Below are 115,343 nucleotides of genomic sequence, written 5' to 3'. Positions count from 1 at the left end.
CATCAGATCGACGAAGTGGCAGCCTTCGCCCAAGACGACGCCGCCCTGATCGGCCGCCGCCGCCCAGCCCTTCTCAATGCCGGGAGAATTCATTCTGACCGACATCACCAGCGGGCCGGTCCGTCCGGCTATTTGCCGTTTCATCTCCGCGTAATCCGGTGCGAATCGGCGGTTGAATCCCACCATCAGTCGCTTGCCGCTCGCGTTGACCGCGTGGCAGATCGCCTTGCATTCTTCGATCGTAATTGCCATAGGCTTTTCGATGAAGACGTTTTTCCCCGCCTCCAACGCGGCGACCGCCTGGCTCGCGTGTTCCTTATGCCGGCTCGAAATGAGAATCGCGTCAACGTCTGCGTCGTTCAGCATCTCGCCGTAATCCGAAGTCGAATAACGCGCGCCGAAGCGCATCGCATAGGCTTTCCCCTGCGCGCCGCGGTTCGAGTAAACGGCATGCAAGGATGCTTCGGAGATCTTTTTGATGGCCGGCAAATGCGCCCATTTCGCCAGATTTCCGGCCCCGACGAGTCCGAATCTGATCTGTTCTTTTCGAATCGGTTCCGGATTCACGACGATCCTGCGCGTCGGTTCAAAGGATTCGACCGGATCCGCGGTTTCGTTTACCGGATAGCTGAGCACGACCGCCAAACTGCCCTTGCCGTTCCCGCCCATAATCGTCTCGTACGCGCGGGGCGCCTCTTCAAGCGCGAACTCGTGCGAGATCAACGGTTTCACATCGACCCGGCCGACCGCGATCAGGCGCAGGAACTCCTCCATATTTCGGTTCTCGGTCCAACGCACGTAACCGATCGGATAATCGATGCCGAGTTTCTCATAACTCGGATCGTAACTTCCCGGACCATATGCGCGGGAAACTCTGAAATTCAACTCCTTGACGTACATTTCGGCGCGCGGGATCTCGATCGGGCACGCCCCGACCATCACCACGCGGCCCCGGTCACACGCCATTGAGACGCCTTGCTGCAACGGTTTCGGAGATTTCGAGGCAGCCGCAACGATCACGCAATCGACGCCGCGCCCGCCCGTCAGAGCACGAACCTGTTCGACGTTCGTGTCGTTTGCGATCAGTCCATAGTCTGCTCCGGTCGCAGTCGCCAGATCGACGCGCTTTTGATCAAGATCGATGGCGATCACCACTCCGCCCTGACATCGAACAAGCTGAGCGACAAGTTGTCCGATCATTCCGAGCCCGATCACCGCGACCGTATCACCGACATTTATTTCAGAAAGCCGGACCGAATTCATCGCGATCGCACCGAGCGTCGTAAAACACGCTTCCTGAAAAGAGACGCCATCGGGCACGCGGGCGATCAGGTTCCGGCCGACGTTGATCGTTTCGCCGTGGCCTGTTCCCTCGCCGCCGTACGCGACGCGTTGACCGATCGTCAGATCGGTAACTCTCTCGTCTTTTTCGATGACGATTCCCGCCCCTGAGTATCCGAGTACGGCATAATCCTTGAACTTTGCGCGGACCTCATTGAACGTGCTGACCGGATCGGTCTTCATCATAACGTTCCAAACGGTCCGCAAATGCGACGGATTATCGGCAACCTCCTTGACGATGCTTTCGGTGTGGATATCGGCGGTTTCGGTGCCTGAGCTGATCAATGAATAGAACGGGCGGACGAGTACGTGATTTGATGTAACCATCGGGTCGGCGACGTCATCGACGATTATCTCTTTGAGTCCTTTACGGATAACTTGTTTCATATTATTTGGCGTTTGCAGAGAATGAGATGAAATAAAAGACGCGGGGGAAGGCCCTATTTATCATTTCAAAGTAGTGTTTTGTTGTCAACAAAGACTTTTAACAACAGTAAGGTAAAACGTTCAAATTCCGTAAAGTTCCAGAGTTTCCGAGAGTTGCTTCCCGATCGAGAATCTCTCGCGGACGATCATTCGGCCTTGCGCACCGAACGCCCGCGCCTTGGCCTCGTCCGCAAGCAGTTCGCCGAGTTTTGCCGCCAGCGCCTCGTCGTCGTCCGAATCGATCAGGAATCCGGTTTCCCCTTCGACGATCGCTTCCGCCGCGCCGCCGACGTTGGTCGCGACAACCGGCAGACCGGCTGCCATATACTCGAGGATCGAGTTCGAAAAGCCTTCGTTGAAGCTCGTCAGGACACCGGCGAAACTCGCGGCCAGCAAATCCGGGACCCGCGTGCAGCGCCCGATAAAATGGACGTTTTCGGCGAACCCGAGCCGATTCGCGAGCGATTCAAGTTCGGCCTGCAGCTCGCCCTCGCCGGCAAGCACAAACCGGGCGTCAGGGAAATCGCGGATGACGCGCGCCGCCGCCCGCAGGAACATCGGCTGATTCTTGACTTCGTGACGAAGATTCGCGACGAGCGTGATCAGCTTGCCGTCGACCGGAATTCCCAGCGATTCGCGTATTTCCCGCGGGTCGGCGGATTCGGGAATCAGCCTGTCCAAATCGAGTCCGTTGTAGATCAGCGCGGGCTTTTCGGCCTCGATCCCGCGTTCGATGAGATAATCACGCACCGCGAGCGAGTTGACGACGATGCGGTGCGCCCGTCCGAATGCGAACCGCTCGACCCGGTCCTGAGCGTCCGAGCGCATTCCGCCCGTCTCACGCTTCGAGGCGATTCTCAGCTTCACTCCGGCCAGACGCGCGGAAGCCATTCCGAACACGTTTGTGTAGAAATCGTGTGTGTGGATGACGTCGATGCGGTTCGTTCTCAGGAATTTGACCGAGCGCCCGAGTTGTTTGATGAAAGTCGGGCCGTAGAATGAGTTGAGCCGGAATTCGGGGATTTCGTCGAGTCCGAGCGCGTCGATCTCCGATCGCAAAACGCCTTCGCGATTGAGGGTCGCGACAAACAGGTTCACCCGGTCGTCTTTATGCAAAAGCCGCGAGAGTTGGACGGCCTGTCGTTCGGATCCGCCCTGATGAAAACTCCCGGTCAATTGCAGCACGTTCTTCTTCATATCCAACGCCGATTGACAGATTATCATAATCGACCGGCGCGTTGATCAATGGATCGAACCGCTTTACCCCAGCGCGGTATTCGGCGGACTTCGGGCCGCATCGCGATGGCGAGTTCCTTCGCGAGCCGTTCGACGCTCTCGCGCGGCGGGTCGACGCGATATGGAGTCCGGACCCTTCGATCTCCCCGGTCCGACCAGCCGCGCGGCGGCAGAATTTAACCGCGGGCGTGAGCAAGCGGAAAGCGGGAGATCGCCCGCCGAGCCGCAGAGCGGCGGCACATTTCTGGGATTTGGGTCGAAGGAAAAGGGATTTTCTCGCCAACGGAGATGATTCGGTCGATGCCTGTCGATCGATTGTTCAAGACAAACGATCCGTCCATCGAATCCGAATTGCCTGGCGATGCCCCCATTTGCCGGCCAGATCCGAATCGCGCAGGGATGCTCTAATTTGGACGTGGGTTTCAACCCACAGAATCTCGTGAGTTTGTGACTCGTCGAGTCAGCGACGGCTGATTTGGGTCGTCGCTGACGCGACGCGCGAGACTCTTATGACCCCTTGGGACTGTCAAAAACTGTATTAATTCGCTGAAAGCGAATCAGATAATAGCCTGGGGTGAGCAAAGCGTAACCCCAGGATTTTAGTCAGACGGGACGCCGACCCTGAAGGGGTCGAAGGTAAGTCGTTGGTTGTTGGTCCATTGCAGCATCATGTTGCGTTGTTCAAAAAACGGCCGCGCACGTTTCGTTCGCCAGCATCATGATTTCGCGTTGTTCAACAAAGGGCGGTGCTCGTTTCGTTCGCCTTGCCGCACACACTTTGTGGTCCCGTTCCCGACTTTCAGGAATTTGGACTTTTCAAAAGCGCCCCGGCTGGATCCGTCCGCCGAATCCGAATCGCGTAGCGATGACGTGAGTCGCCGACAAGATCCGAATCGCGTAGCGATGACGTGAGTTTAGATACGTGGGTTTCAACCCACGGACATCGCGTTGTCGGGATTTCGTCGCGTCAGCGACGGCTGAGTCAATCGTCGCTGACGCGACGCGCGGCCCTGTTCGAAGCTTACTGTGGGTTGAAACCCACGGCTTGACTCTGCCGCCGCTCTGCGGCTCGGAAACGTCATTCACCAAGAATCCATTTACCACGCGTATTTCGCGTCCTTTTTCCATCGCGGCGACGGTCAGCGGGAACGCGACCGACAACTGACGCGGCTCGGCGCCGGCATTTTCTTTTGACATAACTTCTTCCTCTTCTGTGTTGGATTCAGGGACCGCGCGGGATGCGCGTTTTTCGGCAAGCCCACACATTTGGGATTGCGGATTTTGGATTTTGGATTGACGGAGATTGCCGGTCCAGCGATGGTCCGGATCGAAACTCGCAGTTTCGGCCAATCCAAAATCCAAAATCGAAAATCCCAAATCCGTTGATGCTTTTGCTTCGTTTGGGATTCGGGGATTTGTCGCGGACAAGGACGGCCCACGCCTTTGGGATTGCCGATTTTCGATTTCAGATTTCTCGATTTAAGAAACGATCATTCCGGGTTCGACCAATCCAAAATCCCAAATCCAAAATCGGGTGGCCGCCGATGATTTCATCTGCTCAAGGGCCTTCAGCGACATGACGTCGCCGACAAGATCCTCGGCATTCGAAGACGCGGTCAGCCGGTAGTACTTCCGCCCGTCCTGTTCGAACGCCTTCAGTACCGAATCGGAGAGAAACTTGAATTTGATTTCGTCCATATTCCCGGTGCGACTGGTCCGGGAATAAATGGTAGAGAGATCGGATTCTTTATTGTTAAGAGAGATTCTTGGAGCCTTCCAGCGGTTTCAGTTGGCGACCTGTCCCAGGGGGACTCGGAATAGGAACATTCAATTATCTCGACGCTTCGAAATCTGGTCTCAAGGTTTGCTTTTTTTGATCCAGATAGATACAACAAACGCAATTCACTCAATTCGCAGTAGATTCAGGACCAAATTCGCAATGCATCGTCTCATACGATCAAGCGAGAAACTCAAATGTCGGCTACACCGACCAGAAATCCCAACTTGAGCAGTTCTTCTACGAAGCTGTTGCCCTGGCTTGCAAAAGATGCGCAATCGAATGTCAAATTTCCCTACTACCCAATCGCTAAATGACTACTTCTTGCATTTCAAATCGTCGAACTTCGACTCAGGAAAAAAATGAAAAAAGTTCACGGTGTCTTCGATGGTATTTACGTGCACGACGATGCCGTCGGACTTGCTCGTGTAATAGTCCGCGTACATCATTCCCGGATCCGGCGATCGTTCAAACTTGATTTGATCAAGTTTCAGCTCTGAGAATTCTGTTGAGTTTTCTGCACTTGGCGAGTACGTCAGACTAATTACCGTGAACTCCCTAACATTCCAGCCCATCTCTGGGTTTTCATCGCACAAGCCACTCGAATAGAAAACCGTAACTCGTCCCTCCTTCGTTTGGTATCCAACAGCATACTTTCCGGACGAATTGGCCTTTCCGAGAATCCTCTCGACGTCGTCTTTAGTCGATCTAAGTGGTGTTATTCCCTTCCACGAATTGCAAGATTGCGCTATCGCCGGCATAGAAATAAGGACAATCAGGCTCACAACTAATGTTTCTTTCAGCATGATGTTATCTGTCTCCTTCTAACAATGTAATTGGATACGCGGGCGGTCTTGGCTCCGCCCCAATACTGGAATCACCGCATCGGTTTTTTACTGCTTGGCCGAAGTACTGGCTGTAGGCGAGGTTCCTGTTATCTAAATCTTCCGGGTATTTCATTGTTTCGCCACGATCAAGAGTAACGTCAATTTGGAGCACCTTGAGCACTTCTGAGATCTCTTGGTCAGCCGCAAGGAACGCGATATGAAGAATTTCATGAATAAGACCAAATACATTGAGTGGATTCATCGATCTATCTTTGTTTTCAAGTACTATCTCCGCGTTACCCGAAGTCTTCGAAAAGTACGCCACTCCACCATAGCGTTCACCGTATTTACCCCAACTGAATCCCAACGTATTCTTTGTTCTGTTAATCGCCTCATTCAGGAAGTCTGCGGCCGACATTTCTTTTCCAGTCAACTGAAGGCCAAGTCTTTCAATGAAGACTCCACACATTGGGATTTCCTCAATCCGTTGCAGTACAACACGGCGTATTTCCTCAATTTCCTCAGGTGTCATTTTTGTTTTCCAATCAAATCCGGAGCCACTCGGCTCGGCCCACCCGGTTTCGAGTGGTTTACCGATTCCGCTGCCGCGTTCGCCTCGGTTGCCGATGATTCGAGAGGTGTGGGTTTTGACGCGGATCGGGTCATCATCGTCGCCGGTGTGTTCGCCAGTCTCTTTGGTCGATTTCCGGGTTGCGCCGAGCGTGAAATTCATCAGTCGGCTGAATGCCATCTGATGGCCTGCCTCGTGACCGGTTGATCCTGAAGTTGCCGGGCCGGCCGATCCGGTCGGATGGCCTGAGACCTTCTTCGGATTCGTCTCGGGTTCCTCAATCACGTAATGGCCGCCTTCGAACGATCTCCGTTTGATCTCCGCATACTGGCAATGCCACGGCATCGCGTAGAAGTTGCCGTAAAACTTCGACGGCATCTGGCATTGCCACTGTGGGTAATCAGCGTTGCCGACCGAGTTGTCATAACTCGGATCGGGAAGCGGATCGGGATCGGCGTTGTAGATCTTCTGACCGAGCGGCTCCGTTTCCTCGACCGATGTCAGCCAGTCATTATCGATCTTGCGCCATGTCGCCGTCGATCCCGTCACTGGATCGGAAGTCAGCCAATGAGGACCGGTCGCGCCTTCTTTGGCGATCAGCGCCCCGCCGGCGAAGATCTTCGTTTCCCACTTCGTTTCGTCCGGCTTGACCGTCGCCGAGGCGATCTCGGAATTCGGATTTGGGATTGCGGATTTCACCTGCAATGGGCGCATATCAATTATTTGGTTTCCCAGTCCAACGAATCGGTTGCTTCCCGGCACTTCTGGCTTCGATTCGTTGCGTCAACCGCAAATCCAAAATCCAAAATCCCCAATCCAAAATCGAAATGGTGTTCCTGGATCATGTTGAGTACGTTGCCGAACCGTCCCTTGCGTTTGTCGAACATCCGTGTCCTTCGTCCCGATGCGTCGTAGTTCGTGTCGACATAGGTGTGCGGGTCTGACTGGACATCACCCTGCCGGATGATGTTCCCGGCGGCATCAGAAAATGATCCAAATGCGCCTAAAAATCTGAAAGTTCGACGCAGAGCTCCACAGTCTCGGCGTGACGCCGAATAGAGAACGTCCGGGTTTGACCCAGAATCATGGTCGATGGCCTTAACTTACCATAAACATAGCGCTTAAAGTCGAAGCTCCAATCCCCTTCGGGAAGCATGATTCGCATCTCCGATGAATTAATGTCCGCCTGTGGTGTGATCGATGGCGCAAAGCTCTGTTCGTGAATCTTGCGTCCGCGTTGATCTTTCAGAACCACCCAAAGCCGCTCCCATTCAGCGACGACGAGTTTGCGGCGGTTCCGAGTCAATCTTACGTGCACGTCGTTGAACCAATACTGCAACGAAATATCCCCTGCATCGTAGGTGAGTCGCTCACCCATATCAAATGGTATTCCCGCAAATTTCTTCTCACCCCAAAGCGCCCCCCCAAACGGAGCGTCTACCAGAAACTCGTCCTCATGATCCCGAACCGCATCGACGCCGGAATACAAATACAGTCGCCGCCTTATTGGCCCGGGAAACGTAATCTCAAACCGGCCGTTATCACCGGATTTTGCAGATGCAAGGTAATGGCCGCCTTCATACGCAATCACTACACCGGCGCCCACAACGGGTTTTCCGTCTTCACCGACCACCCGACCACAAACCGTTGCCACTTCCGCGGCACAGGTATTGACGGTCGCAACCATTAAAAATATGCCAACAACAATGAGAATCCAGCCGATTCGTATTTTCATATCAATCACTGTCCTCCGTTTATTGTCTTTGATCCCGAATACGCTGCGCGATCTTGTTAATCTCCGTTTTGCAGTTTCCGTTGCCTTTGCCCGGATCGAGAATCTTCGACGTGTTTCCGCTACTTTTCGACGAATTTCCATCATCGTCCTCGATCAATTCCATACCTGGATACGGTTTGTAAATCAGGTGCGCGAGCTCATGGAGGATCTGTGCAACTCGTGACTCGAACGAACCGGCATCGTATCCGCCAATTCTTGCCGTTGACTTAGTATTGAAGAATGGACCGTTATTGTCTATCGCTACCTTTCCAAAGACCCGAAACGCCGCTTTGGTTCCCCACGACTCAAGCGGGGAGCCGTCTGAATCATAATACGTTGCTGGACTTTTCTTGCTGGATGTCATTTGTATGCCAGTTTTGTCGCCCGACGCAACCGACGTAATTTTGGCATTGAGAAGTTGAGATCGTAAATACTCAAACGCAAGGACACCACTTTCACCGAAAAAGTTCGCACAGTCACTGTTACCTATGAGGATTTCGCAACAGCGTTGAGAGCATCGAGAGCAAGTCGTCGAAATCCCTCGTCATCAATGAAAGCGGCCGTGGCGGCAGGCGCGGCCCACCCGGTCTCAAGTGGTGCGCCGCCGGGTTCGCCTTTTGCGCCGACGCGGTTGGTGTGCGTTTCGACTCGTATCGGATCTTCATCGTCGCCGGTGTGTTCGCCAGTCTCTTTGGTCGATTTCCGGGTTGCGCCGAGCGTGAAATTCATCAGTCGGCTGAATGCCATCTGATGGCCTGCCTCGTGACCGGTTGATCCTGAAGTTGCCGGGCCGGCCGATCCGGTCGGATGGCCTGAGACCTTCTTCGGATTCGTCTCGGGTTCCTCAATCACGTAATGGCCGCCTTCGAACGATCTCCGTTTGATCTCGGCGAACTGGCAATGCCACGGCATCGCGTAGAAGTTGCCGTAAAACTTCGACGGCATCTGGCATTGCCACTGTGGGTAATCAGCATTACCGACCGAGTTGTCATAACTCGGATCGGGAAGCGGATCGGGATCGGCGTTGTAGATCTTCTGACCGAGCGGCTCCGTTTCCTCGACCGAGGTCGACCAGACGCTGTCGATCTTGCGCCAGGTGACGGTTGATCCCGTAACCGGATCGGATGTCATCCAATGCGGGCCGGTCGCGCCTTCCTTGGCGATCAGCGCCCCGCCGGCGAAGATCTTCGTCTCCCACTTCGTTTCGTCCGGCTTGACCGACGTCAGGCTGCTGCCGAGCACCGTCGACCAGACCTGATACATCCTGGCGGTTGCCGTCAGCGGCGGCGGCGGCGTGTCGTTGACGTGATAGACCTGAAGTCCCTCCTTTTCAATCACCGGACGGCCCTCGCCGTCGAACACGTACTCGCTGAGGTGCTGCTGGATCATGTTCAGATAGCCGCCCCACCTGCCTTTTCGCTGATCGAATATCTTGGTTCGCCGTCCCGAAGCGTCAAACGTCGTGTTCACGAAACTGTGCGGATCGCTCTGCAGCTCGCCCGTCTGAACGACGTTTCCCGCGGCGTCGTATGTTCCCGCGAAATTCTGGAGACGTCCGTTGACGTACGATTCGTAATACTGCGCGTCGCGCTCCCAATGCGTCACATCTCGCGAGTTCATGACCGAGAACCCGTCATACCCCATCGACTCTTCATAGACGCGCTTGTTCTGTTTGTTCGTCCCGACGCCCATTCCGAATTGCGCAAAGGTTAGGCGTCCCGCGAAGTCATACTTCATCGAGAGTCCGAGTCAAAAGTTGTGGAAATGAGTTCGCATCCCTGTTTTGTCCGGGTATTAAAGCCGGTCGATAAGGTCAGGCCGTTTGCGGCGGTTTGCCGGGGATCCTGACGTCCTTCAGTTTTTCGGGATGGCTCAGCCGTTGCCATCCCTTTTCCGCCCGCTCCAGCAGTTTGAAGAGCAGATGCAATGCCGGTCTCTGCGTCCGGACGCGGCGAGTTGCATTCGTTCTCGCCTTGACCGCCGCGAACGGCGTTTCGATCGGGTTCGTCGTCCGCAGGTGCGTCGCGTGTTCCGGCGGGAAGGCGTGGAACGCGAGGAGCTCCCCGAGCGCCTTCTCAAAGCATTCGGCGGCCTGAAGATATCCGGTCTGCCGCCAGTCGGCGAGAAGCTTCCGCGCCAGCCCTTCGGCCGTCTCCCGGTCGCCGGCCCTGTAGACCGCCCGCAGCCGCTCGGTCGCCTCCCTTTGTTCCAACTTCGGTTTCACGATATTCAACCTAACCCGGGTCCTGTGCGAAACACGCAACCCCGAACTGTCCGTGAAAGCAAACAATCATGACACAGCTAATTAAGCCAACTTTCATCACGAAACCCCTTTTTCTTCAATTGGATACCATCTGGATACCATCATTTTGGTCTTTTTCCGGACGGAAATCCTTGAAATCATTACTTGCCGATCTCAAGAATTCGTCCGTCGTCGCCGAGAAGATAAGATTCTCTCAACAACCATTCCGGCCAACTGATTTGAATCGAATTGAATCCACCGCCCAATTATCGCCTGAAACCGACCAAACAATAACAAAATCATAATCAAGCGATTTGGATGGGTCGGCGATGTTCAGTTTCCCTTTGACCATCCATCGGGATGCGGCCCTCGAGAACGAACACCAGGTCACGCGGCGGTCTCCCGGTGGCAGTTCTTTTCGCCTTCCTTCCGCGATTGAAAGACTCCTTATCGGGACATTGATGTCTCCTATCTTGACGGATTTCTGCGTCCGGATTTCGAAAACGAGCCGGGCGCTCATTTCCTTTACCATGGCGCCAAGTTCGATAATCGGCCGAGGCGCTTTCAAATCGGGCGGAGCTGGCAGTGGATCGACAGGCTCAATCGAGTAAATGCGCATGACCTTGGCACGTGAGCGAAACGCTGCGAGTTCGCCGAATACCGCGATCGGTTCAACGTCAAATCTCGCCTTGAACCTGATCCTGAAGATTTGACCGCGTCCTGTGGGTCGCGACAGATTTTCAGCGAATTGAACCGAGCTGAAGTTATCGGGCCCGTTGCACGCCGCCGAATACAAAAAAGCCGCGGAACCTGACCCTGGGTCGTTCAACAGCGCTTCGGTTACCACATTTCGCGACTTTATGCCGGAATCAAAGAGCGAGCAATATGGCGTCGGTTTAGACAGTCGCGGTTGCGCGGATGTAAGAATTGTCGCCAACAGTTGAACCGTAAATGCGATCATAAGGCCAGTATTAAACGAACGAAGCAGACTATTCCGCCGACGATTTCCGATAGTCATCTATTCCTCCTCCTTGATATTTCTGCAAGTTCATCACGGCATTGTGATTCGACCAAGGCGGAGTTTGCCGTACTCGCATCGGAATCCCCACCGTCCGCTGGAATCAAATATGGTCGATTTAGAGCATTTACATTATTTCGAACAGTTTCGAATCGGCCCGTTCGAATGAGGTGTGCGATTTCATGCAGTATCGCAAGTGCGATCCCCTGCCGCGAATTGGCGGCATATCCGCCAATTCGGGGACCGCTTCTGAATAATGGCCCGTTAATATTGGCGACCGCGATGTCAAATTGCTGGTACTCCGGTGTGTTGCTTAGTATGGATGCCGAATTCGAGCGTCCAAACGAATTGGTGTTTTTCTGAATGATTCCTATTTGCCTATTTCCAGAATCTCCAGGAATAAAACCAACGGTCATTTGCCCACGAAGAGCATTCAAAATCGGCAGAATATTCATTCGTGGCAATTCTTTCGTGACGACCTCCCCGTAGCCACCGTCTAACTCGTACTCACCAGCCAGACCCAGAAACCGGCTACATGAATTGTCGGTCGAGAGTATCCTTTCTACATCATCAAAGCCTTGACTGATCACATCTTCCTGCCAATTCGACATAGCAGCCTCAACCCACCCCGTTTCAAGGGGTTTTCCGCCGGTTTCGCCCTTTGCGGCGTTCCCGGTAATTCGGGAGGTGTGGGTTTCGACGCGGATCGGTTCATCGTCATCGTCGCCTTTTTGTTCGCCCGTGTGTTTGGTCGGCTTGCGGGTCGAGGCCAGGGTGTAGTTCATCAGGCGATTGAACGCTTTTTGGGTCGCGGTCGCATCTTCTCCCGCGTCGGGCGCGGAGCCCGCGTGCGACTCGCCGTCCGACCCGGATCCGGAGCCTGATTTGTGATCCGTGACGTCCTGCGGATTCTCCTCCGCCTCGATCTCATACGGGGTCTTCGAGCCTGATCGTTTCCACTCCGCCAACTGGCAATGCAGCGGCATCGCCATGAAGCCTCCAAGGGACTTCTCCCGTATCGCGCACTGCCATTGCGGGTAATCCGCGTTTCGGATCGCGTTGTCATAGGTCGGATCGGGAACCGGATTGGGATCGGCGCCGTAGATCTTCTGACCGAGCGGTTCCGTTTCTTCGACCGAGGTCAGCCAGTCATTGTCGATCTTGCGCCACGTCGCCGTCGTTCCGGTGACCGGATCGGAAGTCATCCAATGCGGGCCGGTCGCGCCTTCCTTGGCGATCAGCGCCCCGCCGGCGAAGATCTTCGTCTCCCACTTCGTTTCGTCCGGCTTGACCGTCGTCAGATTGCTGCCGAGAACCGTCGACCATACCTGATACATCTTCGGCGCGGCCGTCAGCGGTGAATTGGGCGGCGAGTCGTTTACGTGATAGGTCTGAAAGCCTTCCTTCTCGATAACCGGCCGGCCGTCGCCGTCGAAGACATACTCGCTCAAATGTTCCTGTATCATGTTGAGTACATTTCCGAACCGTCCTTTGCGTTTGTCGAACATCCGCGTCCTTCTGCCCGATGCGTCGTAGGTCGTGTCGACATAGGTGTGCTCGTTACGATCTGAAGTGTTTTCGGTAAACGAAGTTCAAAAACACAATGTGGGAATTGTGTTCATTCACTCCGCTTGCATGGGTAAAAGAGCCGTCCAAACTCTCCGGAACACGGTTTTGTTTCAAAACCTTCAAAACATGGCTGGACAAACAAATCCTTGTTTTTCGGGAAGTAGACCCGCAACTCAAGTTGACCGCGTACAAAGAAGTCGAGAAACCCCTTTTGGGGGTCGCGTTCTCCACTTGCCGTGATAATCCGCTCTTTCAAACGTGATTTGATGGAGAACGACACCAAAAAGGTTTGGGCATTAAACATCCGGCGCATTGCCAACCTCGCTCGCTCGGACTTGGCCAGGTGAGATACGATAATAATCAAGTCCTTGGCATCCGTCCTTGAATCGAGCGCTTGTAGAGCATTTGAATTATTCGGACACTCCGATTTCAGGACCAGATCTCTCGGACTGAGCAGGTCAATTGCGTCTTGTGCAGACGACGTATCAAAACACGTGAACACAATTACAACGCCAAATGTTAATTTGATAATCATACTCCTCCTGTGTAATTTCAAATGAATCATCGCCCAATTCGTTCCAAACTAGCGGAGATTTAGTTCCAGACGCCCGCTGCGGTTATTATTCGCATACCACCATGTTGTGCTGATGTCACCGCAAAAGACACTTCTCGGATCAATCCGTTTGCCATTGCTCGAAAAAATCATATGAGTGTGAGTGCCGAACCCTTCGAAACCGCCTCCGACATCTACGCGTCCCCCGTAACCACCAGCAATTCCGATTGGGACCGAGCCCATTCGATTCGACGCCCCCGGTCGAGGTATCAATGGATCACCATTGGCGTTGGTCGGGCCGATGTGGGTGAAATTAATGCGGAGCGCGCCCCGAAATCCATATCGCGCTAACGATCCCGGGGCGTAAGTGATTGCGAGCTCGTTTTGAAACTCATTCTGTGAACCACCGATGCCGGATCGGGCCTTTTCAACTGTATAACCGGGCGGTGCGAAAACATTAGTTTCATTAATGCCAATTCCGTTTGAAGATGCGTAAAGATGAATCGTGCCGTTTGACGGCGACTCATCTCTTACCCTCCATGTTGGATCGCGGAGGAATCCAGTTGGCCCCAATTGTGAAGGGTTAAGGACGGTTGCGGCTACCGATACTCCATTCCCAAAGATACCCGACAAACGAGAATCGCATTCCGCCTGCTTGTTCCAGCTTTCAAGGAACGGCGAAAGCAGATCGTCGACGAAAGCTGCCCCACCATCGGGGCCACTTCCTGGCCCAACGAGCGCGCGAAGCGCCTTTTCCAAATCATCAACTGAGGGTTCGTCAGCATCTACATAACCCGGGACGTACGAAATGTCGACCGTCCAGACGAACTTCTTCTTCTTCGGCTTCTTTTTTGGTTTCCACGAACTTTGAAGTGCGGATGCGGCGAGAGTCGAGGTCAGCGACGGGCCAGAGGAACTCGCATGTGAATGTTCGTGTTCAATGTTGCCGGGATCCGGTTCGTTGTTCGGGTTTGAGAATCCGTAGATCTCGTCAAGGCCGGCCGAGAGATCCTGCAACACTCTTTGCTGGCATTCAAACGGCATCGACTGAAATCGGTCTTCGGGCTTTTCCGCCCAAAAGCTGTCCGGAATCGAACACTGCCATTCGGGAAAGCCGGAGTTTCGGGCGGCGGTTTCGTATCCGGGACTGTTTTCGGTGTCCGGATCGGCGTTGGCGACTACCTGTCCGAGCGGTTCGGTCTCTTCGGCCGCCGCCGACCAGGTTCCGTTCGATCCCGCCCAACGGAGCGTCGTTCCTGTCACCGGATCGGCAGTCGTCCAGCGCGAACCCGTGGCGGTTGAAACATAACCGATAACGGCGCCGCCGGCAAGAATCTTCGTACCTTCGCCGATCTCGCCGATCGTTCTCAGATTCGTCCCCAGCACCGTTGACCATACCTGATGAGTTTTCGGCATCGCCGTCAAACCGCCCGACGGCGGAGCGCTGCGCTGATAAGTCCGCTGATTATGTTTCGCCACCACGGGCCGCCCGTCGCCGTCGAAGACATACTCCGTAACATTCTCCTGGACCATATTGAGGTATCCGTTGAATCGCCCGAACCGTTGGTCGAAATACCTCACGCGACGTCCGGCCGAATCGTTAGTGCTTGTCCCGGTCCCCTCCGGCATAGAGTCGATCGGCTGCGAAACAACGTTTCCCGCCGCGTCGTACCCGACCAAACTGCTCTGTATGCGCCCGTTAGAGTAACTTTCGGAAAACGAGATTGCTGCGCCCCAGTTCACTCCGCTGCGCCCGGAAAGGTTCGAAAATCCGTCGTACTCAAGCGCCTGTTCGTAAACGCGCACACTCCCGTTGTTGTTGCTCTGGCCCATCCCGAACTGGTTGTGCGTCAGACGCCCGGCGAAATCATACTTCATCGTCCGATCCCATTTGTCATCGAGCAGGTCGTTCTTCGCCGTCACCCGCGAGTCGTTGCCGTGCGTGAAGTCGGCCTTCATCACGAATCCGTTCGGTTTTGTGACTTCGTTGTGGTTCACCCGTAACCGGTTGTCATAGCCGAGTTTGATCTCCGGAGTCTCGGTCGGAAGCAGGTAATCCATCTGCTTGATCTGGCCGAACGCACGATATTGGAAAGGATGAATACCAACCGGCGAAAGCGAAATTTACGATACCTGCTGTCTCAAAACGCCGGAGAGAATCGCCTTCCTGAAATATCCGATATGTCCAAGACACCTTTTTCCGGGCCATAGATTTCGTCCCCGAATTCGAAACGAGCCGTCATCTTTTTCTACTTTTGGATCCGAGAGCCAATTATTATCGTTAGCGCGGATTTCGAGTTTCATTTGGAAATTCACGGTTACTTGTTGTGCATTACGTTAATAATGGACCCATCATTCTTGTCAATCCAAACAGTCGGACATCCTCCAATCAAACCTGGGGATTCAACTTTGAGACTAAACGCCACTTTCCAAGCGCTTTCATCGATGACCTCGACATCACAACCGCGAAAGTCATAATCGTAAATAAGGTAACCGCGTGCGACATAAACCGCAGTTTCTTTTGAAATCCGGGCCGTCTCGGTCTTTGATTCGATAATGTTTCTGTTGGGTTCACGATACGCTGATAGCGAACAGCCCAAGAGTTGCATTGAAATGAAGGCGACGAATACGGTTCTTAAATGACTCATGTTTTTTTAACATTGCTTACCTGCAATTCCTCGTATCCAATGAGTTCCCTGGAAATCCGTCAACCGGTGGCTCGGCCAATTCGGGGTTGAATCCAGCTCGCTCGGGTCCGACGCCGCGACGCCAAATGGCGCTTCCGCCCAATTCATCGTCCTTCGCCTCATAAACTACCAGGTTCGGAACCCCTGTTGATGTGGCTACCTTGGTGTCACGAAACGACGGTCCCGTATTTTCGAAAGGGGCTAAGAATCCGTTTACGTTCGTTAACATCGCGTCAATCTGTGTTACCTCCGAAAACGGATGAGTATGAAACAAGGCGATCAACCGTGCACCGGTGACGGGGGGCGGGTTGCGGAGATCGACTTGATTTGACATTCTTCTACTTCTGTCCGCAGTTCTAAGAATCAGCTGTCCGTTTCGTCTTTGATAAATCCATCCTCCGGCTTCCAAGGGGTAATTCGTTCGATGCATCGTGGACAACCCGGAAAGGGATAACGCCTCTGCCGTCTTCGTATCTCGACAACACCGGCAACACGCATCAACGCACGGAAAAAAATAATGCCAAACGCCCCCTTCGTCTCCATCAAATGCGCTCTGCTTGAACACCACCGTTAGTGAAATTGATTGCTCTGTCCTTCAGCGACACCAGCTGCGCCTTCGACGGCGCGACGAAATTGCCCCGGCCAAACGCCCCCTTCGTCTCCCAACATTGGGTTCTCATTCTGCGTACGACGCCTAATGGATTTGTGCTACGAAAGACCATGATTTGTTCGCGCAAACCGATTCCACAATTGTCGAGAGAAGAAAACTAGATCCGCAAGCAGTAACAAAGAGGTGATGACCACCATAAGTGCGCCAACATAGGGGTAATACCCAAATAGATGTGAGTACTCGACCAGCCACTCATCTCCGCGCGTGCGAAACACGTTCCCGATCACGATGCATTGGGTAAATGCAACAATCAAAAGTAAGATGCCAGCAAATTTGAACCGAAACCCGAGTCGGCGAGAAATGAGACTCCCAATATATAGTAATGACACAAAAATGAGGCGAAGGGCGAGGTCGTGAAAAGGGTTATCGTCGATCTGGATGAAACGGTTTTCCCTATACATCACCCACCACGCCGCTCCAACACCAAAACTTGTTGCCGATAAGAGGACTGAAAGCACGATCGCCGTCAAGTTGAGTGCGAACAAGAATCTCTCAGCTCTTTTCTTCGAAAGGTTCTCGCGTTGTTTATTGGCCATACAATATCTTCGAACCCCCTTCCTTTGTACAGTGCTTCAGTACGTCTTTGTACTTTTGACCATATGAAACTAACTCATGCGGCTTAACTCCCCAAAACCGGTCGCTCAAACTTCGTTCACGCGTGTCCGCAAGCCCGCCGGTGTGAAGCAAAGAATGAATAATGATAACTGAGAAGTATTCACCTGCCTCGGTCAGACCTTGATCGGTTTCCGCGTCGCGCCGAGGGTTTAGGCCATCAGGCGATGGAACGCGCGCTCCTTGGTGGCCGAACTGCATAAATTCTGTGATCGTTCGGATGCGATTTGCATCGAGAATCCCGTCATCAATCTGTCTGCCAGTTAGCGCACGCTTTTGCGAAGTCAATCAATCCGGAAGATAACTGGTTCGGTAACAACCGGGTCGGTCAGAACGCGCCCGACCGCGGCAAGGACCCGAGTCTCTTTTTCGCGTTCTTTACCAAACCACCGCCAAGTTTCGATCTGAAGCTTGAGAACGTGGATTCCGGGACTTAAGCGACTTTTCAAGAATGGGATTCGGACAAGTAGTTCCGTAGAGTAAGTCTGTTCACCAGAGATCGTCGCGAACTCGTCAATCGAAAAAGCCGGTTCCGTTCTGGTGTCATCGGTCAAAACGGATACGCTGCTGCTTAATTCAAACTCCTTCTTGTTGGCTTCTGCGTCAGATTTTGAAATCCAGAAATGTGAGGCTGAAACCCATCCTTTGTAGATTCGAACGGGGCTCTTCCCAACATTGGAAAATGTCAACTTCAGCTTCAAGTCAATCGTCGAAACCTCATCGTCTCCAGTCTCAATCGACATCCTGTCCAGCAACTCAGTGCGAATCCTTACATTCTCCGCCGCACTCATCGGACAGGGAGTCTGGCTCCAGCCTGGGTTGGCGAATGCCTGGATCGCAATCAAGCAAAGGAAATACAATACGGCAATTTTCATACTACCTCCGACGAACGGGTTTACTCCTTATCTGAGACACTTGCGCTAACAATACCACCCTTCAATCGAAACGGCTGAAAAACGCCATTCTCGTCCAATCGAAAGTACGAAACTTTTATATTGCCGCGATCTGTTTCGGACTCAACCTTGAGAAGCACTTTGCCAATCGGCATCGCTAGCTTCACCGTGTCCGAATTCGGCCAAAAATTCGCGGGAACAGGGATCGGCGCCGCGATTTCGATTCCGGCAAGCGTCGCTATCCCGAACTTGGCGCTTTTGAACGTATCCCGCGACTCGCCGTTCAATTTCGCAAGCCCGAATTCAGTATTCCGAAAATTCAGGATCGGTTGCACTCTTCCGAGATCGTACAAGGTTGCCGGCATTGTCGGTCCGCTGAAGATCAAACCTGAATTTTGCACCGATGATTCTTCTGACGCACGGCATTCCTATGTCCGTCACTTCGCCGACATCGGTTCTGCTCATGTTGGGAGATGTCCGAACTGTTTCGAAAAGAATGCGCCGGACCAGGACCAACTAAAGACAACTCAAAATGCTCCGGAAATTTCATCAGCGTTGTCCTTCGGACTGCGGTTCGCAGTCAAGGTAGTCCAACTCAGTCCGCGGATAAAAGCCAACTTCCGTGATCTTGCCATTGACTGCGTAGTAGAATGCACCGGCGGTTTCATCATCAAAGTAGAGTGCGCCAGTTTGGTCCCTTACTTGTTCGCCCTGAGTCTCGAAAGATCGATCCCTAACTTCTTCGGAGAAACCGGTTTGTTGAGAGAAAAGCTGATCTCAATCACCGTGTCTTTCGGGACTCTCCAGCCAAGTAATTTGGTTTTTCCGTTCTCAGTTTTTGCAACGCACCTCCGCTCGCGTATATGGCTGAAAGACTGCCGTCTACCAATCCCCAGGTATCGATCAGGCGTTTCCAGCAGGTTTCGCAGGGCCGAAAAGCGCGACAACATCCTGTCTCTTAGATTCGAGCAGTCTGATCTGCTTCATCTTCTCGAGCCATTCCGGCGAAGCTGCCGATGTCACGCCAACTGACAGATAGGCGAGTAACCCCAGCAACAAGATTTTGAGTCGAATGTCTTTTTCATATGAAACTACCAATTGACCGAATACGGATCAATTTTACATTTTGTATTGATTATGGATCTGAAATACCGTGACCGAGCATCGTCCATAGATTCACCTCGCTCGCGGTCCTTTTTCTTCGGCAACGGATTCAACGTCGCCTCATCAGTAGTTAGCGCATTGTAGGAGGCCTTGGCGTACGAGTTGTGGCCCGAAATCCCCTCCCGATGGATCGATTCGTGAATAATCGTGATTAGGTAGGTTAAAATACGCTGATTTTTGCCGGGATCGTCGGTCACCGACGACCGCAGATAATAATTCGTCTGCGGCGCGGGATCGGACGATCCGAAGTTCTTCACGCGCTTTGCCAACCGTCCGTTGCCGTCGAACCAATCGCGCGTCGGCGCCATCGGAAGCCCGCTGTCGGGATCGAACTGCGACGTCCTGACCAGACGTCCGGCCGCATCGACCGTGTAGCTCGCCTCGTCGTCGATGGTAATGTTCCCCTCGGCGTCGTAACTCCAGTACGGACTGCGGTTCGTGTTGTCGTAAGAATAGTTCGACGTGTGCTGCGTGTTGTAATAGGCGCCGGAAAACTGCGTGATGTGACCGAATGTCATTATGCGTGAGAAAATGACCCCCTAGCATGCGTTTGTTTTTGACCCCCCTGGACGGCATTTTTGATAACTTTCGTGAAACGGAGGTTATCGGGAATGCTTGGAATGGAGGAATGGATGGAGGTCAAAGACTTGAAAAGGCAGGGGCATTCGATAAAGCAGATCTGCCGGATGACGGGATATTCGCGGAACACGGTCCGCAAGGTACTGCGCGAGGGTTCGCCGAAGCGCGCGGCGGAAGCGAAACGGGGTTCCAAACTGGACGCGTACAAGGATTATCTGAAGAAGCGGTACGAGGAGACGGGCCTCAGCGCGGTTCGGCTGACGGGCGAGATCCGGGGAATGGGGTTCGCGGGATCGTGGGACATCGTGAGGCGGTACTTGCGGGAACTGGACATCGGGGCGAAGGTATCGGCGAAGGCGACGGTGAGGTTCGAGACGCCGCCCGGCAAACAGGCGCAGGCTGACTGGGCGGAGATCGGGTCGTACATCGACGAAAAGGGGAGCCGGAGAAAGATCTACGCGTTCGTGATGTTGCTGGGTTTTTCGCGGACGATGTACGTCGAGTACACGCGGCGGATGCGGATGCCGGAGCTGATCGGGTGCCTTGAGAGGGCGTTCGCCTACTTCGGCGGCTGGCCGGAGACGATCCTCTTCGACAACATGGCGCAGGTGCGCCTTCCGTGCGGGAAACTGAACCCGCAGATGGCCGACTTTCTGAATCACTACGGGATCGCGCCGAGGACGCACCGCCCGTACCGGCCGCGGACGAAGGGCAAGGTCGAACGCGCGGTCGGGTATCTGAAGGACAACTTCATCAAGGGGCGGGAGTTTGCCGACCTTGCGGATCTTCAGGCACAGGGCGCGGCGTGGCTGGAAGAGGCGAACGGACGGAAACACGGGACGACCGGAAAGCGGCCCTTCGACCTGCTGCGGGAGGAAGGTCTGACGCCGTACGGGTCGGCGCCGCGGTACCGGCCGTCGGTCTGGAAGAAGCGGACGGTAAGCGTCGACGGGTACGTCTCGATCGGGGCGTGAAGTACTCGGTGCCGCCGGAAGCGGTCGGCCGCAAGGTCGTGGTCGAGCAGGGAGAACGCCGGGTGACGGTGCGCACGGGCGAGACGGTCATCGCCGAACACCCGCGGTCGCTCAAATCCGGCGAAAGCGTGGCGGATCCGGCGCATGTCGCGGCGATGTGGAAACTGACGGTTGAAACGCGTGAGGCGCCGCCGAAGAGATCGGGACGGGTTCTGTTCGAGACGGTCGCGGCGGCGTCGCTCGTCGCCTACGAGGAGGTGATCGGCTGATGAAGGTCTACGAAGATATGGCATCGTCCGCGCTCGGCGAACTTGATCTCAAGACCGCCGCGGTCAATCTTGACACGATCGCCCAGCGGGCGGCCGCCGAGGACTGGAGTTACACGGAGTTCCTCGGGCGGCTGCTCGAAGGCGAGATCAGGCACCGGCAGGAGATGCGCGTCGCGCTGAGCCTGCAGTTCGCGCGCTTTCCGTACCCGAAGAGGCTTGGCGAATTCGATTTCAAGGCGCAGCCCGGCGTTGACCGGAGGCTCATTGACGAACTGGCGACGGGGCGCTTTCTGGCCGAAGGGCGGAACATCGTCTTTCTCGGGCCGCCCGGAGTGGGCAAGACGCATCTCGCGATCGGGCTCGGGGTGATGACGGCGGAACTCGGGCACCGCGTCTATTTCACGACCGCCGTCGACATCGCGCGCAAACTCGTGCGGGCGATGCACGAGAACCGGCTCTCGCGCGAGATCAAGAACCTGACGCGCCCGAAACTGCTGATCATCGACGAGGTCGGCTACCTGAAGCTCGAACCTCCCGAGGCGAGCCTGTTGTTTCAGGTCATCTCGGAGAGATACGAACGCAAGGGAGCGGTCATCCTGACGAGCAACAAGGCCTTCGCGGCCTGGGGCGAGGTCTTCGCCGGAGACGCGGTGATGGCGAGCGCGGCTCTCGACCGGCTGCTCCACCGCTCGACGGTGATCAACATCCGGGGCGAAAGCTACCGGCTCAAGAAAGCGGGCCGCCGCGGCGCATGGAGTTGTGGAAGAGTTGTCGGCAATTGCCGCCAACTCTTCCACAACTCCGGACAACAATGACTAAAGGGGGGGTCAAAAACTAACGCCTGTAAAGGGGTCAAAAATTAACGCTGATTGACAACCGAACGCGTCGTGCGTGTAGTTCATCGTGTACGGAATGTTCATCGCGTTGTCGGTATCGCCGCGCGCCGGAGCGCCGGATTTCGCCTGCGTCGTCCGGCCGACAAAATCGTAACGGTAAAGCCGGTCGAACTTCGGATCGATTCCGTCGTCCGAGAATTTAAGGCTCCCGTCGCCGTAATACTCAAACTCCTTTTTGATGAGCGGAGTCGTGCCCTTCCTGACCTCGAAGTCAACGGCTTGAAGCCTGTTGTTGAATGTTGAAATCGTCATCTGAACGCCGTTCCCGTAACTTACGCCCTTGAGCCGCCCGCGCGCGTCGTACGAAGGGCTATTGGCATATGTTGTTATTCCGTTGAAAGAGGTTGCCCCGACGACCGCCGTCAATCGGCCGGTCCGGTCGGTCGAATAGTCGAACTGCAGCTGGCCGAACCAACCAATCCGGAGGTTTTGCATCGACCGCGACGAAAAAGCCAAAAATAAAGAAGATCATTCCGCAAATGCTTCGGAACTTCATTTTGTGAATCCCTCCTTGCATAACGTAAACTGTTTCATCTTTGGTCGCTCCTGTCTTCCGATTCCGTTTTGGTCGAACATCGGAGCAAATTCTGTGAGACGGTAGGTTCAATCAGTAGCGAACTAAGTCTTTTGCGCTGCGTCGAGTACGAATATCCGGATGCCGGATCAACGCGCAAGAAAGTACCGTCATCCTCACGCGTGGTTTGAAAACCCGTCGTGTCAATCTTCAGTCTCTTGAATCTCGGCCTGTTCTCCGGCGGGAGAAGTATCACTAACCGAATTATCGTGTCCTTCCGAACTCTATAATCGTAGTATTTCTCGCAATCCCCTCCGGAGTAGGTCACTTCCACTTCACCGAACTGTGTCTGATACATTACGGTTTGAATTCTACCGTTCGGAAAGCTATAAACCACGGATGCATCACTGAAACTCCGCTCAAAATCCTTCCGGTCCGATTCAAGGAGTTTGATCTCGCGTTGGAGTTTCACAAACCAGATCGGAGGTTGCGAAATGCCGTTCATCTTGAACACCATCAAACCCGCGATTGCTGCAACCAAGAATCGGATTCTCATTCTTTTTCAAAGCCCTCCTTCGTACAGTACTCTCTAACGAACCGATCGAGATTCCAAATCGAATCCGTATCGCCAATTACCTTTCGCACTGCCGTGTTTAGCTTGTTGTGATCATAGGTTGAATTGTTCCCGGCCGCATGGAATATGTCGCGGAGAAACGTCGATATGGTCGATATTTTTGGGCTCTTATCATTGACCACCGCTTTGAAACTCGAGCCGTTTCATCCTATTTCGCCGCAAATCCTCCGATCGGTTCGAGTTTGGGGCACAAGGCGCTTCTGCACAACAGCAAACTGAAGCAAAACAGGCGCGGCACCGCATAACGTAAACTGTTTCATCTTTGGTCACTCCTGTCTTCCGATTCCGTTTTGGTCGAACATCGGAGCAAATTCCGTGAGACGGGAGGCTCAATGAGTAGCGAACTAAGCCGTTTTCCCTGCGTCCAATAGGAATATCCGGATGCCGGATCGACGCGGAGGTATGTTCCGTCATCCTCTCTTGTCGTCTGAAATCCAGTCGTGTCAATTTTCAATTTCTTGAATTTCGGCCTCATTTCCGGCGGCAGCAGGACCAATAATCGAATAATCGTTCCCTTTCGGACCCTGTAGTCGTAGTATTTCTCGCAATCGCCTCCAGAGTACGTCACGACAATTCGACCAACCGCCATACGATACGTCACAGTTTCGATACTGCCGCTTTTGTAGCTAGTCGACGCGTTCGCGTCACTGAAAATCCGCTCAAATTCCTGCCGGTCGGTCTCAAAAAGCTCAATTTTTTCTTGAAGCTTCGCAAACCACATCGGAGGTTGCGAAATACCGTTTAGCGTTAACAACATCAAACAAGCGATTGATGCGATGAGTCGAATTCTCACTCTTTATACCCCTCCTTCGTACAGTACTTTCGAAAGAAACGATCTAGATTCCACTCTAGATCGTCATCACCGATTACTCTCCGAACCGCTTCGTTTAGTGATGGATGATCATAGGTTGAATGGTTCCCGGCTGCGTGGAATATCTCGTGCACAAAAGTCGACAATGTGGTTATGTTGGGGTTTTTGTTGTTGATGACCGCTTCGAATCTCGAACCATTCCATCCTGTTTCGCCGGCGGGCGCGCCCACGGCAGTCCATTTGCCATTTAACTTGACGCGAATCGTCGTCACATTCTCGCTGACACCATACAGTTTGTTTCTGCCACCAAAGAAACTATCAGCGAGATCCTTCACTGAAGTAGTTTTCGACCCAAGCGCTTCAAGCAGTTCGTTGAGTTTATCCTCGCACGAATCGTCGCCGTTCTTGATTCCAAGAGCGTCCCCGAACTCACTCTTCAAGTCAGCCAACTCCTTGTCCGTCAATTTTTGTTTGCGATCAGCAAGGCTTTTCGGTAGCTTTTTGATTGCTTGCTGCCCAAGCAAACGATGCAAATCTGACATGCCGTACCCGTAAATGCTCGATACGAAATTGTTGGATGATCCTTCGGCGTAATTGTAGCCACTCATCCCGAGAAAAGCCCCGGAATAGAGTTCGTGAAATGTGTCATAGGCGACCGCCATCGGATTGTCGAGATTTCTCAACGGTCGCTGGCCGATTTCGAACGGCAATTGCGCGAACCGATCGTTGCGTCCGTAGAAAGGAAAGTAGTTCCCGCCGAGGCCTTCGACGACATCGCAAGGGCCGAACAGTCCCCCGAAATTGCAGAACTGCATCGCGCTTGCTGCCCATGCGCCCGGGTAATCGTGCGAGTTCAGAAGATACTGACCCCGTTCGGGTTGCTGCGGCAGGCAGAAATACAGAGCGTTCTTGTTCAGCGGATCGAGTTCAACGCCGGAAAAACTCGGAGAGTTCCGGTCTTTGTCGGTCGTCCTCCGACTGATCTTTGCCGGATCCCAATGTTCCCATTTCACGCTCTCGACCGGTACCGCGTCGTCACTCAATGTTTGCCTCGCCAACAAATCGGCACCGGCATAAACGAATGTCTGGCTCTTTTTGCCGTCACCCGCGACTTCCGTGATGATTTCACCCGATTTGACCGTCGAACGGATATAGTACTTCCGCGTGGGTTCTTTCCATTGATTGTTCTCGAAATCCCACACCTTCTCGATCTTCTTCACCTCAAGTCCGTCACCATCGTAAACGCGGTCCAATTCGTATTCACCGTCATTCGGCAGATGCCTGACGTTGCGTCCGGCCGAGTCGTACACCTCGGAAAACCCGTCCTTGTTCGTCGGGCGCCCGTCGGCGTCGTAGTAATCGCCGACCGTGCGGTTGTTTTGATAGATATGGCTGAACGGAAAGTCCCCATCATGACCGCAATTCGATCCCGGCTTCCAGATTCCCGATCTTGCGGTCAGGTTTCCGAATTCGTTGAATGTATAGTCTTGGCGATAAAGCAGTGCGGAGGGTGGCGGATCCGCGGGCGCCTGCCCCTTAGCCTCGATGCCGGTTCGCGTTTCGACGACCCGCGAAAGATTATCGTACCGGAACAACCGGTGCCCCTGCGCCGAAAGACGGTCCTCCATGAATTTCAGGGTGCCGTCTTGATAATACTGATAGCTGCAATCCATAAGCGTCGCGTTGCCAGACAAAGTGAAATCGCTGACCCGAAGCTGATTATCAAACGTCGCCTGCGATGAAACGTTGTTCCCGTAGGTAACTTGCTTCGGAGCATTCCAGGCCCGGTATTGCGCCGACAAAAGATAGTTCGTTACGTTTCCGAACGTCGATCCCGAAATCGCCGTCAAACGCCCGACGCGGTCATTCGTGTAGTTGATTTGCTGACCAAACGGGTCTTTCAGCGATTTCAAATCGCCAGACAGCCCGTAAGTGTATTCGAGTTTGTACCCATTGAGCGGCGCGTTCGGCAGGGAATCGCTGAAAGTTCTGGTTTCCGCAACGATTTGGGAAAGACTGTTGTAGTCGTAACTCGCACTTCCGGTGCCGCCTGTTTCCGACATTCCAATTCGGTTGCCGGCATTGTCATACGAAAAACTCGCTGTTGGCGTGACTGCGATTCCTGAGTTCGCCGGCACCGAATAGCTGACTTGCGTAAGAAGCCCTCTTGAATTGAATGCGAGCGTCTGCTTGGCCCCTCGAGCGTCGGTTATGGATTCGAGATTTCCATCGGGGAAATAATCACGGCTCGTTTCGGATTCCGCGTTTTGCTCCGGGCGATGAATCGTCTTCACCCGTCCGTAGCCATCGTAGGTCAGGCTTGTTGTGTGATGTTCGTTGTTCAAAACCGCCGTACCCTTAAATCGGCGGGATAGCAACGGATTATCAGCCCCGTTGTAAACCGTCGTGGTTGAGTTGTAAATTGTGTCGTTCCAATTCAGAATCTCGGTTTTTACAACCCGCCCCAAAATATCCCGGTAAATCTTCTGTGTCCGTCTTCCGAGGTTATTCGGATTGTTTCCCTGCCAGTCGGTCTCGGTGATATCCTCGCCCTTTATTGTCGTCACTTCGCCGCCGGCGCAACCGCAGCCCTCGTAGGTTATGAGTTGGTCCTTACCGTCGGAACCTGTCGAATCGCTTGGGATGTTTCGGGTGACCCGGCCTTTCCAGTCGTACTCGGCGGAGTTCCACAGCCAGCCACCGCGGGCTGCGTCTTCGTTCTGGAGCGTCCAGCTTGAGTTCACCTCGGACGGAACGCTTTGGCGCTTCACCTGTCCGAGAATATCGTACTCGGTCTGTACGCCCGACCAGGTGAGAGTCGCGCCGTTTGAATCCCACGTCATCGGCGTTCGCGCTCGTCTAACCCTTCCCGCGCCGTCGGTCCAGGTTTCGGAAAGGACTTCGTCGGCCGTGTTGCCGACGCCGTTGTTGTCTGTGTCGACAACGGTCGAATAGACCTTTGACTGAATTCCCGAGTCCGGATACACGAACCTCGAGTAACTGTATTCCTGAAGCGTTCCCTGAATGTCCTTCCAGAGCGATTCCCGTTCGATCCGGCCGACATCGTCATATCCGCGCGTTGTTTTCTTGCCGTACGTGTTCCCGGCCGGCGCCGGGGACGTTGCCATCACGTTCGCGCCCGTATCGAAGCGATATTGGACTTCAGAGTAGTTTCCGGCGGGATCGTAGAGTTTTGTCGGATAAGCGTAGGTGTTGCGCGTTGTCGGGGTGTCATTGAAGTTGTCGGCGTAACCGATCTTCGTAGTCCGCGTCGATGTCGACGTCCACGGCGAAACTTGCGCGACCGGAGCGCCGGCGATGTTGTATTTTGTTTCCGTCTGAATGTACTCGTTCAAGTCGGGAACGCTGTAGCGTTTTCTCGATGTCAGATTCCCGCGTCCGACCGTGAACGACGCGCCGTAAGCGCTGTCATGCCTGATGACGTTCGTGATGTTCTGCTCAAGTGACGTATCGCTGAAGTCTCCCTGGTCGTAAAAGTAGTCGACCTCCGATACCTTCTCCAATTGAAGGGTCGACTGATCGTATCCCCACGAAATCGTTTTCGACGGCAATCCGATGATTCTCCGCGAAACGTATGCCGTATCAAGATTGTAGGCGGTTGTCGACTTCTTGTGCAAGAAATTCGTCGCCCCGTCTTTGACGCGGACCTCGCTTACCAGTCCGTATTCGGCGGTCGTCGTGTTGGGGATCAGACGATAGTCGATCTCCGTGATCTTCCGGTTCGATGTGTCGCCGACCTCGGATGCGGTGACGCGCGGATTCGTGATGTAGGAAGCATTTGTGTCATCCTGCGTCCATTGGTTCCAAGTCCAGCGCTTTCGTTCATTGTTTGCCCAGTCCTCGGTGGCGATCGTCAGGCCTTCCGTCCAGCCGGATGAACCGACCCACGTTTTCGAGACGGCGCCGTGCGGATGCCCCGCCATTTCGACTTCGATTCTTGTTGCCGTTCCGGTGTGGCCGCCGAGATCGTACGTCTGATTGGGGTAAGTTCTGATCTCGGTCTCGATGAACTGCTCGGTTCCGCCGACGATGTTGAAGTTTTCCGTTTTTGACCAGGTTTTTGAGAAACGCGGACAATCTTCGGGCGCCGTTCCAGGTGTCTCCAGATCCGTCTTGACTTCATTGAGCTGATGCCCGTCGGCCGCCTTGTTCGTGATCTTCCAGACCTGTCCGTATGAGTTGTAGCTGAAGGCGGTGCTTGGCCCCGTGCCGTTGGTTTCCGTCGGGAACGTGACTTTGTCGAGCACCTTGAGCGAAAAGCCGTTGCCGGGACCGATCACCGAAAGCCCGTTGAAGTTGGTATTGATCTCTTTCGTCGTATAGGAAAGCGTAGCCCAGGTGCGCGTGAAATCACTTCCGGCTCCGTTGTTCGCTTTCCACGTCTGGGTGACTGAGATCGGGAGAGATTCGTTGTTGTAGTTGACCGTAACGACGCGCCCGAGGGTGTCGGTCACGGTTTGAAGAAGTCCGTTGGCGTCATGGTTGATGGCGATGTAGTTGCCGTTGCGGTCGGTGATCTTCTGGCAGCGGTAGGCGCCGTTCTTCCATTCATAATCGGCGCGCGTGCCGTCGGTTCCGGTGACGGTGATCGTCAGTTGATCGGCCGGATCGTTCGGGCCGGACGTTCCGTTTATCTTGAGCTCGGCGTAGTTTGAATCGGCCGTTTCGAAGATGTTCGAATTGGTCGTCTGCCGGAACTCGGCTCGGCCGCCCGAGGGCGTGACCATCAGATAGGCGAACTTCTGGGTCGTCGCGTCATAGTAGACCGGTTCGATTGTCGGGAATCCGAAACGGAATCCGGGTGTCAGGTTCGAATTGTCGGCATTGAAAACGATTGTGTTCGTCGCCGGATCCTTGGTCCAGACGAGCGAGTTGTAGGAAAGCCCGAAACCGGCGTCGAGACCGGCGCGTCCCGGCAAACCGAAAAGCGAGGTTCCCCAGGCGAAGTTCCGTGAATAGAGGTCGCTGCGGCCCGTTGCGTTTTTCGGAGAAAGCCGGACCTTGGCGAAATCGTAGCCGTAGATGTAGCCGCCGATCTGTTTCAGATACGCCGAAGAAACGGCCGTGTCGCCGGCGACGCCGAGCGTTTCATAGGTGTACGAGTTGGCCGTTCCGCTGTTGACTATGTACCAGGTGCCGTTTGTCGGCCGCCAGACCGCGAAATCCGCCTTGCCGTCGCCGTCGTAATCGGCCGGAACGGGCTGGTCGCCGTAGCTTCCCCAAAACTCAGTCAGATAGGAGTTGTTCGAATCCCCGCTCTTGGCGGCGTACCAGACGCCGGTGGTGCCGCGATAGACGGCGAAGTCCGTCTTGCCGTCATTGTCGTAATCGGCAGGAACCGGAATGTCGGACGCGATCCCCCAATGGAAGGTGAAATAGCCGTTCTGCGATCCCGAAACATGCCAGTCGCCCGACGAAGGCCGAAAAACAGCGACGTCCGTTTTGCCGTCACGGTCGAAATCGCCCTGCGCGGTGATGTCGCCGGTCGCGCCGAAAGCGCTTGAAACCGTCTGGCCGTTTGTGCTTTGTTTGATCCACCAGGTGTTTGTCGAGGGCCTGAAGACGGCGCAGTCCGAAACGTCGTCGCCGTCGTAATCGCCGACTACCGGCCTGTCGCCCGAGGCGCCGAACGAGACCGTCTCGGTCTGGCCGTTCGAACTCTTCCTGATCGTCCACGTCCCGGCGCTGAAGACGGCCATGTCGGTCTTGTCGTCGCCGTCGAAATCTCCGGGCGCGATCGTCGCCGATGATGAGCCCACTGTAGCCGTCGTGTAGTTGGCGCCGTTCGAGTTCTTTACTTTCCATTCCGAGTTTGAAGGATGGCGCCGCGCGATGTCGGCCTTGCCGTCAAAATCGAAGTCGAAATCGACGCTCGCCGCGGGCTGCGGAGGCGGAGGCGGTGAAAATGCATTGGGATCGGCCGGAACCGGCTGCGTCCCGGGCTGTTCGAGCCCCAACGGAACGCGGGGCCCTCTGACGAGCCCGAGCAGCGATTTGTTGAGGAATGAGCCGGCCGAACCGATCACGGACGCGATCGACGCGGTCATCGAACCCGGGGCCGAGACCATAAACGGCTCGGGTGGAGTCGCATTCGGCGCCGCCGCGGCCGGTGTCGAACTTTCGCTCATCGCCGAAACCGCTGCGAAATCCCATAACGGAAACGTCGATGTCGTCAGAGCCGCGAGAATGACGGTTGCAGCGAATCTGACAAGGGCCGGTTTGAGTGAACTGCGAAACGACTTCGATAACATCCTTTTGTCCTCCGACGAACCGTCCCGGCAAGCCGGACGTTCTTGAACGGGGAAACGGAATGACTTAAGATGCGGTCTGCACGGTGCATCTTTGAGACGGTTCCGTTTCAATTGATAAACCAGCTGCCCGGACGATAAAGCCAATTATCGTCCGGGCTTTTCTGATTCAACGGCTCAAACAACAAAACGGCCGAAGCTGCTTTCGCTTTCGGCCGTCATACAAAATTCACTTCGCATCGCGCTCACGCGACGCGCGAAACCTGTGGAAGTTCCTTCATTCAAATTGATTCCGATCGGGTGAGCCATCTCATTCACCTCTTGCGAGTCCTCTACAATATGCGCGGTCGCACGGGAACGCGCCCCCAAATTCGAGTTGTAGCGCCCCGGTCATCCCAAGGCTCATCGGATAGCCATTCGGCGTCTCCGGATTTTGTCGGAACTGAGGTGTTTATCTGTCCATCCCCCGAACAAGGTCAACTACTTTCTCATAATGTATCGATCAGTCCATCTTATCTGCGAAGGCGAATCGGTTGTCGGGCAGGATTTCCGAACCTTTTCCCGCCGGACGAGCATCGGGCGCATCTTGAAACAGGGCAACGCCTACGTCCACCCTTTTAGATTTTGGATTTCGGATTTTGGATTTTGGATTGCCGGGGTTCGACGATCCGTCCGCCGAACCCGAATCGCGTAGCGATGCCTTTTGAACAGGCGAAGGCTCCAAACCATTTCGATTGCTGACCGCTCACGCGTGACATCGGATCAACAACCCGTACGGATCGCTGTTTGATTCCGACCAATCGCAAATCGGCATTCGCAAATCGCAAATGGCTAGCGCGTCTACGAGAAATCGGGGCTTTTGAGAATGAATGTCGAGGGCTTTTTTTGCGGCAGCGAAACGCTGAAGATGCTCTCGCTCGTGCGGACGTTGAGGCGTGTTCCGAGACGGCGCGCGACGGCGAACTTGAGTTCGGTCGGATAATTGATCACCTCACGGCTTCCGAGCGCAAAATTCGTCCCGCCGACCATCACGAATTCTTCGGGAATCTGCTCGCCCTGACCGAGTCGAGCCCAGCAGAATCTGAAATTCGTGCTGAAAAGTTCGGTTCGCACGATCTGGTCGTACTCGTCCGCAAAGACGAAGACGTCCCAATAACCGCGATAATTGATGACGAACGCGCGGCCGCCGGCGACGGTCGTCTCGAAGATCTCGGGCTTTGCGAATCCGGCGTCGGCCGGGAGGCAGAACGTGAAGAACTCCTGCGCGCCAGTGCCCTTAGAGACATAACGCAGAAACGGCGCGTTGACGCGTTTGCCGTAATTGTCCGAGATCCAGCTTTCTTTCCGCTGCCAGCCGCCGTTGTCGCCGAATGTGAACAGGCGCCAGCCGTCTCCTTTGGCCGGGGTCTCGCCGACGCATAAAACACCGCTTTCCGTATCCTCGATCGACGGATTGGTCTCTTTGTTGAAGTGGAAATTCAGCGCGTAATCGTGCGTTCCGGACGTCTCGACGTAATCGCGCATGATCCAGTAGTCGTTCTTGAGATTGAGAATGCTCCGGCGATGCGTCGCCGGTTCGTCGAGCCGTTCGTAACCGTCGTGCGAACCTTCGAAAAAGTCGAACCGTTCCTCGGCGATCCACGAGTGAACCGTCGTATTCGCGCGTGATTTCCACGAGAACTTGCCTCCGGGCTCACTCTGCGAACGATCGTCGATCATCAGCGTGTTGTGCGCCGCCGTCGTCCGGAAATAGTTCCGGAGTTCGGCCGACTCGTGATACGTGTAGGTTCCGGAGTCGACGAGCAGCGTTTTACCGCCGATCGCGGCTTCGATCGCGAGCGCATCCGAATGTCCGTGACCGCCGGAAAGCGCGCCGACCTCGCCGCCGTCGACAAGCAGATAGTTGTCGGTCGGTTCCCAACCGTCACGCATCAGAAAATAGCCGCCGTTCGCGAACGCGCGCGAGGTCTGTCTCGGTCGCGAGGCGTGAAGATTCACAAAAGCGTCGACTCCATCCTCGCCGAGGAGCCAGAGAGTCTCTTCGGTCAGGTCGCGGGCCGTGAACTTGTAGTCGCCTCGATCGAAGAGAACCGCCGCGGTCGCAAGCGATCCACGAAAATCGTTGCTGGCCGAAGAACTGAGCGGCAAGCAACGTCCGCCGTCGTCGTCGCCGATGATCGGCGTCGTGCCGTCGGGTCGCGTTATATGCATCAGATAGCTGAACATCGACTGCACCTTTGTTTCGATGTTCTGCTGCAATTCGTCCTCGCATTGCGTTCCGCTGAGCGCCTGAAGGATCAGAAAATGCGTGTAGAAATCCGCGGTATAGCGTTGATACCAGGTCGATTGTTCGAAATAGACGCCATCCTCCTGAACTTGCCGGTCGAGTTGCGAGACAAGGATCTCCTCACCGAGCGCGCGCCATTTCTCGGCACGTTCGAAAATGCCGAGCTGTGTCCCGAGATAAAACAACCCGAGCGCCTCGCCCGTCAAGTGAGTGTTCGGGCTGTAGTAGGTCGACAGATACTTTTCGAGATGGCGGCCGTGCTGATAGAGAAACTTCAGAGCTTCTTGAAACAATTCGGGCGTCAGACTGTGCGATCCGCGAAAGAAGTGAAAGGACCAGATCCACGAGATCGAACGGAACGCGACCTCGAGGCTGCTCATCCAATTGACGCCGTATCCGGGCGGATTCTGCGCCATCCAGCTTTCAAGATGCCGCGCGAACGTCGCCGCGTAGCGTTCCTCGCCGGTCAGTTGATAGGCAACGCCGAGCGTGAAGAAATGCTGGTGGCGATTGATCTCCCAAATGATCTTCTTGTCGCCCGATTCTTCCGAATCGAGTTCGTCAAACTGCTTCCAGTGTTTGAGCGGAAGATGTTTGCCGGAGACGGGTTCGTAATGCCAGTCGATAGCGGTCCCGAAATCGAGATTGAGATAGCCGAGAAGATCGAACTTGCCTTCGATTATCTTCTCCGCGCGCTCGATGATATGCGCGACCGGCTTTCCGCGGAAATTGTCGCGGAACAATTGCGTCGTCCGCGCGGTATCAAGAAATGACGGGAAGAAACGATCGGCCGACATTTCGAAGAAACGCTCAAAGAGAATCTCCGGTGTGATCTTGCCCTTGCCGAAATGCGCGCGATTAAGAAGCTGGGCGAACTCACGGTCCGAAGGCAGTTTCGCGCCGATTCCGATCTGTTCGGAATAGACGGAGAGGGCCTGCTCGCTCCGTGCACGGAGTTCGGTCCAGCTGCGACCCTTCAATTTTTTGAGCGTATCTATCGGATTGACCATAAATTCAGAACACGCGTCGGACGCGTGACGATTCGATCGTTGATCAGGTTCGTTCCATAGAAACTTCTAAAGCCTTTTGAATTCTAGTTTTTTCCGCGTTCGTTCATAATCGTCTTCAATCGATAATCGCGATGATCGCCCGGTGAACCGCTTTTTCCATCGACCGCCGCCAGCACCATATTCACCGCTTCGCGCGCCGATGCGAAGTAAACCTTATAATCGCCGGACCTTTCGCCGTTTTCAATGATCGATTCAAAGAAAGCGCGTGCGCCGTCGCCGATGCACGCCGACTGGTCGTAATCGAAGAATCCGTGGCAGTAGAGTTTGACGAAGATCCAATCGCTCCGGCCGCGAACCGTGACATTCGCGTTTTTCCAACGCTCGAAACGCGCAAGGTCCATCGGCTGATTCGCGACGAGCGCGCCATCCTCGATTCGCGGAACCGGGATGCCCTTGATCCGTCGGGTCCAGTTAAAAACCAGCGGACCCTGGAAGATCAGCGGAAACTGCAGCGAACGCGCGCCGGTTCCGACCGGCTTTCCGCGTCTGTGCGGCGACTTTTCGTGGAGCGGAAGGCCGCACTCGTAGATCTTGTTGATGACCGGTATCTGAGACTGCTCGGGTGCGGACGGCAGCGTCATATCGGCGTAACAACCGGTCTCATCGAGGATCTCCATTTCGTCATCGACGCCGCAAAACCTTCCTCCGCTTGAGTTTGCGAGCGCGAGATTGCCGTGGACAAAGGCCCAGCGCGGGATTCCATTGCCGTCAAGACGCGAAAGCAAACGATGTTCGTCGGCGAGACAATCCCGAAAATCGGTGAGAACCCGACGCAGATTCGCAGAGTTGTCGGGCGCCGCAACGCCGTGATGCAGATGAATCTCGGTTTCGCCGAGTCCGTCGGCCTGAAGCCCGGCCATCTTCTCGAGGATCACGCGGTCATATTGCTCGGCCGGATAAAAATTCGTGTGCCGAAACTTCGTGCCGTCGGCATCGCGCAACGCTTCGCCCGTGCGGCGTGCCAAGACGTGCCATTCGTCGAGCCGGCGCCGCTGGGCGTCGATATCGAGCGCGCCGTCCGGACTCCACGCCGGTTCGAAATGATTCGCAACGGTAAAAACAATGTGCTTCTTCTCGAACGCCGTGCGCCGCAGGAAGTTCGCCGCGCGCTCGAGCGGATAGCGCGCGAGCCACGGCAGATTCCAGATGAGTTTTTGAGTTAGATCGGACATTTTCAGATCGCAAGTGACACGCCAAGCATGTTCAGCAAGGCAAACGCATTCGCGGCGGATTTGACGACGCGGTACGAAGGCGAAAGCGGATTGTCGTCGTCGAGACGGCCGTCGATCCGCATATTGTTGCGCGCAAACTCTCTTTCAAGAAACGCTTCTGTTTGAAAGATCTCCTTGCCGCGCCAGAATCCGGTTTCAAGTTGCCGCCCGGTCGCCGAATGCCAGAGACTCGCGGTCAAACAGATCAGCGGATATGCGAGCATCTTCGGATCAAGCGACGACAAACGTTCGCGAATCATCGCGAGATAGAATCGCGGCGCGTGGGTCTTCAGCAAAAAGACGCCGTTCGGCTTCAAAACCCGCGCAGTTTCGGCGATCGTATCGCGGTTGTTCATATACGGGAGCGCCACGCGGCAAAGCACGACGTCGAAACTCTCGTCTGCAAACGGCAGGCTCGCGCCGGTCGAACGCACGAATCCGGCGCGCTTTTCACCCGCGAACGTTCCGGCGGTCACCTTCCCGAGTTCCGGCGCGATGTCAATTCCGACGCAAAACGCGCCGGTCCGCTCGAGAAACGGGATCAGCTCCTGTCCCGGCCCGCAACCGAGGTCGAGCACGCGTTGGACGTTCAGTTCGCCGACCGCGTCGACAAGCCGGTATCGCGTCGCCGAGTCTTTGGCGACGAAATTCTTCAGCGCTGCTGTCGCGTGTTCTTCGTAGTTCACAGATGTTTCTATGTTCCTTTGTCGACGTATCGACGATGCCAAAGTTCGAGCATCCACAAGATCCAAAGCGAGTGTGAATGGTCGCGGCGGCCGCGTTCGTGTTCATCGAGCAGCGTTTCGATGTATTTGGCTTCGAAGTATCCGCGCTCGACCGTTTTTCGGGCGCGTAGATCCTCGCGGATCCGGTTCTTCAGTTCGGCGTTGATCCATTCGTTGATCGGCACTCCGAATCCCTGTTTCTCGCGATAGAGTATCTCGTCCGGCACGATTCCTTCCATCGCCTTTTTGAAGATGTATTTCGTCTCGAGCCCTTTCAGTTTGAGTCCGGCCGGGATCTTCTGGACGAGTTCGATCAGTTCGTGGTCAAGGAGCGGCGCCCGGGCTTCGAGCGACGCGGCCATACTCATCCGGTCGACCTTCGTCAAAATATCGGACGGCAGATACGTTTTGCCGTCGAGATAGAGCAAACGGTCGGTCGGATCGCCCGACGAAGGCTTCGACGCATGGTCGCGAAAGATCGCTTCGGCTCCGCCATCGCGTCCGTCGAGATTCGTCCGCATCGACGAAGAATAGAGCGACGGCTTTTTGAGCTTCCCGAAATGCGAGACGCTGTCAATGTATCGGTCGACGGCGTCGAGACTCGTATTGTAGAGAAAATTCCGGCCCTTCGCGCCGGCGGGCAAAGCTTCGCTCAGCGGCCGCAGAAGGCTGCGGCGGACCGACGCGGGGAGTTTTTCGAGTCCGCTCCGCCGTTTGTCGATCGCGTAGCGCGTGTAGCCCGCGAACAGTTCGTCGCCGCCGTCGCCCGTGAGCACGACGGTCACGAATTCGCGTGCCATTTTGGAAACCATGAATGTCGGCAGGGCCGAACTGTCCGCGAACGGCTCGTCAAAATGCCAGACGAGTTGGTCGACGACCTCGACTAGGTCCGGCGTAACGATGAATTCGTGATGCTCGGTGTTGAATCGCTTCGCCGCGACGCGCGCGAACTTGAGCTCGCTGAATGTGTCCTCGTTGAAGCCGATCGAAAACGTCTTGACCGGCGTTTCGGAAAATTCGGACATCAGCGCGACGATCGACGATGAATCGACGCCGCCCGACAGGAACGCCCCGAGCGGAACTTCGGAAACAAGCCTGATCCGGACCGCTTCGCGCAGTTTGTCGCGAACCAGTTCGACATATTCGGCTTCGGTTTTCGCGTCGTCCGTGCCCGAATAATCGAAATCCCAGTACTGATTCGTGGTCACGGAGCCGTTTTGAAACTTCAGGAAATGGCCCGGAAGAAGTTTCCTGACGCCCTTGAAGATGCAGAATTCCTCGGGGACGTAGCCGAAGGTCAAATATGAATCGAGCGCCGCATAGTCGATCTCGCGGTCGATCCCGAATTCGAGCAGGCTCTTGAGTTCGGATCCGAAAACGAGATCGCCGTTCCGCATTAAACTGTAGAAAAGCGGCTTTTTGCCGACGCGGTCGCGGGCGATGAAGAGGCTTTCGTCGCGAAAATCGTAGATCGCGAAGGCGAACATACCGCGCAGGAACTTGACGCAATCTGCGCCGAATTCCTCGTAGGCGTGAACGATCGTTTCCGTGTCCGAATGCGTTTTGAACTTGTGTCCGCGCGCTTCGAGATCCTTTTTAAGATCCCGATAATTGTAGATCTCGCCATTGAAAACGATCGCCAGATTCCCGGAACAATCAAAGATCGGCTGCTGTCCCGATTTGAGATCGATGATCGACAGACGCCTCATCCCGAGCGCCGCGCGGTCCTTGACGATCGTACCCTGCTCGTCCGGCCCGCGGTGCGTGATGACGCGGCACATCGCGTCGAGCAGACGCTCGCGTCCGGCCGTCTCGGCCGCGTCTTTTGAAATGAATCCGGCGATTCCGCACATATCAGATCTGGTTCTCCGCGCCGCGCCCGAAAAACTTGGCTGCGCCCTGCCGTAATCTTACAACAAACGATGCGATCGATTCTTTCTCTTCGTCTTCAATGACGCCCGAATAGCTGGCGGCAGCGAGGTAGATCGGAGCGAAGATACCGAAACAGAGCCCGAGAACGATCGATCCCGACACAAGATCGATGAGGCTGATCTTGGAAAATCCGAAAAAGTCCTGTGCGAGTTCCGCGCCGAAAGCGGCGACGGGCACGGCGCACAGATAATAGAAAGCCCACGTCGCGGCGCCCGCGACAAGGGCGCAGACGGCGGTTTTGCCGACGCCGGCGAGCAGCATCGCATCCGACGCGCGAACGTCGAGCTTGCGGGCGATCATAACCGTCGACGCGATCTTCTCGAGCACCGCCGCGACGACGACGATTCCGATCATTCCCGTCAATTCGAAATGCCGGATGCCGAAATAGAGTGCCGCGACGAGCGCCAACAGAACGAAGACGCGCAGGATCAGCAGAAACCGCCCGAGTTCCTTGAAAGCGCGCACGATCGGATCCGAGATCCAGATATAGATCAGCATGATCGTCAGATTGATCATAAAGATCGGAACGGCGCGTTCGTAGTTTCTGGTGAACAGCGTGACGATGAATGTGTGCGCCGTGATCATCAGAAAGACATAGATCGGCATAAAAAAGAACGCCAGTTTCTGCATCGCGCGCGTCGTCAGACGGATCATCTCGCGTTTCTCGCCGGTCGCCTGGAGCGCGCTCATTCGCGGAATCAGAACCGATGAGACCGATTCCGAAAGCATCATCACGAGCGGAAGCTGAAAACATCCGTAAGCGTAAACGGCATAATCGGCGGCGCTGAAACGATAACCGACGAAATAGTTGTGAATGTCGGTCTGGAGCGTCCAAAGGAGTCCCGCGAACCCGTAAGGCAACGCGTACACGAGCTGTTCGCGGAGAAACGCGAAGTTGAAGCTCGTCCAAAATCGCGGAAATCGCGAGTTGAGATAGACGAGCAGGACGAGCGTTTGGATGATTCCCTGTCCGAGCGCGGCGTAAACGATCGATTCGACGGTCGAAAAGATCATCACGGCGCCGATCATCAACGCCGATTTCGTGACCTGCGCGAGGATTATGAACGTTGTCGCGAGCCTCGGTTCCTGATTCGCGACCGCGACCGTTTCGAGAAACGCTCCGGTGATCCAGAACCAGATAACCAGCCCGACGACCGGCGCGAGACGCGTGATCTCGTCGCTGTGAAACAATCCGCCGATCGAACCGGGAAACAGAAGCAGCGCGACGAACGCGATTCCGCCGACGAGCGCGTTGAAGATCAAGATATTGAAAACCGCGGACGCGCGCTGTTCCGGCGCTCGCGAAAGATAATAGTAAGCGCTCATCCCGACACCGAGCGGCAGGATCCCGGCGGCGTTCATAACGACTTGAAAGATCTGACGATAGACTCCGACGCCGTCCTGGGCGATAAATCGCACGACCAGGAACGGCAGCAAAAAGCTGAAAACAAAGCCGACGACCTTGGCAAACAAGAGCCAGGCGCTTTGTGATTTCAGCGACGGAGTTTTGGCGGTTTCTTCCACGATTTTCGGGCTATCTGTGAAGCGAAATGAAAGAGTGCTCGTCGCTTCGGAGGCGCTTGAAAAGCTGCAGCGCGAGGCGCGGCGAGATCTTTAGCAGCATCATAATGACGGTCAGTTTCGGTTTGCGGTAATAATCGTTGGCCCGGGCGATGTGGCGGCGGGCCTCGGCAAATTCGCCGGCGGTCAAGAAGTACTTTCCTTTTTCGAGTTCGAATTCGGCGCGATATTCGAGCATTTTCTCGTCCCAGGCGCGTTGCTCGGATTCGTTCAGGTCGTATTTTTCGGCGATAACTTCGAGCGCCCGGATGTTGCGCCGCGAGCGCTCGACGTTCGAGCCCGAAAGCCCTTCGGAACGCACCCGATATTTGATCAAAATACGTTTCGAATATCCGATTCGCGCGCCCGCGCGGGCGATCCGGTACCAGAGATCGAAATCCTGCATCCGCGGCAAGCTCGTGTCAAAAAGATTGACGCGTTCGACCCATTCCTTGCGAAGCAACGTTCCGGAAGTGATGACGTTGCAGTCGGCGCTGATCAGGCTCGACGTCGTCACTTCGCCGTTCGAGGGCGATGTTCGCATAAAATTATCGCCGTCGAAGAGCGCTTCGCCGAAGAGCAGCGCGTCGCAATAGACCATATCGAAGCCTTCGCGTGTCGCAAGTTCGATCTGGGATTCGAGATGTTCGGGAAGCCAGATGTCGTCGCCGTCGAGAAACGCGAGCCACTCGCCGCGCGCGAGGCAGATCGCCGAATTCCGCGCCTGCGAGGCGCCGCGATTGTCCTGAACGGCATAGACGATGCGATCGAAAAGCGGTTCGAGTTCTTTCTCCAGTTCGACGGTATCGGGCGATCCGTCATTGACGATGATCGCTTCAAAGTTTGTGAATCTCTGGGCAAACACCGAATCGAGAGTTTCGCGTACGAACCCCGAAATATTGTACGCCGGAATGACGATGCTGACCTTCGGGGAATCGGGAACGAGCGTCCCGACGCGAAGTTCGGTCAGGCGCTCGCGGATGGCAGGGCAATCGACGTATTTTTCTTCGCAGTAAACGTTTGTCGTCATACCGTCTGATTAAAGGTCGAAACCGATTCTCCTTCCTTGTTTTTATCGCGGATCGGCTCCCAGTTCGCGTAGCGCTCGCCACGCAGAAACTTGTAAAGACCGAGTACCGAAGCGAGATTCGCGAGGACAAAATAGTGCGGGATCGCAAAGACGCCGATTCGCGCGCCGGCGCGTTCGAGTCCGAATCCAAGCAGCGCCAGCAGATAGAACGCCGACTGCGCGAGAAACGCGACGTCGTAAATCCAGGATGATCGGATCAAAAATGCGCTCGAGATCAACGCGACGCCGAGAAAAGCCGGAACGGCATAGCGAAGCAATTTGTGCGAGATCAATTCGATCGCGTAAAAGCCGCTTCTGAACGGATTGAGCATTGAACGGTTGCGCCAAAGATCGGTGAACGTCTGCGAGATGACGCGAACGCGCATCTTCATTTCCTTGTCGGTGCGATTGTTCGTTTCCTCGAAACAAATCGCGTTCGGCTCGTAAACCGAACGCAGCCCCTGCTCGTAAACGACCGTGCAGATCAGGAAATCGCTGCACGCTTCGGGGTACATTTCGCGATACGCCGAACGCCGGACGGCGTAAAGACATCCGGAGGCGCCGATCAGCGAACAGGCGCGGCTTTCGGATTCCTTGAGAAACGTTTCGTAATTCCAATAGCTTTTTGCGCCTTTCCCGACGTTCGAACTCGAATCATCGACGTAGACCAGTTTTCCTGCAACGCAGCCGATCGACGGATCGGCGAAATTCGGCAGCAGTTCGCGAAGCACGTTGGGTTGATACTCGGTCGTCGCATCGGAAAAGAGCACGATCTCGCCGGTCGCCTGCTCGACCGCTTTGTTCTGCGTGTATGTCTTCCCTTTGCGGCCTTCCTGACGAAAGACGCGGACGCCCGCGAATTCGCCGGCGATCTGTTCGGTGCGGTCGGTCGAACCGTCCGAGGCGACGAGGATTTCCAGTTTTTCGGCGGGATAGTCGATTCTGAGAGTGTTTTCGAGTTTTGCGCCGATCGCGCCTTCTTCGTTGTAGGCCGTGATGAGAATCGTTACTTTCGGCTCAAAATCGCCGCGTTTCACGGTCTTCGGAACGATCCGGCTGACGAGGTACACGAGGATCGGGTAGCCGACGTAAACGTATACGAGCGCGGCAACCGAAAGCCAAAATAGAATCTGAAAAAGAAAAAACACCTTTCGATTTGGGAATCGGGATTTCGGATTTCGGATCTGCAGACCAATCCGAATTCACCAATCGAGAATCCGAAATCATTCCTCCGTTTCCAACGAATAAACGCGTCTGAACGCTACGGCATAGGCGATCAGGTAATAGATGAACCAATTATACGCGACCGATGCAAAAAAAGATGAAATCATATACGCGACGATGCTCGACTGCAGGCCGACCGCGAGATAGTAGAACCAGCCGTGATCGTCCTTCGCAAAGAGCGTGCGTTCGATCGCTCCGAGTTTGCGGAACGGACTGATCATAAAAACAAGGTACGCTGCGAGTCCGAGCAAACCGAGTTCGGCCGAAACCTGGGTGTATGCGTTGTGCGACACAAGGTTTCGAATTCCGACGATCGGAAAATTGCCGATGCCGATTCCCCAGGGGTTGCGAAGAGTGACGATGATCGAACGTTCGAGCAGTTCTTTGCGTTGGTCGGACGAACCGACGGCGTCGAGTCCCGGAATGAAGATCGAAAGCACGCGAATTCCGAAGTTTCCGGGTGCGAGGAGCAAGGTGAGCGCAGTCGCGATGACACCGACGATCGTCACGTTGAGCCGGTTCTTGCGTCCGAGTTTCCACGCCAGCACGCCCATCGACCCCATTAGCCCAAGGAATCCGCCGCGCGAAAAAGTTATGAAATTAGCGGAGATCATCAGGATCGCGGTCGCGAAATAGACGATCTTCATCACTTTGTTGCGGGTTCCGAGTCCGAGAGCGACTGCGATCGGGATCATCATAATGAGATGCATCGACATCTCGTTCGGATTCTCGAACATCCCGCCGATGACCTCGCCGACGCGATATCCCTCGACCGTCATTTCGCCGCGCATATACATTCCGAGCGCCAGGTAACTGAGGACGACGCCGATCGAAAGCGACAGCCAGATCATCCCGAGAAGCCGCGCGCGCGTGCGGATGACGTTGACCATCACGATAAAGATCAGGACGGCCTTGATGAACGGATCGTTGAAATGTTCCCAGGCCATTCCCGGATCTTTGGCGATCGGCATCGTCAGGATCGAGATCGCGGTCAACGCCAGAATCGCCTTGACCTCGGTCGAAAAGGTCGTGATGTTCCCTTCGGTCGCAAGCTGGGTCGGGATGTAAATGGCAAGTGTCGCAAAAGCGAAGTAGAACGCCGTTGCCGACAGGAATCCCAGTCCGGGGACAAGTTCGTACGGCCGGAAAAGAACCAGTATCGAGAAAAGGTAAAGGCCAATGTAGCTGAGCGTATGGCCGTTGCGCCTCAGCCAATTCTCACCGCCCAGCAAATCGCGGTCGCGGTCGCTGCTTTTGATCTCCTTGCGTCGTTTAACTTGTTCAGCGAAGGGAAGATCTTCGATCGGAGGCGTATCCGAAACGAAAATTTCCGTCTGTTCCGCTTTCTTTTCGTGGGAAGTTTCGAAAAACGGTTCAGACGGAAATTCTTCGGGTGTTGATCTGTAAGGATTGATCAGGCTGCTTGAGTGTTTGGGTTCGTGAGACTGAGGTTTTGAGGAATCAAGAGGTTTGAGCGAGGTTTGTTCAGGTGAGTTTGCTTCGCCCTTTTTACGGAGCGACGCGAGGGATTTGTAATCGGACTCTTTTTTGGAAGACATCAATCGGTCTTTCAACAAACCGCTTCGGGGCAAAACACGGCTGGACGGTGATTTTTTGGGGGACTTTGAACTGAATTTCAGCTGTCATCTTAACACTTTCGGCGAGGATCGCTAATCAGACGCTGACATTCTCGCGCTCGTACGCGATGATGTCGCGGACTTTTTGCTTGAGGGCCTTTTCGAACTGGCGCGCCTCGTTGACGCCGTTGAAGGCGAGTGACTGCAGGTTCGACTCGATGCGTTTGCGATAATCGGAAACGAGCGAGTCGGAAACTCCGAGCATTTCGGCGACCTCGAGCTGCGTTCCGCCGTTGCTCGTCAGATAGCAGTGCCAGAGAACGTTGATCATCCGGTCGTACTGTTTTGTCTTGCCGCGGACGCTTTTGTTGAGGTTCTGCAGGAATCCATCGACGAATTCGGTGGCCAGCGATTCGCCTTCGAGCCGAAGAAAGTTCTGCTCCGGATTTTCACGCGTGTCGGCGTGTTCGTATTCGTAGTGATTGTCTTCGTCGTCGTTGCCGCTGCCGCCGATCGGGACGAGATAGATGTCCATCACCGGCAGTCGCGACATCACAAACGACCGGAGCGAGCGGACATCGACCGGTGAATCGACCGCTTTGAGGACGCGGATGATAAGTTTTTCGAGATCGACGTTGCTGATGACGATCTGCGCATCGCCCGTGCAGCCGACCATCCGCGTGTCGCGGCTTTGAAATGAAACTACTTTGACGCGCTGCTCCATTTCCTGGACGTTGCGGCGCGTTTTCGCGTCCGGCCAGTCCGAAAGTCCGTATGTCCGATCGGCGAGCCGGCGGTGTAGATCCGGATTTCCGATGTTGTCAAAGCGTTTGAAGGTCTTGCTTGACTGGATAAGGGTCGAAATCCTGCGCGCGAGCCGATAGCTTTCGGGATAGCGCTTTCTGAGTTCGGCCGTCAGGAGATTGGTCAGTTCGATCTGGCTGATCTCGGCTTCGATCTCGGCATCGGTCATTTCCGTGTCGAGATAATGCTGAAAGCGCTCCTTGCCGAGCAGCGCAACGAAGAGTTCCTGTGTTAAGTCCGTATAAGCATTATACTTACCTTCTTCAACCAGAAATCCGGCGGTCTTCGAGGCCCTGACCAACGGATGAGACGAAACGATGCGGTGCAGTTCGGCCCAGATCTGGTTGACGTCCGAGCTTTTGAGGCTCTCGGTCCATTTCCCGATCTTTATCTGCCGGTTTTGAATCGCCCTTGGAAGGCGTTCCTGCTTTTTGATTGCGCTCATAAGATACTGTCCGTTTGATGTTTTTCTTGTGCTTTTTGGGTAGAAACGACCCGCCCCGCTCCGTGCGCGGCTCTCTTCCCGATCGAGAAACGCGACGTCATCAGACTATTCAAAGTGCTTGTTTGAGTAGGGTAGAATTTTTGAAATCGACCGCCGAGCTTTGCAGTTGATTTGGCAGGTAGCGCCGGTTACGTTCCGTGCCGAGCGACTACAATTAAGATGTTAACAATAATTCCGGAATTGGGCAACACTTTTTTGTTTCTTTTTTCATTGTTGAACAAACCTATTAAGCCCTTTCAAAACGCATGTTTGCAGATTTTGAAAACAGCCGGAGCCATAATAATCGTGATTTTCCACGATATCTTTTGGAAGGCGGCGGGCATTGCGGATTTATTTTTGTGTAACGCAAATTGATAATTCCGGCGGGCGCCGAGCGTCTCTTACGTGCCGGACGAGGAAACTGCGCCAAGACTATCTTTCAGGTTGATCAGAAATGACCGTATTTCGCAAAAACGCAAATTGCCCGACATCGGAGAAACTGCTCGCGTTCCAAACCGGCGAGATCCCGCCGCGTGACCGCGACAAGATCGAGGTCCATCTACGGTTCTGCGATTTTTGCACGGCTGAGATCGATCTGTATTCCCATTATCCTCAGACCGAAGAACTCGTCGAAGGCGCCGAGATTCCCGCGCCTCTACGCGAATTGGCGGAAGCTCTGCTCGGCAAACGCCGCCGCGACGTGCTCGAAAGAATGTTTGTTGAAGAAAGAAGATAGTCGTTAGGCGCCACCGGTTATTCGCCGCATCAGTTTTCCCACATATTCATCCGCCATATCGTGCATTTGTTCGAGTTCCACGGCGATTTTGCGCGGTTGACGAAGAGTGTCTGTCCTTGCCGAAGCCGCGTCGCGCGGATTGAGCTGACGCGATAACCGACCGAAATGATGGCGTCGAGATTGCAGAAATCAACCTCGCACGCGATCTGCCGGTTGCCCTCTTGTTGAACTATCCGGAATTTCCGGATGGTTGCTTCCGGCGAGAGTTCATTTTGCGAATAGATGTTTTTGAGGTGCTCGTTGACTGTTCTGACGTCGACACCAAACAAACTGCCCATCAGCTTCTGAGAAAGCCAGATCGTCTCGTCCTCAAAACGGGCTTCGATGCTCGCGTCGCCGGCATTAGCGGTGAACATCAGGAATTCGGTTGTGCTGTTGCGGATTCGTTTCCGCGTCGGATCATCCATTTCAAACTTCCTCCGCAACCCACATCCGCTTATTGAATTCCTCCTCGATCAGGCCGACGTTCCAGAATTCGCCGTCGGGTTGGGCGGCATAGTAGATCTCCCGAGTCAGATTATCCGGGACGCGAGTGTTTGAGGTCGGCAGTCCCGATTGCGCCCCAGGTCACGATTAAACGCGTAACTCCTATGAATGGAGCGGGCTTAGACAAAATCGCTGGCCGCCTGAAGGCGGAACTCCAAGCGGGACTACAGGCGGGACTACAGGCGGGCAGGGATGCCCGCGCTCCTTTAGCTGCCGCAGATGTCGTCGATGGCTTCTTCGTATTTTTCGTCGATGACGCTGCGCTTGATCTTGAGTGTCGGAGTCATTTCGCCGCGGTCGATCGAGAACTCGCGCGGAAGAAGGTAGACGCGTTTGACCCGCTCGTAATCGCTCAGTTCGCGGGTCAGTTCGATCGCTTCTCTCTGGACCCGTTTGACGACATACGGATTGTCGCAAAGTTCTTCGCGGCTGCCGTTGGTCGTGATGCCTTCGTCGGCGAGCGTCTGTTTCAAAGTGTCCCAGTCCGGCACGATAAGCGCGCCGACCTGTTTGCGGCCGGAACCGACGACCACCGGCTGGCCGATCAGCGGCGACTGTTTCAAAAGGCTTTCGACCTGAAGCGGAGCGACGTACTTGCCGTTTGAGAGTTTGAAAAGATCTTTCAAGCGATCCGTAATATAGAAATGGCCGTCCTCATCCTGATAACCGACGTCGCCGGTGTGATACCAGCCGTCTTCATCGATGACCTTGGCCGTTTCTTCTGGCTTGTTGTAATAGCCCTGCATCACGTTCTTGCCGCGAACCAGAACCTCGCCGTCCTTTTCTGCGATCGACATCTCGATCCCTTCGAACGGCACGCCGATCGAGCCGACCTTGTTGTTTTCGGGACGATTTGCGCAGGTGACGCAGGCTTCGGTCATTCCGTAACCCTGGAGGATCGGGATCCCGGCCGCCCAGAATGCGTACGAGAGTTTTTTCGATAACGGCGCGCCGCCCGAAACAAAGAACCGCAACGAACCGCCGACACCGTCGCGCCATTTCGAAAAGACGAGTTTGCTCGCGAGCGCGTGCTTTGCGGCAAGCACCGGAGAAATGGATTTATGCTTGTCCTTCGCCGCCCAATACTCCTGACCGACGTCGAGCGCCCACTCGAAAAGCTGGGTTTTCCAACCGCCGGCGGCCTTTCCTTTCTTTACGATCTTGTGATAGACCTGCTCGAAAAGCCGCGGTACGGCAGTCATTATCGTCGGTTTGACTTCCTGCAGATGACCGGCAAGCTGATCGAAAGCCGCGCAATAATGCACCGAAACGCCGTTGGCGCAAAGGACATAGAAGACCGTTCGTTCAAAAATGTGCGATAACGGCAGAACCGCGAGCGAACGGTCCGCTTTCGAGATCGGCAAGCCTTGGGAGATGGCGACGATGTTTGAGACGAAATTCTCGTGCGTCAGCATCACGCCTTTCGGTTCGCCCGTCGTCCCCGAAGTATAGATGATCGTCGCCAGATCTTCGGTTTTGACCTCCGCCAGAAAACGCTCGAAACTTTGCGAATCGATCTTCTCTGCTTCGACGCCTCGTTTTTCGATGTCCGACAAGAGAATCGCACGATTGTCGCTTTCGGGCAGCGGTTCGTCGTCGAAAAACACGATCTTTTCGAGCCGTTCGACGCTCTGCGCCGCGCGCTCTGCGTGCTTCCAGAGTTTCCTGCCCGAGATAAAGAGCATTTTCGCGCCCGAATCTTCAAGGATGTAACGGATCTGTTCGACGGCCTGCGTCGTGTAGATCGGAACGTTGACCGCCCGCAACGACAGAAGCGCGATATCGACGATCGACCATTCCGGACGATTCTCCGAGATGATCGCGATCTTGTCTCCGGCCCTGACGCCGAGTTCCGCCAATCCGCGGGCGACGTTCTTGATCTTATCGATCACCTCTGAGCCCGACAGATGCTCCCAAACGTCGTTGAGTTTGAAACTGAGCGCGTCCGGCTTGGCGTTGCGGCGAAAAGACTCCAGACAAAAATGCGGGATCGTCTGCGGCAGGTTCTCAAACCCGATCATATTTGCGTTAATCATCGTTCGGTAGATTCTATTAAATTAAGGGCTGATTCGGCAAAGAATCGATAATAGCATTTTTGGAGGAATTGCCGTAATGGGCAAGAAGGCGCAGCCGACCGGGTCGGAGTTAGTATCCGAACCCGTCCCTTAGGAGTGCGGAGTTCGAAAAGTCCGGGGATATCCGGTCTTTGTCAGTTTGGTCGTTTACTTTCAGATGAGTCCGGCCTGCTCGGCGCGGCGAACGGCTTCGAGCCGGGTGTGGGCGTCGAGCTTCTTGAAGATGTGCTGAATGTGATTGTTGACGGTTGTCCGGCTGATGAATAGTTCCTTCGCGATCTCGGCCGATTTGACCCCACGTGCTAGAAAGCGCAGGATCTCGATCTGACGTGTCGAAAGGTCGACAAGAGTCGTCGGCGTCCGCTTTGTTGAACGCAGCGCATCGATGTGGACCAGCGGAAGATCGGTCTCGTTGACCACAAAGTCCCGCATAAGAAGTTCGAATCGTTTGTGAAGATCGGCGGGACGCGCGATATGGATCGTGTGCGGCGCGACCGATCTCGATTCTTCGACTATCAGCACCGAAACGTTGCACCATTGAGGCCTGCCGTTCGTCCTCACCTGGATATCATAGCTCTTCAGCGGTTGACGATTCCGTGCCATCTGCCGGATCGTGCAGCTCTCGCCGCAATCGCGCCCGCATTCGTCGACACCGTGGAGAACTTCGCTGCACGTGCGGCCAAACGCGTCGGTCCCGCAAACGCCGAACAGTTCCTCGGCCGCCTTGTTCCACGCCGTGATCAAACCGTTCGGATCGAGAGCGAACGCCGCGTCCGCGGTGCCGTCGACCAGCTTTCTAATTTCGTCGAGTCTCATTGGTCAGATTAACCAAAAAAATGATGCGGAATGATTATTGTCCAACCCGCGCCTGAAAGGCAAATATTAATGCGGAGAAAAAAATCCGCATTCGAGGCATTCGCTGATGATCATCTCAAAGGCTACGGGATACGGCATCAGAGCGTTGGCTTATTTGGCAAGCCAGACGGACTTAAGGCTTTGCGGCCTCAACGAGATCGCGGTGAGCGAGAATATCCCGCCGGTCTATCTGAGAAAACTGCTCGGCGAACTTCGAAGGCATCGGATCGTTGAATCGGTCAAGGGCGTTCACGGCGGTTATCTGCTCGCCCGGCAACCTCAAAACATTACTTTGTGGGATGTTTTTACTCTGCTCGACCACGATCCGTACCTCGATGAATGCCTGCTTTGCGGTTCTCGCGACGAGAATCCGAAATGCGCGTTTTGCAAGGAATGGAAGCGGATTCGCGACGATCTGATCGGATTGTTCAAGACGAAAACGATCGCCGATTACGCGCTGGAATCACGGACGATCGATTTCTATCGTTGATTCCTTGTGAAAAGTTTCTCAGGCCCCGGGGCCTTGAACGAGTTTCAAAACACGAAGTTAAGAAGTTTAGGCGCGCTCCCCCCGAATCCGTGTCCGCGAGTCAATTTTTATGACCTTAACCTGGATCGCGATCATTGCCAGCCTGCTGATGGGCGCCGGAGCCGCATTGATCTTCATCTTTGCCGCGAAGAAGGACTATTTTCGCGATATCGAAGACGCGAAATATCAGGTTTTCTGGTCGGATGTCGAAGAATTGGTAAACGAAGTTGAGGAGGACGACAAAAATGAGCGACAAGCATAACGCTCAAGAGGAGTCGAGCGAACCCATTTCGAGGCGCAAGGTTTTGGCCTGGCTGACAAGTATGGGGTTGCTCGGATCCGGCATCGTGACGGTTTTTTCGAACCTTGTGTTCATCAAACCGCGGGCGACGTACGGTCAGCCGACAAGATTCAGCATCGGCACGCCCGACGAATATCCGCCCGGAACGCGCATCGCGCTCGGCGACCAGAAAGTTGCGATCGTCCGCGAAGGCAACAAAATGGCGGCGATCTCGATCACCTGCACGCATCTCGGATGCATCGTCGGCGTGGCTGAAACCGGATTTGCCTGTCCGTGTCACGGATCAAGGTTCGATCAGGACGGGAACGTGACGGGCGGCCCGGCGCCGAAAGCGCTGCCGTGGTACGAAGTGTCGATGGCGCCGAACGGCGAGCTGGAAGTGGACAAAGGCAAGGAAATCACCGCCGGCAAATGGTTCGCGGTCTAAACGGTAAGCCGTGAGCGGTCGGCCGTGAGCACTCATTTCCTGCAAAGAAGTTCTGCTCACTGCAAACCGCTTGCTGCTCACCGACTCAAATATATGAGCGAGAAAAAGAAAAGTATCTTAAGTTCTGTCACTGACATGCCGGCCGCGATCTGGTCGTCCGTCTTCAGAAACAATCTGCCGTATACCGATCTGGGGAGATCAAAGACGAGCTTCAACAACTTCTTTCTCCACATTCATCCGGTAAAGGTGCACAAACACACTCTGAAACCGTGGTTTACGATGGGACTCGGGCTGATCAGCCTGTTTTTGTTTCTGATACTCGTCGTCACCGGCATACTGCTGATGTTCTATTACGTGCCGTCGACGACGCAGGCGTACGACCGCATGCTCGACTTGCGCGGTTCCGTCGCGTTCGGCGTGTTTCTGCGCAATATGCATCGCTGGTCGGCGCACGGAATGGTGGCGGCCGTCTTTCTGCATATGTGCCGCGTGTTCTTTACGGGTTCGTACAAGAAGCCGCGCGAGTTCAACTGGGTGCTCGGCGTCGTTCTGTTCCTGCTGACGCTGTTCCTGAGTTTTACCGGTTATCTGCTGCCGTGGGACCAGCTCGCTTTCTGGGCGATCACGGTCGGCACCGCGATCGCCGGCTACGCGCCGGTTTTCGGGGAAGAGATCCGGTTCTTATTGCTTGGCGACACGACAGTCGGACAGGAAGCGTTGCTTCGCTTTTACGTCCTGCACGTCGCGGTGCTGCCGGTCGTGATGGTCTTGCTCATCGCGATCCATTTCTGGCGCATTCGCAAGGACGGTGGCCTTTCCCGTCCCGAAGATGCGGATATCGTTGAAACTTCAGCGGTTACGGCTCCGGCGGAACCTTCGCCGACGGAAGGAATCAACGTCATCGAGAAGAAACGTTACGGAATTCAGGGACTCGTCCGCGGACCGTTCGCCAAAGTCGGCAACGTGCCCGACAATTCGGTCTTCAGCTATCCCAATTTGCTGCTCGCGGAGCTCTTTGTTTTCATTCTCACGGTTCTCGGCGTTCTGGTGGTCTCGGCGTTCTTCGACGCGCCGCTCGAAGAAGCGGTCAACGTCCTTCATCCGCCGAATCCGGCGAAGGCGCCTTGGTACTTCCTCGGACTTCAGGAAATGGTCAGCTATTCAGCGTTCTGGGGCGGTGTCGGAATTCCGGCGATCGAGGTGCTGATACTGCTCCTCGTGCCTTATTTCGACCGCGGCCAAAAAGGCATCGGCCGGTGGTTCGCGAAGGAAAGGTTGCTGGCGAACACGCTGTTTATGACTTTCGTCGTCGTGAACATCGTGCTGATCATCATCGGAACGTTTTTCAGGGGTCAGAACTGGGAGTTTGTGTCGCCGTTCTAGGGCGAAGAGGGTTGATGATATGAAAATGCGATTATCACTGGCAATTGCAAGTTTGGCGATCCTCGTGGTTCACGGATTCGTCTTCTACCAACAGTTCTTCCATAAATGGGAAAACTACCAGACCTCCTATTTCGATCAGGCTCGGACGCTGGCAAAAACGGATGCCGAACGCGAGGCGCTCGCGGCGAGAAAGCCGAAGATCGAACAGATCATCGTGACGCAGTTCGGCAACACGCGCGTCGACCGCTGCACAACGTGTCACATCGGCTCGGACGACCCGCGTTTCAAAGACGCGCCGCATCCCTACAAGGCGCACCCGTATTCGGAAGCGCTCGGCGACAAGGAAGTCGGCGGCAAATGGGAGCGACGCCACAAGTTTTCGGACATTGGATGCACGGTCTGTCACGACGGCCAGGGACGCGGTCTGCAGGAGTTCTATGCCCACGGCGAGGATGAGTTCTGGACCGAACCGATGCTCGGCTATGTCGCGCAGGAAAACTGGAAGCCCGAATACAAGGAAAAGCTGAAGGGCAAGGAGTTTATGGAGGCCAACTGCGCGCAGTGCCATACCGAAAAGAACTTCAAATCGACGCCGACGGTCAACAAGGGTCGCGAACTGTTCCTTACCAAGAACTGTTATGGTTGTCACCGCATCGAGGGAATCTCGAACGGAACGCTCGGTCCGGACCTTACGGACGTCGGCAAGAAATGGAATCTCAACTACCTTCACGAATCGGTCGTCGATCCGCGGGCCAACAGCGCGACTTCGTTTATGCCGCGCTTCAACGTGACCGACGACGAGGTCAAAGCGCTCGTCGTCTTCCTTAAGAGCCGCCGCGGATTCAACTACGCGGAAACGACGCTCGACCGCTATCGCGCGACGCTGAACAAGTCGCAGCCGGCGCAGCAGTCGTCGCCCGCTCCGAACGGGACCGCGACGACAACGCAGATCGCCGCCGATTCGCTGAAGTTTGGCGAACAGTTGGTCAACGAAAAGGCGTGCGCGGCGTGCCACAAGATCGGCGACAAGGACGGCGCGATTGCTCCTGACCTCTCTTTCGAGGGATTGCTGAAGGACGACAAATGGATCGTCGCCCACTTCAAGGATCCCCGCGCGTTGGTTCCCGATTCGATAATGCCGACGTTCGGTTTCACCGATCCTGAATTTCAGGCGATGAGCGCATATCTCGTTTCTCTAAACAAACCGCCGCCGATCGGAAACGCACAGGAGACATATCAAAACCTTTGTATGCGCTGCCACGGCGACAAGGGCGACGGCCACGGAATGATCGCGACCTACCTCGATCCGTACCCGCGCGACTTCACGAACGTCGGATTTATGAACAGCAAACCGGAGGACCGGTTAGTCAGTTCGATCAAAAACGGCGTCGGCGGCACCTCGATGCCGGCCTGGGGAAAGGTTTTGAACGACGAGCAGATCAAAGGCGTTCTCGCCTATATCAACGAGAATTTTACCAAGGAGAAACGCTCCGAGATCAAGGCCCGGAACGTTCCCGATCAAAATCCGGTGCCGATGTCGGCCGAATCCGTCGCCCGCGGGGAAGGCATTTATGTGCAGCGCTGTACCGGATGTCACGGCCGCAAAGCCGACGGTAAGGGCGCGAACTCGCTGGACATCCTGCCGCGTCCGCGCAATTTGCTGAATTTTACGTTCGTCAATCAATCGACCGACCGCCGTTTGTTCGAATCGATAATGTACGGCGTTCAGGGGACGGCGATGCCGCCGTGGATCGACTACGGGCTGACCAACAACGATGTCGGCGATCTCGTGAATTACATCAGAAGCTTGAATCAAGGCAAGAAGGACGCAGGGGCAATGAGCCTGCTGGTTAAAGGACATTGACATTTTGGATTTTCGATTTTGGATTTTGGATTTCTTGGATTTTGACTCGGGATTCGGTCTCTTTGATTGAAATCCAAAATCCGAAATCCGAAATCCGAAATCGACTTTGGAGAACTTATGCAAAAAGAAGAAACAATTGACGCCCGCGAGATTCCGGTCTCAGCGGCGGCAAAGAACACGGAATCGATTCACGAAGATCTGACCGCGAAGCTGTTTTTGCTCAGTTCGGTCACTTATTTCGTGATCGTCGGAGTCGTTGCGCTCGTGATCGCGGCGAAATTCGTGATGCCGACGTTCCTCGGGACGATCCCGCAACTTACATACGGACGTATGCGGCCGCTGCACGTTAACGGAATGTTGTTCGGCTGGCTGCTGGCGTGCGATATGGCGCTGATGTACTACGTCGTTCCGCGGCTTTGCGGCGTCAAGCTCTGGAGCGAAAAACTCGGGCTCGCGACCGGAGCGCTCTGGAACCTGATCATACTGAGCGCCGTTGTCTCCTTCGTAATGGGCTGGAATCAGGGTTGGGAATACGCCGAACTTCCGATGCCGCTCGACGTTGGCGTCGTCGTCGCATGGATCATGTTCGGCGCGAACATCTTTTTGACGATCGCGAACCGCAAATACAAGGCGATGTACGTCACGCTCTGGTATGCGATGGGAACGATCGTCTGGACGGCTTTCGTCTATCTCACCGGCAATTTCGCGACGCTCTTCACGACCGGAGTCAATCAGGCGAACCTGAACTGGATGTACGTTCACAACGCCGTCGGCCTTATCTTCACACCGGTCGGACTCGCGATCGCCTACTACTTCATCCCGAAAGCTTCGAACACGCCGCTTTACAGCCATAAGCTCTCGATGATCGGTTTTTGGTCGCTGGCCTTCGTCTATGTCTGGACCGGCGCGCACCATATGATCCACGGACCGATATCGCAATGGCTGCAAACGATCACCGTCGTTTTCTCGGTAATGCTCCTGATCCCGGTCTGGGCGGCGGTCTACAATTTCTTCGCAACGATGAAGGGCCAATGGCACCAGCTCCGCGACAACGTCGCGCTCAAATTCCTGATGTCGGGTGTCGTCTTTTACTTGCTGACGTGTTTTCAGGGACCGATGCACAGTCTTCACGTCGTCAACGCGATCGTTTCCAAGACCGACTGGATCCCGGGTCACGCGCATATGGCGGTGCTCGGAGCCTTTTCGTTCTTCGCCATCGCCGGAACTTATTATATGGTTCCGCGAGTTTTCAAGACGGAACTCTACTCAAATGCGCTTGCGAACTGGAGTTTCTGGCTGCTGCTGATCGGCGGACTCGGGTTCTTCGTGACGCTGTGGCTCGGCGGATTCTGGCAGGGCTGGCAGTGGAACAATCCGGCAATTCCATTCATCGACACAGTTGTCGCTTTGAAACCGGTCTGGTCGGTCCGGCTCGCTTCGGGCTTCCTGATGTTCGGCGGTATCGTCGCCTTCGCCTACAACATCTTGGCGACCGTGCTCGGCGCGAAAGGATCGGGTATTGAAACACAAACCGCGACGGCTTCGGCTTAATGATCGCATTTGGAGGAAACTATGTTACAGAAAGCTGATTATGACGCTGCATTCTTCGTCGCCGCCGCGCTCGTCCTTTTCTTCATCGGCGGACTCTTGACGACGGTCGTCCCGCCGCTGATTGACGCGAGCTGGTCGAAACCGTTCGAAAACACCGATCCGGCCAACGGCCCGACGGGAAAACTTCGCAAGCTTACGGAGCAGGAACTCGCGGGACGCGCGATCTATGTCCGGGAAGGCTGCTGGTACTGCCATACGCAACAGACCAGAACGCTTCTGGCCGACACGAAACGGTCGGGCTGGCGCGGGGTTGACGCGCCGATCTCGACACCGGACGAATTCGTTTACGACAATCCGCATCTGTTCGGCACGAAACGGACCGGTCCGGACCTATCGCGCGTCGGCGGAAAGTACAACGATCAATGGCATCGCGCGCATTTTCGTAATCCGGCCGATCTCGTTCCGGGTTCGATAATGCCGCCGTTCCCCTGGATCGCGAACGACGAAAAGGAATTCAAGTCGCTCGTCGCATATATGCAGACGCTCGGCCGTGCCAAGGACTGGCGGCCGGACAATGATTATGAGAAGTAAGCGGGAAGCAGTAAGCGGTGAGCAGAAGAAACTGTTCATTGCTTTCTGCTCACCGCTCCCGGCTCACTGATTACTCTTATGGACTACACATATCCAAGCGTTTACTTCGCGTATTTCTTTTTCTTCATCGTCGCCGCGGGTGCTCTCTATTTCTTCTTTCGGAGCTATCGCGACGGTTACTGGGGAAAAGACGCTGAGGACGTGAAATATCGAATGCTCGAAGACGATGATCTCGGAGGCGAAAATGGACGAAAACAAAGAGAACAATGAACTGAAAGAATACGCGGACGGTTGGATAACCGAACGCAAAGGCACCGACGCGCCGGTTTTCCTGAAAGCGGCGTTCGTGATCATTCCGCTCGGAGCGCTGACCTATTTCTTCGTTTATATGAACGGCGAGACGTTTCACTCGGATCGCGGGCCACTGGTCCAGGCGTTCAACAAGGCAACCGGAACAGCCAACGGGTTTATGTATTTCGTCGGCGCTTTGATCGTTATTTACGCGATCATTTTGGTCGCGTTCGCGTTCAAGAAATTCAAGGACTGAGGTCATTTGCGATTTTCAATTTGCGATTTGCGATCGTTGCATTGCTTGGCTCTGATTGATCGCCGAGGATTCATCGATCGCGAATCGCGGACCGGAATCTCAATCGAAAATTGCAAATCGGAAATCGAAAATGAATAACGATACTCTGAATTTTGAAGTCGCTGACCAAAAGGACGCCGATTACTGGATGAAAATGGTCAAGTGCCAGGATGCGTGCCCGGTTCACACGGACGCTTGCGGGTACGTAACCGCGATCGCCGAGGGCCGCGATCTTGACGCTTACAAGATCGCGCGCGCGACGAACCCGTTCGCATCCATTTGCGGACGCGTCTGCGGCGCCCCGTGCGAGGCGAACTGCCGCCGCGGGTCGCTCGACACGCCGATCACGATTCGCGCGCTGAAGCGCTTCGTCAACGAGAAATACGGCCCGGAATCCGGCGACTTCACCTACTATCGCGAAGGCTGCAACACGAAAATGCTGCCGCCTGAACAAGGCGAAGGCGAGTCGGTCGCCATTGTCGGCGCCGGCGTCGCCGGACTGACCGTCGCCCACGATCTCGTCCAACTCGGATACAAAGTAACCGTCTTCGAAGCTTACGACGAACCGGGCGGAATGCTGACGGCAGGTGTGCCGATCTATCGACTGCCGCGCGAACTCGTTCGGGCCGAAATCGATGCCATCCTCTCGGTGGGCGTCGAACTGAAATGCAATCAGCGTCTCGGGCGGGATTTCACCATCGACGGATTGCGAAAGGACGGCTACAAGGCGATCTTTCTCGGCATTGGACTCCAGAAAGGCCGAAAGATTCCGATTGGCGGCGCGGATCTGCCGCAGGTCTTTGACGGACTCGATTTTTTGCGCGCCTTCAACGAAGGCAAGCCGATGGAACTCGGGCGACGGATCGTCGTCATCGGTGGCGGAAACGTCGCTTTCGACGTCGCGCGTTCGGCGGTCCGGCCCTTAAAGGTTCCGATGGCCGACGCCGCTTCGGATATGGAACGCACGGAACGTATCGCCTACGATGTCGCGCGTTCCGCGCTCCGTTTGAGCGGCGACAAGGAAGTTCACATTGTCTGCCTCGAAAAACGAAGTGAGATGCCGGCCGACGAGATCGAGATCGACGAAGGCGAAGAAGAAGGAATCAAACTGCACGCCGAACGCGGCCCGCGGCTGATCCTTGACGAAGAAGGCTATGTCACCGGTCTGCGCACCGTAAAATGCCTGTCGGTCTTCGATGAAAACGGCCGCTTCAGCCCTGTGTACGACGAGGATTACGTCGAGGACATTCCGGCCGACACGATAATGTTCGCCATCGGGCAGCAATCAGATCTCAGTTTCTTGCAGCCCGCCGACGGAGTCGATGTCGAAAACGGTTTGATCAAGGTCGATCCCGACACGTATCAAACGACCGCGCCCGATGTTTTCGCGTGCGGCGACGTCGCCCACGGGCCCCGGCTTTTCATCCACGCAATCGCCTCGGCGCAGATCGCCGCGCGATCGATGCACGATTATCTTCGCGGCACGCGAACCGACGTCGTTGTCCGCAAAAATTGGTCGCCGGCGAACTACACGATGGTCGAAGGCTGGGATCAATTGCGGCGCAAACTTCCGCCGGCGCTTGATAGCGAGAAACGCGCGTCTTCGAACGAGATCGTCGAGATCAACTACAGCGAATCCGAAGCCCGAAAACAAGCGTCCCGTTGCCTGAGGTGCAACGTCAACACCGTTTTCGACACCTCGATTTGCATCGCCTGCAACGGCTGCGTCGACGTTTGTCCGGAGAATCTGATCAAACTCGTCGGGCTCAATCAGGTGCGTTCGGATCGCGGCCTGATGCAGATCGCTTCCCATTCGCTCGGCATAACCGAAGCGGATCTCGCGGTTTACACCAACGAGGAGTTGGCTGAACTCGGCGGGATTATGATCAAGGACGAATCGACTTGTATTCGCTGTGCGATGTGCGCGTCGCGTTGTCCGACGCACGCCATCGAAATGAAGCAGTTCAACTACAAGCGGGAATGCGTGACAATTCACGCTCGGAATCCGAAGATCAAGTACAACAGTGCATAGTTGATAGTGCATAGCGGCTCGGCCGTCACATTCTGCACTCTGCACTCTGCACTTTGCACTGTGCAGACTGCGAAGTTTTTCGCAGTTATGCGGTCCGATTACAATGAACGTTTGGGAGCTTTACGTTATTTTCGCGCTCGGGTTGGTCAGCAGTCTGCACTGTGTTTCGATGTGCGGGCCGATCGTTTTATCCTATAGCCTGCCGCTCGGATCAAAGCGATTCCCGGAACAGATTCTGGCGCATCTGTTGTACAACGCCGGCCGGATCCTGACATATGCACTGCTCGGAGCGCTGGCCGGACTCGCCGGCGGAACCGTCGGGTTTGTTGGTCAATTGGCCGGAATTGAGAACGTCGCGGCGATCGTCGCGGGCGGCCTAATGGTCATCGCCGGCGTCATAATGCTCGACCTGATCCCAAGCAAAAGGCTCCAAAAGCTCAATCCGTTGCTCTATACCTCGCGTCTGTTGCGTCCGCTATCAAAACTCTTTTCGTCGACCGCCATCGGCAGCAAATTCCCGCTCGGTATAATGCTCGGATTCCTTCCCTGCGGACTTATTTATGCCGCCTTGTTGAAATCGCTGGCAACAGGCACGGCGTTTGCAGGAGCTGTTACTATGATGGCATTCGGACTCGGAACCGCAGCCTCGCTCCTTGGCATCGGAATCTTCTCTTCGGCCTTCAGCATCAAACTCAGCCGTTGGGGAAGCCGATTCGCTGCCGTGAGCGTTCTTCTTTTGGGACTGTTTATGGTTTCGCGCGGCGTGATGCCGATGATGAAGGCGCCGGTCGCGAATGAAGAAGTTCCGGCCTGCCATCGCTGATTTCCTTGATTTAGCTTGGAGCGCCGCCTGAAGGCGGAACTCCGAACTTGGGCCGCCTGAAGGCGGAACTCCGAACTTTATGTTAGTCGATACAGAAGCGCCGAAGGTCAGGAAGAAACTTCCGGTAGTCAACAAGAACTTCCAACTCGAAAAATACAACTGGCATCGCGTCCGGCGGATCGTCCATCTGTTGTGCTTTCTCGTTTTCGTCTCGCTTCCCTTTTTCAATGTGATGCGGTTCGACATTCCAAGGCAGCGCTTCTACATCTTCGGAAACGAGTTATGGATCAACGAATTCGGTATCATTTTCTTCTCGATGCTCTTTCTGATGTTTGTCGTCGCGGCGATCTCGATGCTCTACGGGCGCGTCTATTGCGGTTATCTTTGCCCGCAAATGATCTTCAGCGAAGCCTCGATCAACCTCGAAGAACGCGTCAGGACATTCATTAACAAGCACTTCGCGAAGCGGTCGCAAAACGTGCGCGCGTGGATGGGTCGAATCGCGGTCTACACCGTGCTCGGACTCGGGTCGGTCTTTCTGGCGTTCGTATTCATCGCATATTTCGTCGAGCCGCGTGATCTTTTCGGCCGTTTGATTTCGCTCGACCTCGTGACCGCCGGCGGCTTTGCCGGCGCGGTCGTGACACTGATCACTTTTGCCGATTTTGCGTTTCTCAGGCAGAAGTTTTGCACTACGGTCTGCCCTTACGGCTATCTTCAGGGGATCCTCGGCGACAACCACACGCTCGTCGTTCAATATCGCGATCCGGAACAGATCTGCGTCGAATGCAAGAAATGCGTTCGCGTCTGCCATATGGGAATCGATATCCGCGACTCGCCGTATCAGATCGAATGCATCCACTGCGGCGAATGCGTCGATGCCTGCAAACTCATAATGGGGAAATTCGGAAAGGATACGCTGATCCACTATGCCTGGGGCGAAAAGGGAGAACTTCTCGGCGACAAGAAGATGAAATGGTATCAGCGGATCGGTGTCCGCGACATCAAACGCGTCGCCGTTTTCGCGATCATCCTGATCTACGGCGCGAGCCTCGCGGTCGCGCTTTCGATGAGGCACAACGTTCTCGTTCAGATCGCTCCCAACCGTGCGACGCTTTATCGCCTTGGCGATGACGGCCGGGTTTTCAACACATTCCGGATGACGCTCGCGAACCGCGGGACGGAGGACGCCACCATCACGCTTTCGATGAACCTTCCGGAAGCCCGATTCGAACTGGAAGCGCCGGAATTTACGCTCAAAGCCGGCGAGGAGCTTAAGCGAGAGTTCGAGATCTCGGTTCCCGCAAAGGGTTTGCCTCAGGAGATCAACCATTTCGAGATCAGAAGCAACGCCCGGCCGGACGCGACCGAAGACGTTTTCGAACAGACTTTCGTGATGCCGGTTGAGCGAAAATAGGCGGATTTGCGGCGGGCCGCTTGCGTTCATAAACTGTAACTGCGGCGGCAGTTGTGTTTTCCCGCCAGAGCGCGAGTCTTGAGAGTCATTGATTTTCGGCGGATCGGCGGCTATTGTGAATACGGAATTTGAATCTTATGAAAGCAAAAATCGTTAGTTTTTGGAGCGAGCGGCAGGGTCACATTCTGCAGATCGTCCTCGCTGCCATCTTTATTTTGTTCATCGCGATCATGATCGGAGTCTATGTAATCGCGAAGCGCGCGAATCCGATCCTGCTTGACGAAAAGGGACAGCCAAAATACACGCAAAGCGGTTCTTAAGTATCTTGATTGACGTATGGGAGTCAGTCGGAATTCCCGCCACGGTTCGCGCGGGTTCCTGCGGCTTCGCGATTCCCTGCGAACAATGATCCACGAAGCTGCAACAAATCGAACGAAACCGGACTTCCTCTGAACCTATGGTCTCAAACGGCGAAAATCAGTGCGATCTGTGCGGTCTGAGCGTCGGGCGGCATCCGTTCGAGCAGAATTTCGATGACGGACCGAAAGAGTTTTGCTGTCTCGGCTGCCTCAACGTCTACACTATTCTGCTCGAAAGCGGCGTCGTCGCGAGTGGTCAGGATCTGCGCGACAGCGATGTCTTCAAGAAGAGCCTCGCGCTCGGGCTGATCTCGAACCGCGAAGAATCCGAACCCGAAAACAAGATTCCTGATGACGCGCCAACCAAAGAGACGCTGCTTCACGTTTCCGGAATGTGGTGCTCGGCGTGTTCCTGGCTCATCGAACACAGTCTGCGGCGCGAACGGGGCGTCGTTTCCGCCGACGCGTTCTTCGCCTCCGACCTCGTCAAGGTCAAGTACTGTCCGCAATACCTTCCGCCGGAACGCATTCGTTCCCGCATCGAGCAACTTGGCTACACCGCGAGCGAGTTCGATCCTGACAACGAGCGCGCGAGCGCCGAAAAACGCGACCTCGTCCTGCGCATCGGCGTCGCCGGGTTCCTTTGGCTGAACATTATGACGCTCAGCGTTCCGCTGTACGTCGGCTATTTTCAGGAGATCTCGCCGAGCGTCCGCTTTCTTTTTCCGTTTATCCTGATGATTCTCGGGGCGCCCGTCATCTTCTACTCCGCAAAACCGATTCTGAATCTGGCGTGGACTGGGCTTCTGAACAAAACGATCCGAATGGAAACGCTGCTCGCCACCGGAATTCTGGCAGCATATATTTACAGCTCGATCCAGGCGTTTCGCGGTGAAACGCTCGTCTATTTCGATACCGCCGCGGCCATCGTAACGCTCGTCCTGCTCGGCAAGATGATGGAAAAGGGCGCGAAAGAGCGAACAACCCGCGCGATATCGATGCTGTATCGATTGATGCCGAAAAAAGTCAGGCTCTTCAACGATGGCGCCGAGCGCTTCGTCTCGATCGACGCGCTCAGCGAATCAGATATTTTCGTCGTCAAAGCCGGTGAGCGCGTTCCGGCCGACGGGATCGTCACCGACGGCGAATCCCACGCAGACGAATCGTTGCTCACCGGCGAATCGAATCCGATCTCCAAGTCTCTCGGCAGCGCGGTCGTTTCGGGCAGTCTCAACGTCGGAAACGTCCTTCGCGTCCGCGCGACAAAGGTCGGGCCGGACACGACGCTAGCGCAGATCATCTCGCTTGTCGAAAGCGCCGTCAGCAGCCGTTCGGATCTCGAACGCACCGTCGATAAGGTCTCGCGGGTTTTCGTTCCGAGCGTGATACTCGTCGCGATCCTGACCTTTGCGATCTGTTTCGGCTTCGGTTTCACGAGCGTCGACGAAGCGCTGATGCGCGCGATCACGATCCTCGTCATCGCCTGTCCCTGCGCACTCGGACTTGCGACGCCCCTGGCGATCACGGCGGCGGTCGGGACGGCTTCGCGAAACGGGATCCTGGTCAGCGACAGCAGCGTCCTCGAAAAGATCCGGACCCTCGATGCGGTTGTCTTTGATAAGACCGGAACGATCACCGAAGGCCGCTTCGATCTCGTCGATCATATGCTCGCGGCGGAAGGATCGGTTGCGGCAACCGCAGATTCAACAGGCCTTTCGATCGCGCCGCCGCGATTTGAGACTGAGTTTCTGCCGCTCATTGCCGCGCTCGAACGATTTTCCGAACATCCGCTCAGCAAGGCCGTCGTCGCTTTTGCGGAGAACAGTTCAACGGCCATTGGCGACGCTTCCGACATTGATATTCGCAAAGGATCCGGCATAATCGGCCGCGTCGGCGACGCCGAGGTTTTCGTTGGAAATGAACGGCTCTTGGCAGATCTTGGATTGAAATTGCCCGCGAACTTGAGGGAGAAAGCCGACGCCTGGGAATCGGCTGGCCGAACCGTAGCTTATTTCGGCGCGAACGCCGAGGTCGCGGGCGCGCTCGCGTTTGGCGATACAATCAAACCGGAGGCGAAAATGCTCGTCGCCGAACTCAAGAAACGCGGCGTCCGTTCGATAATCGTCTCGGGAGACGCTGCCGCGACGACGGCTTTTGTCGCGCGCGAGGTCGGTGCCGACGATTTTCAGGCCGGCGCGTTGCCCGAAGACAAGACCCGCGCGGTCGAGCAATTGCAGTCGAAGGGATTGAAAGTGGCGATGATCGGCGACGGAATCAATGACGCACCGGCGCTTGCCCAGGCCGATCTCGGCATCGCGATGGGCTCAGGGACGGACATCGCAATGAAGGCGGCGGACATTGTTTTGATGGGCGATTCACTCCGCAAAATGCTCGATGTTTTCGATCTGTCCGCAAAAACGCGCCGCATCGTACGCCAGAACCTTTTCTGGGCTTTCTTCTACAACACGCTCGGAATGAGCCTCGCCATCACGGGAATCCTGAACCCGATCGCCGCCGCCGGCGCGATGTTCCTGTCGAGTTTTTCGGTCATCGGGAATTCGATGCGGCTGTCGCAAGGCAAAAGGGAAAAGGGAAAAGGGAAAAGTTGAAGGGCAAAGGGCAAAAGGGAAAAGGCGAAAGTTAAAAGGCAAAGGGCAAAAGGGAAAAGGCAAAGGGCAAAGGGGAAAAGGGAAAAGGGAAAAGGCGAAAGTTAAAAGGCAAAGGGCAAAAGGCAATCGGGATTAGTTGAAGGCGAGACCGATGGTCAACTGGATGACCGTTGTTTCGCATTAACGATGATTTTTCCGATAATCAGCGCGAGTTCCCAAAACTCGTCTCGCAACCTCTCGACACTTGTTTTAACCCGACCTTGAAAATCAGCGGTTTCCAAAATCAAGCGGAGCCAATACCGCGACTCTCTTGCTTCTTTTAAGGAGATTGAGTTTTTGTGAACGAAGTCGGATTTGCTTTGGCCGGCTTGAGCCTCCTCAAGGTTTGCGCCGATGGAGGTTCCCGCCCTGAGCAACTGATTGGTCACGGCTCGCGGAACCTCAGAAGTTTTTTCCAAATACCGGCATAGCCGAACGATGTCAGCCGCGAATTGGTACGACCTTTCTCGGATATCAGCACTTGCGCCACCCCGATCTTGAATTCTAAGTTGCAATTGATATTCGTCCATCTAAAAATCCCCCAGTTTGTATTTATCTAAATCTTCCCTTTTTCCCTTTTCCCTTTTCCCTTTGCCTTCTGCCTTTTCCCTTTTCCCTTTTTCCCTTTTCCCTTTTGCCCTTTGCCTTCTGCCTTTCCCCTTTTCCCTTTTCCCTTCACGTCCAGTAATTTCGGTCCAACGATCTGTAGTTGATCGCCTCCGAAATGTGGTCTGGTTTTATATTCTGACTCGCCTCGAGATCGGCGATCGTGCGGGCCACTTTGAGTATGCGGTCGTGAGCGCGGGCGGAAAGTCCTTGCTTGAGCATTGCGCGCTCCAGCAGACCCTCGCTTTCGTTGTCGAGAGAGCAATGTTTGCGGATCATAGCCGACGACATTGCCGAATTCGAAAAAACCGACTCGCCGGCGAGGCGTTCGATCTGGATCCGCCGGGCCGCGATGACGCGTTTGCGGATCGACTCCGACGGCTCGCCCGGCGCGACGCCCTTGCCGCGAAGCTCCTTGAAGTTGACCGCCGGAACGTCGATATGGATATCGATGCGGTCCATCAGCGGTCCCGAGATCCGTCCGACGTACCTTTGAATGAAGATCGGAGAGCATTTGCACTCGCGATTAGAACCGAAGTAACCGCACGGGCACGGGTTCATCGACGCGACGAGCATAAAGTTCGAAGGAAAGGTCAAACTTGTCGAAGCGCGCGAGATCGTGACCTGCTTGTCTTCCATCGGCTGCCGGAGAACTTCGAGAACGTTGCGTTCGAATTCCGGGAGTTCATCCAGAAACAAAACTCCGAGATGCGCGAGGCTGACCTCACCGGGCCGGGGGATCGACCCGCCGCCGATCAGTCCCGCCTGCGAGACCGTGTGATGCGGGTTCTTGAACGGCCGGTCGGTGATCAGTCCGGATTTCCCTGTCAAGCCGACGACCGAGTGGATCTTCGTGATCTCGAGCGCTTCCTCGAACTCGAGCGGCGGAAGTATCGTCGGCAGGCGCTTCGCGAGCATCGTCTTTCCGGACCCGGGCGAACCGATCATCAGAATGTTATGGCCGCCCGCGCTCGCGACCTCGAGCGCGCGTTTGGCCGACGTCTGTCCCCGTACCTCGGAGAAGTCGACGCGATACTTTCCGGCGTCGTTGATCAATTGTTCGATGTCGGGTTTCAAGGGCTGAACTTCGGTTTCGCGCCCGGAATCGATCCCACGGGCGATCTCCACCGCCTGTCGAAGGTCGCGGGCCGGAAAGACGCTGATGCCGCTGACGACGGCCGCTTCCGTCGCATTCTCTTCGGGCAGGATCAGATTCCGTAGACCGTTCTCGCGGCAGCGCAACGCGATCGAAAGCGCGCCGCGCACCGGGCGAATCCGGCCGTCGAGCGAGAGTTCGCCGATGCTTAGCGTATCCGTGAGCGCCGCACCTTTGCCGAGATCGCCGTTCGCGCCGAGGATTGCGAGCGCGATCGGCAGGTCGAAGCTCGCTCCGACCTTGCGCACGTCGGCCGGCGCCAGGTTCACTGTCATTTTGTGATACGGAAAGAAGAACGAACTGTTGACGATCGCCGCCCGGATCCGTTCGCGCGATTCACGTATCGCCGTATCGGGCAGTCCGACGATCAGAACGTTCGGAGTCGTGTCATTTTCACCTTTCGGAAGAGTTAGATTGACCTCGATGTCAACGATAAGCGCGTCGATCCCATAGACCGCCGCTGATTGAGTATGAAAGAGCATAGTGAGTTTCCTTTTTATGTGAGTTGAGTTTGAGCATTTTGAAATTTATAACAAAAAATCCGGAGTTTGTCAGTTCTTTCATCCGCTCTTTCATCCGCTTTCATCCTCGACAAATTGAGCCTCGAATCTGACCGACCTCGTTCAAAGTGAACGGTCGGAATCACTCATTCTGACCGATGAGATCACGGCGAAGTCTACGAAATGCACGGTAACTTGTTCTATTACTTAATTTAGAAGTTTTGGCACGCGGCTTGTTAAAGAAATGGCGGAGTTTGACGTACAAATTCCACAACGGGAGAAAAGAGACTTCCGAATTCCGATAAAAGGATAGAACGAAAATGCTTAATAATCAGCCTGCAAAACTCAGACCTGCGACAAAGGCGTTCACGCTCGTTGTGTTGTTGTCTTTTTTAATGACCAACGTGTTCGCGATGAATGTCTTCGCCCAGTCGGCGACGGAACAACCGCTGATATCGACTGGTTTGCTCGCTCGGTATTCAACGGATCTGACCGAACTGGCAAGGTCGGGCGAACTCAAACCGAGTTCGAATTTCGATGTCGAGGTCGATCGCCTTTCGAAATCAATCACGATGGACGACCTTCGACAGCCGGTTATTCTCGATACTGTCGGAAAGGATCAGATTCTCGTCGTGGAAGCTCTTGCGACCCGCATCATCGAAAGAGACGCAAACGGTCTGCGAGGTACGCGCGTCCTCAAACTCGAACTCGACTCGCTGTTCGATAAGTCCAGATCAGGTCAGGAAATCTCGCGCACACTCGACGGAATATTTCTCGAATTGATGGCATCCAAGGCCAATACGATTCTCTTTGTCGACGAACTGACCAATTTTGTCGGGAACGCCCGAGTCAGCGATTCGTTGACGTCGGCGCTCGCAGGCGGAAAGGTGCGCATTATCGGCGGCAGTTCGCTGGATGCCTACAAAGAAAACGTCGAAAGCGAAGATGTTGCGGCGTTCTTCACTCCGATCCTGATCGGCGATGCAAACCGGACGGAAACCTCTTCAGCCAAACTTCAAAAGTCGGTAGCATCGCGCTTCCGCGGCGACAATGTCTCGCCGGACCTCCGCGAAATGATGGCCAAAGATCCGACCGGCGGCAAGAAGCGTGTTGAAGTGATCGTCCAGGCCAAGACCGATCGATTGAAAGGCGTTGCGAACGCCGTTCAGATCGGAGCGAGCAGCACGTTCGTCGCGACGATGTCGCTGAACGAGATTAATGCGCTTTCCAGCAGCGGCAGTGTCAACTACGTTTCGCCCAACCGGGAGATGATCAAAAGCGGACACGTCGATGTCACGACCGGAACAACGCTAGTCCGATCACAACCGGCAACGACGGGACGCCCAGCTTATACGCTCGACGGCTCGGCGATCGGCATCGCGGTTTTGGATTCTGGAATTTTCACAGCGCACAACGCATTCAAGGATGCGAGCGGAGCATCGCGTGTTGTTTATTCAAAGAACTTTGTGACCGGTGAAACGACGACCGCCGACTCAAATGGCCACGGGACGCACGTCGCGGGCCTCGCATTGAGCAACGCTTCGATCAACAGCGGCGCCTACAAGGGCATCGCGACAAACTCCAAGTTGATCAACCTGCGCGTATTGAACGGTTTTGGACTCGGAAAACAATCCGATCTCTTGGCGGCGCTTGAATGGATCCGCGTCAACTGGGCGACTTACAACATTCGCGTTGTCAACGCCAGTATCGGAACGCCGGCAATCGACTCCTATTTGAACGATCCGGTGACGAACAAGATCTGGGAACTGTCGCAGATCGGAATCGTCACGGTCGCCGCGGCCGGAAACAACGGGATGAATCTGCAGGGGCAAAAAGTCTACGGAATGATCCATTCGCCGGGTAATGAATCGACGGCGATCACCGTCGGCGCATCGAATTCGATGGGAACCGACTCGCGCAGTGACGACGTTATGGGAACGTTCAGCTCTCACGGGCCGACCCGCAGCTATTACATCGCCGGCGGAACCAAGGTCTATGACCACATCATCAAACCCGATTTGGTCGCCCCAGGCAACAAACTGATTTCGGCGGCCAGCAGTCCGAGTCTATTGCTGACCCTTGCCCCGTCGCTTCAAACGACAGCACTTAACTTCACCGGCTCGAACGACGATATGATGTATCTGAGCGGAACGTCGATGTCGACGCCGGTCGTCGCCGGAACCGCCGCACTCTTGCTTCAGGTCAACCCGAAGCTGACGCCGTCGATGGTCAAGATGATCCTTCAATACTCGGCACAACCGCTCAACGGTGTGAATATGCTCGAGCAGGGCGCGGGTCAATTGAACGTAGAAGGTGCGATCAGACTAGCGAAGACATTCCGCAGCGATCTGACATTCCAGCCGACGGTCGCCGTCGGAACGACAATGCTCGCTACTGGCGCGACGCTTCCGACGGCAACGAGCACGATTAGCGGCGGCACGGTGAAATGGTCGCAGGGCGTGGTCACCGACCACTACTATGCAAAAGGCACGGCTCTGATCTCGAATTATCAGCGTTGGTACGACAACGGCTGGTCGTTCGATGACATGGCGTTCACCGTCAGCGGAACGACGATCGCTCCGAACGCCGCGTATCTGACGACCGACGTGAGTGCCGGCAACAACGTCTTGAAAAGCAACGGCAACGCGCTCGGCAACGGAACGGTTTTTTGTTCGTCGGGAGTCCTGATGGGCGACGGTGTGCTGATGGGTGACGGTGTCGTCTTCGGTGACGGTGTCCTGATGGGCGACGGCGTTCTGATGGGCGACGGCGTTCTGATGGGCGATATGGTTTGGGCCAGCTCGGGCGTAGAGATCAACGGCGACGACACGCCTTATATGGAATGACAACTTATTCTCCCCCACTGCTCGCGGGCCGCGTTTCGACGCGGCCCTTTTTTCGTTCAAGTTGATCTGCCCCATTCGGTCAGAATGACTGACGAAACCAACCAAGAACGGCGCCGATCACGCTAACACCAATAACTACGATACTTTACCACTGTGGCACACAGCTTGCATTTAGTTGGCTCGACGATTGTAGTTCATCGTACCAAATTTGACCCCCGAACAGGAGATTGCAAGAAATGTTAGAGATTAGAAGATTCCGCAGCTTACTGCCGAAAGTCTTGGCAAGCGCGTTGATGTTGTCATTATTGACGACGCACGGGTTTGTCTTGACGGCCTTCGCGCAGGCCGGCGAGCGCACCGCGACTACCAGGTCCGCGACCGGCGCGTTCGTCACCGATCTGACGCGGCTCGCCGCGGCGAATAAGCTCAGCGTCAGTTCAAATTTTGACTCGGAGGTCAGCCGCCTTATCCGGTCGCTTGCTTCCGACTCGCAGCGCCAACCGGTGATCCTCGACTCGGTCGGCAAAGACCAGTCGCTGATCGTCGATGCTCTCGCCGCTCGCATCGCCAACGGCGACGTTCCGGAAAACCTCTCGAACGTCCGCGTTCTGAGACTCGAACTTGAAGCGGTATTCGCCGATAAAACGAAAGCCGCCGAACGGTTTGACGCCGTTATTGACGAACTCGCGCAGAGCTCGGACAAGACGGTTCTTTTCGTCGATGAGCTGACGAACTTCGTCGGCAACTCGCAGATCAGCGCCAAGCTTTCGGATAGCCTGCTCAACGGCAAGATCCGCCTCATCGGCGGAAGTTCGACCGATGCCTACACGGAATCGATCGAGCCGGTCGCCGAAGTTGCGGCGATGTTCGAAACGATCACGATCGGTGACCGCAACATTTCTAACTCGGATTCCGATTCGATCCTTGGTCTGAATTCCGAAGGATTCCGCGGCGACAACGTTTCTTCGGACCTCCGCGATATGATGGCGAACGACCCGACCGGCAAACGCCGCGTCGATGTCATCGTCCAGGCCAAGGATGCCGACGACCCGTCGCTCCGCGCTCTGCTTTCAAGCGGAAAGGCGCGTCTGACCGACCGCATCGGCGACAGCAACACGCTCGTCGTCAATTTGCCGTTGGCGCTGGTGAATGAGCTTTCGCAGAGCCGTTTGGCGAACTTTATCTCGCCGGATCGGAATATGCTCAAGCTTGGCCACGTCGAGAATACAACGGGCACCGCTGTTACGCGCTCACAAGCTGCGACCACCGGGCGCGCCGCGTACACGCTCGACGGAACCGGTGTTGGAATCGCGGTGCTCGATTCGGGTCTCCTCGCGACACATGCGGACTTCAAGAACGCCTCGGGCGCGTCGCGAATCGTTTACAGTCAGAACTTCGTGACGACCGAAAGCACCACCGACGACAACTATGGTCACGGTACGCACGTTGCCGGTCTCGCGGCGGGTCGCTCGACGAACTATCAGGGCACCGCTCCGAACGCAAACATCATTAACCTCAAGGTTCTTGATGGCATCGGACGCGGTCAAACATCTTGGCTCCTGAACGCTCTTGAATGGTTGAAACTAAATCATCAGACCTACAACATCAAAGTTGTTAATCTGAGTCTCGGTGGAGCCGCGATCGACACTTATTCCAACGATCCGGTTTGCCGTAAGGTTCAGGAATTGAATGCGCTTGGAATTCTTGTAGTAGCGGCTGCGGGCAACGAAGGAAAGAACTTTCTCACCGGACAAAAACTCTACGGTCAGATTCATAGCCCGGGAAATGATCCTTCGGTTTTGACGGTCGGCGCAGTCAATACGAAACAGACTGATGTCCGTTCGGATGACCTTATGGCAACTTTCAGCTCAAACGGGCCGACGCGAAGTTTCTACACGACGGCAAACGGAACAAAGGTCTATGATCACGCGATCAAACCTGATCTTGTCGCTCCCGGAAACCAACTGATCTCAGCGCGTGCGAAGAACACAAGTCTCTTAGGGATTCTGATGTCTTTTCTCGCTGTCGCGGACAATTCAGGCGACCAAAACACATATCGCATCCCGATGAGCGGAACGTCGATGTCAACTCCGGTCGTAGCCGGCGCCGCAGCTTTGCTTTTCCAGGCCAACCCGAAGCTGACGCCGAATATGGTGAAAATGATCCTGCAGTACACGGCCCAGCCGCTGAACGGCTACAATATGCTCCAACAGGGTGCCGGGCAGCTTAACCTCGAAGGGGCGATCCGACTCGCCAAGGCTTACCGAACGGATGTCGATTTCAACACGGCGATGGCTCAGGGCGCGAGTCTCTTGCCAACGGGCGGAGTCTTTCCGACGACGACAAGCACGTTAAACGGACAGACCTTCAGTTGGTCACAAGGTGTTTTGACCAACCACGCGTATCTGAAAGGAAGCCATCTCGCGAGCCAGTTCCACAATGTGTACAAAAACGGATCCTGGTTTGAAAAGGGCATCGGACACAACGCGTTGCATCAATATGTCCTGAATGCCCAATACGCATCGGGCAGCAACATCGCGATCTTCCCGAAGGCGGTCGTCAGCAACGGCGGAACGCTCGGTGACGGAACGTTCTACACCGGATTCGGAGTACTGGTCAGCGATGGTGTTCTGGTATCCGACGGCGTTCTCGTCAGCGACGGCGTTCTTGTAAGCGACGGGGTACTTGTCAGTGATGGAGTGCTGTTTGGCGACGGAGTGCTTGTCAGCGATGGCGTCCTTGTCAGCGACGGCGTGCTCGTCGGCGACAGTACATCGGCCAACAATGTAATTTATGGTGATAACTAATTAAACGGGAGACCAAATAAGGAGATAACACCATGAAATTGCAACTAGCCTACAGCGCCAAAAACCAAAGAGTGAACTCGCTCGAGTACGTATTTGCGAATGCAGTTGCCAATTTGAACCGGGTCAGCCTGTTGACCGAATCCGACCGAACCGAGGTCCTGGAGTTTCTGAAGAAACGGCCTGTTCACACAGTCGTTATGACGAGCTTCATCTATGACAACGGTCTCGAAAGTCCGAACAACCGCGGAAAGTTCTTCTCATTCAGGAACGCCGCCGGCACGCTCGAAGGAGTGGCCCTGATCGGACACACGACATTGGTCGAATGTCATTCGGAAGACGCACTGATCGCGCTCGCCTTGAAAGCCCGCGAGTCCGAAACACCCATCAAACTGATGATGTCGGACGGAAATTCAATCGAGCACTTTTGGCAGTACTACTCGGGAGAGCAACGTGAACCGCGGCTGGTTTGCGAAGAACAGCTCTTTGAAATCAAATTCCCCGTAATCGTCCGCGAACCGGTCGAAAACCTGAGACTCGCAACCGAAGCTGATCTGCTTCCGGTCGCAGAGGCTCACGCCGAGATCGCGTTCCTCGAGAGCGGAGTCAACCCCTTGGAAAAAGACCGTGAAGGCTTCCTGAAAAGAGTCTTGCGGCGCATCAACCAGAACCGTGTTTGGGTTGTATTCGATAATGAAAAGCTGGTCTTCCAGACCCAAATCGTTGCCGAAACAGACGATGTGAGCTACCTCGAAGGTGTTTACGTCAACCCGGAATACCGCGGAAAGGGCATTGGTTCGAACTGCCTCTCGCAGCTCAGCCGGACGCTCCTGGAAAACGTCAAATACGTCTGCATGCTCAGCAATACCGAGTTCAAGGACGCGCACAGGGCCTACTCGAAGGCCGGCTTCAAATCGAAAGATTGTTGCGTAACAATGTTTGTTTGAAGCACTTAGAGAAAAAAGGTATGGACAACAAAGAGATAATTGCCGATAATATCTCTTGGCCCTCAAAAGCCGTCCATACCTTTTCCAATTTGTTCGAGTCTTCCACGATTCATCGATCAAGCTTTTTACCAACTGACTTCACCCAGACCTAGCTTCAGATCTGAACCAGATCCCGGATTCCAATTCGATGGAAACGCAAAAACTGACAAACAGATATATGAACGCCGTGATCGCGGCGGGTTTTGTCTGTTTGGCGAGCGCGGTTTATTGGCTCCCAACCGCTCAGATCGATCTAAAGTTCCTGTTTCTCGCGATTTGCACCATCGGATTCGGCTCGCGAATATCCGTTCAGATCCCGAAATTCAAATCGCATATTTCGGTTTCCGACACATTCATTTTCGTTGCGTTGGTATTGTACGGCGGCGAAGCGGCGACGCTCCTTGCGGCCAGCGAGGCATTTTGTTCGTCGTGGCGATTCTGCAACAAGAAGATCACCGTCTTTTTCAACGCGGCGACGATGGCACTTTCGACGACGCTTGTCTGGACGGTTCTGAAGGCGCTCGGGATGGACACCGACTCCGAATTGCACGGCCACGCGCTGAACGATTTCATTGTCACGTTCTCGGCCATCGCGACCGTCCAGTTTCTGGCCAATACGGCGTTGTCGTCCATTTACGGCGCGCTTAAGAGCCGAAAAGGGTGGTGGGACACCTGGAAGACCCAATACGCCTGGACATTCATTACGTATTTTGTCGGATCCTTGACGGCGGGAGTTCTCGTCTTCACGGTCGATTATGTCGGCTTCTCGGCGCTCGTCGCGGCGATTCCGATCATTGTCTTCCTTTTTCTCGCCTACCGGATGTATCTCAAGAATGTCGAGATGTCCTTGACGCAAGCCGAACAGGCGCGCAGCCACGCCGAGATCCTTGAAAAACAGTCGGTCGCGCTCGTCGAGTCCGAAGAGCGGTTTCGCAGCGCATTCAACTATGCGCCGATCGGAATCGCACTCGTCTCGGCAAATGGCAATTGGCTCAAGGTCAACAAGGCGCTGTGCAAGATCCTGGGCTACACGGAGAACGAATTTCTTGCCACGGATTTTCAGTCGATGATCTTTGTCGAGGACCTCGGCAACACGCTTATAAAGATCCACGAACTTCTCGCTGAAAAGATTCCAACCTGCCAACTTGAACAACGTTATCTTGCCAAGGACGGGACGACCGTTTGGACTTTGTGGAGCGCGTCTACGGTGAACGACACGGTTCGCGACCACCAGAACCTTGTCTTTCAGATTCAGGACATTACCGACAAAAAGGTCGCCGAAGAACAGCTGCATTACAAAGCGACGCACGACGGTCTGACCGGACTGCCGAATCGTTCGCTGTTTATGGCCCGGCTCGAGTCCGCGATCGAACGCGCCAAAGACAACCCGGCACACCGGATCAGCATTCTGTTCATCGATCTCGACCGATTCAAGGTGATCAACGACAGCCTCGGACATATGGTCGGGGATCAACTGCTGGTCGGAATCTCCGAACGCCTGCGTGATTGTCTGCGCCCGACCGATATGGTCGCGCGACTCGGCGGCGACGAGTTTACGATACTGGTTGAAGGCCGTTACGAAGAAAAAGAAGTCTTGAGGATCGCCGAACGCGTTCACGAGAAATTCCAGATCCCATTCGATCTCGATGGCCGCGAGGTTTTCAGCTCGGCGAGCATCGGCATCCTGAACCGCACCGACGGTCACACTACGCCCGAAGAGATGATGCGCGACGCCGATACCGCAATGTATCACGCGAAGCGGGCCGGAAAGTCGCGTCACGAAGTTTTCGACCAAAATATGCACGAGGCCGTCAAAGAGGTTCTTCAATTAGAAACCGATCTGCGCCGGGCAATCGAACGGAAGGAATTCTTTGTTCACTATCAACCGATCTACTCGCTGCGGTCGAACTCGTTCGTTGGTGTTGAAGCGTTGGCGCGTTGGAACCATAGCGACCTCGGTCCGATCGCTCCCACCAAGTTCATTGCGCTGGCAGAAGAGATCGGGCTCATTGACGCGCTCGGGATGCATATCTTGAAATTGTCCTGTACGGAAATGTGCGAACTTCGTGAATCGTCGCCGGCGGGCTCGCGCTTCAGCCTAAGTGTCAATCTGTCGTGCAAGCAGTTCGCGAACCCGCAACTCGTGGCGAAGATCAAGAAGGTCCTCGACGAGACCGGGTTTCCTGCGACCCAGCTCAAACTCGAGATCACCGAATCCGTGTTTTTCGAGTATCCGGAAAAGGCGATCGAAATGCTCAACCAACTTCGTGACCTCGGCATCGACATCAATATCGACGACTTTGGCACCGGTTACTCGAATCTGACCTATCTCCGCAAACTTCCCGTTTCGACGCTCAAGATCGACCGCTCGTTCATTAGTCCGATCGACCGCGACGGCAACAACTCGGAGATCGTCGAAACGATCGCGATGCTTGCGCGCAATCTGAGCCTGACGGTCGTCGCTGAAGGCGTCGAAACAGAGGTTCAGTTGGCGGCGCTTCGGCAACTCGATTGCGAAGGCGCGCAGGGAAATTATCTGGCGCCCCCGATGTCGTTCGGAGACTTGCAATATTTCCTGAACGAAAACAACGTGACGAATATTCCCGAAACCAAATTCAAGGACGTCGAAATCGTTTCGATGGTGCAGTAGGAAAGTGCATAACGCAAAGTGCAGAGTAGGAGAGTGCATAGTGCATAACGCATAGTGCATCGTAACTCGGTCTTCGCACTCTGCACTCTGCACTCTGCACTCTGCACTCTGCACTTTGCTGCACTTCGCTGCACTTCGCTTCTTACTTTCTCAACCAGCCAAAAAGCGCATTGACGGTGATGTCGCGGTTTGTTTCGTAAATTGCTTTTGTCAGCGGAACGCTCATCGGGCACACCTGCACGCAGTTCTGCGCGTTCCCGCAATTGGTGATGCCGTCGTCGCCCATCAGGCCTTCGAGCCGCTCGTCAATCGTGATCTTGCCCGTCGGATGCATATTGAAGAGCCGAGCTTGCGCGATCGCCTGCGGCCCGATGTAGTTGTCGTCAAAATACTGCGGACACGCCTCGAGGCAGCAACCGCAGGTCATACAGCGTGAATACGCGTAACGCTCCTGCGCAACCTCGTTCGAGACGTGCTGTCCGGGTCCTAGATCGTGCGAACCGTCGAGTTCAACCCACGCGTGTACTTGCTTCAGGTGTTCAAACATACGCGAACGGTCAACTTTCAGATCGCGGACGTTCGGGAATTTCGACATCGGCTCGAGCGTGATCGAATTCGAACCGCTTGCGAGCAACAGATCGTCGACAAGCGCCGAACAGGATTGTCGCGCGCGGCCGTCGATGACCATCGTGCAAATTCCGCAAACCTGTTCGAGGCAGCTCATATCCCAAACCGGCGGCGTCGTCTGCCTTCCGTCCTTGGTGACCGGATTCTTGCGAATCTCCATCAGCGCCGAAATGACGTTCAGATTGCGCCTGTAGGGAATCTCGAAAACTTCCCAACTCGAATCCGAACCGAGTTTTTCGCGTCGCTGGATCTTAAGTTCGATTGTCTGCGGCGGATTCGTCAGCCGTTTCTTTTCGTGATGTCCGTTTGTTTGACTCATAAATTATTGGCACTAAATTCGATGCGCTGATAGATATCTTCCAAACTCAGTTCGACCTCAACCGACTCGAACTTTACGATGCTCTTCACGCCGATCGTCGCCTTGTGAATCCAGCTTCCGTCGGCACTCTTGGTGTACTGCTCGACGATCGGATTCGTCTGCGAGATAAGCACATATTCACGCAACGATCCGAGGCTTCTGTACGCGAGCATCTTCTCGCCCCGATCCTTCGCCTCGGTCTTCGCCGAAAGAACTTCGATGATCAGGACCGGATTCGTGACCGTATCGTTTCGGTTCTCATAGAACACCGCCGGACCGCAAATCACAAGCACGTCGGGATAATAGAATTTCCGAAAGTTCTCGACGTGCACGCGCAAGTCAGATGCGTATGCTCCGCATCCATTCCCCAGCCTGTTTCCGATTACCCTGACAAGATTCGAGATAACGGATGCGTGCTTTAACGAACCGCCAGCCATTGCCGTCACAACTCCGCCGTCGAATTCGCTGCGGCGTTCGGCTTTCTCTTCCGAAGCCAGATACTCTTCGGGTGAATAGAGTTTTCTCGTTCTTGCTTTCAAAGCCATAAGATCAAGCTTCTTTCGCTTTCCCCTTCGAATAATCGCGCTTGCGCGGTTCGATCAGGCCGACTTCGACGGCTTCGTAACTCAGCACCGGCGCTTCGTTCGAGAACTCCGCGATCGTCGTCTTGAGAAACTCGTCGTCGTTGCGATCCGGAAAATCGGGCTTGTAATGCGCCCCGCGCGACTCGTTGCGGTTGAGCGCCCCGAGCGTGATGACGCGCGCGAGCTGAAGCATATTCCAAAGCTGTCGCGCGTGCGGAACGGCCTGCGTCGCCCACAGATTCGAGTCGTTGATCGAAATGTTCTTGAAGCGCTCGGTCAGTTCGACGATCTTGTCGTCGGTCGCCTTGAGCTTGTCGTTGAACCGGACGACGGTCACGTTGTCGGTCATCCATTTGCCGAGTTCGTCGTGGAGCCTGTATTGATTCTCAGAACCTTCGTTTCTGACGATCTGATCGTTTATCTCCTGCTGGCGCTTGAGTTCGGCGGCGTGGATCCCGTTCGATTCGCTTCCGCCGCGTTCGACGTTCATCGCGTATTCGATCGCCGACGGTGCGGCGACGAAGCCGCCGTAAACACAGGAGACGAGCGAATTCGCTCCGAGACGATTTGCGCCGTGGATCGAATAGTCGCATTCGCCGGCCGCGAACAGTCCGGGAATGTTCGTGCGCTGCTCGAAATCGACCCACAGGCCGCCCATCGAGTAATGGACACCGGGGAAGATTCGCATCGGCACATAGCGCGGATCGTCGCCGACGAACATCTCGTAGATCTCAAGGATCGCGCCGAGTTTGCGGGTCAGGGTCTCTGCCGGAATATGCGTCAGATCGAGATAGACCTGATTCTCGCCGCCGACGCCGAAACCGTCGAGACAAACCTGAAATATCTCGCGCGTCGCGATGTCGCGCGGCACGAGATTGCCGTACGCCGGATATTTTTCTTCGAGAAAATACCAGCGTTCGTCATTCGGGATATCCTTCGGCCCGCGTTTGTCGCCGGGATTCCTCGGGACCCAAACGCGTCCGCCCTCGCCGCGCGCCGACTCCGACATCAGGCGCAGTTTGTCCTCGCCCGGGATCGAAGTCGGATGAACCTGTATGAACTCGCCGTTGGCGTACTTCGCGCCCTGCTGATACGCCGCCGAAACGGCGCTCCCAGTACACGTCATCGAGTTCGTGGACTTTCCGAAGATCAGTCCCGGACCGCCCGTCGCCATTATCACTGCATCCGCCGGAAATTCTTTGAGTTCAAGCGTTTGCAGATTCATCGCGATCAATCCGCGGCATACCTGGTGATCGTCGAGGACGAGCGAGAGCATTTCCCAACCCTCGTATTTGTTGACCTTGCCGGCCGATTCATATTTTCGAACCTGTTCGTCGAGCGCGTAGAGCAATTGCTGACCGGTTGAAGCCCCGGCGAATGCCGTCCGGTGATGGAGCGTCCCGCCGAACCGGCGAAAATCTATCAAACCCTCCTGCGTCCGCGAGAACGGCACGCCCATCCGGTCGAATAGATTGATGATCTGCGGCGCCATTTCGCACATTCGCTGGACGGGCGGTTGGTTGGCGAGAAAATCGCCGCCATAGACCGTGTCGTCGAAATGCTTGAACGGCGAATCGCCCTCGCCCTTCGTGTTGACGGCGCCGTTGATGCCGCCCTGCGCGCAAACCGAGTGCGAGCGTTTGACGGGGACGACCGAGATCAGGTCCACGTCGTGTCCCGCTTCCGCGATCTTCATCGCCGCCGCAAGTCCCGCCAGCCCGCCGCCGACGATCGCAATTTTCAACCCGTTTGAAGCCATAAAAGTATTTTCGATTTTGGATTTTGGATTTCCGTCCGCTTAGAACTTCTTGATTCCGGTCGGCTTGATCGTCGTCCCCGATTTTTCGCCTTCGCAAAGGAACTGCGGCATCAGGCCGCACGGCCGGACGAACGAGATCGCGGCATTTGCGCCGACGGCGAAAAGCCCGAAGGCGACCGCGGCGCAGCCGTAAAGCAGTGTCTTCTGCGCTTTCTCACCGATCACGATGCCCCAATCGACCGCGAAAAGGAAAATCCCGTAGCCAAGATGCCAGGCCGTTGCCGCGACACCGAGAATATAGAAAAGCAGGATGCCGACCGAACCGAAGTCCGTCGCGACGATCGCAAAGGCTTGGTCGGCGTTGCCCGCGACCGCGACGCGCGTCAGGTCGAGTCCGCCGAAAAGCCCGAATCTCAGGTGAAGCAGGTGAAACAGTATAAAGAAGAAAAGAAAAACTCCGGTCGTGCGCTGGAAAACGTAAAGCCAGTTGCGGCCGAAACCGTAATTCGCGACGTTGACCTTGGCCTCGACCGAGATAAAGATCCCATAGACCGAATGAAACAGCAACGGCAAGAAGATCCCGAAAACCTCGATAAACAGAAGGAACGGCAGATGGTGAATGTCGCCGACCGCCTCGTTAAAGACCTTTTCCCCGTTCATCGCTTTGGCGTTCGTGAACATATGAACGCCGAAAAACAGTCCGAGCGGTACGATTCCGGTCAACTGGTGCAATTTTCTCAAGAGAAAATTATTGCTGAATTTCATTTCTATATCCTGCTAATTGGTAAAGTTACTGCGGTGAAATCATTATATTTGCGCGGCCGTCTTTTATCAAACTTACGAATCGCGGCGCAACCGCAGCCTGTCCGGCGAAACTTTTATTATAATTAGCAAATCTGATAATATAAAATGAATTTTCCAGCGCGAGTTATGCAGGAAAACTAATGCAGCCATTGAGGGGTTGCGTGAACATTGCTGAAGAAGTTGTCCTTATGCATATCGAGACATTGAAGGTTTTTTGCGATCTGGTCGATCTACAGAGCTTTTCGCTCGCAGCGGAGCGGAACTTCATCACGCAGTCGGCCGTCAGCCAGCAAATCCGCACGCTCGAGGAGAAATTCGCCCGCCGGCTTCTGGAACGCGTTCGCGGAAGACGCGAGGTCAAGCTCACCGACGCCGGCGAGATCTTCTACCGCGAGGCGAAACTCGTCCTCGATTCATACGACCAACTCAACGAGAGTATGCGCAGTCTCATCGGAAAGATCGGCGGCACGGTCAAGGTGGCGACGATCTACAGCATCGGGCTGCACGAATTCCCGCCGCGCGTGCGGGAGTTTATGTCGAAATTCCCGTCGGTGAAGATCGATCTCGAGTATTCGCGAACGACGCGCGTCGTTCGCGACGTGCTCAACGGACTTGTCGAACTCGGGGTCGTCGCATTTCCCGAACCGCGCCGCGGTATGACGATCGTTCCGATGCAGTCCGACCGGCTCGTTCTGATATGTCCGCTCGACCACGAATTCGCAAGCAAAGAGGTGGTCAGCGCGAGCGAATTGAGAGGCCGCGATTTCGTCTTGTTCGAGCGCGATATTCCGACGCGGAAAGCCATCGATCGAATCCTCAAGGCCAACGATGTCGATGTTCGGAAAGTGGCCGAATTCGACAACATCGAAACCATAAAGCGCGCGGTCGAGGTTGGCTTTGGATTGGCGATCGTTCCGCAGCCGTCGGTTGAAGACGAAAAGAAGAACGGGCAACTGCATATCGTTCAGCTCGCCGAAGAAGAATGGGTGCGTCCCGTCGGCGTGATCTTCCGGAGCGATCGGGGGCTTTCCCTGGCCGCCCGCAAATTCGTCCAGCTTCTCGAAAACAGCAACGAACAGTCTAGCCCTTGATCGCAAAATGAAGATGCGTTTTATGCATTGAGATGAGACCCGCGTTTTTCTCTCCGCTTATCAAAATTCGATTCTCGCCGTAAGTCTTGAAACATCCGAGCGGCCCGAAGTTTTCCCAAATTCGGGCGTCTTCGCTCGCCGCGACCTGCATCGCGTCGCAAACTGCCTGGACCTCTTCGTCGGTGGAATAAAACGATGTAATCGGCTTGTTGTTTATCTGAGCGATATCCACGGCATTTCCGGAACGATGAGGTCCGCCTTCCTTGTGCTGAAAATACGGTTCGCTGGTGGACGAAATATGGACGCTCAAAAGCTTGTAAAGGACGTTTCCGGAACTGTCCGTTATTTCCGGTTTGATGATTCCGGTCATCACGCTCAACATTTTTTCGCTGACTTCACAATCGCTCGAGCCGGAGTAATTGAGTATGACGCCGTTGATCGAGGTTCCTAGTTTTGTTCCCATCTTCAAGTCGCTCCATTACAGAATCGATATTCGGAATGCCAAGATTATAGAAAACGAACCACTAAACCAACACGATCCGACACCCGAAATATCTCCGGCTGAATGTCGTGCGCAGCCCTCACGACCCTCGCTTCCTCAAGTTTCCCCGGTCCGGTCTTAACAAAAAACCGATTCCGCGCTAAAGTAGTCAACGAAAATCAGCTTGCGCGCCTTGGAGGTTACGATGTACCTGATCGCCGGTTTCAATCGACGACTTGTTCTGCTTTTGGCGGTCTTTTCGATTCCGTTCGTACTGATCGCGGTTCGTACCTCGGTTCGTTCCGCGCCGGACGTATCCGGCGAATTCAATTACGACATTCGCGAAGATCAAACAGATGAATCCCAGCTTTTGATGCGGAGCTTCATCGAAGATTCCGGTTCGTCGGCGCTCGTCGTCGAAGAAGGACTGAAAGAGATCGCGCGGGGCGAGGCGGAGATCAGATCAAGGTTCGGTGACGTCAAGATCGAATTCAACCCGCGGCTCGGGAATGCCGAGGTCGTCGGCGCCGAAAGATCGGGCGCACCGGTTTTGCTGACTTCCCCTTCGAAACTCGGCCGCGTCGAAACGCTCCGCGAATTTCTGAAACAGAACCGGGCGCTGTTTTCGAGCGGCACCAAGGAAATCGACGAGCTTCAGGTAACCGCGGACTATACGAATCCGACCGGCAATCTCTCGTACGTGCATCTCGCCCAATCGATCGACGGTGTTCCGGTCTTCGGCGGCGAGGTCAAAGCGGGATTCACTCCGCGGAATGAGATCGTGCGGATCATCAACGGACTCGCCCCGAACCTGCCGGAATCGGTTCCGAGCGACTTTGGCGACGCGCGCGAAGCGGCCGCGTACGCGTTGACGCATTCTCCGGAAAGCGGCGCCCGCGACGCACAGAAGATCTACTTTCCAATTGCGCCGGGGGTCATCCGTCCGGCTTGGCGTGTTCTTGTCGAATCCGCCGCGAGGTCCGCGTATTACATCTTCGACGCGAGTACAGGTACGATTCTTTGGCGCAAATCGCTGACCGAAGAGCAAACTCAACCGGCAACATTCGAGGTTTACGGCAATTCGACGAGTTTTATGAAAACCGCCGACAGTCCGTCGCCGTTGACCCCCGGTTGCCTGATGCCGGTCGGATGCCCGCAACCGCCGGCGATCGCGCGTCAGCAGTTCACGTTGATCGGCAACGAATCGCCGTACAATTTCAATAATACCGGCTGGATCCCCGACGGCGAGAACCGGACGATCGGCAACAACGTCGAAGCCGGAATCGATCGTGACACAACTCAGGGCATCGATCCCAACGGTTGGGCGTTCGGCAGTCCGAATCGCAGTTTCGTTTACGCGTACAATCCGCCGCCCGGAATTCCGGCACCGGGCGACGATCCTTTTCCGGTTCCGCAGATCTACCCGCCGTCGCCCTACCAACAGGGCTCGATCGCCCACGTTTTCTACACCGCGAACCGTTGGCACGACGAACTTTACCGACTCGGCTTTACCGAACAGGCGCGCAACTTTCAAACCGATAATTTTGGGCGCGGAGGACTCGGGAACGACTCGCTCTCGATCGAGATCCAGGAAGCGATCGGAACCAACGGCGCGAATTTCTCGACGCCGGCGGACGGCGGGCGACCGCGCGGGCAGTTCTTCATCTGGACCGGGCCGACGCCTGACCGCGACGGCGCGCTCGATTCGCAGGTCGTCGTTCACGAGCTGACGCACGGACTTTCGAATCGGCTTCACGGAAATGCGGCCGGGCTGACCTCGAATATGTCGCGCGGAATGGGCGAAGGCTGGTCCGACTTTTACGCGCTCGCAATGCTCTCTGAACCGTCCGACGACCCGTGCGGCACAAACGCCGTCGGCGGTTACATCACCTACCAGATACTGCCCGGTTTCGAAGGCAATTACTATTACGGCATCCGCCGATTTCCCGTTGCACGCCGATCCTGCCTCGGCCCGAACGGGCGGCCGCACAATCCGCTGACGTTCCGTTACATCAACTCGGATTGCAATACGCTCATCGGCACGACCGCTTCGGATCCGCCGCCGAACAGCGCCTATCCGCGCGGTCCGATCGGCGTCACGACCTGCGATCAGGTGCATAACATCGGCGAGGTCTGGGCGGCCACGCTTTGGGAGGTCCGGGGTTTTCTGATCGAGGCGCACGGCGCGGCGGAAGGAAATCGGCGAGCTCTTCAATACGTCACCGACGGAATGAAACTCGCGCCGATCGGGCCGACGATGCTTCAGGAACGCGATGCGATCATCGCGGCGGCCGCGGCTTCCGATCCGTCCGACATCTTGCCGGTCCGGCGCGGCTTTGCGGCCCGCGGAATGGGAGTCTCTGCGAGCATTCAAAACATCGGGTCGGGCGCCAACAATACGGTCGTCACCGAAGCGTTCGATGTCGTCGCGAACGCCGTGATCGGCGCCGGCTTCTCGGTCAGCGATTCGATCGGCAACAACAACGGTTTTGTCGAACCCGGCGAACGGGTCACGATCTCGATTCCTTTGATCAACAACGGGGCCGACGTTTTGTCGGGCGTCAATCTGGTTGCGACCGGGCTTGGCGGTTCGGCATTTTACGGCGACATTGGAGCCGGCCAGACGGTGACAAGGAACTTCGCCGCGACGATTCCGGGCAATGCACCGTGCGGCGGCGACTACGCGCTTTCGTTCAGCATCACGAGCAGCGCCGGACAATCGACGCAAACGCGAACGATCTTCACCGGAGCGCCTGCGAGTTCCGCCACCTTTACAAACTCGACCGCGGTGACGATCAACGAATCGGGCGCGTCGACGCCTTACGGAACGACGATCGACGTTTCGGGACTCACCGGCGCCGAAAACCGCATCACGTTGGAGATAACCAGCATTTCACACACGTTCCCGTCCGATGTCGATATGCTGCTTGTCGGTCCCGCGGGACAGAAGTTCGTTCCGGTCTCGGACACCGGCGGCAACGTCGCGGCCAGCAACGTCACGTTTTCTCTGACCGATTTCGGTTCGGCCTCGCTCTCCGAATCCGGGTGGACATCCGGCAATTTCAAACCGGCCGACATCACCGCCGGCGACACGTTCCCGGCTCCGGCTCCGGCCGGCCCGTTCAACAGTCCGGCGCCTAACGGCAGTGCCACATTCGCGTCGACGTTTTCCGGGAGCGCCGCGAATCTTAACGGCGCCTGGACGCTCTATATTGTTGACGATGCGAATCAGGACGGCGGCTCGTTGGCCGGATGGAAACTCAAGTTTGAAACATACGCGTGCGTTATCTGCCGAGTCTGCCTGAGGGGCACGCGATCCGATTTCGACGGCGACGGCCGCGCGGACCTGAGCGTCTTTCGGCCGAATGACGGGATCTGGTATCAGGACCGATCGGTCGAAGGCTTTGCGGCAATGCGCTGGGGATTGGCGGGCGACCGGATCACACCCGGAGACATCGACGGCGACGGCAGGGCCGACATCGCGGTGTTCCGTCCGGCTGCCGACCCCAACCTCCCCGACTTTTACGTCCTGAACAGCGGCACCGCGACATACAACGGCGTTTCGTGGGGTTTGCCGGGCGACGTTCCGGTGGTCGATGATTACGATGGCGACGGACGCGACGACATCGCCGTTTACCGCCCGTCAAGTCATACGTTCTATGTCCGGAAAAGCGCAACGAATGACGTTCTGACGTTCTCGAACATCGCATTTGGCACGCCGGTTTCGGGTGATTTCGACGGCGACGGCAAGGCCGATTTCGTGACCTACAGTTTTGACGGCTGGTATCTGTCGCAATCGAATGTGAATTATGCTTCGGTCAATTTCATTAGATTCGGAGCGTCCGGAGATAAACCGGTTCCGGCGGACTACGACGGCGACGCGCGCGACGATTTTGCCGTTTACCGGCCGTCGGATCAAACCTGGTACGTGCGAAGGAGCAGCGGCGGGACCACCTTCTTCAAGTTTGGGCTCGCGACTGACATTCCCGTCCCGGCCGATTACGACGGCGACGGATCGACCGATTTCGCGATCTATCGCGACGGTGTCTGGTACATACAGCGAACAACGGCGGGGCTTTTGATCAGGCAATTCGGACTAGCGGGCGACGTTCCGGTTCCGAGTGGTTATCTGCCATAATAGAGGGGATAGGCAATTCCGAAAACGGGAGTTTTGAAAATTCGGGTTGAATGCAACAAATCGCCTTGCATTCACTGATGAGCACAGGTAGACAGGAGATGCCGGATGACAAGTCCGTCCCGTTCAAATCGATCTGTGTCCTTCGGTTTCGGAAACCGCTCCGGAAGCGCGAAGCCGGTGTTTCAAAGCTCCCGAATATTGAATCTGGAATATCCGGAAGCTTGAACTCTGGAATCAGGATCAGCGGAGGCCGGCTTCCGATACATTTCCGGCTTGGCAACCGGTGAAACTGCGGGTGGAGGTAGAAAATGTCTGATAAACCTTATCGAATCGAGTTCACGCATTATCCGAATTATCTGTATGTTTATGTCGTGGGTAAAGAGGACAGCGTGGAGATCAGCAAGCAATACTGGACCGAAGCGGTCGCCGAGGCCAATCGATCGGGATTAAAGCGATTGCTTGTCGAGCAAGACCTCGAGGGCGACGCCCCCGCATCGGAACATTACGAATTTGCAAAGCAATTGCAGGAAATAGTCGGAAACGAGATCCTCGTCGCATTTGTCGACCGGCACGCCCAACACGACCCGCTCAATAAGTTTGCGGAGGTGGTCGCAACCAACCGCGGAACAAAAGCAACCGTCTTCAACACAACCGACGACGCGGCCGCGTGGCTGTTGCAAAACTAGCCGGCCGAACCGGGAGCGAGATTACCCATTGGAAGCTATTTCCCACGAAGCACGCCAAAAATACGCGAAACAAATTTCACGATCAAGAGGTTGCGCTGAAGGTTCGCGCTCACTTCAATTCGCGCAACGACGGCAATAAACGAAGTCTTTGGAATAACTTAGTGTTCGTAGGCGGCACAGATTAAGCTCGGCCGAGACGGTCGCAATACCAGACAGTTTCGCGTATTTGGCGCGTTTAGCGGGAAATGGCTTTCCGCGCACGTCGGTTCTATTCGGTTCGCGGGAATCGAAGCGACTTTCCGGCCCAAAGTCTTGTGATTACAGCGGTTTGAGATTTCAGATCTGAAATTTAAATTTGAAATCTCAAAACGGGGAGTTTGAGGTTTACTGAATTCGAGAGAAACTGCTCCCGGATTTCCCGGAGAGTGCGCGAATCGAGCGACCGCGCGGTCAAGACAGGTCAGTACCATCTGTGGTAGCGGATGGTTGTCCGCGGCAGTCTGCGGCCGCAACGTTCCGATCGGCATCACGCTCGTATGCCGATCGTCAACCATCCGCTACCGCAGATGGTACCGAGGCGGACTTTGCGTGGAGAACCGGCTGCCCTTCAACAATCAGTAGCCTTCCCACGCGGAGACGGCGAATTGAAGTGAGCGCGAACCTTCAGCCCAACCTCTTGATCGTGAAATTTGTTTCGCGTATTTGGCGTGATTCGCCGGCAAAAAGCTCCTATCGCGTAATCCGTGATCAAGCGACTGCCGTCGCACGCGAGGTCGGCGCAACGCGGTTCAAGGCCTCGCCGATCATCGAACCGAGTCCTTCCGTTTCCATATAATCCCGGCCGAGCAGCCTGCGAAAACGCTTGTCTTTGGACTCACCGTTCAATTCCTTGAGCATTCCGCGCATAAACGCCGACACGAGTTCGGGAGCGAACTGGCGCCCGCTGTTGCGTGCGAGGTCATCGATGACTTCTCCCGCGGGACGTCTTCGCTTGTACGGCCGATCGGTCGTCATCGCGTCGAACGAATCCGCGAGATTGACGATCTTCGCAATGTAAGGGATCTCGCGATCGATCAAACCGTCCGGATAACCGCGCCCGTCGAGCCGTTCGTGGTGGTACTTCGCAGCGAGGGGGACGTCCGCGTAAGGGTGATGGATCGGCAACAAAATCTCGTAGCCGACCGATGGATGTTTCGATAATTCCGCCGATTCCTTGGCGTTGATGCGGTACGGCGCGTTGATGATGTTGCGTTCGACGGTGAGTTTGCCGACGTCGTGAAGATATCCGGCAACGGCCGCGCCTTCGACTTCCGGTTCGCCCCAGCCGAGTTCAAACGCGATCGCCTCGGAGTACTTTCCGACGCGCACCGAATGCCCCTCGGTGTACTTGTCTTTGCAATCGATCGCCGTCGCAAAGGCCTTGACAGTGTCGGCGTAGGTCGTCTTGAGATCGTCGTAGAGACGGCGGTTCTCGTCCGCCCGGCGTTCAAGCTCCGCCATCAGATTACGCTGCGCGATGCCGACGCCGACGTGCCGCGCCATCGCGCAGATGATGTCCTTGTCGTAATTCGAATACGGTTCGCCGTTGGCCTTCTCGCCGAGCAGAATGACGCCGACGATCTCGTCTCGAATGACAAGCGGAATCAGCAGCTCGACGCGTTTCTTTTCGAAACTCCGATCGTAGATCTGAAAGAACGGCAGGACCTTCGCCTGCGAAACCTCGATCGGATAGGTTCCGTTGACCAAAAACTGGCGTTCGTCTTCGTGGCACAGCGACAGGCTGAGCGGAAACTCCTCACCGAAACCGCGGACGACGAGCATATTCAGCTCGTGCCCGAATCGCGAAAAGCGCGCGATGCCGCCGCGCATGATCGCCAGGCTTCCCAACAACAGATGCAGCGAGGTCCGCATCATTTCCTGAAAATTCTGTTTCTGCGCGACCTCGCTGCCGAGTTCCGCCAGCGCGCCGAAGGTATGTATGAGTTTTTGTGAATTTTCCATTTGCGACATTTGCGATTTTCGAATTGCGATTTTCGATTTGGGCGATCGCAAATCAAAGGCTCACCGCTCAACGCTCAACGCTTACTGCTCACCGCTTACTGCTCACCGCTCACCGCTCACCGCTCACTGCTTACTGCTCACCGCTTACTGCTCACCGCTCACCGCTCACCGCTCACCTCATTTGAACGTGGTTCGTCAGACCGAGCATTTCGAACAGTTCCTGAGTCTCTTCCTTGACGTCCGAAAAGATGACCTCCGCTCCGGCGTCCTGGGCGGCGTCGATCACGCCGAGCAGGATCGAGACCCCGATCGAATTGACGATCTCGGTTTCAGCGAAGTTGACGACCAGCCTCCTCGCGCCGGCCTCAAGTTTTTTGCGGCACTCGCGCTCGATCGTTTCGCCGCTGATCTTGTTCAGGTAATCGCCGGCCAGGACAGTCGCCGTTTCACCCGCCGGACTGACGGTAATTGTATTTGTTTCCACGTTTCGCAAGCTTGGTCGAGTCTAATCTGAAACTGAAAGTTAAAGTAGAACTTTAAGTCGGAAAAGTCAAACGATTTGGGATTTGCGATTTGGGATTTGGGATTTGGGATTTGCGATTTGCGATTTGGGATTTGGGATTTGCGATTCCAGGTATTCCAGGTTCCAAATTCCATTGAGTCTGAGATCTTGGAATCCTGGAATCGGGAGCTTTGAAAAACCCAGGGGTTCTTTGTATTCGGGGCCGGGACGAGTCAGTACCATCTGCGGTAGCGGATGGTTGAAGATAGGTTCGTATCGGTCCGGGGGTGCCGCAACCAACCATCCGCTACCGCAGATGGTACCGACTCGACGCGATTGCAACGCGATTCGGGATTCCCGGTCTGGAACCCTTGGAATTCGGGAATCTTGAATTCGGATCTGGAATCCTGGAATCTCGAACCTTGGAATTTGGAATCTGGAATCCTTGGAATCCTGGAATCTAAATTCTGAATTCTGGAATCCTGAGATCTGGAATCCTGAAATCTGAAATCTGGAATCTGGAATCTGGAATCTGGAATCCCAATCGCAAATCGCAAATCGAAAATCGAAAATCGCAAATCAGATCTTCTTGACCATCGTGATCCGCGTGCCGTCGTCGGTCTGTTCGATCCTGACCTCATCCATCAGCGAGCGCATCAGTTTGAGGCCCCAGCCGCGGCGGCCTTCGGTCGGGTTGATCTCTCGCGACTGCTTGTCTTTCAAACGCATCCCCCGATTCGAAACGGTGATCGTAATGCGGTCTTCCTCAACGAAAAAGCGCTGGTAGATCTTGCGGTCAGGACTGTGAGAATGCTCGGACGCGTTGATGCACGCTTCGACGAGCGCGGTCTTGATCTGGTTGATCGCCTTCGGTGCGAAATGATGGCGCCGAGCGATCTCTTCGATCGTCTGCGCGGCGATGATCTCCGTGTCCTCGCCCATCGGCACGACCATTTCGTATTCGTTCGACCTCTCCGCGGCGGTCACAGGGGCGCCGAGAAATTGGACGAGCAGATCGACCTGCTTGCGGCTCGAGCCCAGCGCGCCGCGTTCGGCGAGAACCTCGCGGGCCTGGTCCGAAAATCCCTCAGGCGAAACGAGCCAGAGTCTGTAGTTCTGAAAATTGCAGACGAGCGCGACCATTTCGAGACGATCGCACCAAAACTCGGCCAGATCGCGCGACGCTTCTAGTTTTGAATCGATCTCGGCCGCGATCCAGACGATCTCGTCGCCGTCGCGATAGCTCGATTCGAGAAACCCGAGCGCGACCGCCGAACGCGAGCGTTCGATGACCTGCGAGATCGACGGATAGACCGCGACGGTGTGCGCGGCATAAACGATCTGCGGCAAAGTTACGCGATCGTCATCGGCGAGCGCGGTTTTGACGATCTCGGCATCGGGCAAGCCCTTCAGATCGTCACGGAAAGCGCCGTAGTCGAGGAGCGCCCGCGGTACATCCTGATGATTGAAGACCGCCAACAGTTCGCGCAGTCCGAGCGCCGAATTTTCGCGGTAAAAGGCCGCCATCGTCACGGGCGCGCGCTTGACGAACGCCGCGAGTGACTCGCCGATCGTCAGCGCCCGGTTCTGTTTCGCGGTCTCAAGGCGAAAGCGTCCGGCCACGAAGTCGCAAAGCGGGAGATTCTCGCGCATCGGTTCGATCAGGTTCGACGTGACACTGATGAACTCCTGCGCGTTGAGCTCGTTAAGCAGACGATAGTACGAATCGGCGTCAAGGTTGAAAAGCCGGCGCCAGTCTTCGGCGTGGATCTTTCCGATTTCCGGCCGAAGCGCGTCAAAAAGCGCGCCGACGACTTGCTTCTGCAGTTTTCCGTCCGGCACGATCCGATTCAAAATGCCGCTCAGGTACCGTGCGGTGCGTCCGCCGAAGATCTCGTCGGTGTAAACTCTCTGGACGCGTGCGAAACTGTCGAGACCGACGCCTTGTTCGTTCGCCGACTGGATCAGATTCGTGATAAACGCCGGATTTCCCCCGAGTTGCACGGCGATCAGATCGCGTGCCTGTTCGTTGATCACGACCTTGAGCTTTTCCGCGAGCCGTTCGGCAAGCGCGCCCGCCTCATCGAATCGAAGAGGCTCGAGTTCGGTCGTTTCAAGCACTATCTGATCGATGTCGAAACGCCGTTTGGAGGCGAATACGAACGGCATTTCGAACCGCGCGAACATCGAATTCAATTCAGCCCGAAGTTCGGGATCGGCCGTATCGAGATCGTCGAGCATCGCGAACGACCGCGCGCCGTTCGCGTACGCCCGCAAGGGAGCGCCGAGCGCGGTGCGGATGAACGCCCGCTCGTTGTTCAGACGGCTTTCAAGCCGGCAAGTTTCGAGCAGTCTGTCGATCCAATGCGTATCGCCCGGCACGGCGATCTGCGAGATCTCGCAGATGTCGCCGCCGAAATCAAGCAATGCCGGATTCTGACGCCGAAACGCGACCGTCTGCAAAATAAAATCCTGGACAAACCGAAGCGCGGCGGCGGAAGCGGTTTCGTCGGGGCGAAAGCTGAAATAGAACGGAATCGGGCCGTTCTTGTCCCTGAAAAGGCGATCGTAGGTCTGCCGCAGAAGTTCGGAAAGACCGAGTCCCGGAGCGGCTATCAAATGAAGGCCCGAAGTCGAGTCGGTCCGATGCGCTTCGGCTATCAGAGTTTCGAGTTCGACATCGCGCCCGACGAACGAATCAGCCGCCACGGTCGCCAGAATTCTTTTTTGCCCTTTCATTTCCATTGCATTTCCGCCGTTCATTCCGCTGCCGCTTCGGATGATTCGTGCACCTGCACGTTGTTTTTCCCTTTCGCTTTCGCCTGCCGCATCGCTTCGTCAGCGGCGCGTATGATCTCCTCGGCACTCGATATTCCGTAAACGAAAGTCGAGATACCGACGCTGATCGTGATCTTGCGTTGCGGGAACTCGATCGATTCAACGCTGTGGCGGATTCGTTCGGCGATCATCCTCGCTTCCGCCAGCGTCGTCTGCGGCAGAAGCACGCAAAATTCCTCGCCACCGTAACGCGCCGCGATGTCGGCTCCGCGCAGGGTGCCTTTCATTGCATCGACCGCTTCGCGCAGTACGCGGTCGCCGACGAGCACACCGAAATCCTTATTGAACTTGCCGAAATCGTCGACGTCGACCATCAGAAAACACATCGGGTAACCGTAACGGTTCGAACGCTTGATCTCCTCCGCGAGGCGTTCCTCAAGATATCGCCGGTTCAGCAATCCGGTCAGCGGATCGGTCACCGAAAGTTGCTCGAATTCGCCGGCCTTGCTTTTCAATGCTGCACGATCGATAACGACGGCGACCTGCGGCGCGATCGCTTCGAGGATTTCCAGGTCAAATTCGTTGTAGGCGGTCCCGTCCGCTTTGTCGGCGAAATTGAGCACTCCGATCCGGCGGTTTCCGATGACGAACGGATAGGAGATGAACGAACCGGTCTTGTATTTCCAATCGAGCGGCGCCGCACCAATTCCGATCTTGCCGACATCGCCGATGACGACCGGTTTCCCTTCCGTCAAAACTCCGCGTGCGACGCGTTCGCCGATTCCTTCAACCTTCGACTCGATGCTCTCGGCCGTCGCGCCGATCGCGGCGCGGACTGAAATTATGTCGGTCTTTTCGTCGAACAACAACAGGGAGCTGCGTTCTGAATTCATCAGTTCGGCCGAGATCTGGATCAATTTCGGCCAAAACTCATCGGTGTCGAGATCTTTCAAGCCGGAGTTGAAGCGTTCGACCGCCTTCGCCAGCCAGCTCCGGCGTTTGACCTCTTCGCGCAAACGCAGAACCTCGATCTCGGACGCGACCGAATGGCAAAATCGCGACAGATGCTGCATCAGATACTCGTCTTCAACCGCATCGGCAACGACGAGCGCGTTCTGAACCTCGTCGCCGACGGCGATCGGATAAAGCGCGACGGTCTTTCGTTCCGTATCGCCTCCCGATCGGGTCCTTTCACGGAGCCTGAGCGGCGCTTCGGCCTCGATCGCGCGGAAAAGCCGGCGATCATCGGACTGAAAGTGGACCTTGAACTGCTGTTTTTCGAGCGTGCCGGTCGCGCTGATGACTTCGAAGCCGCGCTCGCGAAGTTCGAGCCAGCCAAGCGACGCGAGTCCGTATCGACGTTGCAGAAACTCCAGAATCGAGTCACAGGCGTCGCGATATTTGAGACTCGCGAGCGATCCGAAAAACGATCGCCACGCCGCAAATTCTTCAGCGTCGGCCGTCGGCGGCCCGCTGACGGCGACGATCTCCGGCGGCTTTTCGTTGAACTCGCGGAGCATCTGCTCGATCGCCGATTTCTGATCGGATTCGGCCGTGTCAGGCATCTCTTCAACCGGACGCGGAATCGGTGCGGTCGCCTCAGATTCGGTGGGCGGCGTTTTGCCCGATTCGATTCGGTCGGAACCGATCTCGGGCGGATTCTCTTCATCGACCGGCTCACGCGCCTCGGCCGTTGCCGCAAATGGAGTTTCGACAGCCGCGCCGCCTTCCTCGACAGGAATTTCGATAGTTTCCGATTCGGCCGGAGTCTCGACCGGCGACGGTTCGAACGGCCGATCTTCAGCAACGCCGAGCGCCTGGATTTTCAGCGCCGCGTCCTCGATGTTTTTTTCGGAACTCGTCAGCAGAACGTTGTCGAAGATCTTCGTCGGCGGGAATTTGCTCCAGTCGCCCGAAATGGCTCGTTCGGTCGCGCGGCGGTAATTCTCGGCGGAAGTGAACGCGCGCCCGACGATCGCGACCAAAGGTTTCGCGGTTCTCATTCGAACGGCGACACAATCGAGGCCGGCGAAGCACCGGTACGAACCGCGATCGTCGCCCGCGAACTCGACCGCACGCCCGCAGAACTCGGCGCACGACGGCGCAAACTCGTCCGATGCGTTCAACACTTCGCAAATCGAATTGTTGTTCGCGGACGATCTGACGGACGAATTCTCATCGACGACCACCGCCGCCAAGGCGCTGTCTTCGGCGATCTTCGCAAGTTCAACTTGAGTCGGTTCGGTCATCGTTTCAGCTTCCGGCGCGCTGCTGCAAAAACAGCAATTATGACGCACCGGCGGCTCAAATGAGCTACGGCATACTGACTAGATAGGTCTAATCATAGGTTGCTTTCAGGAAAAGCCCGAGGAATAAAACGGTTGTTTTCCAACGATCCTTTTTTGAGTCAAGGATCAAGATTCAACAAACTGCCGATGTTCGTAATAAGGAATCTGAATTTACTTCTTCAAGCGTGCGGAGCACGCGAACTTGCGATAGCACCACGTGAAGCGAAGCGGAACCCAGGTGGCCCGCCGCGCCGACTTCCAAAGCGTGTGTAACACGCGTAACTCTAGCGGATGCAATAGGTCCGCGTGTTTTACACGCTCGCTCGAATTGTTGGCGGGTGACACCTGGGTTTCGAAATCTGAGTGTTTTGACACTCCGTTTCCGGCACAATCTGCAATCCAACGTTTAGCACAGCATTGGTTTTCCATACAGGAAGATCATCGGATAGGTGCGTCTCGGACGGGTTCGTATTTCGATGTTGCCACCGGCGAAGACCGCGGGAAGAAATCCAGACTTTAACTGAAGCGACTGGCAGGCTTGGCAAACGCCGGAGATTTTTGCATCTCGAGTCAAGAACGGCGAGATGGCGAGGCCCCGAACGCGCTGGGTGTGCGTCCGGGATACGAGGTTCCGACTTTGGTTGGGCCTATTGCTGAAACAAGACGAAGAAACTCCGCCGGCGCTACCTCTCGCAAACGGTTTATTTTAGAACCGCAAGTTGTCGGCCGCGGAAAAACGACCGCTACCGCAGGTCAGTACCAACTGCGGTAGCGGTTGGTTAAGCGTTGCCCTTCCAAAGCAGAAGCTCTGTCAAGAATCTCCGAGGCGAAAACTAGTGCCCGGGATCAAGCCCTGCGCGGCCCGACCGGCAGATCGGGGCTTCTACCCGCCTCGCTTTGCCGCGCCGATCTGCCGCAGGAACTTCTTCGCCGTCTGAACGTTGTCGCCGGTCCGGATCGCGCGTCGAAACTCGGCGGCGGCTTCGGTCAGAAGACCGCGGTTCGCAAGCGCGACGCCGCGGGCGAAAGGCGTTGAGCGCGGAAGCCGGCCGAGTTCGGCGAGAGCCGCCCGGTCGATCACGCGGAACCGTCCGGCAAATGCCTTCGAGGATTTCGAGGAACGCACTTCCCAATCGTAGACGCGGCCGCGGGCAAGCTCGCGCGACGGCTTCCAACGGTTCGCGTCGAGCGTCGGGCTTTGCTCGACAAGATCGCCGTTCTCGTCATAGATCGCGACCGTGTAACCTTCGCCGGCGTCGGCAAATCCGTTCCAACTGATCAACGGCGCGGCGCTTCGGACAGCTTCGCCGTTCGGCGTCAATGCGGCCGGCGTCCGATCGCCACCGCCGCCGCGAAGGCTGCCGGCGCCGCCGAGCGCCGCGAGAAAACCCGGCAGCGAGAGCCGTCCGGATCTGACCGCCTGTGCCGTTTCCGCGCGAAAGGGATCGGGAAGGTTTTCCGAATCTTCCGGTGCGGCCGGCGGAGTTTTCTCGGGATCGACGATCGCGCCTGGCGTCGGTGAAGGCTCGGGCAGCGGCAATTTCGGATCAGATATGTTCGGTGCGATGTCCGCGGTCGACACGATCTCCGCCGAGCGACGTTCCGGCCAGACGAAATAGACGGCCGCCGCCACGAACAGCAGCAGTACGAGGGCTGCCGCGAATCTCATCGATCGGGCGTTGAACATCGCGCCGATCTTTGCCCAGATCGTCGGCGGCGCGGCCGTCTCGAACTCGCGCAGCCGCAAGCTTTCGGAAAACTCGCGCAATTCGCGAAGTTCGAAGGCACAGGCCGGACAGTCGAGAATATGGCTCTCGACCAGTTCGCGCGTCACGGCGTCGGCTTCACTGTCCACGAACGGCCTGAGATGTTCGTCGAAATCGAGGTGGAACGCATCGCCGCCGGCAGCGTCGAACAGGGCGACCGTCCGCGCTGTCGCGAACGCCGGCCGGACCGACTCGAGGCACTCCGCGCATTCGGCCAGATGGAGGATGACGTTTGTCATTTCGCCGGACGAGAGCCGCCGTTCGGCGTACGCGATAAGGGTATCCGGGCTCGGATGGTCGATCATACCGCTCATTTTTCACCTCCGCGCCGATTTCGTCTCGGCTTTCCGGCGAGACGCCGCCGCAGATTGTCGCGCGCGACCTTCCGAAGATTGGCGACCTGTTTCGTCGTGATCCCCATTCTGTCGGCGATCGTCCGGTCGTCGAACGGCAGGAGCGGCAGCACTTTCGAAAACTCTTCCCCGTCGAGCGACATCGCCGCGGCGATCTGTTTGAGGTTCGCGATACCGGAATTGAAAAAGACGAACAGCATCTCGCGGCCCTGTTCGTCGCGCAGGTTAAAGAGCAGCGCCGTCCGCTGATTTTCCGGCAACTGGCTGATCTCGCTCCAGATCTGTTCAAGTTCGAACCGCATTTCAAGATCGCGCTGACCGTTTCCGCCCGAGAGCGTATTCTCGCGATAACCGTCGAGCGCCGCGTCGGCGATGTCCTCGACCGCCCACAACCGGGCGACGACCGTCACGAGATCGTTCAGCCGGAGCGGGCGGTTTGCCCGAAGAAGTATTTCAAACACGATCTCCGGAAGCCCGGAGCTTCTCAAATGCGGGATTGCGGCGAGAAGTTCGGACATCTCGTCGCCCGCCAACGCCCTTGCTGTCGTGCGTTCGCGGCTCGCAAACCCGCAATGGATTTCGCCCGAGTCGCTCCAAAGACCGATTTCCTCCGAGCGCCCGATGGCGTAGCGGATCTTGTTTTTGAGGCTCTTCCAGTTCGGCGTCGATTCGTTCAAGAAGTCGTGCCAGACGTTGTACGCGACGACCGCCGCGTAACCCCGGACATCGCGGATGCCGTTCCCGTCCGGTTCGGCGCGCATCGCCGCGAGTTTCAGGACGAGGTTCAGACAGCTCTGATTGCAAAGATCCTCGAGATCGCCGGAAGAAAACCCGACCCCGCGCTCGGCCGACTGCCGAAACTTCATCCGCAGCGTCCGCTCGATCACCGGCAGCGCCAGTTCCCCGACCAACCGTTCCAAGATCCGGGCAGACTCCGCCTCCCCCGGCGCATTCACATACAGCCGCAGCAAATCGTCAGTCAGAGGATTTGGATTATCCGACATTTTCGATCGGTTAGATTCCGCGTCCGGACGACGGAGGCCGGGATAACCTTTTCAGTCTACTTAGACCGCGAAATATCTGTAATTCTACCCTAAAACTATTTGATCAGGTCGAAAACGAATGTTGTTTCCGAAAATGGAAGGGCGTCGTCGCGACCGAAACACTTGACGCGCGACGGCATTTCATCTTCGGTGTAAAAGTGGTCGACATAACCGAAGAAATCTTTGAGTTCGTCATCGGTGCATGCCGGCAGAAATGTCCGCATTATGGACGGGTCGTAGAAGCGGAAATAGACGGATGCGCCTCTTTCGTCCTTGACGAACAGGAAGCGGCGAAAGTGCTTGCGAAGGTGGCCGAAACCGGCGCGGCTCGAGAAAAACGTGCACCAGCGCTTGCCCCAGCCGTGTCTCAACAGCCTTTCCAAAAAGACATCGGACTTGTCGAACTCGACAAGGTACGGCGCGACGTGTGCCATCTGCCTCTGCGATTCACCCTGATAGAGCGACATATGCTTCGAATTCGATTTCCGCAGCAGCGAGAGTATCTTCTCGTCGCGCGCCGCGTCGAGAAGACAGAAAAGATCGCCGTCGCGCGAACGGAGAAACTCGACGAGCCGTTTGATTGGAGTCTCGGGCTTCGTCACGCCAAAATCCTGCTCGAACAGAACGGCGAACTCGCTTTCGCCCGCCGAGATCCTACAGTTTGTTTCGATCTCGGCGGCGAGGATCCGCTTGCCGCCGACGAACGTTCCCGAGGAGCTTCCGGAATCGATCAAACGCCCGGTGTAACCGTCGAACGCCAGCAGAAAATGTGTTTCCGCCAGCCCGAAATCGTCGGGCAAACACATGTCGGCCCGCGCCCCACGCCCCACCCGCGCGACATCGCCATCCTCCAGCGAAACCGTGCCCGCTGCGTATTTTCCATTTATCACTTCGAGATAGATCGGCATAATTTTGAATCCGCGCGGTTCCGAATCATCCGCAACCTTGATTTGCTGGTTCTACATATTTCACGCCGCTCACCGGTATGCCGGCTTTGGTTGCTCTGCCTGGAACAAAACCGACTTCACGGTAGTGTTTGGCAATAGCCGTCTAACCGCGAGCAAATCAGCTCGAATTTTCAAATGCGAACCATCAATTACCACGAGTATGCCGATTCTCGCCGCGCCCATGAGCGTAAAGTTCGTATTGATTTCGGTCGTTTTCGATTCGTTTACTCCAAAAGGCGCTCATTTCTTCTTCGGGCGCGGCGGCGGTTGTGGTGCCGGGCCATCATATCCACCTTCACTGTGCCACTTGTCTAGGCGGGCTTGTTCCTGTCGATCCAATTCGTTTAGTCTCGCCTCCTCAAACTGTAGTCTCGCCTCCTCAAACTGCTCTGCACGCCGATTCCTTCGACGCTCCACCATACTCTTCAATCCTTGGCTCTTTCCACTCTTTACCTTCTTGGGAGGCGCCACACACGGTGCCGTATTCTTCAATGAATGCCTGTCAAAGATGTTACCACTTCCATACACCGATTCCGCGTCGCCCCAATTGAAGCCGGGAAGCTTGTGCACAAATTCCCACGCTGTATTGTAGTCAAAATGGAATTCCCTGGAACATCTTTTTGCAACCACATCGCCATTCGCGTTCCCATGCAACGGCGCCGAATTGATACCTGTAGATTTTAAGCACCCATTCATTGCCGCCGCGTAAGTTGACAATCCGCCGCCCAGAGAGTGCCCGGTTAACCTTAGTCGATCACCGTATTTGGCTTTCAAGTCTTTTGCGGTTGCAGCCGCTTGCTCGTATTGATCACCAACCGTCAACGGAAGGTTCCCATAAAACATATCTTTTGCGAATTCTGCCAAATCTGTTGTGTCGGTCCCGGCAAAAGCCAGAATGACCCGGTCATTCGATGAATCGACCGGTTTCATGACCACGCTGCGAAATCCGGTTTGGGTGTTCTCGATCAGCGAATCGACGCGCCACTCCTTCCCATCCGGAAATCGGTAAACATCACCTTCTTCCCCGTCATATGCAACATCACTCGCGCTCTTGCTCTCCGCGAAACTCAAATCGTTAGCGTCGGGAATGCACACACCCATCTTCCTGCACGCCGGCGGAACATTCGCTGTGCATTCCGCCGCAGCTTGGGCGGGGACTTTGACATTTTCGTGTGCTCCCATTACGTTGCCCCCCGGAGATCGTCTGCTTCCGCAAACCAGCATTTCGGGTCGTAACTTTCTGAGACTTCTTCCCAAACCGCATCGTCAGTTTCTGACCAAAGCAAATCAAGACGCTCTTCCGGAAAGACCTTTTCGTCGGATATTACGGAACGAATCCGGATATTCTCGTCAAAATTCGGGGCCGTGACGACCATTATCACAACAAATGCGATGAGCGAACTCTGCCAGCTCATTCCGTAGCCACGCGCCTTTTTGATTCCGAGTTTGACCATCTTACGAAGTCTGTTTTCCGGTAACTCCCGAATTGCGAACTCACTGTCTGGAAGTTTGATTCGCGTCTCGGCGTGATTTGCAAACAGATAGCTCACGACCTCGCATACGAACTCGGCGTCCGCGCACGTGTAAAAGGCCTGGTTGTGCGTTTGACTTAGTTTGAACATCAAAACGTCCTTTTAATCGTCGAATTTTGTCTGGACCACATAAGCACAGCCATATGCTCATATCATCGCGCCTATTAGTTCCTTTTCGTAGTACCAAACTCGTCATCGACAAGCTTAGGCTGCGGCTTCACTTTTGGCTTCTCGCTATCTTCAAAGACGTTCGAAATCGCCTCGCCGACCTTGTCGGAAACCAAGCCGCCGATCTTTTCCTTCGCGAAATCGCCAAGTGCACCGGCGGCCGCGTCTTTGAAGATGTCTCCCAGCCCCCCGAACGCGCCATCGGTCAGCGGCCCCGTGATTCCCGAACCGCTAATCGTCGCCGCGCCGGCGTCGGCAGCTTCAGCGGCACATTGAATCGCCTTCTGAATTCCAGCCTGACTTCGCTTCTTGCCGATGTGAACCGTCGGGAAACCGGTCTCGATCTTTCCCTGGTGCGCGGTTTTGTCGTCGCGGCGGGCGGCGAACAGCCCGCCCATCAAGACCGTCGGTTCGCCGGTCGCGATCGAATCGATCGGCAGTCCGTTGCAGATCACGACGTCGGACCTGCGGGCCGCAGGGAAACCGCCGATAAAGACAGTCGGCAGGCACGGCGCGGCGATCGGTCCGGCTCCGCCCGGACAGGCGGCGATGTCGGTCAACCGGGCCGCCCAAGGCCCCGGAGGCGACTGCGGCGGTTTCGGTTCGTCGAAAAAGTCCGCCAGCAGTCCCTGGATTCCGCCCGCCTGCTGGATCGCTCCCCAGGCGGCCTGAAGTTCCGGGGGCAGGAACCGTCCCGCTAAGTTTTCAACCGAACCGGCAAGATCCGACAGATCCGAAGGGAAATTGTTCAGCAGTTCGTTGCCGACGGCCATCGCGTCGCCTGCCCACGGCGGCAGGAACTGGCCGGCGAGGCCCATCATCCCGTCGAGCGACATCATCCCGCCGAGACCCGAAAACCCGTCTCCGCTAAGCAACCCGCTCAGGCCTTCGGTCAACAGAGGTTCCGCCGAACCGATCAGCCGCGAAAGTTCCGGCGGCAGCGTTCGGGCGAGACTCCGCGCGGCGGTCGGGAGCACGCCCGGATCGCCGCCGAGAACGCCCGTCCAATCTCCGTTGAGCCCGCTTTCGGCGATCCGAAGAGAATCGGCAGAATTGTCCGTTCGAAGCGCGCCGCGCGCAAAATCGGCCATCATCCCGGCACTTTCGGACGCCGTTCCGGTCGCGGAATTATTTCGCGAAAAGGCGGATGATTCTTGCAGCGTGATTCCCATCGTTTAGTCCTTGAAACGGATCGATGCGACCATCCGGTTGAACGTGTCCTGATAGACGGACCGTTCTTCGTCCGGACAGACAAAAACAAAAGTGACCGCGCGTTTGTCCTTCATTAAAGCGATGTAAAGGTAAGCAACTTCGACCTTTCCTGTAGTTGGCGAGCGACCTTCCAGCGATACGACCGTCGCGTCCCGCCCGGACAATTTGGCGTTCGTCGAGCCGGTCAGTCGCAAATATGTATTTCCGCTCAAAATATCCTGCGAGACGGCTCTTACCGCATCGGGCAGACGATCGTAAAGCGCGTTCGAGAATATCACCATCGCCCCGTGCGTGATCGCCGTTCCGTCCCGGGCGCCGTCGGTGGCGAAGATCATGTCTCCGTTCGGCATCGCTTTCCAGTTCCGCGGTATGGCCATCTGAAACGCTCGTTCGGAAACGTATGGATAAAACTCTGCAGACGGCCGTTCGACGGTTTTCGAGTTGTTCAGCGGTCCGCTTCTCATCGATGTGACGGTTTCTACCGCGTTCAGTTTGACCTCGCCCGTGCGGCAGCGGTTAAGGAACCTCACCACTTCCTTTGTCCAAACCTCGCAATTGCTGCAGGCGATCCGGTTTATAGTTGTCGCTCCGCCCGTAAGAATGTTAGCCCCGCCGGCCGCCTTCGTTATTCCCGCCATCGGCGCGACAAGGAAAATTTGTTTGTTTTTTTCGGTTTTCTGCTTTTTATTCTTGGCCTCGGTGTAAAGAAACTCCCCGCGGACCGAGATATAGGCCATCCCCGATTGATTTGAAACAAACGCGACCTCGCTAAGCTTTGAGAACTCAGCCACGAACGACTCATCTTTGGATTGAAACGCGAAGGCTTTGTCCGAAACTTCGATAAAGACGTTATCCAACGACTCACTGTTTAGCAGTATCTTTCCTCGGAATGCCCGAAACGTAACTGCCTGACCAAGAACTACCGCATTCTCCAAATACGGTATAGCCTCGGCGACCTTGCCCTGCGTGAAAAGGCTCTGACCATAAATCGCGTTGACCTTCGGATGGTTCGGTTCCGACTGCAAAAAGATCCTCGAATCGCGAATCACATCGTCGAGTAAATTGCTTCTATAGTTGGCTTCGATGATGTCGTAGCCGACGGTCGATCGGCTCGCGGGCTGGATCGACGTCTGGTTCTGCGAACCCGGAGTTTGAATCACCGTTGGCTGATTCTGGGTCTGCACCGTATTTTGCGGCTTGCCGGGAAGGAACGCGAATGTGCCTTCGAGCGAAGAAGAGTCCCACGGAATCTGGGTTCCGCCGGATTTTTCCCGGACCTGCGTCCTGACTCCTTTGAAGACCTCTTCAATGGTCAAGCCGGGTTCTTTTATCAGCCGGATCAGTTCCTGCGTGTATAGGCCATTGACGCCGGTGCCGTCGCTGGCCGTTTTTCCGGGCGCGGTCGCGTAAGCGATGAACGTCCCGGCCGACGCGTCGGTTTGCGCCATTCCCTGCGCGACATTCCGCCCAGTCGTAATGAACGGATTGTTTCGGCAAGAATCGAGAATGATGATGTTCACGATCTTTTTCGCGTCCGAGTCGGTTTCCAACTGCAGCATTATCGTGTCAAGGTCAATCGCCTGGAGCGACAGATCGCTCAGCCGTTCAATCTTGGCATCCACCGGGATCAGGTAGTTTTTGCCGTTCGCCTGCACCCCGTGTCCGGCGAAATAGAACAGCCGGACGCCTTCGCTTTGAACCTTGCGGCTGAATTCGCCGATCGCCTGCCTCATTGAGCTCAGCGTGGCATCGGTGCGTGACACGACATCAAATCCAACGCCGCGAAGCGTCGTGGTCATCGCGTTAGCGTCGTTCACCGGATTCTTTAGACGCCCGACCTGATACGCACTGTTCCCGATCACCAGCGCGACCCGGCTGCGCTCCGGGTAAACGTCCGCGCTTTTCCTAATCAGATCGCGCGGCGTCGGTGTCGGCTTGGGGCCGCTTTTGCGTTGCGAGAAAGCACCGCCCGCGCAAAAAGCCAAGAAAATCAATCCGATAAGAAGTACGTTGAATAAAGTTCGTTTCCGTGTGATTGATCGTTCCATAATCTCAAAATCTACTCCGATTGATTTTCGCGGCCCAAATGTCGAGCTTGTCATCGTTCGAAAGCTGTTCAGTTTGAAGATAGGCCTTAATCTCCGGACGATTCCAAATTTCCGCGCCAAAAAGCGCCGTGATTACGACAGCTTGTATCTTCGCCGCCAACGACTTGAATCTGTACCGATCGATGATCGGCAGGGTAGCGTGGAGTTGGTCATCGGCGACAGGGGCGATTTCGGGCGAAAAATGCGCGACGCATTCTCCCACATCTGCGCGAAGATCGCCCGACCCGGATCCCAGAAATCCATGAATCTCGCGCGCGGTGGGGGTTTTCGGCACCGATTCGCAAAGTCGAATCTGGGTTGCCGATGCCTTCTTGTCCGTCCAGTTGAATTCAAACAAATGGCCCGGGATTTGCGACTCGACGAAATAACGCTTTGCCGCGCCGAAAAAGTACTGGGCGTGTCGCGGCTCGGCCCCGCTCAACACGGCGCGCAGAACTCGCGGATCATAAAAACGAAGGTCCGCGGCGGTACTCATTCGTGTCTTGGCAAGCAAGAACTGCAGATACTTGACCGTTTCGGCAAGAGTCTTGCTGCCTTGAAAGAACACCAATCGTCCTTTCCCCCAGAAGGATCGTACCAATGTTTCAATCAATTCCCCGTTATCGCGAAAGATCACCAGCAGCGGATTTGAGGTCAGCGTCTCAAGATCTTTGACGTCTTTTTTCAGTTCCCGAAAAACGGCGCCGTGTTCATTCAAAAGCGGCGATATCCGGGAATCCGTGCTTTCATCGATCAGCAGGGCGAGTTTCTTGACATTTATCAGATACCCGACCAGCCTCCCCAATACCGTTTCGCCAGTAGATCCTCCGCCGTCGGTCGAGACGCGCAAGAGTGTCTTTCCCGCAAGTATCCAATCGCCGTGAGCGAGTTGTCCCTTCTCGAACGGCTGGTTATTCACGAATACCTCTCCGCCGGCTTTCTCCAGAAGAAAATAGTCCGTTTCGTTCTTCACGACGAAATGCACCGGTGCGCACAAAGAGTCGTTCGGCAGAAATAGGTCAGCACCAAACGTGGCGCCGACCGTGCAAACATCGCCTTCCGGGACTATTTCCGTGGTTCCCGCATACCTGCCATTGATGATTTCAAGAAATCCTTGCATTCCACTAAGTATTGATTTTCACCAGCGGCGCCTTGATCGTGATATTGCCCGCTGCGTCAAATGTAATGATCCCGGCGCCGCATTTCAGGGTCAGTTCCTCGGTCGCCGTCAGCACGATCCGCGGGGCCGACAGGGAAATCTCTTTGCCGGCGCTCGTTTTTTGTTTGAGTCCGATGTTGTTGATCTGGGCGATGCCGACCGAAACGATCTGGACAGCGCCGATCGAGACCTCCTGCGCAGCGCCGATGTTGATCGCCTCGTTGATGCCGACCGAATGGGTTCGCGTCAGCCCAACGCTTAGGACATCGTTGCTGCTGACGGTCGTGTTTCGGTTATTGCCGATCTTCACCGACTCGTTGTTTCCAACGTCTTCGCTTCGGTTGTTCCCGATCGAGATCTGCTGGTCGTTGCCGACCGTCAATGATTCATTGTTCCCGACGTTCTCGCTGCGGTCGACGCCGATCTCGATCGTTTCGTTGTTCCCGACCGTTTCGGATTTGTCGTTCTTGACCAGGATGTCCTCGTCCTTTTCGGCTTGGATCTGCATCATCTCGGCGCCGACGCCGTCGTCCATTCGGATGCCGTTGAAATTCTCCGAGCCTCCGCCAGGGGTCGAGCGCGACATCAGCCCGCTGTGCGCCTTGTTCGCCGGCAATTCATACGGAGGCATAGACGCACCGTTGTAGACGCGGCCGGTGATTATCGGCCGATCCGGGTCACCTTCGAGAAAATCGACGATGACTTCCTGCCCGATTCGCGGGATCGTTATCCCACCGAATCCCGTTCCCGCCCAAGGCTGTGAAACGCGGATCCAGCAGGAACTCTTCTCATTGCGTTTACCGATCCGGTCCCAATGAAACTGAACCTTCACCCTTCCGTGCTTGTCGACGAATATTTCTTCGCCCTTCGGTCCGACGACGATTGCGGTCTGAGTTCCTTGAATTTTCGGAATCGGCGATTTCCTCGTCGGGCGGAAATTGGTCGGATGTGGCAAACAGCTTAGCCGGCATTCGTAGCTGAAGGCTTCGGAATTGTCGCCCGAGCGGAAAGCGCCTATCGAAGAAGCGCGGTGCTCGATCTTCAAAACGACATAATCCCGATTGAACTCAAGCCGGGGATGACCCTGAAGCTTAAACTGGAAACCGGCCTGGAACCCGCGGCCGTTTGTTTTGGCGAGGATCGAAACTTCGCGCGACTTTTCCTCTTCGTAACGAACCCTAACAATTTTCTCACCGACCTCGCGGCTTTCGTATTCGCCCGGATAGTCGTAAACCTCCAGTTGATGAGCCGGGTTTTTGCTGCCGGCGAGATTGGCGGTCAGGTCAAGTGTCGGATTTCTGAAATTGAAATCTTTCAACTCGAACCGTTCGGACCGCATTTGTCGGCCCGCCTGCCATTTCGATATCACCGCTTCGGTCAAGTCGTCTTTTGCGACTTCAGTGAAATCAATCAGCGGGTGAAAGGGCGACGGCCTGAAATGCACGGGACTATCGGACAAGATCAGCTTATGGTCACTCTCGGAATGCTCGAAAAAATAGAAAATTCCCTCCTCTTCCAAAAGCCGCGAGATGAAATCGAAATCGGACTCCCGATACTGCACACAGTATTCCCGACGCGGATAATCGCCGGTAAGACGCATTTGAAAGCTGGCCGACGAGTGTTCGCCGAAGATTTCGCGAACAATCTCCGGGACGTTCTTGTTCTGAAAGATCCGGCAGTCGCGATTCAGTTTCAGCGCCCAGAACCACGGCACCAGTTTCGCCTCGTAATGGCTGAGAAGCGACGCGTCTCGCCCGTCACGCAAAAGAAAGGTTCCGCTGTGCCGAAACTCGCTGACGATACCGTTGACGAAGCGCACCGAACCGTCGGGCAATCTTATCGAAACCGTAGCGTTTTCACCGATCAAGGCGTCAAGGGGCAGACCGTGATTGGTGGAGTGCATCGAAAGATCGAACTCGAACAGGTCCGAGATCGCTTCCGCTCCGTCCATCTCGTAAAGTAACAAGACGTCCTTGCCAAACAGCGTCTCGATCGCGATCACACGGTTGTCCTGAATATAATTTTCCATACTTCTCGGTACGGCGATTCCTATCGATGTTTGAGCGTCAATCTGAAGACGATCGGTTTCCCGAGTCTCGTCGCATCCGACAAAACGTAGACCTGCTCGTTTTCAACACGCGGTAAAAGGTCCTTGTCGTAAACTTCAACATCGGGCGAATCATTCCGGATAAGATCACGGCTGCCGACAGAATCGTCCACATTAGACACACCGACCGGCGACTTCGAAACAATAAAAACAAGCTGCTCGGCCCCCGGGTTGTCGTCGAATTTCCACCCACGGTTATCCGGCAGGGTATTCGAAGTCTTTGGCGGGACGAGCGTCGTCGGAAAAATCGTCCGTTCGTTGCCGCTCGTCCCGAGATTGATGATCTTCAGATAACCGGCGAAATTCAGCCTGAACTGAAGTCTGACGCAGTCGCCGCTTCGAAAGACAGTCGTCGGAGCTACGCGCACGAACGGTTTGTTCTCGTCGCAGGCAATCTGCCGCTCAAGCCAGACCTTCATTCCGGATTTTCCAACTGTTGTGGCTAGTGAAACGGGCTTCGGGGTCTTAACCGTCCGAGGTGGTTTCGATGTTTTTTTGGGTGTTGGCACTTGAGTGAAGCCGCGGACGAACTCCTCTTCTGCAGTTTGCCCGGCCTCTTGTCCAAGACCCGTTGCGGCGAGGGCCGTTAGACCGACGGCAACCGCAAGTAGTTTCAACATAATTGATTTCAGCATGATTCCCCCATTTTTGCTTTTCGTTCCCCTTCACGACGAAATTTCGATCACTTGGCTACGATCAAGGCATTTCCCCGCCGATCGCGCGAAAAGTTGAAAAGGATCGGTTGCTGCAACAGCCGCTCTTTCCTCCGGTCATCCGATTGTTGGTTACTGCTTTCCTTCTTTCGCTGGGCCTCGATCTCGGCCGCCTTGACCGGCACCATCTTCACCCCGAATCCGAACCACTCACCCGAAGTGATTATCGTGTCGGTCGGGAAAAAGTCCGCCTGTTTCTGTTCGATACCCTGATTGATCAGAACGTAGCTCAGGACTCCGTGCTGCAGACTCTTAGCTTCAAGCGCCACATTGTTCTCCTGGGTCGCCGCGAGAATCTTGATCCCCTTATCGTAGGCAAGCTGTCCGACGCCCCGGCTGTTCATCGGTCCCGGCTTGAACCCGGTTTCGACAAATGCCGCCGAATAGCAGGCATCAAGGATCAACATTATCTCTCCGGCGTCAAGGTCACGCAGCCACTCGGCCAGTTCGGCACTTGATATCGATCGACCCAGCAAACTCGAGAACTTGCCGTCGGTGCCGCCCAGATCCGACGGCACCATATAAAAGACGCCGCGCTCATCGGCATAACCGTGGCCGGAAAACGTGATGATCACCGTGTCATTGGGACCCGCCTTTGAGATTTTGCTCTCGTTCGGAATGTTCGGTTTTTCAACGGGCTTTCTTCCGGAAAGCAGGTCGATCACCGCTTTGATCTTGAGCTTCTTGGCGTTGTGTTCACCGCTCACCGACGCTTCCCGCAGTTCGGGTGTGGTAGTTGGAACAAGGTCACGTTGATTTACAGAAGATTTTTTCGATCTTCGTTTGGTTGTCTTCTTCGTCTTTGGCTTCGACGTTGTTGCCGGCTTTTTCGGATTGAAGTCAGAGATCAGGGGAATCTCAATGACCTGTTGGAACCGTCCGGTTTCCTTGAGGCCGGCTGCAAGCGCACGTTGCATCTCTCGCGCATCGTTCGCCGCATAGCGGAGGCTGTATCTACTTATTTCGTTTGCGTTTGCCCCGATAGTAACGAGGTACGCCTTGCCTTCGGCGGTCGGCACATCAGTCGGCAAGCCGTAAACCTTGCGATCCGTCAGGCTCTTTACCTGATCGGAATTGAACGCATACGCCGAAAATTCGACCTCCTTCTTGTCGGGCAGATTCGGAAGCTTTACCGTAAACGTTCGGACCGCTTTTCCGCTGGCGTCGACGGCCAGCGGAGCGTCGTCGGGTTCGTTCGAATACCCGACGAGTTGTCCGTCACGAAGCAGTCTCAGCGAATAGACGCCCGAGACCCTTGGTTGTCCGTTGCTGCTGACCTGTGAGACGCTAGTCGTGCTTTGAACTGCAACGGTAACCTTTACCGTGTCAGTTCCAACTCTTGCAACATCGGTGATATGCACCTTCGGTATCGCACGATTTCGGGCTATGAGGTTTGGAATGGGAGCAAAACTGTCGCCGGCGACGGTGCGCCCCAACAGCCTCGGTTCGAAGTAATCCCGCATAAAAATTTCAAGCGGGTGGGTTTCGAAGGGGTTATCGGGCATTACCCAATGAACCTCCGTGATGTCCTCCAATCGAGCCGCGTCGAATCGACCTTCGGGAGAAACCATCAGCCAGTCCTGTTGAATCGGTGAAATCAGGCTTCCCACCTCGGTGAAACCCTGCGTTTCGAACAATCTGACGCGGTTCTCCGTGCTGCCGATGACCAGTGCCTTTCCGTTCGGACTGTACGAGATCTTACCCCAGTACTCGGTTGTAATCGGCAATCGCGTCACCTGGTTGGCGTCGATCTCCCAATTGAAGATGCCTTTGAAAGTCGTGAACGTAACGACATTTTTTTGAGGAACAAAGGTCAGATTGAACGGAGTTTGAAAGTCGTCGAGTCGTTTTTCCTGTAGCTTCTTGCCGGTCGCGGTCTCCCAAACTTTCAGCATGCCGCTGTCTTCCGCGACAAAAACCTTGCCGTCGGAGCTGAAGACGATCTTGGAACCGAACTCTCCGAGAGATGTCGTGCGGATGTTTGTTTTGTGAACGAGATCGCCGCTGACGATGTCGAACATCTTGATTGCGCTCTTGTTCGAAAAGGGGTCGAACAGGGACTGCCCGTTTGGCATCACGGCTATGTTCTTTCCGTCGGGACTGAACGCGAACTGGTTCGGCGAGACGTTCTCAAAACGTCGAATTTCGGATCCCGCTGCGATATCGAAGACGCTCACGATGACCCGCTGGGTTCGATACTTGACCGTGTTCTTTTTTTCGGTCTGGTCATCCTTTTTCTTGTCGTCCTTCTTTTTTTTGCCGTCCTTCGTCTCGTCCTTCTCATCGTCTTTCTTTTTCTCTTTTTCCTCGAAAAGCTGCACGGCGAGATACCGGCCGTCGGGACTGAACGTCGCACTGAAAATCTTGACTTTTTCGTACGGCTGGCCACTCACCTGCTTCTTCGATTCGACTTCAAAAACACCGACGGCCTTGCCATCATCGATGATCTTCGTAAACAGCTTGCCGTCCGGCGAGATCGGTACGTTAATCAGACCATTTTCATCCAAAAGCTTCTCGGGCTCTGCGCCGCTTTCCAGGTTCCAAAGAGCGACACCGCCTCCGAGCGTTGTCGTCACGAGCGTTTTATCATTTAGAAAATATGCCGCCGAGCTGACTGCAAACGGCACCGGAAACGGCAGTTTGGCGGCTGCCCCGCGCCGCGCAACAGCCAGCGTCTCAAGGCTCTTGCCGGTTTTGGCGTCCCATCGCTGAATGTTTTTGAATTCGCGGCAGGTGTTCAGCGAACTCCCGTCATTATTGAATTTAACCGGACAAATCTGCTTAAAATATCTCGAAATAAAGAACTTTGTGAGGGCGTTTCCTTCGCGAAAGATCTGCGTGTTTTCCGTTTGAACCCCGAAAAGTTCGGCGCCGTTTTCAAGGTTGACGACCTTTACCGAGTTATCGCCCGATTGGTATGCTAGAGACTTTCCGTCCGGACTGAAATCCACTGCGCGGATGCTCTCATCCTTGTAGATCCTCGTGAAGTAGTCGATCAGGTTCTTGAGCCTTATCGCGCTGTCGATGTACGGCACGAACTTTCCAACTATTCCGCCGATCTTTTTGACAACGAACTCTTTGTCGAGGTTGCTGTCGACGATTCGCTTGTCGCCTTTGCCGTTGGAGGCGAAATATGTCTTAACCGACCCGTTAACACTTCCAACAGCGATTCTGGAACTGTCCCGACTGAAGGAGATAGCAGTTACTTCTTCGACGTTGGCATCGAACTCCTTTATCTCCTTGAGCGTGAGCAGTGACCATATTTTGACCTTGTTCTTGAGCACGACCGCGGCCACTGATTTACCGTCCGGGCTGATCTTGAGCGATTCGATCGGTTCATCGTCGTCCTTGTTCTTGAAAACGGTCGAAGTCCGACCGGTCGCGACATCGAGGATCTTTACCCCTCCGATCTTTCCGACCACAAGCAAATTGCCGCTCGGCGAGAACTCGATCGGCACCGGATTGTTGAAAAAGAGGAGCCCGGGCGATTCGTCGAAGTTCGATTTTTTATCCGGCGGGGCGATCTCGAAAAACCGGCGAGCCAAATTGCCGGTACCGACGTCAAAGATACGGACCACGCTGTTCTTGCTGACACATGCAATCTGACGCCCGTTCGGGTGAAAGTCAATTCCGACGACGTCGAAGCCCGGAATCGTTAGAACCTCCAATTTACTGTATACAAGCCAGATCTTAACAACCCCATCCGCGCCGAGCGTCGCCAATAACTTACCGTCGGGGCTGTACACGAAATCCGAAACCGATGACGCGTGGCTCGTCTGAACGACCAAGCGGGGAGCGATCATCGGTTCGCTGATGACGTCTTGAGTAAAATTCGGCGATGATACGGTTTCTGAGGATTGCCTCGGATTTCTTCCGACACCCAAAGCGGAGAAGACTCCGGATGCCAACTTTCCGATCACGTTTCCGACGGCCGTTTCGTCGTTTTTGTCGGCCTCCTCCAACTTTTCCGAACGGAGAATCCTGTTGTCGCTTAATTGTTCCAAAAAGTACTCTACCGAAATTTTGTACTTCTTTTTGCTGATCAGCTTAATGTTCGCGCCTTTTTGGTCGCCTTTGATAATTGTCCGAATCAGGTATTCGCAGCCAAGCGAAGTCGCCCGGCGCCTCGCCTGCTCTATATCGCCGGTATTCTCGAGCGAAACGATCTGCACTTCGGTTTCGCTCTGAAAATATGTGACCAACCGATCGGAAAACGCTTCCGGCGTGAGTGTGCCCCCAACGGTTTCGGGCCTCGTGGCGCAGATCTTTTTCGTCGCCGCGACGGTTGTTTCTGAAGGCTTGATCGCGGGGACGGGCGTCGGTGTTGCTCCCGGTCTCGTCGCTGGTGTAGCCTTGGTGTCAGGTTTCGTCAGATCCCTTTCACCCTGCGGCACGACTGGTGCAGCTAGTAACAGGCTGCAAAGCAAAACGGCTGAAATCGAAATGATGATACCTCGGAAATCAGGTCTGTTCATTGAGCTTTTCCGTCTCCTTTCTTCTCAAGTTTGAAGATCTTGACACTCGGGTTGCTGCCTGAATCGACCGAAATTTCTTCGAGCTCCGAGATCAGGGCGGAGACATCGTCAGATTCCACTTTGCGTTCGCCACCACCGAGTATGTTCTGAATTCGAATCGCCAGTTTCTCCTTCCGTGAGGCCACGATCGCAAAATAAGCCGTCGTCTTCAGGGGAGCGCTCCTATCGAAGTGAAAGGACTTTGCGGGGGGAAATAGCTTCAAAGTACTGGCCTTGATGTCGTTGTCTAACTGACTTGGTTTGGGATAGGCCAGTGACACGCGATCGTCGCTGTCGGAGGTGATAATGTACAAGAAGCCCGAGCGGGGAGACGTGACTCCGAATTTGAATCTTTCGTAATCCGCGAAGCGATAATTTTCATTGCGCGGAGTAGGCTGCCAGTTATTCTCATTAAGGTAGATCGAAACCTCGACCGACTTCGATTCCGTTCCTGTCAGAGCTGCGGCCGATGTCTCGATCATCGTGTTTGCGATGTTGAGTTTTGTCATCGACAGGATTTTGTATGCGAGCAATCCGGTGACTCCGACGATTGCGATGGTCGGCGTCAGTATTAGTAGCGCCAGCAAACTACGTTTACGGACTTTCGGGTTCTTTTGCTGTCGCATCGCCGAGACTTTGCTGGCCGACAAACCGAATCCCTCGAAGGGATTGACCGTTTCCTGAGGCCGATTAGCGCCTCCCGCCGCGAAACCATAGGAAGAGACGGTGGTCATTAACTTACTGTCATCCGTGCTCCGTGATTGTTGTTCCAATAGGTCGTGCTCCCCATCAGAACTTTCGCCGATCTTCTGCGGCACAAACGAATCATTGATTAGCGGGGTCGCGTCGGCCTCGGCTTGTTGATAAGGTTGGCGCCAATCCCCAAGACTTCCTTCGTCGTCATCGATCAGAGGTTTCGCACGAATCCAATCTTCACCGGAATCAACTTTCATTTCGGACGAATTGCTCTTATCGACAAATTCTTCTTTCGTTTGCTTTTGACTAAGCCGCGCCTCGAAGATCGCATTCTTCATTTCATTCGACGACTGAAATCGGTCCTTGGGTTCCAAGGCCATTGCAGTCGCGACGATTTCAGAGAAAGCTACGGGAACGTGCGGATTGAGATCCTCAACCTTAACTTGCGGATCCAAGGACCTCCGATTCGAAATACTGTCTTCAGCATTTGAACTTTGTTCATATACCTTCCGGAACCGCTCCAGCGCCGTATAAGGATGACGGTCCGTTAACAAATGAAACAATGACGTTCCAAGCGAATATATATCGCTCCGCTGATCGGTCCCGGTTCGTTGAACCTGTTCGATCGGCGAATACCCCGACATGCCCCCCATAACCGTGACCGACGAACTTTTCGCCAACCCGAAATCCAGCAAAACTATCTTCCCTTCCTTCGTAAGCTTGATATTGTTCGGTTTGATATCGCGGTGGACGACCGGCGGTTCGAAATTGTGGAGATACCGCAATATGTCCAAGATCTGAATCGTCCAATCAAGAACCCTTTCATAGGCCAGTCCACAACCGACCCGATACTTTCCGGATTCGAGAATATCCTCGAGCGTGTCGCCAACGATGAAATCCATTACAAGCGTCTGAACGTTTTTCTCAGTAATGAAGTAATCGAGAACCTTCGGCAGGCCGGGATTATCCAACCTCGCGAGCAATTTCGCTTCGATTTCAAAGCCTTTTTGCGCTTGGGCCTGGCCCGAAAGGAAACTCTTCTTGATTGCGACCGGACAACCTTTTAAGAGATCGTCGGCCAGATACACCGCGCCCATTCCGCCACGCGAAACTTCTCGGATTATTTTGTAACGTCCTCGGATAACGGACGGATTGCTGGTCATCAGGAATGAGTTCCAAAGCCCTTATTTTGTTAATGCTGCCAAATTCCGTTCATCTCGGAATCAGGGCAATTGACGTCCTCTGACCCTCGCAACTGATTGCTCGGGCCGGCAATGCCCGTGTCCGCCACGCTCGACGCGTCGTTCAATAAATCGAAGCGGTTTGCGTAACTTAGGCGGCAATTCGACCGAGTCCCGCGAGAAACTCCAAATTGATTGGTAATTTTGCCGTACCTTGTTTTGTTCACTTCGGGTTGCTTACGTCGTTACGACGAAAAAAAGCGAGCGATGCTACCTTAAGATTTCAGGCAAACCTCGCTTATCCTCGTCGTAGGCTCAAAGGTCCAATTCGCCGTTACGGATTTCTAGATTCGCATTGCCACTCAGCAATTTCGCTTTCCCTGCGTTTACCCCTTTTCCGAGACTGATTCGCCTGTGTGTCTCAGGGCCGGCGGGGTCGATGTGTCAAGCTCTTCAACCGCCGGAAAGTGCTTCGAAATCGATGCCCGTCAAATCGGCGGCGGCGAAAACGGCGCGGGATGGGAGAGCGAATTGAAAGCGCCGATGAGCGACCGACACGATGTACGTACCACCGGCGGGAACGTCCGGGAATCGATAGTTTCCGAATTGACTCGTCCGTGCGTAACGGATGTTGCCGGATTCATCGGTGAGCGACAAAAGCGCGCCGGAAACCGGGTTGCGGCCGACCGTGACCGTGCCTTCGATGGTCACGTTGGCGGCGGTGATCACTTGCTCTCCGAGCGTCCAGTCGGAGAATTCGGTGACCGCGGTCAATGTCGCCCGGTGGAGCGCCGTGTCGATGCCCGTCGGCTGCTGAAATGCCGAAGCGCCGGTGATCCGGAACGCCTTGTAGCTCGATTCGGTTCCGGAGACGTCGCTCGCCGGATATTGAAATGCGACGTCGGTCTGGACAAGCCCGGAATTTTCCAGCGCCCACCAACGGTTCAGCCGATTGACGGGAAGTCCGGTGGCGCCGTCGGGGTATTGTCCGGGATTGGCCTTGACTGAAAAATCGCCGGTTCCGACGGCGTTTGACAGTTGAACCGGCGAGTATCCGGAATCGGTTCCGACCGGAAAATCGAAAGCACCCGATCCGGACACACAGCGCGTCAATTGGGTTTTCAAATATCCAGCGGAAGCCAATCGGTAGACCGCGTTCGGTTCGCAGTTCGTGATCACGACATTTCCCGGTCCGCCGATCGTTCCGAGGATGTCAAGACTTCGGGTGATCGTCAGCGTCCGCCCGGCCTGAAGCGTCAGAACCGAGCCCTCATCGACCCGCAGATCCCGGATCGTGACGTCAGCCGACGCGATCGCGACGGCCGCTTTGACCGTCGCTCCCGCATCTGCCGGGGGGATGAAGCCGTTGTTCCAGTTTCCGCCGATTGACCAGTCATCATCGACGGAGGCGGTGAACAGGTGATTGACATACCGTGCGAAATAGTTCGAAACCCGGCAACCCGTCGCCGCAAAGCCGCCGCCTGCATAAAGATCGCCATTGCCCGCAACGGCCAGCGCGTTGACGATGCCGTTCGTTCCGGTACCGAGACCCAGCCAGGCGCTGCCGTTCCATTGCCCGATCCGGTTGAGCCCGACGCTCGATGTCGCGCAGCTTGCGCTGTTGCAGGTTCCGGTGAACGTACCGCCGGCGTAGAGTGCCCCGGTGTTTGAGACAGCGACTGTGTAAACCGCTTCGTTCAACCCGTTCCCGAGCGGCAGCCAAGCCGCGCCGTCCCAACGCGCGACGCGGTTGAATCCGGTCGTGGTCGCGCTGCACGCGGCGTTGTCGCACGGCCGGCGAAAATCGCCGCCGGCGTAAAAAGTATCGTCCGGAAGACGCGCGATCGATCTGACGCGGCCGTTCAATCCGTTACCGATCGGCGCCCAGTTCGTGCCGTCCCACTTGGCGACGCGGTTCGCCGCCGTGCCATTTGCCGAGGTAAAGTCGCCGGCGACGTAAAGATATCGGTTCCGGATACGGCGAGCGCGTAAACCAGCGCGTTGAGTCCGCCGTTAACGAAACGTCCGTCCCACCGGTCGCCGCAAGACGGGGGCATTGCGCTTTCGGCGACCTCCGATTGCGGGACAAAACGCGGCGAGCCGTCGGCCGAACATTCCAGCCGGTAGCCTTTCGCGTCAAAGTTCCCGCTAAGGCCGGGCTTCAGCGTGCCGTCGTCGTTGAGGATTCCGGAAATCGATCTTTGGGCCGCTTCGAGTCCGGTCGAATTCTCTGATCGTTCGGTCGATTGGGATCGAACGCCGCCTTGAAGGAGATGGATGAGAAGGACAAACGCGATCAGGTAAGCGCTCGATACGCGCAAGATGCGCCCGGCGCATTTAACGAAACACGGTGACAATTTTAGATTTTCCATATCCGGATCCGTGCAAATTTGGTCGGTAGTTATCAAAGACACGGAAACCAGTCACGGTCTACCTTACGGGCATAAATCCGGTTTTCGGGCCATTTTTGCCAGAAGTGAAGAAACTTTCGATCAAATTGGTTCGCCTTATCTTCCTTCTCCCGGCGGGGCAGTCGTCGGACGGGCGGCCTTTTTGAAGCGGGAGAACTGGCGATCGGGACGAAATTCACTCGACATCATCGAAAAAGCGAATCGTCTATATGAAGGGGATGCGGGCAGAATGCGATATGAAGATTCTTCGACAGCCGCAAGAGCTTCGGATTTTACCAAAACCGTTCTACGCCGTAATCGTCGAAGGCGGTGTCGAGGCTGACCAGAGACATCTTCTCGTGGATCGATTGGGCGGCGAGCATTCGGTCAAACGGATCGCGATGGTGAAACGGCAGCACGGCCACAATCGAAGAATGGTCAACTGAAACTGGCAGCAACTCAAAGCCGTTCACATCCAATTGACGCGGAAACAGGTCGCTGAACGGCGACGTCAAAGACATCTTGCCGAGGCTGGCTTTGATCGCGGTTTCCCAAATGCTGACCGTACTTACGAATTTCTCGTTTTGGTCATCTTCGATCAGTCTTCGTGCCGTCAAACTCAAAGCCGGATCGCCCCCTATGAACCACAGAAGGGAATGTGTATCGAGGAGAAGCTTCATTTTCGGTATTCGTCAAAGTCTTCGAGAGGTGCGTCAAAATCATCGGCCATCACGAACAATCCCTTGGCGCTTCCATATTGAGGACAAGGCTTTTCTTGTCGAACGGCTGTTAGTTTCGCCACCGGCCGGTCATTCTGAGTGAAGATCAGGTCGTCACCATCCATAACGGAATCGATCA

Annotated in this window: 83 protein-coding genes and 1 pseudogene (1 of these 84 running past the window's edge); 25 read left to right on the top strand and 59 right to left on the bottom strand. The window is 55.4% G+C overall.

What is annotated here, in order from left to right; genetic code table 11:
- The 17 genes from IPN69_15245 to IPN69_15165 form a co-directional block, all read right to left on the bottom strand.
- Nucleotides 1–1,728 carry the 5' portion of a bi-domain-containing oxidoreductase gene (locus tag IPN69_15245; GenBank protein MBK8812067.1) on the bottom strand. It extends 420 nt beyond the left edge of the window, so 1,728 of the gene's 2,148 nt are visible here — the first part of the coding sequence; its start codon is at nt 1,726–1,728; the stop codon falls past the left edge of the window.
- A gap of 120 nt (nt 1,729–1,848) precedes the next feature.
- Nucleotides 1,849–2,991 (bottom strand): glycosyltransferase, encoded by a 1,143-nt coding sequence (locus IPN69_15240; protein MBK8812066.1) that lies wholly within the window; start codon nt 2,989–2,991, stop codon nt 1,849–1,851.
- Between the two features lie 828 nt (nt 2,992–3,819).
- Entirely contained in the window at nt 3,820–4,200 is a 381-nt protein-coding gene (locus IPN69_15235; GenBank protein MBK8812065.1) for a hypothetical protein, read from the bottom strand.
- A 282-nt stretch (nt 4,201–4,482) separates the two neighbouring features.
- On the bottom strand, nt 4,483–4,701 hold the full coding sequence (locus tag IPN69_15230) for a hypothetical protein (protein ID MBK8812064.1): 219 nt from the start codon (nt 4,699–4,701) through the stop codon (nt 4,483–4,485).
- Nucleotides 4,702–5,097: 396 nt separating this feature from the next.
- Nucleotides 5,098–5,586, bottom strand: coding sequence for a hypothetical protein (locus tag IPN69_15225; protein ID MBK8812063.1), 489 nt, complete (start codon nt 5,584–5,586; stop codon nt 5,098–5,100).
- 4 nt (nt 5,587–5,590) lie between these two features.
- On the bottom strand, nt 5,591–6,892 hold the full coding sequence (locus IPN69_15220) for a hypothetical protein (GenBank protein MBK8812062.1): 1,302 nt from the start codon (nt 6,890–6,892) through the stop codon (nt 5,591–5,593).
- A gap of 289 nt (nt 6,893–7,181) precedes the next feature.
- A complete protein-coding gene (locus IPN69_15215; protein ID MBK8812061.1) occupies nt 7,182–7,913 on the bottom strand; it encodes a carboxypeptidase regulatory-like domain-containing protein in 732 nt (243 codons plus the stop codon).
- 525 nt (nt 7,914–8,438) lie between these two features.
- Complete coding sequence (locus IPN69_15210; protein ID MBK8812060.1) at nt 8,439–9,689, bottom strand: hypothetical protein; 1,251 nt, start codon at nt 9,687–9,689, stop codon at nt 8,439–8,441.
- Nucleotides 9,690–9,765: 76 nt separating this feature from the next.
- On the bottom strand, nt 9,766–10,176 hold the full coding sequence (locus IPN69_15205) for a transposase (protein ID MBK8812059.1): 411 nt from the start codon (nt 10,174–10,176) through the stop codon (nt 9,766–9,768).
- A 232-nt stretch (nt 10,177–10,408) separates the two neighbouring features.
- Nucleotides 10,409–11,212, bottom strand: a complete 804-nt coding sequence (locus IPN69_15200) for a hypothetical protein (GenBank protein ID MBK8812058.1) — start codon at nt 11,210–11,212, stop codon at nt 10,409–10,411.
- Nucleotides 11,209–12,678: a hypothetical protein gene (locus IPN69_15195; GenBank protein MBK8812057.1), complete on the bottom strand. Its 1,470-nt coding sequence runs from the start codon at nt 12,676–12,678 to the stop codon at nt 11,209–11,211. The genes IPN69_15200 and IPN69_15195 overlap by 4 nt, the downstream gene beginning before the upstream one ends.
- Nucleotides 12,679–12,830: 152 nt before the next feature.
- Nucleotides 12,831–13,316 (bottom strand): hypothetical protein, encoded by a 486-nt coding sequence (locus tag IPN69_15190; protein MBK8812056.1) that lies wholly within the window; start codon nt 13,314–13,316, stop codon nt 12,831–12,833.
- Nucleotides 13,317–13,364: 48 nt separating this feature from the next.
- Nucleotides 13,365–15,395: a hypothetical protein gene (locus IPN69_15185; GenBank protein MBK8812055.1), complete on the bottom strand. Its 2,031-nt coding sequence runs from the start codon at nt 15,393–15,395 to the stop codon at nt 13,365–13,367.
- A gap of 257 nt (nt 15,396–15,652) precedes the next feature.
- Nucleotides 15,653–15,982, bottom strand: a complete 330-nt coding sequence (locus tag IPN69_15180) for a hypothetical protein (GenBank protein ID MBK8812054.1) — start codon at nt 15,980–15,982, stop codon at nt 15,653–15,655.
- Nucleotides 15,983–16,729: 747 nt separating this feature from the next.
- Nucleotides 16,730–17,227, bottom strand: a complete 498-nt coding sequence (locus IPN69_15175; GenBank protein ID MBK8812053.1) for a hypothetical protein — start codon at nt 17,225–17,227, stop codon at nt 16,730–16,732.
- Nucleotides 17,228–17,587: 360 nt separating this feature from the next.
- On the bottom strand, nt 17,588–18,178 hold the full coding sequence (locus IPN69_15170) for a hypothetical protein (GenBank protein ID MBK8812052.1): 591 nt from the start codon (nt 18,176–18,178) through the stop codon (nt 17,588–17,590).
- A gap of 1,109 nt (nt 18,179–19,287) precedes the next feature.
- Nucleotides 19,288–19,878 (bottom strand): hypothetical protein, encoded by a 591-nt coding sequence (locus tag IPN69_15165; protein ID MBK8812051.1) that lies wholly within the window; start codon nt 19,876–19,878, stop codon nt 19,288–19,290.
- Nucleotides 19,879–19,971: 93 nt separating this feature from the next.
- Between IPN69_15165 and IPN69_15160 the strand changes: the two genes are divergently transcribed.
- The 3 genes from IPN69_15160 to IPN69_15150 are packed head-to-tail and all read left to right on the top strand — an operon-like array spanning nt 19,972 to nt 21,997.
- On the top strand, nt 19,972–20,913 hold the full coding sequence (locus IPN69_15160) for an IS21 family transposase (GenBank protein MBK8812050.1): 942 nt from the start codon (nt 19,972–19,974) through the stop codon (nt 20,911–20,913).
- Entirely contained in the window at nt 20,910–21,182 is a 273-nt protein-coding gene (locus tag IPN69_15155; protein MBK8812049.1) for a hypothetical protein, read from the top strand. The genes IPN69_15160 and IPN69_15155 overlap by 4 nt, the downstream gene beginning before the upstream one ends.
- Nucleotides 21,182–21,997 carry an ATP-binding protein gene (locus IPN69_15150; protein ID MBK8812048.1) on the top strand — a complete coding sequence of 272 codons (816 nt, stop codon included), beginning with the start codon at nt 21,182–21,184 and terminating at the stop codon, nt 21,995–21,997. The genes IPN69_15155 and IPN69_15150 overlap by 1 nt, the downstream gene beginning before the upstream one ends.
- Nucleotides 21,998–22,009: 12 nt before the next feature.
- On the opposite strand, the gene IPN69_15145 is transcribed toward IPN69_15150, so the two are convergent.
- The 11 genes from IPN69_15145 to IPN69_15095 all read right to left on the bottom strand — a co-directional run bounded on the left by IPN69_15145 (nt 22,010) and on the right by IPN69_15095 (nt 44,210).
- Nucleotides 22,010–22,513, bottom strand: coding sequence for a hypothetical protein (locus IPN69_15145; GenBank protein MBK8812047.1), 504 nt, complete (start codon nt 22,511–22,513; stop codon nt 22,010–22,012).
- 1,502 nt (nt 22,514–24,015) lie between these two features.
- Nucleotides 24,016–30,309, bottom strand: a complete 6,294-nt coding sequence (locus tag IPN69_15140; GenBank protein ID MBK8812046.1) for a VCBS repeat-containing protein — start codon at nt 30,307–30,309, stop codon at nt 24,016–24,018.
- Nucleotides 30,310–31,146: 837 nt separating this feature from the next.
- A complete protein-coding gene (locus IPN69_15135) occupies nt 31,147–33,603 on the bottom strand; it encodes an alginate lyase family protein (protein ID MBK8812045.1) in 2,457 nt (818 codons plus the stop codon).
- Between the two features lie 83 nt (nt 33,604–33,686).
- Nucleotides 33,687–34,835: a hypothetical protein gene (locus tag IPN69_15130; GenBank protein ID MBK8812044.1), complete on the bottom strand. Its 1,149-nt coding sequence runs from the start codon at nt 34,833–34,835 to the stop codon at nt 33,687–33,689.
- Between the two features lie 2 nt (nt 34,836–34,837).
- A complete protein-coding gene (locus IPN69_15125; protein MBK8812043.1) occupies nt 34,838–35,560 on the bottom strand; it encodes a class I SAM-dependent methyltransferase in 723 nt (240 codons plus the stop codon).
- An 8-nt stretch (nt 35,561–35,568) separates the two neighbouring features.
- Nucleotides 35,569–37,452 (bottom strand): asparagine synthase (glutamine-hydrolyzing), encoded by a 1,884-nt coding sequence (gene asnB / locus IPN69_15120; protein MBK8812042.1) that lies wholly within the window; start codon nt 37,450–37,452, stop codon nt 35,569–35,571.
- 1 nt (nt 37,453) lies between these two features.
- A complete protein-coding gene (locus tag IPN69_15115) occupies nt 37,454–39,055 on the bottom strand; it encodes an oligosaccharide flippase family protein (GenBank protein MBK8812041.1) in 1,602 nt (533 codons plus the stop codon).
- 10 nt (nt 39,056–39,065) lie between these two features.
- Entirely contained in the window at nt 39,066–40,121 is a 1,056-nt protein-coding gene (locus tag IPN69_15110) for a glycosyltransferase (protein MBK8812040.1), read from the bottom strand.
- Nucleotides 40,118–41,308, bottom strand: a complete 1,191-nt coding sequence (locus tag IPN69_15105) for a glycosyltransferase family 2 protein (protein MBK8812039.1) — start codon at nt 41,306–41,308, stop codon at nt 40,118–40,120. Before IPN69_15105 ends, IPN69_15110 begins: the two co-directional genes overlap by 4 nt.
- Nucleotides 41,309–41,383: 75 nt before the next feature.
- Complete coding sequence (locus IPN69_15100; protein ID MBK8812038.1) at nt 41,384–42,943, bottom strand: hypothetical protein; 1,560 nt, start codon at nt 42,941–42,943, stop codon at nt 41,384–41,386.
- A gap of 115 nt (nt 42,944–43,058) precedes the next feature.
- On the bottom strand, nt 43,059–44,210 hold the full coding sequence (locus tag IPN69_15095) for a hypothetical protein (protein ID MBK8812037.1): 1,152 nt from the start codon (nt 44,208–44,210) through the stop codon (nt 43,059–43,061).
- Nucleotides 44,211–44,703: 493 nt separating this feature from the next.
- Here IPN69_15095 and IPN69_15090 point away from each other — a divergent pair, with 493 nt between their 5' ends.
- On the top strand, nt 44,704–44,985 hold the full coding sequence (locus IPN69_15090) for a hypothetical protein (protein MBK8812036.1): 282 nt from the start codon (nt 44,704–44,706) through the stop codon (nt 44,983–44,985).
- A gap of 3 nt (nt 44,986–44,988) precedes the next feature.
- Here the strand turns inward: IPN69_15090 and IPN69_15085 are convergent.
- The 3 genes and pseudogenes from IPN69_15085 to IPN69_15075 form a co-directional block, all read right to left on the bottom strand.
- Nucleotides 44,989–45,452, bottom strand: a pseudogene (locus tag IPN69_15085) (virulence RhuM family protein).
- Between the two features lie 285 nt (nt 45,453–45,737).
- A complete protein-coding gene (locus IPN69_15080) occupies nt 45,738–47,567 on the bottom strand; it encodes a long-chain fatty acid--CoA ligase (protein ID MBK8812035.1) in 1,830 nt (609 codons plus the stop codon).
- A gap of 192 nt (nt 47,568–47,759) precedes the next feature.
- Nucleotides 47,760–48,209 carry a response regulator transcription factor gene (locus tag IPN69_15075; GenBank protein MBK8812034.1) on the bottom strand — a complete coding sequence of 150 codons (450 nt, stop codon included), beginning with the start codon at nt 48,207–48,209 and terminating at the stop codon, nt 47,760–47,762.
- Between the two features lie 319 nt (nt 48,210–48,528).
- Here IPN69_15075 and IPN69_15070 point away from each other — a divergent pair, with 319 nt between their 5' ends.
- From IPN69_15070 to IPN69_15005, 14 genes are all read left to right on the top strand, one after another.
- Nucleotides 48,529–48,951 carry an Rrf2 family transcriptional regulator gene (locus IPN69_15070; protein ID MBK8812033.1) on the top strand — a complete coding sequence of 141 codons (423 nt, stop codon included), beginning with the start codon at nt 48,529–48,531 and terminating at the stop codon, nt 48,949–48,951.
- Between the two features lie 109 nt (nt 48,952–49,060).
- Nucleotides 49,061–49,252, top strand: coding sequence for a hypothetical protein (locus IPN69_15065; protein MBK8812032.1), 192 nt, complete (start codon nt 49,061–49,063; stop codon nt 49,250–49,252).
- Entirely contained in the window at nt 49,236–49,718 is a 483-nt protein-coding gene (locus tag IPN69_15060; GenBank protein MBK8812031.1) for a Rieske (2Fe-2S) protein, read from the top strand. The genes IPN69_15065 and IPN69_15060 overlap by 17 nt, the downstream gene beginning before the upstream one ends.
- 93 nt (nt 49,719–49,811) lie before the next feature.
- Nucleotides 49,812–51,101: a cytochrome b N-terminal domain-containing protein gene (locus IPN69_15055; protein MBK8812030.1), complete on the top strand. Its 1,290-nt coding sequence runs from the start codon at nt 49,812–49,814 to the stop codon at nt 51,099–51,101.
- 25 nt (nt 51,102–51,126) lie between these two features.
- On the top strand, nt 51,127–52,965 hold the full coding sequence (locus tag IPN69_15050) for a c-type cytochrome (GenBank protein ID MBK8812029.1): 1,839 nt from the start codon (nt 51,127–51,129) through the stop codon (nt 52,963–52,965).
- 117 nt (nt 52,966–53,082) lie between these two features.
- Nucleotides 53,083–54,516, top strand: a complete 1,434-nt coding sequence (locus IPN69_15045; protein ID MBK8812028.1) for a cbb3-type cytochrome c oxidase subunit I — start codon at nt 53,083–53,085, stop codon at nt 54,514–54,516.
- Between the two features lie 21 nt (nt 54,517–54,537).
- Complete coding sequence (locus IPN69_15040; protein MBK8812027.1) at nt 54,538–55,107, top strand: cbb3-type cytochrome c oxidase subunit II; 570 nt, start codon at nt 54,538–54,540, stop codon at nt 55,105–55,107.
- A gap of 78 nt (nt 55,108–55,185) precedes the next feature.
- Complete coding sequence (locus IPN69_15035; GenBank protein ID MBK8812026.1) at nt 55,186–55,377, top strand: hypothetical protein; 192 nt, start codon at nt 55,186–55,188, stop codon at nt 55,375–55,377.
- Nucleotides 55,352–55,654, top strand: a complete 303-nt coding sequence (locus IPN69_15030) for a hypothetical protein (GenBank protein MBK8812025.1) — start codon at nt 55,352–55,354, stop codon at nt 55,652–55,654. The genes IPN69_15035 and IPN69_15030 overlap by 26 nt, the downstream gene beginning before the upstream one ends.
- A gap of 130 nt (nt 55,655–55,784) precedes the next feature.
- On the top strand, nt 55,785–57,725 hold the full coding sequence (locus tag IPN69_15025) for an FAD-dependent oxidoreductase (GenBank protein ID MBK8812024.1): 1,941 nt from the start codon (nt 55,785–55,787) through the stop codon (nt 57,723–57,725).
- A 103-nt stretch (nt 57,726–57,828) separates the two neighbouring features.
- Nucleotides 57,829–58,548: a sulfite exporter TauE/SafE family protein gene (locus tag IPN69_15020; protein MBK8812023.1), complete on the top strand. Its 720-nt coding sequence runs from the start codon at nt 57,829–57,831 to the stop codon at nt 58,546–58,548.
- A 79-nt stretch (nt 58,549–58,627) separates the two neighbouring features.
- Complete coding sequence (locus IPN69_15015) at nt 58,628–59,965, top strand: 4Fe-4S binding protein (GenBank protein MBK8812022.1); 1,338 nt, start codon at nt 58,628–58,630, stop codon at nt 59,963–59,965.
- Nucleotides 59,966–60,102: 137 nt separating this feature from the next.
- Nucleotides 60,103–60,285, top strand: a complete 183-nt coding sequence (locus IPN69_15010) for a hypothetical protein (protein MBK8812021.1) — start codon at nt 60,103–60,105, stop codon at nt 60,283–60,285.
- A gap of 137 nt (nt 60,286–60,422) precedes the next feature.
- Complete coding sequence (locus tag IPN69_15005) at nt 60,423–62,933, top strand: heavy metal translocating P-type ATPase (protein ID MBK8812020.1); 2,511 nt, start codon at nt 60,423–60,425, stop codon at nt 62,931–62,933.
- A 155-nt stretch (nt 62,934–63,088) separates the two neighbouring features.
- Here IPN69_15005 and IPN69_15000 read toward each other — a convergent pair whose 3' ends face one another.
- A complete protein-coding gene (locus IPN69_15000; protein ID MBK8812019.1) occupies nt 63,089–63,502 on the bottom strand; it encodes a four helix bundle protein in 414 nt (137 codons plus the stop codon).
- 145 nt (nt 63,503–63,647) lie between these two features.
- Nucleotides 63,648–65,216: a YifB family Mg chelatase-like AAA ATPase gene (locus IPN69_14995; GenBank protein MBK8812018.1), complete on the bottom strand. Its 1,569-nt coding sequence runs from the start codon at nt 65,214–65,216 to the stop codon at nt 63,648–63,650.
- Nucleotides 65,217–65,554: 338 nt separating this feature from the next.
- Between IPN69_14995 and IPN69_14990 the strand changes: the two genes are divergently transcribed.
- The 4 genes from IPN69_14990 to IPN69_14975 all read left to right on the top strand — a co-directional run bounded on the left by IPN69_14990 (nt 65,555) and on the right by IPN69_14975 (nt 74,520).
- Complete coding sequence (locus tag IPN69_14990) at nt 65,555–68,080, top strand: S8 family serine peptidase (protein ID MBK8812017.1); 2,526 nt, start codon at nt 65,555–65,557, stop codon at nt 68,078–68,080.
- A gap of 236 nt (nt 68,081–68,316) precedes the next feature.
- The gene (locus tag IPN69_14985; protein MBK8812016.1) at nt 68,317–70,887 is read left to right on the top strand and encodes a S8 family serine peptidase; all 2,571 of its coding nucleotides are present in this window, start codon (nt 68,317–68,319) and stop codon (nt 70,885–70,887) included.
- Between the two features lie 32 nt (nt 70,888–70,919).
- The gene (locus tag IPN69_14980) at nt 70,920–71,831 is read left to right on the top strand and encodes a GNAT family N-acetyltransferase (GenBank protein ID MBK8812015.1); all 912 of its coding nucleotides are present in this window, start codon (nt 70,920–70,922) and stop codon (nt 71,829–71,831) included.
- 187 nt (nt 71,832–72,018) lie between these two features.
- Entirely contained in the window at nt 72,019–74,520 is a 2,502-nt protein-coding gene (locus tag IPN69_14975) for an EAL domain-containing protein (protein ID MBK8812014.1), read from the top strand.
- A gap of 142 nt (nt 74,521–74,662) precedes the next feature.
- Here IPN69_14975 and sdhB read toward each other — a convergent pair whose 3' ends face one another.
- Genes sdhB through IPN69_14955 form a run of 4 tightly spaced genes read right to left on the bottom strand, consistent with a single transcriptional unit; the run spans nt 74,663 to nt 78,613 of the window.
- Nucleotides 74,663–75,466, bottom strand: a complete 804-nt coding sequence (gene sdhB / locus IPN69_14970; protein MBK8812013.1) for a succinate dehydrogenase iron-sulfur subunit — start codon at nt 75,464–75,466, stop codon at nt 74,663–74,665.
- Nucleotides 75,463–76,044: a Uma2 family endonuclease gene (locus IPN69_14965; GenBank protein ID MBK8812012.1), complete on the bottom strand. Its 582-nt coding sequence runs from the start codon at nt 76,042–76,044 to the stop codon at nt 75,463–75,465. Before IPN69_14965 ends, sdhB begins: the two co-directional genes overlap by 4 nt.
- 10 nt (nt 76,045–76,054) lie before the next feature.
- Entirely contained in the window at nt 76,055–77,848 is a 1,794-nt protein-coding gene (gene sdhA, locus IPN69_14960) for a succinate dehydrogenase flavoprotein subunit (protein ID MBK8812011.1), read from the bottom strand.
- Nucleotides 77,849–77,887: 39 nt separating this feature from the next.
- A complete protein-coding gene (locus tag IPN69_14955; GenBank protein MBK8812010.1) occupies nt 77,888–78,613 on the bottom strand; it encodes a succinate dehydrogenase in 726 nt (241 codons plus the stop codon).
- Between the two features lie 227 nt (nt 78,614–78,840).
- On the opposite strand from IPN69_14955, the gene IPN69_14950 reads away from it, so the two are divergent.
- The gene (locus IPN69_14950; GenBank protein ID MBK8812009.1) at nt 78,841–79,743 is read left to right on the top strand and encodes a LysR family transcriptional regulator; all 903 of its coding nucleotides are present in this window, start codon (nt 78,841–78,843) and stop codon (nt 79,741–79,743) included.
- On the opposite strand, the gene IPN69_14945 is transcribed toward IPN69_14950, so the two are convergent.
- The gene (locus tag IPN69_14945; GenBank protein ID MBK8812008.1) at nt 79,733–80,206 is read right to left on the bottom strand and encodes a hypothetical protein; all 474 of its coding nucleotides are present in this window, start codon (nt 80,204–80,206) and stop codon (nt 79,733–79,735) included. The genes IPN69_14950 and IPN69_14945 overlap by 11 nt on opposite strands.
- A gap of 223 nt (nt 80,207–80,429) precedes the next feature.
- Between IPN69_14945 and IPN69_14940 the strand changes: the two genes are divergently transcribed.
- Together IPN69_14940 and IPN69_14935 are read left to right on the top strand one after the other, a co-directional pair.
- Complete coding sequence (locus IPN69_14940; GenBank protein ID MBK8812007.1) at nt 80,430–84,362, top strand: M36 family metallopeptidase; 3,933 nt, start codon at nt 80,430–80,432, stop codon at nt 84,360–84,362.
- Between the two features lie 308 nt (nt 84,363–84,670).
- Nucleotides 84,671–85,048 (top strand): hypothetical protein, encoded by a 378-nt coding sequence (locus tag IPN69_14935; GenBank protein ID MBK8812006.1) that lies wholly within the window; start codon nt 84,671–84,673, stop codon nt 85,046–85,048.
- Between the two features lie 747 nt (nt 85,049–85,795).
- On the opposite strand, the gene IPN69_14930 is transcribed toward IPN69_14935, so the two are convergent.
- From IPN69_14930 to IPN69_14830, 21 genes are all read right to left on the bottom strand, one after another.
- Nucleotides 85,796–87,049, bottom strand: coding sequence for an HD domain-containing protein (locus tag IPN69_14930; GenBank protein ID MBK8812005.1), 1,254 nt, complete (start codon nt 87,047–87,049; stop codon nt 85,796–85,798).
- Between the two features lie 172 nt (nt 87,050–87,221).
- A complete protein-coding gene (locus IPN69_14925) occupies nt 87,222–87,533 on the bottom strand; it encodes an STAS domain-containing protein (GenBank protein MBK8812004.1) in 312 nt (103 codons plus the stop codon).
- Between the two features lie 251 nt (nt 87,534–87,784).
- Nucleotides 87,785–88,108: a hypothetical protein gene (locus IPN69_14920; protein MBK8812003.1), complete on the bottom strand. Its 324-nt coding sequence runs from the start codon at nt 88,106–88,108 to the stop codon at nt 87,785–87,787.
- 22 nt (nt 88,109–88,130) lie between these two features.
- Nucleotides 88,131–90,290, bottom strand: coding sequence for an ATP-binding protein (locus IPN69_14915; protein ID MBK8812002.1), 2,160 nt, complete (start codon nt 90,288–90,290; stop codon nt 88,131–88,133).
- A 20-nt stretch (nt 90,291–90,310) separates the two neighbouring features.
- Complete coding sequence (locus IPN69_14910; GenBank protein MBK8812001.1) at nt 90,311–92,578, bottom strand: diguanylate cyclase; 2,268 nt, start codon at nt 92,576–92,578, stop codon at nt 90,311–90,313.
- 922 nt (nt 92,579–93,500) lie between these two features.
- Nucleotides 93,501–94,697 (bottom strand): hypothetical protein, encoded by a 1,197-nt coding sequence (locus tag IPN69_14905; GenBank protein ID MBK8812000.1) that lies wholly within the window; start codon nt 94,695–94,697, stop codon nt 93,501–93,503.
- Nucleotides 94,694–95,740 carry a hypothetical protein gene (locus IPN69_14900; GenBank protein ID MBK8811999.1) on the bottom strand — a complete coding sequence of 349 codons (1,047 nt, stop codon included), beginning with the start codon at nt 95,738–95,740 and terminating at the stop codon, nt 94,694–94,696. Before IPN69_14900 ends, IPN69_14905 begins: the two co-directional genes overlap by 4 nt.
- 95 nt (nt 95,741–95,835) lie before the next feature.
- Nucleotides 95,836–96,687, bottom strand: a complete 852-nt coding sequence (locus IPN69_14895) for a DUF4123 domain-containing protein (GenBank protein ID MBK8811998.1) — start codon at nt 96,685–96,687, stop codon at nt 95,836–95,838.
- A 279-nt stretch (nt 96,688–96,966) separates the two neighbouring features.
- Entirely contained in the window at nt 96,967–97,908 is a 942-nt protein-coding gene (locus IPN69_14890) for a DUF2974 domain-containing protein (GenBank protein ID MBK8811997.1), read from the bottom strand.
- Complete coding sequence (locus IPN69_14885) at nt 97,908–98,348, bottom strand: hypothetical protein (GenBank protein ID MBK8811996.1); 441 nt, start codon at nt 98,346–98,348, stop codon at nt 97,908–97,910. The genes IPN69_14890 and IPN69_14885 overlap by 1 nt, the downstream gene beginning before the upstream one ends.
- 74 nt (nt 98,349–98,422) lie before the next feature.
- A complete protein-coding gene (locus IPN69_14880) occupies nt 98,423–99,199 on the bottom strand; it encodes a PAAR domain-containing protein (protein ID MBK8811995.1) in 777 nt (258 codons plus the stop codon).
- A 402-nt stretch (nt 99,200–99,601) separates the two neighbouring features.
- Nucleotides 99,602–101,686, bottom strand: a complete 2,085-nt coding sequence (locus IPN69_14875; protein MBK8811994.1) for a caspase family protein — start codon at nt 101,684–101,686, stop codon at nt 99,602–99,604.
- Between the two features lie 4 nt (nt 101,687–101,690).
- Nucleotides 101,691–102,845 carry a DUF4123 domain-containing protein gene (locus IPN69_14870; GenBank protein ID MBK8811993.1) on the bottom strand — a complete coding sequence of 385 codons (1,155 nt, stop codon included), beginning with the start codon at nt 102,843–102,845 and terminating at the stop codon, nt 101,691–101,693.
- Nucleotides 102,846–102,849: 4 nt separating this feature from the next.
- Nucleotides 102,850–104,913: a type VI secretion system tip protein VgrG gene (locus tag IPN69_14865; GenBank protein MBK8811992.1), complete on the bottom strand. Its 2,064-nt coding sequence runs from the start codon at nt 104,911–104,913 to the stop codon at nt 102,850–102,852.
- 20 nt (nt 104,914–104,933) lie between these two features.
- Nucleotides 104,934–105,410, bottom strand: coding sequence for a DUF4384 domain-containing protein (locus IPN69_14860; protein ID MBK8811991.1), 477 nt, complete (start codon nt 105,408–105,410; stop codon nt 104,934–104,936).
- A gap of 263 nt (nt 105,411–105,673) precedes the next feature.
- Complete coding sequence (locus IPN69_14855) at nt 105,674–110,179, bottom strand: caspase family protein (protein MBK8811990.1); 4,506 nt, start codon at nt 110,177–110,179, stop codon at nt 105,674–105,676.
- Nucleotides 110,176–112,011: a protein kinase gene (locus IPN69_14850; GenBank protein MBK8811989.1), complete on the bottom strand. Its 1,836-nt coding sequence runs from the start codon at nt 112,009–112,011 to the stop codon at nt 110,176–110,178. The genes IPN69_14855 and IPN69_14850 overlap by 4 nt, the downstream gene beginning before the upstream one ends.
- Before the next feature lie 537 nt (nt 112,012–112,548).
- Nucleotides 112,549–113,961: a carboxypeptidase regulatory-like domain-containing protein gene (locus IPN69_14845; protein ID MBK8811988.1), complete on the bottom strand. Its 1,413-nt coding sequence runs from the start codon at nt 113,959–113,961 to the stop codon at nt 112,549–112,551.
- A complete protein-coding gene (locus IPN69_14840) occupies nt 113,958–114,467 on the bottom strand; it encodes a hypothetical protein (GenBank protein ID MBK8811987.1) in 510 nt (169 codons plus the stop codon). Before IPN69_14840 ends, IPN69_14845 begins: the two co-directional genes overlap by 4 nt.
- A gap of 311 nt (nt 114,468–114,778) precedes the next feature.
- The gene (locus tag IPN69_14835; protein ID MBK8811986.1) at nt 114,779–115,165 is read right to left on the bottom strand and encodes a type II toxin-antitoxin system VapC family toxin; all 387 of its coding nucleotides are present in this window, start codon (nt 115,163–115,165) and stop codon (nt 114,779–114,781) included.
- Nucleotides 115,162–115,343: DUF2281 domain-containing protein (locus tag IPN69_14830; protein MBK8811985.1), on the bottom strand; the 182-nt coding region annotated here is incomplete at its 5' end. The genes IPN69_14835 and IPN69_14830, both read right to left, overlap by 4 nt.

The organism is Acidobacteriota bacterium (assembly GCA_016715115.1).
In the GTDB taxonomy this organism is placed as follows: domain Bacteria; phylum Acidobacteriota; class Blastocatellia; order Pyrinomonadales; family Pyrinomonadaceae; genus JAFDVJ01.
The sequence above is the reverse complement of the archived record's forward strand: the minus strand, read 5'-3'. Positions and strand labels throughout refer to the sequence as shown.

What these genes read in the sequence shown, in the direction of transcription:
- IPN69_15130 (MBK8812044.1), bottom strand. Translation starts at nt 34,835, where the DNA reads ATGTCCGATCTAACTCAAAAACTCATCTGGAATCTGCCGTGGCTCGCG.
- IPN69_15145 (MBK8812047.1), bottom strand. Translation starts at nt 22,513, where the DNA reads ATGCAAAACCTCCGGATTGGTTGGTTCGGCCAGCTGCAGTTCGACTAT.
- IPN69_15095 (MBK8812037.1), bottom strand. Translation starts at nt 44,210, where the DNA reads ATGAGCGCAATCAAAAAGCAGGAACGCCTTCCAAGGGCGATTCAAAAC.
- sdhB (MBK8812013.1), bottom strand. Translation starts at nt 75,466, where the DNA reads ATGAGTCAAACAAACGGACATCACGAAAAGAAACGGCTGACGAATCCG.
- IPN69_15190 (MBK8812056.1), bottom strand. Translation starts at nt 13,316, where the DNA reads ATGATTATCAAATTAACATTTGGCGTTGTAATTGTGTTCACGTGTTTT.
- IPN69_15185 (MBK8812055.1), bottom strand. Translation starts at nt 15,395, where the DNA reads ATGGATTACCTGCTTCCGACCGAGACTCCGGAGATCAAACTCGGCTAT.
- IPN69_15100 (MBK8812038.1), bottom strand. Translation starts at nt 42,943, where the DNA reads ATGTCTTCCAAAAAAGAGTCCGATTACAAATCCCTCGCGTCGCTCCGT.
- IPN69_15060 (MBK8812031.1), top strand. Translation starts at nt 49,236, where the DNA reads ATGAGCGACAAGCATAACGCTCAAGAGGAGTCGAGCGAACCCATTTCG.
- IPN69_15090 (MBK8812036.1), top strand. Translation starts at nt 44,704, where the DNA reads ATGACCGTATTTCGCAAAAACGCAAATTGCCCGACATCGGAGAAACTG.
- IPN69_15010 (MBK8812021.1), top strand. Translation starts at nt 60,103, where the DNA reads ATGAAAGCAAAAATCGTTAGTTTTTGGAGCGAGCGGCAGGGTCACATT.
- IPN69_14855 (MBK8811990.1), bottom strand. Translation starts at nt 110,179, where the DNA reads ATGAACAGACCTGATTTCCGAGGTATCATCATTTCGATTTCAGCCGTT.
- IPN69_15030 (MBK8812025.1), top strand. Translation starts at nt 55,352, where the DNA reads ATGGACGAAAACAAAGAGAACAATGAACTGAAAGAATACGCGGACGGT.
- IPN69_15110 (MBK8812040.1), bottom strand. Translation starts at nt 40,121, where the DNA reads ATGACGACAAACGTTTACTGCGAAGAAAAATACGTCGATTGCCCTGCC.
- IPN69_15005 (MBK8812020.1), top strand. Translation starts at nt 60,423, where the DNA reads ATGGTCTCAAACGGCGAAAATCAGTGCGATCTGTGCGGTCTGAGCGTC.
- IPN69_15000 (MBK8812019.1), bottom strand. Translation starts at nt 63,502, where the DNA reads ATGGACGAATATCAATTGCAACTTAGAATTCAAGATCGGGGTGGCGCA.
- IPN69_14840 (MBK8811987.1), bottom strand. Translation starts at nt 114,467, where the DNA reads ATGGAAAATCTAAAATTGTCACCGTGTTTCGTTAAATGCGCCGGGCGC.
- asnB (MBK8812042.1), bottom strand. Translation starts at nt 37,452, where the DNA reads ATGTGCGGAATCGCCGGATTCATTTCAAAAGACGCGGCCGAGACGGCC.
- IPN69_14930 (MBK8812005.1), bottom strand. Translation starts at nt 87,049, where the DNA reads ATGGAAAATTCACAAAAACTCATACATACCTTCGGCGCGCTGGCGGAA.
- IPN69_14850 (MBK8811989.1), bottom strand. Translation starts at nt 112,011, where the DNA reads ATGGGCGCGGTGTATCTGGCCGACGATCTCTTAAAAGGTTGTCCGGTC.
- IPN69_15040 (MBK8812027.1), top strand. Translation starts at nt 54,538, where the DNA reads ATGTTACAGAAAGCTGATTATGACGCTGCATTCTTCGTCGCCGCCGCG.
- IPN69_15065 (MBK8812032.1), top strand. Translation starts at nt 49,061, where the DNA reads ATGACCTTAACCTGGATCGCGATCATTGCCAGCCTGCTGATGGGCGCC.
- IPN69_14945 (MBK8812008.1), bottom strand. Translation starts at nt 80,206, where the DNA reads ATGGGAACAAAACTAGGAACCTCGATCAACGGCGTCATACTCAATTAC.
- IPN69_14895 (MBK8811998.1), bottom strand. Translation starts at nt 96,687, where the DNA reads ATGCCGATCTATCTCGAAGTGATAAATGGAAAATACGCAGCGGGCACG.
- IPN69_14860 (MBK8811991.1), bottom strand. Translation starts at nt 105,410, where the DNA reads ATGAAGGTCTGGCTTGAGCGGCAGATTGCCTGCGACGAGAACAAACCG.
- IPN69_15070 (MBK8812033.1), top strand. Translation starts at nt 48,529, where the DNA reads ATGATCATCTCAAAGGCTACGGGATACGGCATCAGAGCGTTGGCTTAT.
- IPN69_15170 (MBK8812052.1), bottom strand. Translation starts at nt 18,178, where the DNA reads ATGAAAATTGCCGTATTGTATTTCCTTTGCTTGATTGCGATCCAGGCA.
- IPN69_15215 (MBK8812061.1), bottom strand. Translation starts at nt 7,913, where the DNA reads ATGAAAATACGAATCGGCTGGATTCTCATTGTTGTTGGCATATTTTTA.
- IPN69_15175 (MBK8812053.1), bottom strand. Translation starts at nt 17,227, where the DNA reads ATGGCCAATAAACAACGCGAGAACCTTTCGAAGAAAAGAGCTGAGAGA.
- IPN69_15210 (MBK8812060.1), bottom strand. Translation starts at nt 9,689, where the DNA reads ATGAAGTATGACTTCGCGGGACGCCTAACCTTTGCGCAATTCGGAATG.
- IPN69_14940 (MBK8812007.1), top strand. Translation starts at nt 80,430, where the DNA reads ATGTACCTGATCGCCGGTTTCAATCGACGACTTGTTCTGCTTTTGGCG.
- IPN69_14995 (MBK8812018.1), bottom strand. Translation starts at nt 65,216, where the DNA reads ATGCTCTTTCATACTCAATCAGCGGCGGTCTATGGGATCGACGCGCTT.
- IPN69_15035 (MBK8812026.1), top strand. Translation starts at nt 55,186, where the DNA reads ATGGACTACACATATCCAAGCGTTTACTTCGCGTATTTCTTTTTCTTC.
- IPN69_15135 (MBK8812045.1), bottom strand. Translation starts at nt 33,603, where the DNA reads ATGGTCAATCCGATAGATACGCTCAAAAAATTGAAGGGTCGCAGCTGG.
- IPN69_14990 (MBK8812017.1), top strand. Translation starts at nt 65,555, where the DNA reads ATGCTTAATAATCAGCCTGCAAAACTCAGACCTGCGACAAAGGCGTTC.
- IPN69_14915 (MBK8812002.1), bottom strand. Translation starts at nt 90,290, where the DNA reads ATGAAAGGGCAAAAAAGAATTCTGGCGACCGTGGCGGCTGATTCGTTC.
- IPN69_15235 (MBK8812065.1), bottom strand. Translation starts at nt 4,200, where the DNA reads ATGTCAAAAGAAAATGCCGGCGCCGAGCCGCGTCAGTTGTCGGTCGCG.
- IPN69_14985 (MBK8812016.1), top strand. Translation starts at nt 68,317, where the DNA reads ATGTTAGAGATTAGAAGATTCCGCAGCTTACTGCCGAAAGTCTTGGCA.
- IPN69_15225 (MBK8812063.1), bottom strand. Translation starts at nt 5,586, where the DNA reads ATGCTGAAAGAAACATTAGTTGTGAGCCTGATTGTCCTTATTTCTATG.
- IPN69_15140 (MBK8812046.1), bottom strand. Translation starts at nt 30,309, where the DNA reads ATGTTATCGAAGTCGTTTCGCAGTTCACTCAAACCGGCCCTTGTCAGA.
- IPN69_14835 (MBK8811986.1), bottom strand. Translation starts at nt 115,165, where the DNA reads ATGAAGCTTCTCCTCGATACACATTCCCTTCTGTGGTTCATAGGGGGC.
- IPN69_14910 (MBK8812001.1), bottom strand. Translation starts at nt 92,578, where the DNA reads ATGACCGAACCGACTCAAGTTGAACTTGCGAAGATCGCCGAAGACAGC.
- IPN69_15045 (MBK8812028.1), top strand. Translation starts at nt 53,083, where the DNA reads ATGCAAAAAGAAGAAACAATTGACGCCCGCGAGATTCCGGTCTCAGCG.
- IPN69_14865 (MBK8811992.1), bottom strand. Translation starts at nt 104,913, where the DNA reads ATGGAAAATTATATTCAGGACAACCGTGTGATCGCGATCGAGACGCTG.
- IPN69_14950 (MBK8812009.1), top strand. Translation starts at nt 78,841, where the DNA reads ATGCATATCGAGACATTGAAGGTTTTTTGCGATCTGGTCGATCTACAG.
- IPN69_14905 (MBK8812000.1), bottom strand. Translation starts at nt 94,697, where the DNA reads ATGAGCGGTATGATCGACCATCCGAGCCCGGATACCCTTATCGCGTAC.
- IPN69_15050 (MBK8812029.1), top strand. Translation starts at nt 51,127, where the DNA reads ATGCGATTATCACTGGCAATTGCAAGTTTGGCGATCCTCGTGGTTCAC.
- IPN69_14870 (MBK8811993.1), bottom strand. Translation starts at nt 102,845, where the DNA reads ATGCAAGGATTTCTTGAAATCATCAATGGCAGGTATGCGGGAACCACG.
- IPN69_15075 (MBK8812034.1), bottom strand. Translation starts at nt 48,209, where the DNA reads ATGGCACGGAATCGTCAACCGCTGAAGAGCTATGATATCCAGGTGAGG.
- IPN69_15180 (MBK8812054.1), bottom strand. Translation starts at nt 15,982, where the DNA reads ATGAGTCATTTAAGAACCGTATTCGTCGCCTTCATTTCAATGCAACTC.
- IPN69_14975 (MBK8812014.1), top strand. Translation starts at nt 72,019, where the DNA reads ATGGAAACGCAAAAACTGACAAACAGATATATGAACGCCGTGATCGCG.
- sdhA (MBK8812011.1), bottom strand. Translation starts at nt 77,848, where the DNA reads ATGGCTTCAAACGGGTTGAAAATTGCGATCGTCGGCGGCGGGCTGGCG.
- IPN69_15195 (MBK8812057.1), bottom strand. Translation starts at nt 12,678, where the DNA reads ATGATACAGGAACATTTGAGCGAGTATGTCTTCGACGGCGACGGCCGG.
- IPN69_15015 (MBK8812022.1), top strand. Translation starts at nt 58,628, where the DNA reads ATGTTAGTCGATACAGAAGCGCCGAAGGTCAGGAAGAAACTTCCGGTA.
- IPN69_15080 (MBK8812035.1), bottom strand. Translation starts at nt 47,567, where the DNA reads ATGATTAACGCAAATATGATCGGGTTTGAGAACCTGCCGCAGACGATC.
- IPN69_15200 (MBK8812058.1), bottom strand. Translation starts at nt 11,212, where the DNA reads ATGACTATCGGAAATCGTCGGCGGAATAGTCTGCTTCGTTCGTTTAAT.
- IPN69_14890 (MBK8811997.1), bottom strand. Translation starts at nt 97,908, where the DNA reads ATGGGAGCACACGAAAATGTCAAAGTCCCCGCCCAAGCTGCGGCGGAA.
- IPN69_14955 (MBK8812010.1), bottom strand. Translation starts at nt 78,613, where the DNA reads ATGAAATTCAGCAATAATTTTCTCTTGAGAAAATTGCACCAGTTGACC.
- IPN69_15025 (MBK8812024.1), top strand. Translation starts at nt 55,785, where the DNA reads ATGAATAACGATACTCTGAATTTTGAAGTCGCTGACCAAAAGGACGCC.
- IPN69_15160 (MBK8812050.1), top strand. Translation starts at nt 19,972, where the DNA reads ATGCTTGGAATGGAGGAATGGATGGAGGTCAAAGACTTGAAAAGGCAG.
- IPN69_14935 (MBK8812006.1), top strand. Translation starts at nt 84,671, where the DNA reads ATGTCTGATAAACCTTATCGAATCGAGTTCACGCATTATCCGAATTAT.
- IPN69_14880 (MBK8811995.1), bottom strand. Translation starts at nt 99,199, where the DNA reads ATGGCCGTCGGCAACGAACTGCTGAACAATTTCCCTTCGGATCTGTCG.
- IPN69_15165 (MBK8812051.1), bottom strand. Translation starts at nt 19,878, where the DNA reads ATGACATTCGGTCACATCACGCAGTTTTCCGGCGCCTATTACAACACG.
- IPN69_15230 (MBK8812064.1), bottom strand. Translation starts at nt 4,701, where the DNA reads ATGGACGAAATCAAATTCAAGTTTCTCTCCGATTCGGTACTGAAGGCG.
- IPN69_14900 (MBK8811999.1), bottom strand. Translation starts at nt 95,740, where the DNA reads ATGTCGGATAATCCAAATCCTCTGACTGACGATTTGCTGCGGCTGTAT.
- IPN69_14885 (MBK8811996.1), bottom strand. Translation starts at nt 98,348, where the DNA reads ATGTTCAAACTAAGTCAAACGCACAACCAGGCCTTTTACACGTGCGCG.
- IPN69_14875 (MBK8811994.1), bottom strand. Translation starts at nt 101,686, where the DNA reads ATGGAACGATCAATCACACGGAAACGAACTTTATTCAACGTACTTCTT.
- IPN69_15020 (MBK8812023.1), top strand. Translation starts at nt 57,829, where the DNA reads ATGAACGTTTGGGAGCTTTACGTTATTTTCGCGCTCGGGTTGGTCAGC.
- IPN69_15240 (MBK8812066.1), bottom strand. Translation starts at nt 2,991, where the DNA reads ATGATAATCTGTCAATCGGCGTTGGATATGAAGAAGAACGTGCTGCAA.
- IPN69_15150 (MBK8812048.1), top strand. Translation starts at nt 21,182, where the DNA reads ATGAAGGTCTACGAAGATATGGCATCGTCCGCGCTCGGCGAACTTGAT.
- IPN69_15055 (MBK8812030.1), top strand. Translation starts at nt 49,812, where the DNA reads ATGAGCGAGAAAAAGAAAAGTATCTTAAGTTCTGTCACTGACATGCCG.
- IPN69_15220 (MBK8812062.1), bottom strand. Translation starts at nt 6,892, where the DNA reads ATGCGCCCATTGCAGGTGAAATCCGCAATCCCAAATCCGAATTCCGAG.
- IPN69_14980 (MBK8812015.1), top strand. Translation starts at nt 70,920, where the DNA reads ATGAAATTGCAACTAGCCTACAGCGCCAAAAACCAAAGAGTGAACTCG.